Origin of the sequence: Sphingomonas kyeonggiensis (assembly GCF_014204495.1) — a bacterium.
In the GTDB taxonomy this organism is placed as follows: domain Bacteria; phylum Pseudomonadota; class Alphaproteobacteria; order Sphingomonadales; family Sphingomonadaceae; genus Sphingomonas; species Sphingomonas kyeonggiensis_A.
The window spans coordinates 1-114,117 of the sequence record NZ_JACHLN010000005.1; the positions used below are offsets into that span (position 1 = coordinate 1).

102 protein-coding genes, 1 tRNA gene and 3 pseudogenes (1 of these 106 only partly in view) are annotated in these 114,117 nt (G+C 65.5%); 78 read left to right on the top strand and 28 right to left on the bottom strand.

The annotated features are described in order from the left end of the window. Positions 1-305: 305 nt before the first annotated feature. Positions 306-1,802, bottom strand: a complete 1,497-nt coding sequence (locus HNP52_RS21715; protein WP_260396316.1) for an efflux transporter outer membrane subunit — start codon at positions 1,800-1,802, stop codon at positions 306-308. 68 nt (positions 1,803-1,870) lie between these two features. Here HNP52_RS21715 and HNP52_RS21720 point away from each other — a divergent pair, with 68 nt between their 5' ends. The 6 genes from HNP52_RS21720 to HNP52_RS21745 all read left to right on the top strand — a co-directional run bounded on the left by HNP52_RS21720 (position 1,871) and on the right by HNP52_RS21745 (position 9,177). Next, entirely contained in the window at positions 1,871-2,500 is a 630-nt protein-coding gene (locus tag HNP52_RS21720) for a TetR/AcrR family transcriptional regulator (protein WP_260396317.1), read from the top strand. A gap of 79 nt (positions 2,501-2,579) precedes the next feature. Then, the gene (locus HNP52_RS21725; protein ID WP_184170771.1) at positions 2,580-3,662 is read left to right on the top strand and encodes an efflux RND transporter periplasmic adaptor subunit; all 1,083 of its coding nucleotides are present in this window, start codon (positions 2,580-2,582) and stop codon (positions 3,660-3,662) included. Continuing rightward, on the top strand, positions 3,659-6,766 hold the full coding sequence (locus HNP52_RS21730; protein ID WP_184170774.1) for an efflux RND transporter permease subunit: 3,108 nt from the start codon (positions 3,659-3,661) through the stop codon (positions 6,764-6,766). The genes HNP52_RS21725 and HNP52_RS21730 overlap by 4 nt, the downstream gene beginning before the upstream one ends. Beyond that, complete coding sequence (locus tag HNP52_RS21735; RefSeq protein ID WP_183998728.1) at positions 6,763-7,125, top strand: helix-turn-helix domain-containing protein; 363 nt, start codon at positions 6,763-6,765, stop codon at positions 7,123-7,125. The genes HNP52_RS21730 and HNP52_RS21735 overlap by 4 nt, the downstream gene beginning before the upstream one ends. After that, the gene (locus HNP52_RS21740; protein ID WP_184170777.1) at positions 7,122-7,277 is read left to right on the top strand and encodes a hypothetical protein; all 156 of its coding nucleotides are present in this window, start codon (positions 7,122-7,124) and stop codon (positions 7,275-7,277) included. Before HNP52_RS21735 ends, HNP52_RS21740 begins: the two co-directional genes overlap by 4 nt. Positions 7,278-7,695: 418 nt before the next feature. Further along, the gene (locus HNP52_RS21745) at positions 7,696-9,177 is read left to right on the top strand and encodes an MFS transporter (RefSeq protein ID WP_409372663.1); all 1,482 of its coding nucleotides are present in this window, start codon (positions 7,696-7,698) and stop codon (positions 9,175-9,177) included. A gap of 835 nt (positions 9,178-10,012) precedes the next feature. Here the strand turns inward: HNP52_RS21745 and HNP52_RS21750 are convergent. Together HNP52_RS21750 and HNP52_RS21755 are read right to left on the bottom strand one after the other, a co-directional pair. Beyond that, the gene (locus HNP52_RS21750) at positions 10,013-11,173 is read right to left on the bottom strand and encodes a YdcF family protein (protein ID WP_184170780.1); all 1,161 of its coding nucleotides are present in this window, start codon (positions 11,171-11,173) and stop codon (positions 10,013-10,015) included. Beyond that, the gene (locus HNP52_RS21755) at positions 11,173-13,689 is read right to left on the bottom strand and encodes a TonB-dependent receptor (protein ID WP_184170783.1); all 2,517 of its coding nucleotides are present in this window, start codon (positions 13,687-13,689) and stop codon (positions 11,173-11,175) included. Before HNP52_RS21755 ends, HNP52_RS21750 begins: the two co-directional genes overlap by 1 nt. Before the next feature lie 121 nt (positions 13,690-13,810). Here HNP52_RS21755 and HNP52_RS21760 point away from each other — a divergent pair, with 121 nt between their 5' ends. Next, positions 13,811-14,944, top strand: a complete 1,134-nt coding sequence (locus HNP52_RS21760; RefSeq protein ID WP_184170785.1) for an ROK family transcriptional regulator — start codon at positions 13,811-13,813, stop codon at positions 14,942-14,944. Between the two features lie 1,534 nt (positions 14,945-16,478). Here HNP52_RS21760 and HNP52_RS21765 read toward each other — a convergent pair. Continuing rightward, a complete protein-coding gene (locus HNP52_RS21765) occupies positions 16,479-18,329 on the bottom strand; it encodes a methyl-accepting chemotaxis protein (RefSeq protein WP_260396319.1) in 1,851 nt (616 codons plus the stop codon). 452 nt (positions 18,330-18,781) lie between these two features. Here HNP52_RS21765 and HNP52_RS21770 point away from each other — a divergent pair, with 452 nt between their 5' ends. The 4 genes from HNP52_RS21770 (at position 18,782) to HNP52_RS21785 (ending at position 25,486) form a co-directional block, all read left to right on the top strand. Continuing rightward, positions 18,782-20,179 (top strand): methyl-accepting chemotaxis protein, encoded by a 1,398-nt coding sequence (locus HNP52_RS21770; RefSeq protein WP_184170788.1) that lies wholly within the window; start codon positions 18,782-18,784, stop codon positions 20,177-20,179. A gap of 213 nt (positions 20,180-20,392) precedes the next feature. Next, positions 20,393-22,963, top strand: a complete 2,571-nt coding sequence (locus HNP52_RS21775) for an EAL domain-containing protein (RefSeq protein ID WP_184170791.1) — start codon at positions 20,393-20,395, stop codon at positions 22,961-22,963. Positions 22,964-23,261: 298 nt separating this feature from the next. Further along, on the top strand, positions 23,262-24,860 hold the full coding sequence (locus HNP52_RS21780; protein WP_184170794.1) for a PAS domain S-box protein: 1,599 nt from the start codon (positions 23,262-23,264) through the stop codon (positions 24,858-24,860). Positions 24,861-24,862: 2 nt separating this feature from the next. Continuing rightward, positions 24,863-25,486 (top strand): response regulator transcription factor, encoded by a 624-nt coding sequence (locus HNP52_RS21785; RefSeq protein ID WP_184170797.1) that lies wholly within the window; start codon positions 24,863-24,865, stop codon positions 25,484-25,486. Positions 25,487-25,705: 219 nt separating this feature from the next. Here HNP52_RS21785 and HNP52_RS21790 read toward each other — a convergent pair whose 3' ends face one another. Next, the gene (locus tag HNP52_RS21790) at positions 25,706-26,605 is read right to left on the bottom strand and encodes an NmrA family NAD(P)-binding protein (RefSeq protein ID WP_184170800.1); all 900 of its coding nucleotides are present in this window, start codon (positions 26,603-26,605) and stop codon (positions 25,706-25,708) included. 132 nt (positions 26,606-26,737) lie between these two features. Here HNP52_RS21790 and HNP52_RS21795 point away from each other — a divergent pair, with 132 nt between their 5' ends. Further along, positions 26,738-27,664 carry a LysR family transcriptional regulator gene (locus tag HNP52_RS21795; protein WP_184170803.1) on the top strand — a complete coding sequence of 309 codons (927 nt, stop codon included), beginning with the start codon at positions 26,738-26,740 and terminating at the stop codon, positions 27,662-27,664. A gap of 336 nt (positions 27,665-28,000) precedes the next feature. Here HNP52_RS21795 and HNP52_RS21800 read toward each other — a convergent pair whose 3' ends face one another. Further along, positions 28,001-28,696: a type 1 glutamine amidotransferase domain-containing protein gene (locus tag HNP52_RS21800; protein ID WP_184170806.1), complete on the bottom strand. Its 696-nt coding sequence runs from the start codon at positions 28,694-28,696 to the stop codon at positions 28,001-28,003. Positions 28,697-28,983: 287 nt separating this feature from the next. On the opposite strand from HNP52_RS21800, the gene HNP52_RS21805 reads away from it, so the two are divergent. Both HNP52_RS21805 and HNP52_RS21810 read left to right on the top strand, forming a co-directional pair. Next, entirely contained in the window at positions 28,984-29,889 is a 906-nt protein-coding gene (locus tag HNP52_RS21805) for a LysR substrate-binding domain-containing protein (RefSeq protein ID WP_184170809.1), read from the top strand. A 442-nt stretch (positions 29,890-30,331) separates the two neighbouring features. After that, the gene (locus HNP52_RS21810) at positions 30,332-31,453 is read left to right on the top strand and encodes an amidohydrolase family protein (protein ID WP_260396320.1); all 1,122 of its coding nucleotides are present in this window, start codon (positions 30,332-30,334) and stop codon (positions 31,451-31,453) included. A gap of 183 nt (positions 31,454-31,636) precedes the next feature. Here the strand turns inward: HNP52_RS21810 and HNP52_RS21815 are convergent, their stop codons facing one another. Then, entirely contained in the window at positions 31,637-34,447 is a 2,811-nt protein-coding gene (locus HNP52_RS21815; protein WP_184170812.1) for a winged helix-turn-helix domain-containing protein, read from the bottom strand. 238 nt (positions 34,448-34,685) lie between these two features. Here HNP52_RS21815 and HNP52_RS21820 point away from each other — a divergent pair, with 238 nt between their 5' ends. The 9 genes and pseudogenes from HNP52_RS21820 to HNP52_RS21855 all read left to right on the top strand — a co-directional run bounded on the left by HNP52_RS21820 (position 34,686) and on the right by HNP52_RS21855 (position 42,421). Then, complete coding sequence (locus HNP52_RS21820; protein WP_184170816.1) at positions 34,686-35,483, top strand: type 1 glutamine amidotransferase domain-containing protein; 798 nt, start codon at positions 34,686-34,688, stop codon at positions 35,481-35,483. A gap of 90 nt (positions 35,484-35,573) precedes the next feature. Further along, positions 35,574-36,308, top strand: coding sequence for an alpha/beta hydrolase (locus HNP52_RS21825; protein WP_221416617.1), 735 nt, complete (start codon positions 35,574-35,576; stop codon positions 36,306-36,308). 77 nt (positions 36,309-36,385) lie between these two features. Further along, positions 36,386-36,682 (top strand): putative quinol monooxygenase, encoded by a 297-nt coding sequence (locus tag HNP52_RS21830; protein ID WP_184170822.1) that lies wholly within the window; start codon positions 36,386-36,388, stop codon positions 36,680-36,682. A gap of 7 nt (positions 36,683-36,689) precedes the next feature. After that, a pseudogene (locus tag HNP52_RS23205) lies at positions 36,690-36,980 on the top strand (tyrosine-type recombinase/integrase); the annotation flags it as partial. A gap of 457 nt (positions 36,981-37,437) precedes the next feature. After that, a complete protein-coding gene (locus HNP52_RS21835) occupies positions 37,438-39,342 on the top strand; it encodes an alpha/beta fold hydrolase (RefSeq protein WP_184170825.1) in 1,905 nt (634 codons plus the stop codon). Positions 39,343-39,478: 136 nt separating this feature from the next. Beyond that, complete coding sequence (locus HNP52_RS21840; protein WP_184170828.1) at positions 39,479-39,742, top strand: hypothetical protein; 264 nt, start codon at positions 39,479-39,481, stop codon at positions 39,740-39,742. Positions 39,743-39,947: 205 nt separating this feature from the next. Next, entirely contained in the window at positions 39,948-40,880 is a 933-nt protein-coding gene (locus HNP52_RS21845; RefSeq protein ID WP_184170831.1) for a tetratricopeptide repeat protein, read from the top strand. 50 nt (positions 40,881-40,930) lie between these two features. Next, positions 40,931-41,269 (top strand): hypothetical protein, encoded by a 339-nt coding sequence (locus tag HNP52_RS21850; RefSeq protein WP_184170834.1) that lies wholly within the window; start codon positions 40,931-40,933, stop codon positions 41,267-41,269. A gap of 42 nt (positions 41,270-41,311) precedes the next feature. Next, positions 41,312-42,421 carry a tetratricopeptide repeat protein gene (locus HNP52_RS21855; protein WP_184170837.1) on the top strand — a complete coding sequence of 370 codons (1,110 nt, stop codon included), beginning with the start codon at positions 41,312-41,314 and terminating at the stop codon, positions 42,419-42,421. Between the two features lie 326 nt (positions 42,422-42,747). On the opposite strand, the gene HNP52_RS21860 is transcribed toward HNP52_RS21855, so the two are convergent. The 3 genes from HNP52_RS21860 to HNP52_RS21870 all read right to left on the bottom strand — a co-directional run bounded on the left by HNP52_RS21860 (position 42,748) and on the right by HNP52_RS21870 (position 44,307). Continuing rightward, the gene (locus HNP52_RS21860; RefSeq protein ID WP_184170840.1) at positions 42,748-43,563 is read right to left on the bottom strand and encodes an NAD(P)-dependent oxidoreductase; all 816 of its coding nucleotides are present in this window, start codon (positions 43,561-43,563) and stop codon (positions 42,748-42,750) included. Beyond that, positions 43,560-44,024, bottom strand: a complete 465-nt coding sequence (locus HNP52_RS21865) for a MarR family winged helix-turn-helix transcriptional regulator (RefSeq protein ID WP_184170843.1) — start codon at positions 44,022-44,024, stop codon at positions 43,560-43,562. Before HNP52_RS21865 ends, HNP52_RS21860 begins: the two co-directional genes overlap by 4 nt. Before the next feature lie 97 nt (positions 44,025-44,121). After that, positions 44,122-44,307 carry a hypothetical protein gene (locus tag HNP52_RS21870; protein WP_184170846.1) on the bottom strand — a complete coding sequence of 62 codons (186 nt, stop codon included), beginning with the start codon at positions 44,305-44,307 and terminating at the stop codon, positions 44,122-44,124. A gap of 943 nt (positions 44,308-45,250) precedes the next feature. Between HNP52_RS21870 and HNP52_RS21875 the strand changes: the two genes are divergently transcribed. The 3 genes from HNP52_RS21875 to HNP52_RS21885 all read left to right on the top strand — a co-directional run bounded on the left by HNP52_RS21875 (position 45,251) and on the right by HNP52_RS21885 (position 48,072). Beyond that, positions 45,251-45,661 carry a DUF2958 domain-containing protein gene (locus HNP52_RS21875; RefSeq protein WP_184170849.1) on the top strand — a complete coding sequence of 137 codons (411 nt, stop codon included), beginning with the start codon at positions 45,251-45,253 and terminating at the stop codon, positions 45,659-45,661. A gap of 85 nt (positions 45,662-45,746) precedes the next feature. Continuing rightward, a complete protein-coding gene (locus HNP52_RS21880) occupies positions 45,747-47,627 on the top strand; it encodes a ParB/RepB/Spo0J family partition protein (RefSeq protein ID WP_184170852.1) in 1,881 nt (626 codons plus the stop codon). Positions 47,628-47,841: 214 nt separating this feature from the next. After that, a complete protein-coding gene (locus HNP52_RS21885; protein ID WP_184170855.1) occupies positions 47,842-48,072 on the top strand; it encodes a hypothetical protein in 231 nt (76 codons plus the stop codon). A gap of 3 nt (positions 48,073-48,075) precedes the next feature. On the opposite strand, the gene HNP52_RS21890 is transcribed toward HNP52_RS21885, so the two are convergent. Next, on the bottom strand, positions 48,076-49,047 hold the full coding sequence (locus HNP52_RS21890; RefSeq protein WP_184170859.1) for an alpha/beta hydrolase: 972 nt from the start codon (positions 49,045-49,047) through the stop codon (positions 48,076-48,078). 500 nt (positions 49,048-49,547) lie between these two features. Continuing rightward, a complete protein-coding gene (locus tag HNP52_RS21895; RefSeq protein WP_311768531.1) occupies positions 49,548-50,423 on the bottom strand; it encodes a LysR family transcriptional regulator in 876 nt (291 codons plus the stop codon). Between the two features lie 97 nt (positions 50,424-50,520). Between HNP52_RS21895 and HNP52_RS21900 the strand changes: the two genes are divergently transcribed. The 4 genes from HNP52_RS21900 (at position 50,521) to HNP52_RS21915 (ending at position 54,949) form a co-directional block, all read left to right on the top strand. Further along, complete coding sequence (locus HNP52_RS21900) at positions 50,521-51,345, top strand: oxidoreductase (protein ID WP_184170862.1); 825 nt, start codon at positions 50,521-50,523, stop codon at positions 51,343-51,345. 20 nt (positions 51,346-51,365) lie between these two features. After that, on the top strand, positions 51,366-52,244 hold the full coding sequence (locus HNP52_RS21905; RefSeq protein WP_260396323.1) for an alpha/beta fold hydrolase: 879 nt from the start codon (positions 51,366-51,368) through the stop codon (positions 52,242-52,244). 103 nt (positions 52,245-52,347) lie between these two features. Continuing rightward, positions 52,348-52,878 (top strand): VOC family protein, encoded by a 531-nt coding sequence (locus HNP52_RS21910; protein WP_184170865.1) that lies wholly within the window; start codon positions 52,348-52,350, stop codon positions 52,876-52,878. 148 nt (positions 52,879-53,026) lie between these two features. Next, positions 53,027-54,949 carry a methyl-accepting chemotaxis protein gene (locus tag HNP52_RS21915; protein ID WP_260396324.1) on the top strand — a complete coding sequence of 641 codons (1,923 nt, stop codon included), beginning with the start codon at positions 53,027-53,029 and terminating at the stop codon, positions 54,947-54,949. Positions 54,950-55,606: 657 nt separating this feature from the next. Here HNP52_RS21915 and HNP52_RS21920 read toward each other — a convergent pair. Continuing rightward, positions 55,607-56,497: an alpha/beta fold hydrolase gene (locus HNP52_RS21920; protein ID WP_184170868.1), complete on the bottom strand. Its 891-nt coding sequence runs from the start codon at positions 56,495-56,497 to the stop codon at positions 55,607-55,609. Between the two features lie 520 nt (positions 56,498-57,017). On the opposite strand from HNP52_RS21920, the gene HNP52_RS21925 reads away from it, so the two are divergent. The 14 genes from HNP52_RS21925 to HNP52_RS21990 all read left to right on the top strand — a co-directional run bounded on the left by HNP52_RS21925 (position 57,018) and on the right by HNP52_RS21990 (position 69,886). Next, positions 57,018-57,314 (top strand): DUF736 domain-containing protein, encoded by a 297-nt coding sequence (locus tag HNP52_RS21925; protein ID WP_184170871.1) that lies wholly within the window; start codon positions 57,018-57,020, stop codon positions 57,312-57,314. 212 nt (positions 57,315-57,526) lie between these two features. After that, positions 57,527-57,754 (top strand): AlpA family transcriptional regulator, encoded by a 228-nt coding sequence (locus HNP52_RS21930; protein ID WP_184170874.1) that lies wholly within the window; start codon positions 57,527-57,529, stop codon positions 57,752-57,754. After that, complete coding sequence (locus HNP52_RS21935; protein WP_184170877.1) at positions 57,747-58,316, top strand: S26 family signal peptidase; 570 nt, start codon at positions 57,747-57,749, stop codon at positions 58,314-58,316. Before HNP52_RS21930 ends, HNP52_RS21935 begins: the two co-directional genes overlap by 8 nt. Further along, positions 58,304-58,936: a lytic transglycosylase domain-containing protein gene (locus HNP52_RS21940; protein ID WP_184170880.1), complete on the top strand. Its 633-nt coding sequence runs from the start codon at positions 58,304-58,306 to the stop codon at positions 58,934-58,936. Before HNP52_RS21935 ends, HNP52_RS21940 begins: the two co-directional genes overlap by 13 nt. After that, positions 58,933-59,277, top strand: a complete 345-nt coding sequence (locus HNP52_RS21945) for a hypothetical protein (protein ID WP_184170883.1) — start codon at positions 58,933-58,935, stop codon at positions 59,275-59,277. The genes HNP52_RS21940 and HNP52_RS21945 overlap by 4 nt, the downstream gene beginning before the upstream one ends. Then, entirely contained in the window at positions 59,274-61,241 is a 1,968-nt protein-coding gene (rlxS, locus tag HNP52_RS21950) for a relaxase/mobilization nuclease RlxS (RefSeq protein ID WP_184170886.1), read from the top strand. Before HNP52_RS21945 ends, rlxS begins: the two co-directional genes overlap by 4 nt. A gap of 48 nt (positions 61,242-61,289) precedes the next feature. Beyond that, on the top strand, positions 61,290-61,481 hold the full coding sequence (locus HNP52_RS21955; protein ID WP_260396325.1) for a DUF6771 family protein: 192 nt from the start codon (positions 61,290-61,292) through the stop codon (positions 61,479-61,481). A gap of 46 nt (positions 61,482-61,527) precedes the next feature. Next, the gene (locus tag HNP52_RS21960) at positions 61,528-62,433 is read left to right on the top strand and encodes a HEPN domain-containing protein (protein ID WP_184170892.1); all 906 of its coding nucleotides are present in this window, start codon (positions 61,528-61,530) and stop codon (positions 62,431-62,433) included. Beyond that, positions 62,430-62,642, top strand: coding sequence for a hypothetical protein (locus tag HNP52_RS21965; RefSeq protein ID WP_184170895.1), 213 nt, complete (start codon positions 62,430-62,432; stop codon positions 62,640-62,642). The genes HNP52_RS21960 and HNP52_RS21965 overlap by 4 nt, the downstream gene beginning before the upstream one ends. Positions 62,643-62,832: 190 nt before the next feature. Then, positions 62,833-63,954: a hypothetical protein gene (locus tag HNP52_RS21970; RefSeq protein WP_184170897.1), complete on the top strand. Its 1,122-nt coding sequence runs from the start codon at positions 62,833-62,835 to the stop codon at positions 63,952-63,954. 3 nt (positions 63,955-63,957) lie between these two features. Continuing rightward, positions 63,958-65,862 (top strand): hypothetical protein, encoded by a 1,905-nt coding sequence (locus HNP52_RS21975; RefSeq protein ID WP_184170899.1) that lies wholly within the window; start codon positions 63,958-63,960, stop codon positions 65,860-65,862. A 1-nt stretch (position 65,863) separates the two neighbouring features. Further along, entirely contained in the window at positions 65,864-67,000 is a 1,137-nt protein-coding gene (locus HNP52_RS21980) for a hypothetical protein (RefSeq protein WP_184170902.1), read from the top strand. Beyond that, positions 66,997-68,970 carry an HAD hydrolase family protein gene (locus HNP52_RS21985; RefSeq protein WP_184170905.1) on the top strand — a complete coding sequence of 658 codons (1,974 nt, stop codon included), beginning with the start codon at positions 66,997-66,999 and terminating at the stop codon, positions 68,968-68,970. The genes HNP52_RS21980 and HNP52_RS21985 overlap by 4 nt, the downstream gene beginning before the upstream one ends. Then, the gene (locus HNP52_RS21990) at positions 68,942-69,886 is read left to right on the top strand and encodes a carbohydrate kinase family protein (RefSeq protein WP_184170908.1); all 945 of its coding nucleotides are present in this window, start codon (positions 68,942-68,944) and stop codon (positions 69,884-69,886) included. Before HNP52_RS21985 ends, HNP52_RS21990 begins: the two co-directional genes overlap by 29 nt. A 9-nt stretch (positions 69,887-69,895) precedes the next feature. On the opposite strand, the gene HNP52_RS21995 is transcribed toward HNP52_RS21990, so the two are convergent. Next, on the bottom strand, positions 69,896-70,387 hold the full coding sequence (locus tag HNP52_RS21995) for an NADAR family protein (protein WP_184170911.1): 492 nt from the start codon (positions 70,385-70,387) through the stop codon (positions 69,896-69,898). Positions 70,388-70,435: 48 nt separating this feature from the next. On the opposite strand from HNP52_RS21995, the gene HNP52_RS22000 reads away from it, so the two are divergent. The 15 genes and pseudogenes from HNP52_RS22000 to HNP52_RS22070 form a co-directional block, all read left to right on the top strand. Further along, positions 70,436-70,780, top strand: coding sequence for a hypothetical protein (locus HNP52_RS22000; protein WP_184170914.1), 345 nt, complete (start codon positions 70,436-70,438; stop codon positions 70,778-70,780). A gap of 163 nt (positions 70,781-70,943) precedes the next feature. Further along, positions 70,944-73,049 carry a conjugal transfer protein TraG gene (locus HNP52_RS22005; RefSeq protein WP_184170917.1) on the top strand — a complete coding sequence of 702 codons (2,106 nt, stop codon included), beginning with the start codon at positions 70,944-70,946 and terminating at the stop codon, positions 73,047-73,049. A gap of 7 nt (positions 73,050-73,056) precedes the next feature. After that, on the top strand, positions 73,057-73,449 hold the full coding sequence (locus HNP52_RS22010) for a CopG family transcriptional regulator (RefSeq protein WP_184170920.1): 393 nt from the start codon (positions 73,057-73,059) through the stop codon (positions 73,447-73,449). 2 nt (positions 73,450-73,451) lie between these two features. Then, positions 73,452-74,438, top strand: a complete 987-nt coding sequence (gene trbB, locus HNP52_RS22015) for a P-type conjugative transfer ATPase TrbB (protein WP_184171301.1) — start codon at positions 73,452-73,454, stop codon at positions 74,436-74,438. Next, positions 74,438-74,767, top strand: a complete 330-nt coding sequence (locus HNP52_RS22020; protein ID WP_221416618.1) for a TrbC/VirB2 family protein — start codon at positions 74,438-74,440, stop codon at positions 74,765-74,767. Before trbB ends, HNP52_RS22020 begins: the two co-directional genes overlap by 1 nt. Then, positions 74,764-75,036, top strand: coding sequence for a VirB3 family type IV secretion system protein (locus tag HNP52_RS22025; RefSeq protein ID WP_184170924.1), 273 nt, complete (start codon positions 74,764-74,766; stop codon positions 75,034-75,036). The genes HNP52_RS22020 and HNP52_RS22025 overlap by 4 nt, the downstream gene beginning before the upstream one ends. Continuing rightward, positions 75,030-77,462: a conjugal transfer protein TrbE gene (trbE, locus tag HNP52_RS22030; protein ID WP_184170927.1), complete on the top strand. Its 2,433-nt coding sequence runs from the start codon at positions 75,030-75,032 to the stop codon at positions 77,460-77,462. Before HNP52_RS22025 ends, trbE begins: the two co-directional genes overlap by 7 nt. A gap of 5 nt (positions 77,463-77,467) precedes the next feature. Continuing rightward, on the top strand, positions 77,468-78,181 hold the full coding sequence (gene trbJ / locus HNP52_RS22035) for a P-type conjugative transfer protein TrbJ (RefSeq protein ID WP_184170930.1): 714 nt from the start codon (positions 77,468-77,470) through the stop codon (positions 78,179-78,181). Between the two features lie 104 nt (positions 78,182-78,285). Continuing rightward, complete coding sequence (gene trbL, locus HNP52_RS22040) at positions 78,286-79,596, top strand: P-type conjugative transfer protein TrbL (RefSeq protein ID WP_184170933.1); 1,311 nt, start codon at positions 78,286-78,288, stop codon at positions 79,594-79,596. Continuing rightward, positions 79,596-80,357, top strand: coding sequence for a conjugal transfer protein TrbF (gene trbF / locus HNP52_RS22045; protein ID WP_184171307.1), 762 nt, complete (start codon positions 79,596-79,598; stop codon positions 80,355-80,357). The genes trbL and trbF overlap by 1 nt, the downstream gene beginning before the upstream one ends. Further along, entirely contained in the window at positions 80,354-81,307 is a 954-nt protein-coding gene (gene trbG / locus HNP52_RS22050; RefSeq protein ID WP_184170936.1) for a P-type conjugative transfer protein TrbG, read from the top strand. Before trbF ends, trbG begins: the two co-directional genes overlap by 4 nt. After that, positions 81,300-82,505: a TrbI/VirB10 family protein gene (locus HNP52_RS22055; protein WP_184170939.1), complete on the top strand. Its 1,206-nt coding sequence runs from the start codon at positions 81,300-81,302 to the stop codon at positions 82,503-82,505. The genes trbG and HNP52_RS22055 overlap by 8 nt, the downstream gene beginning before the upstream one ends. After that, complete coding sequence (locus HNP52_RS22060; protein WP_184170942.1) at positions 82,502-82,729, top strand: DUF2274 domain-containing protein; 228 nt, start codon at positions 82,502-82,504, stop codon at positions 82,727-82,729. The genes HNP52_RS22055 and HNP52_RS22060 overlap by 4 nt, the downstream gene beginning before the upstream one ends. 1 nt (position 82,730) lies before the next feature. Further along, positions 82,731-83,009, top strand: a complete 279-nt coding sequence (locus HNP52_RS22065) for a hypothetical protein (RefSeq protein ID WP_184170945.1) — start codon at positions 82,731-82,733, stop codon at positions 83,007-83,009. A gap of 95 nt (positions 83,010-83,104) precedes the next feature. Next, positions 83,105-84,073 (top strand): annotated as a pseudogene (locus tag HNP52_RS22070) (recombinase family protein); the annotation flags it as partial. On the opposite strand, the gene HNP52_RS23210 reads toward HNP52_RS22070, so the two are convergent. The 4 genes from HNP52_RS23210 to HNP52_RS22085 all read right to left on the bottom strand — a co-directional run bounded on the left by HNP52_RS23210 (position 83,972) and on the right by HNP52_RS22085 (position 86,989). After that, a complete protein-coding gene (locus HNP52_RS23210) occupies positions 83,972-84,388 on the bottom strand; it encodes a hypothetical protein (RefSeq protein ID WP_260396326.1) in 417 nt (138 codons plus the stop codon). The pseudogene HNP52_RS22070 and the gene HNP52_RS23210 overlap by 102 nt on opposite strands. 252 nt (positions 84,389-84,640) lie before the next feature. Next, a tRNA-Trp gene (locus HNP52_RS22075) sits at positions 84,641-84,717 on the bottom strand. Between the two features lie 236 nt (positions 84,718-84,953). Next, positions 84,954-86,750, bottom strand: a complete 1,797-nt coding sequence (locus HNP52_RS22080; protein ID WP_184170948.1) for an IlvD/Edd family dehydratase — start codon at positions 86,748-86,750, stop codon at positions 84,954-84,956. 65 nt (positions 86,751-86,815) lie between these two features. Further along, positions 86,816-86,989 (bottom strand): hypothetical protein, encoded by a 174-nt coding sequence (locus HNP52_RS22085; protein ID WP_184170951.1) that lies wholly within the window; start codon positions 86,987-86,989, stop codon positions 86,816-86,818. Positions 86,990-87,122: 133 nt separating this feature from the next. Between HNP52_RS22085 and HNP52_RS22090 the strand changes: the two genes are divergently transcribed. Further along, positions 87,123-88,412: a sugar MFS transporter gene (locus HNP52_RS22090; RefSeq protein WP_184170954.1), complete on the top strand. Its 1,290-nt coding sequence runs from the start codon at positions 87,123-87,125 to the stop codon at positions 88,410-88,412. 14 nt (positions 88,413-88,426) lie between these two features. Here the strand turns inward: HNP52_RS22090 and HNP52_RS22095 are convergent, their stop codons facing one another. Further along, a complete protein-coding gene (locus HNP52_RS22095; RefSeq protein WP_184170956.1) occupies positions 88,427-89,188 on the bottom strand; it encodes a FadR/GntR family transcriptional regulator in 762 nt (253 codons plus the stop codon). A 131-nt stretch (positions 89,189-89,319) separates the two neighbouring features. Here HNP52_RS22095 and araD1 point away from each other — a divergent pair, with 131 nt between their 5' ends. After that, a complete protein-coding gene (gene araD1, locus HNP52_RS22100; RefSeq protein WP_311768532.1) occupies positions 89,320-90,315 on the top strand; it encodes an AraD1 family protein in 996 nt (331 codons plus the stop codon). A gap of 13 nt (positions 90,316-90,328) precedes the next feature. On the opposite strand, the gene HNP52_RS22105 is transcribed toward araD1, so the two are convergent. Both HNP52_RS22105 and HNP52_RS22110 read right to left on the bottom strand, forming a co-directional pair. Then, positions 90,329-91,924, bottom strand: a complete 1,596-nt coding sequence (locus tag HNP52_RS22105) for an alpha-N-arabinofuranosidase (RefSeq protein ID WP_184170959.1) — start codon at positions 91,922-91,924, stop codon at positions 90,329-90,331. Between the two features lie 237 nt (positions 91,925-92,161). Beyond that, on the bottom strand, positions 92,162-94,525 hold the full coding sequence (locus HNP52_RS22110) for a bifunctional diguanylate cyclase/phosphodiesterase (RefSeq protein WP_184170962.1): 2,364 nt from the start codon (positions 94,523-94,525) through the stop codon (positions 92,162-92,164). A gap of 544 nt (positions 94,526-95,069) precedes the next feature. Here HNP52_RS22110 and HNP52_RS22115 point away from each other — a divergent pair. Further along, positions 95,070-95,294 carry a ParD-like family protein gene (locus HNP52_RS22115; RefSeq protein WP_184170966.1) on the top strand — a complete coding sequence of 75 codons (225 nt, stop codon included), beginning with the start codon at positions 95,070-95,072 and terminating at the stop codon, positions 95,292-95,294. Next, on the top strand, positions 95,278-96,066 hold the full coding sequence (gene map / locus HNP52_RS22120; protein WP_184170969.1) for a type I methionyl aminopeptidase: 789 nt from the start codon (positions 95,278-95,280) through the stop codon (positions 96,064-96,066). Before HNP52_RS22115 ends, map begins: the two co-directional genes overlap by 17 nt. Positions 96,067-96,353: 287 nt before the next feature. Here the strand turns inward: map and HNP52_RS22125 are convergent, their stop codons facing one another. Then, on the bottom strand, positions 96,354-98,126 hold the full coding sequence (locus HNP52_RS22125) for a fatty acyl-AMP ligase (RefSeq protein ID WP_184170972.1): 1,773 nt from the start codon (positions 98,124-98,126) through the stop codon (positions 96,354-96,356). 120 nt (positions 98,127-98,246) lie between these two features. On the opposite strand from HNP52_RS22125, the gene HNP52_RS22130 reads away from it, so the two are divergent. The 5 genes and pseudogenes from HNP52_RS22130 to HNP52_RS23215 form a co-directional block, all read left to right on the top strand. Continuing rightward, positions 98,247-98,780 carry a regulatory protein RecX gene (locus tag HNP52_RS22130; RefSeq protein ID WP_184170975.1) on the top strand — a complete coding sequence of 178 codons (534 nt, stop codon included), beginning with the start codon at positions 98,247-98,249 and terminating at the stop codon, positions 98,778-98,780. 66 nt (positions 98,781-98,846) lie between these two features. Further along, positions 98,847-99,431 (top strand): cold-shock protein, encoded by a 585-nt coding sequence (locus HNP52_RS22135; RefSeq protein WP_184170978.1) that lies wholly within the window; start codon positions 98,847-98,849, stop codon positions 99,429-99,431. 13 nt (positions 99,432-99,444) lie between these two features. Continuing rightward, positions 99,445-99,927, top strand: a complete 483-nt coding sequence (locus tag HNP52_RS22140; RefSeq protein ID WP_184170981.1) for a DUF192 domain-containing protein — start codon at positions 99,445-99,447, stop codon at positions 99,925-99,927. A gap of 38 nt (positions 99,928-99,965) precedes the next feature. Continuing rightward, complete coding sequence (locus tag HNP52_RS22145; RefSeq protein ID WP_184170984.1) at positions 99,966-100,358, top strand: NADH:ubiquinone oxidoreductase subunit NDUFA12; 393 nt, start codon at positions 99,966-99,968, stop codon at positions 100,356-100,358. 203 nt (positions 100,359-100,561) lie between these two features. Beyond that, positions 100,562-100,795: pseudogene (locus tag HNP52_RS23215) on the top strand (DUF2155 domain-containing protein); the annotation flags it as partial. Between the two features lie 35 nt (positions 100,796-100,830). Here HNP52_RS23215 and aat read toward each other — a convergent pair. The 3 genes from aat to HNP52_RS22165 all read right to left on the bottom strand — a co-directional run bounded on the left by aat (position 100,831) and on the right by HNP52_RS22165 (position 102,786). Next, on the bottom strand, positions 100,831-101,586 hold the full coding sequence (gene aat, locus HNP52_RS22155; protein ID WP_184170987.1) for a leucyl/phenylalanyl-tRNA--protein transferase: 756 nt from the start codon (positions 101,584-101,586) through the stop codon (positions 100,831-100,833). Further along, entirely contained in the window at positions 101,583-102,317 is a 735-nt protein-coding gene (locus tag HNP52_RS22160) for a ParA family protein (protein WP_184170990.1), read from the bottom strand. Before HNP52_RS22160 ends, aat begins: the two co-directional genes overlap by 4 nt. Positions 102,318-102,405: 88 nt before the next feature. Beyond that, the gene (locus tag HNP52_RS22165; RefSeq protein WP_184170993.1) at positions 102,406-102,786 is read right to left on the bottom strand and encodes a hypothetical protein; all 381 of its coding nucleotides are present in this window, start codon (positions 102,784-102,786) and stop codon (positions 102,406-102,408) included. A 361-nt stretch (positions 102,787-103,147) separates the two neighbouring features. Here HNP52_RS22165 and HNP52_RS22170 point away from each other — a divergent pair, with 361 nt between their 5' ends. Beyond that, on the top strand, positions 103,148-103,657 hold the full coding sequence (locus HNP52_RS22170) for a hypothetical protein (protein ID WP_184170996.1): 510 nt from the start codon (positions 103,148-103,150) through the stop codon (positions 103,655-103,657). Positions 103,658-103,673: 16 nt separating this feature from the next. On the opposite strand, the gene HNP52_RS22175 is transcribed toward HNP52_RS22170, so the two are convergent. Further along, positions 103,674-104,171, bottom strand: a complete 498-nt coding sequence (locus HNP52_RS22175; RefSeq protein WP_184170999.1) for a DNA-deoxyinosine glycosylase — start codon at positions 104,169-104,171, stop codon at positions 103,674-103,676. A 22-nt stretch (positions 104,172-104,193) separates the two neighbouring features. Here HNP52_RS22175 and HNP52_RS22180 point away from each other — a divergent pair, with 22 nt between their 5' ends. Next, entirely contained in the window at positions 104,194-104,529 is a 336-nt protein-coding gene (locus HNP52_RS22180) for a DUF962 domain-containing protein (RefSeq protein WP_184171002.1), read from the top strand. On the opposite strand, the gene HNP52_RS22185 is transcribed toward HNP52_RS22180, so the two are convergent. Together HNP52_RS22185 and HNP52_RS22190 are read right to left on the bottom strand one after the other, a co-directional pair. Continuing rightward, a complete protein-coding gene (locus HNP52_RS22185) occupies positions 104,526-104,993 on the bottom strand; it encodes an SAM-dependent methyltransferase (protein WP_184171005.1) in 468 nt (155 codons plus the stop codon). The two genes, HNP52_RS22180 and HNP52_RS22185, sit on opposite strands and share 4 nt — an antisense overlap. 133 nt (positions 104,994-105,126) lie before the next feature. Next, positions 105,127-105,330 carry an RAG2 PHD domain containing protein gene (locus HNP52_RS22190; RefSeq protein WP_184171008.1) on the bottom strand — a complete coding sequence of 68 codons (204 nt, stop codon included), beginning with the start codon at positions 105,328-105,330 and terminating at the stop codon, positions 105,127-105,129. Between the two features lie 168 nt (positions 105,331-105,498). Between HNP52_RS22190 and HNP52_RS22195 the strand changes: the two genes are divergently transcribed. The 8 genes from HNP52_RS22195 to murF all read left to right on the top strand — a co-directional run. Beyond that, entirely contained in the window at positions 105,499-106,491 is a 993-nt protein-coding gene (locus HNP52_RS22195) for a cysteine synthase A (RefSeq protein WP_184171011.1), read from the top strand. 93 nt (positions 106,492-106,584) lie between these two features. Next, entirely contained in the window at positions 106,585-106,857 is a 273-nt protein-coding gene (locus HNP52_RS22200; protein ID WP_311768533.1) for a hypothetical protein, read from the top strand. An 847-nt stretch (positions 106,858-107,704) separates the two neighbouring features. After that, positions 107,705-108,190, top strand: a complete 486-nt coding sequence (locus HNP52_RS22205) for a division/cell wall cluster transcriptional repressor MraZ (RefSeq protein WP_184171015.1) — start codon at positions 107,705-107,707, stop codon at positions 108,188-108,190. Positions 108,191-108,222: 32 nt separating this feature from the next. Continuing rightward, positions 108,223-109,140, top strand: coding sequence for a 16S rRNA (cytosine(1402)-N(4))-methyltransferase RsmH (rsmH, locus tag HNP52_RS22210; protein WP_221416629.1), 918 nt, complete (start codon positions 108,223-108,225; stop codon positions 109,138-109,140). 1 nt (position 109,141) lies between these two features. Then, positions 109,142-109,714: a hypothetical protein gene (locus HNP52_RS22215; RefSeq protein ID WP_184171021.1), complete on the top strand. Its 573-nt coding sequence runs from the start codon at positions 109,142-109,144 to the stop codon at positions 109,712-109,714. After that, complete coding sequence (locus tag HNP52_RS22220; protein WP_184171024.1) at positions 109,711-111,426, top strand: penicillin-binding protein 2; 1,716 nt, start codon at positions 109,711-109,713, stop codon at positions 111,424-111,426. Before HNP52_RS22215 ends, HNP52_RS22220 begins: the two co-directional genes overlap by 4 nt. Continuing rightward, a complete protein-coding gene (locus tag HNP52_RS22225) occupies positions 111,423-112,841 on the top strand; it encodes a UDP-N-acetylmuramoyl-L-alanyl-D-glutamate--2,6-diaminopimelate ligase (protein WP_184171027.1) in 1,419 nt (472 codons plus the stop codon). Before HNP52_RS22220 ends, HNP52_RS22225 begins: the two co-directional genes overlap by 4 nt. Further along, positions 112,838-114,117, top strand: the 5' portion of a protein-coding gene (murF, locus tag HNP52_RS22230; protein ID WP_184171030.1) for a UDP-N-acetylmuramoyl-tripeptide--D-alanyl-D-alanine ligase. 94 nt of this gene lie beyond the right edge of the window; only the first 1,280 of its 1,374 coding nucleotides appear in the window; its start codon is at positions 112,838-112,840; its stop codon lies beyond the right edge, outside the window. Before HNP52_RS22225 ends, murF begins: the two co-directional genes overlap by 4 nt.

Consider the following 114,117-nt stretch of genomic DNA (forward strand, 5'->3'; position numbering starts at 1 on the left):
CTGGGTCATACGAAGATCGAGAACACGGTCCGATATCTAGGCGTCGACATTGAAGATGCTCTGACGCTTGCTGAACGAACGGAGATCTGAGGCTGCCGCGGTCCATCCGTGCTCAAGATGGGCCGCTCTGACGCCGGACGGCTATGCGCCCCGGTTGCGGTCGTTCGACCACGCTCGCGCACACCCGAAAGCCGTCGTTCGTAATATCCGAAAAAATCGTCCTATGGGACAGATCTCGATCGAGGCCGTGAGCCTGTAGCCTGCGAATTGAAGCACCGTACACCGGACTATTGCGGGCAACGAGTTCAGCGACCGAGTGTGCCAGTTCCGTCGGACGCCTGCGGAGCGTCCCAACCACCCCCCAGCGCGCGGAACGACGCGATCGCCGCCCGCGCGGCAGCGGCTCTCGCCTGAATTTCGGCATCTCGGCTGGCGAGAAGTCGCTGGTCGGCGTCGAGCACGTCGAGCAGGCTGGAGACTCCCCCCTTGTAGGCCGCGAGCGAGGATGCGCGGGCCTTGGCGAGCGATGCGACACCCTGGTCGAGGATCTGGCCGCGGGCCTGCTGCTTGAGGAGCGCCGAAAAGGCATTCTCCACATCCTCCGACGCCCTTAGGACCGTCAGGCGATAGGCGGCCAGCGCCTCGGCGCTACGGCCGCGCGAGGCGTCGATCTCGGCGTCGATGCGGCCGAAGTCGAACAGACGCCAGCGCAATCCCAGAACGCCGCTCGCTTGGTTGGCATTGCCGCCAAACAGGCTGCCGACGCCCATGGTCGCCGTGCCGAGGAGCCCGCTGAGCGAGAATTTCGGATAATATTCGGAGATCGCCACACCAATGCGCGCGTTCGACGTGGCGAGTGTGCGTTCGGCCGCGATGATGTCCGGGCGCCGGCGGAGCAAGGCGGCCGGACCGCCGGCGTCGGAGACTGCAGGGACGCTGGGAATCGGCGCGATGGCCGCAAGCTCGGGCCGAACCGAACCAGGCTGGAGGCCGAGCAGCACATCGAGCGCGTTCATCGTGGCGTCGAGATTCTGCTCGAGTTCCGGAACGCCGGCCCTCACTTGGGCTAGGGCCCCCTCGGCCTGCCGTAGTTGCAATTCGGCCGCCACCCCCTTGCGGTACTGGAGCCCGACCAGATCGACCAGCTGCTGCTGGACCTGCTGCTGGTTGCGCGCCACATCGAGTCGCGCCTGAAGGCTGCGGATCGCGACATAGGTGTCGGCCGTCTGCGCTGCGACGGCGAGCCGCGCGGCGACGGCACCAGCAGCGGATGCCTGCCAGTTGGCCCGCGCGGCGTCGCGCGCCGCGTCCTTGCCACCGAAGAGATCGAGTTCCCAGCTCGCGCCAAGGTTCAATTCATAGCTCTGCGCCTCGCGTTCGAAACCTGGCAAGGCGCTGGCGATGCGGCCCTGCGGTGTCTCGATCGACTGATAACTCTCGCTCGCCTGGCCGCTGACCTGTCCGGACGGAAGGAGGTCGGCTTTGGCATGGCGCAGGGCGGCGCGCGCCTGCACGATGCGGGCGGTCGCCTGCTGCAGGTCGAGATTCTGCGCCAGCGCGCGTTCGACCAGGCTCACGAGGAGTGGATCGTCGAACGATCGCCACCAGTTCACCAAGTCGACCTTCGCTGCCTGCCCCGTGGCGGCCTCGACGGCGGGGCCGCCCAGGAAGGCAGGCGGGGCCGTCGTCTGCGGCGAGACATAGGCCGGACCGATGGCACAGCCACCGAGTAGCGCAGCCGCTCCGGCCACCGTCAGGATCGAAGATGAAATGCGCATGCTTCCATTCGCCAGCAGTCCCATAAACCATCTCATGGTATGTGACGAATAACGTATTTGGTCACAATTTGTCAATTCGGACTTTTGACGCTATGGGTGCGGCCATGAAAAATCAGAACACAAGCAAGGCTGCCACGCGCGGACCGGCTGAGCATTCCGTGCGGGACCAGATCGTCGATGCCGCCCGCGAATGCTTCGCCCATTACGGCTATGGCAAGACGACGGTGTCGGATCTCGCGCGTGAGATCGGCTTCTCTAAGGCCTATATCTACCGCTTTTTCGAATCGAAGCAGGCGATCGGCGAGGCGATCTGCGCCGAGTGTGTGGGCGGCCTATTCGACCAGGTCCGGGAGGCAGTGGGCGAAGGGGGCGACGCGACCGACAAGCTGCGGAGATTCGCGAGGACCGCCACCACCGCTACCGTGGAACTGCTCTTCACAGACCGCAAGCTCTACGAGATCGCGGTTTATGCGTCGTCCGAAAACTGGGAGGTCGTGCGGGCCTATATCGAGCGAATGCAGGGCCTGCTCGAAGAGATCCTCAAGGAAGGCCGCGAGAATGGCGAGTTCGAGCGCAAGACCCCGCTCGACGAAACCCGCCGATCGATCTTCTATGCCCTCAAGCCCTTCATCGACCCCGTTTTCCTCGAGCGCAGCCTCGATCTGCTTCCCGACGCGCAGACCGAGGTAACCGGCCTGGTGCTGCGCAGTCTCGCGCCTTGAAGTCAGAAGCTTATATGTGACTAGTTGACAATATAGTCACTCGATGACATTTGGTTCCCGCTGAACAGGAGGAACCTGCGTGTCGACATCGTCTTGCGCCCGAACGGTCGGGCTCCTTGGGCTGACAGCCGTTGCGCTGGCCGGCTGCGGGCAGTCGGGCGCTGACCCGCGCACCGCGCCGCCGCTGGTGCGAATCGCGTCTGCCGGTGCCGCCGAAGGAGGCGCCCGCGAATTCACCGGCATCGTGGGCGCCCGCGTGCAGAGTGATCTCGGCTTTCGTGTCGGCGGCAAGGTGGTGGCGCGGCTCGTCGAAGCCGGTCAGACCGTGCGCCGCGGCCAGCCTCTCATGCGCATCGATGCGGCCGACTATGCGCTCGCGGCGCAGGCGGCGGCCGGCACGGTCGCCGCCGCCCGCGCCCGCGCAGTTCAGGCCAGCGCCGATGAACAGCGCTACCGCGATCTGGTGTCCGCGGGAGCGGTCTCCGCCTCCGCCTACGACCAGGCCAAGGCAGCAGCGCTTTCGGCTCGTGCGCAGCTCTCCGCCGCCGAGGCCCAGGCACGGGTCAGCCGCAACGATACCGGCTATACGTTGCTGGTTGCCGACGCGGACGGCGTGGTCGCCGAGACGCTGGCCGAGCCGGGGCAAGTGGTCGCGGCCGGCCAGACCGTCGTCCGCCTTGCCCGCTCCGGTCCACGCGAAGCCATCGTTGCACTGCCCGAGACGCTTCGCCCCGCACTGGGCGCGGAAGCGGAGGCCCGGACCTATAGCGGACTCGATGGGCAGGCGCGATTGCGGCAACTGAGCGACGCCGCCGATCCAGCGACGCGGACTTTCGAGGCGCGTTTCGTCCTCTCCGGCGCTCCCGCCGCTGCACCTCTGGGATCGACGATAACGATCCGAGTTGGCGCTCCCGGCAAGCCGGCAGCGATCGCGGTCCCGCTCGCCGCTATCTACGATCGTGGACAGGGGCCGGGAGTCTGGATCGTCGGCAGCGGAAATAGTCCCAGGGTCACCTGGCGTCCGGTACGGCTAACCGAAATCGGCGACGAGAAGGCTGTCGTGGCCGCAGGCTTGCGCCTGGGCGAGCGCTTCGTCGCGCTGGGCGCACACATGCTTCACCAGGGCCAGCCGGTCCGCGTCGCGGCGGGAGCGGTCCGTTGAGCGAGACGTCCGAACCCAAGGGCAGGTTCAACCTGTCCGCCCTCGCGGTGCGCGAACGGGCAGTCACATTGTTCTTCATCATCGCCATCTCCGCTGCCGGACTCGTGGCTTTCCTGAGCCTCGGCCGCGCCGAGGACCCGAGCTTCACCATCAAGCAGATGACGGTGGTCACCGCATGGCCCGGCGCCACCGCGCAGGACATGCAGGACCAGGTCGCCGAGCCGCTCGAGAAGCGCCTGCAGGAGCTGCGCTGGTACGATCGCGCGGAGACGTTCACGCGGCCCGGCCTTGCCTTCACCACTTTGCTCCTGCGTGACCAGACGCCCCCATCCGAAGTGCAGGAGCAATTCTACCAGGCGCGCAAGAAGCTTCAGGACGAGACCCCGAGGCTCCCGCGCGGCGTCGCCGGCCCGTTCGTCAACGACGAATATGGCGACGTGACCTTCGCGCTCTATGCGCTGAAGGCAAAGGGCGAGCCGCAAAGGGACCTTGCCCGGCAGGCGGAGACGCTGCGCCAGCGGCTGCTGCATGTGCCGGGGGTCAAGAAGGTCAATATCGTCGGCGAGCGGCCGGAGCGCATCTATGTCGAGTTCGCGCAGGACCGGCTGGCGACGCTGGGCATCGCACCGCGCGCGATCTTCGCCGCGCTCGCGCAGCAGAACCTGGTCACCCCGGCGGGCGCGATCGAGGCGAACGGGCCGCAGGTGCAGGTCCGGCTCGACGGCGCGTTCGACGATCTCGAAAAGATCCGCGACCTGCCGATCGTCGCCAATGGCAGGACCCTGCGTCTGGCGGACATCGCCGAGGTTCGGCGCGGCTATGAGGATCCGGCGACCTTCCTGATCCGCAACCAGGGCGAGCCGACCCTGCTGCTCGGCGTGATCATGCGCGAGGGCTGGAACGGGCTTGAACTCGGTAAGTCGCTTAAGGCCGAAGTCCAGGCGATCTCGTCGGAGCTGCCGCTCGGAATGGTCCTCGCTCCCGTGACCGACCAGTCGGAGAACATCTCGGCGGCCGTCGATCAGTTCATGCGCACCTTCCTCGAGGCGTTGGCGATCGTGATGATCGTCAGCCTCGTCGCGCTCGGCTGGCGAGTCGGCGTCGTCGTGGCGGGGGCGGTGCCGCTGACGCTCGCGATCGTGCTCGTCATCATGTGGGCAACGGGCAGGGTGCTGGACCGCATCACGCTCGGCTCGCTGGTTCTTGCGCTCGGGCTGCTCGTCGACGACGCCATCATCGCGATCGAGATGATGGTCGTGAAGATGGAAGAGGGGTTCGACCGAATCAAGGCGTCGGCCTATGCTTGGAGCCATACCGCCGCGCCGATGCTTGCCGGAACGCTGGTGACGGTGATCGGCCTGATGCCCGTGGGCTTCGCAAAGTCCACGGCGGGAGAATATGCCGGCAACATATTCTGGGTCGTCGGCTTCGCCCTGCTGGCCTCCTGGCTCGTCGCGGTGATCTTCACCCCCTATATGGGCGTCAAGCTGCTGCCGGCGATCAAGCCGGTCGCGGGCGGCCACGACGCCATCTACGAAACGCCGCGCTACCAGAAGGTGCGCCAGCTGATCCGCTGGGCGGTGAAGCGCAACCGGGTGGTGACGATCGCAACGGTGGCGGCGTTCCTCGTCGCTGGTGCGGGCATGGTGCTGGTGAAGAAGCAGTTCTTCCCCACCTCCGACCGGCCCGAGGTGCTGGTCGAGGTCCAGATGCCCAAGGGTACCTCGATCGAACAGACCAGCGCCTCGAGCGAGGCGGTCGAGGCGTGGCTACGCAAGCAGCCCGAGGCGAAGATCATCACCGCCTATGTCGGCCAGGGCGCGCCGCGCTTCTTCATGTCGCTCTCGCCCGAATTGCCCGATCCCTCTTTCGCCAAGATCATCGTGCGAACACCGGACGAGGAGGCGCGCGAGGCGTTGAAGGGGCGGTTGCGGCGGGCGGTCGCCGACGGCCTCGCCCCTGCGGCACGCGTGCGGGTAACGCAGCTCGTCTTCGGTCCCCCTTCTCCCTATCCGGTGGCGTTCCGGGTCAGCGGCCCGGATGTCGAAAAATTGCGCGCTATCGGCGAGCAGGTCCGCGCGATCATGACCAGCGATCCCATGATGCGAACCGTCAACACCGACTGGGGCGAGCGCGTACCGACACTGCACTTCGTGCTTGATCAGGACCGGCTGCGCGCCATGGGCCTGACCTCGGGCGATGTCGGCGAGCAGCTGCAGTTCCTGCTCTCGGGGGTGACCGTCTCGCAGGCTCGCGAGGATATCCGCACGGTCGAGGTAGTGGCGCGGTCCGCCGGAAAGGCCCGCCTGGATCCGGCGCGCATCGGCGACTTCACGCTGACCGCGACGAACGGCCAGCGCGTGCCGATCAGCCAGATCGGCAAGCTCGAGCTGCGGATGGAGGACCCGATCCTGCTCCGCCGGGACCGCGTGCCGACGATCACCGTGCGCGGCGACATCGCCGACGGCCTACAGCCTCCCGACGTCTCGACCGCCATGCTCAAGAAGCTCCAGCCGGTGATCGACACGCTCCCCTCCGGCTACCATATCGCCATGGGCGGCTCGATCGAGGAGGCGGGCAAGGCCAATGCCGCGCTCGCGCCTATCTTCCCGATCATGATCCTCTTGATGATGATTGTCATCATTCTGCAGGTTCGCAGCTTCTCGGCGATGACGATCGTGCTGCTGACCGCACCGCTGGGGCTGATCGGCGTGGTGCCGACGCTGCTGCTCACCGGCCAGCCTTTCGGGTTCAACGCGATCCTGGGGCTGATTTCGCTGGCGGGCATCCTGATGCGCAACACGCTGATCCTGATCGGGCAGATCCATGAGAATGAGGAGAATGGTCGCTCCCCCTTCGACGCTGTGGTCGAGGCTACTGTGCAGCGTTCCCGGCCGGTGATCCTGACGGCGCTCGCCGCGGTGCTCGCCTTCGTGCCGCTCACGCATTCGGTGTTCTGGGGGGCGATGGCGTTCACCCTGATCGGCGGCACGCTGGTCGGAACGATCCTCACCCTAGTCTTCCTGCCGGCGCTCTATGCGCTCTGGTATCGGATCAAGCCCACTGCGGAGGGCCAGGCGCATCTGGCGGAGGTGACCGCATGAGCGAGGCCGCGGCTATCGATCCCGCCATTTCGGCGGACGACCCCCTCGAGCCACTCGAGGGGCGCTGGGTGTTGCGGATACTCATCTGCCTCAACGCGGGCGCGCACCGGTTTGCTGACCTTAGATCGGCGATCCCGCGTGTCAGCGCGAACATCCTCACCGACCGGCTGCGCACGCTGGAATGCGCGGGGCTCGTCGAGCGGCGCTACCTTCCAGCTCCGTACGCCAGCCATGTCTACGCGCTGACCGAGGTCGCCACGTCCCTCAAAACAACGCTGGATGGGCTGGCCAGCTGGCGAGCGTCACAATCCAAGATGTCCATCCCCTCGCGTCGCCCTGGAAAGGAGCAATCACGATGAAGCTGAAGGAAGCCGCGCGCCGGATCTGGCGCTCTTTCGAGGCGCTCGCGCAGGCAGACGACTATGATCCGCTGACCGACGTCCTGTTGCGGGTCGAGCGGCTGGAGCGCGCGGTTGCCGAGCTCCGTAAGCCTGCCGCAACCTCCCCCTGACCGGCCGGCGAGCATCGCGTGCCGGGCTCGGCGCGTCGCGATGCACTCCCACCTTCAACGCGCCAACGCTTGTGCGGCGACGATCACAGGAACCCGCGAATGACTGACTGTGGGTCGTGAGCTGTCGCTCGGGCGGAGCCGGCGGCGAATGGCAGCTGTCGAGATCGCCGGGACTCAAAACGGACTATCAGCAAGCGGCCCACGAGGTGCCGGACCGCGTTTTGAGAAACCGGCCAGTCGGGAATGCGCCCTAATAGCTGTCGCGCAGCAGCCTCGAACGTGCCCCTTAAACCTGCCGTTCGTGTCTCCGTGGACCAAGCTTGCCGGCGTTTCGATGCTGTCGCCAATCTGAAATGATCGGGCCGTACGGGCAGTCGCAGGTGCGGCGTCGGGTTTGTCGCCACCCCTCATCCGAAAGATGCCGCCGATCACGAACATTGCCACAGAGAGCCGGATGCTCGCCTATTCGTCCGGCAATTTCGGCAAGGCCCTGGTGTTCAGCGGCGCGGATCTGACGATCCTGTTCCTGCTGACCGACGTGCTGGGGCTGAACGGCGCCCAGGCCGGCGGACTGATGCTGTTCGCAGTGCTGGGCGATCTGGTGTTCGATCTGCTCGCGGCCCGGCTCGTCCTCCATTGGCGGGCGGCGGGGCGGGGCTATCGCTGGACCATCGCCCTGGCCGCGCTGCCTTGCGGGGCGGCGTTCGGGCTGATCTACGCGATGCCGGCGCTGGGACTGCATCGCGCCTGGATGCTTGCGGCGGCGATCCTCGTCTTCCGCGGCGCCTATGCGGTTGTCGATGTGCCGCACAATGCGCTGATGGCGCAGGTCAGCCGGGACAGCCGCGCGCGCGGACGTGTCTCGGGCTACCGGCTGTTCTTCAGCACCGCGAGCGCGCTGGCCATCGCCGCGGTGCTGACGCCCCTGGTACAGCAGGCGGGCCGGGCGCGGCATTTCGACGCACTGGCGTTCACCGGGATCGGGGCGGGCCTGGTCTTTGCCCTGACCATGCTGCTGTGCGTCTGGGCTTCGGGCCCACGCGGCGAGAGCGGCACGGCGTCCGCGCTGCGCGGCGATCGCATCGCGGTTCCGCTGCGCGACCCGATGGTGCTGGCAATGGGCGCGCTGGCCCTGCTCACCGGCTTCGCGATGCCGTGTTTCGGCCGGATGCTGATGTATCTGGGAACCTATGTCGTCGACCGGCCGGGCGCGGTCACCGTGCTGCTTGCCGCACTGACGGCCGGGCAATTCGGCGGCGTGCTCGCCTGGACCGCGCTCACCCACCGCTTCAGCAAGAGCCACCTGCTCGGTGCGGGGCATGCGGCGAGCGCGCTGGGCCTTGTCTTCTTCGCCCTGTGCATGGCGTGGCCGGCGGGACAGATTGCGGGCGCGGCGCTGATCGGCTTCGGCTTTGCGAGCGTGTTCATGCTGCCCTGGGGTCTGCTCGCCGACGCGGTCGACATCGTCGAATGGCGGCACGGCCGGCGGTTCGAGACCGGCCTGTTCGCCTATTATCTGGTCCTGGTGAAGGCTAGCGGCGCCGGGGCGACCGCGATGATCGGCTGGGTGCTGAACGCGCTCGGTTATCTTCCTGGCGCGGTCCAGCCGACCGGGGTGCGCCTGGGCATGCTCGGTCTCGGCCTCGGCGTGCCGCTTGCCGGCGCGCTGCTGGCGATGCTGCTGCTCCGGCGCTTCACGCTAGACCATGGCCGCCATGCGCGGCTGTTGCGCGCGCTGGCCTGGCGTCAGGCGGGGGAGGAGCCCGTCTCCGGATTGAACCGCGGGTTGGAGAAATCGAGCGGCGAGGGCGTCACCCTGGCAGGCGGCGCCGCGCTTTCCGCCCAGGCACGGCAGAGCATGTCGCGCAGCATCGCCGCGCCCGCGGCGGTACGCTCGTAGACCAGCGCGCGGACGTCCTTGTCGGCCGTGTTGCTGAAGCCGTCGCGCTTCTCGAGCTTGTAGACCGTCTCCATCCGATCGCCGGACTGGTCGAGAAAGGCGAGCACCGCATCGAACATGTCGCCATGGAGATGCGCCGGCGCGCCGATCTTGGGCACGATGTCCGCCGCGGTGAGCCCCATCCCGTCGACGAAACGGCTCTCGAACCGACCATGGATGCTGCGGTCGCGGGTATAGCCGTTGGGATTGGGGCCCAGCCAACCGTCCGAGTTCGCCGAATTGTGCAGCGGCTGCGAGCCGTCGCCGATATAATGGCCGAGCCGGATCGCCTGGAACGCACAGTGCTGCTCGGGAACCGATGCGTCGCCGCCGCGGGCCTGCGCCGCGCGGATCGCCCGCATGCAGACGATCAGCCGCTCATAGGCTTCCATCGCCGCATAGGGCAGCGTGCCGGTCCAGCGGACGTTGGTACGTGCAGCGGTGGCCGGATCGCTGTCCCTGATGGTCTCGTAGTGCTTGTAGAGCGCGAGGATGAACTCGTAGCGCGATCGCGGGATCGGTTTCAGGAAGGTGAATTGCTCGCGGAACCAGCCATGGTTCGGGTCTTCCTCGATCTTCGAGAAGCCTTCCGAATCCCCGCGCCAACTGTCCGGCAGCCCGGCCGAGGCCGAGATATAATCGACATAGCGGCGCAGGAAGACCGGCCCGCTGTCGGGTATCGCCTGGATCGCCGCACGGTCGATCACCGCGTGCCCGGTGCCGCCCCAGGCATGGGCGACGGCGGGACACAGCAGGAGGACGGCGGTCAGGGCGATGCGGCGCATGACGGTACCTTTCAGGGATCGAGGGGATCGCGCGGATCGACGCGCTCGGACGCCGGGGACGGGCGGAACACCAGTTCGGTGGGCGACACCCGGCGCACGACCTTGCCGGGGTGATAGCCGAGCTCGGCGGCGTTGCGCTCGGTGAACTTCGCGCTTTCGATATAGGCGCTCTGCAACGGGTTGCAGACGATCACCGTCTCAGCCTCCACCGGCGCGCCGATCCGCGCGAGCAGCCGGCTGGCGTTGCGCAGGTTGGTGGTGGTGTGGCGGGCATAGGGCTCGATGAGGATCGCTTCGGCGGGGACGCCGTAGCGCTCGATCAGCGCCTTGCGCATCTCGTCGGCCTCGGTGAACGGGGTCGCGCGCGGGTGCGCCCGACCACCGGTAACGATGATGAAGGCGATGTCGCCCTGGGCGAACCGGCGCGCGGCGAGGCGCAGGTGATATTTGCCGAACGGGCTGAGCGGTTCGCCCTCGATCTCGGGCCCGACGCCGGTGACGATCATCGCGCTGTAGCGATAGCGGTGCCAGTCGAGCGCCTTCGCCCGCGCCGTCGCTGCGGCGTTGGCGCCGCCGGTCAGCGGTTCATGGCCGATCGCATCGGTGCGATCGCTAACGTCGAGCAAGGCGAGCGCATAGTCGATGCTGGGATCGAGCTGCTGTGCCGATCCACCACGCGCCGTCTCGGTGATCCAGTCGGCGGCCTGAAGGCGCGTCAGGTGATCCTGTGGCGAGACCGTGCCAGGGCCATCGATCGCGGTGGCGGGTATCGCCCCCAGCGCATAGGTCCGCACGATCATGTTGATGCCAGCGATCTCGCGATCCACCTGCGCGGTGGCGCCATCGTCCGCAGCGGGAAGGCCCGGCGCCTGCGCAACGGCGCGACGTACCGCATCGGCTTCGCGATCGCTCCAGAGCAGCGCCTGCGCGCGGCAGACGAGATCGGTCCCGCACGCGGCGCGGCGCTCCCGCCGCACGCGCAGCACATTCTCCATGCCGGGTGCCCTGGCGATCCGCTCGAGCGCCGCGGGATCGTGCCCGGCCGCGTCGAACAACGGGAAGAGCCGGGCGGACAGCGCCGCCATCACCCCGTCGCCCACCGCCGCCTCGGCCGAAGCCGGGGCGGCGAGCACCGTCACGGCGAGCGCGGCGGCGGAGAGCAGGGCGCGCATCACCAGCTGCGGCTGACGATGAGGCGGAAGTTCCGGCCGAACAACGGGCGGCCGTAGATCGCCTGGCTGGAGCCCTGTCCGGCGAACTGGTCGGTACGCGTGTTGCCCTCGGTCAGGCCATGGGCGTTGAACAGATTGTCCCCGACCACCTGGAAGCGCCAGGCGCCCCAGTCGAGCGACGCGCCCGCTCCGGTCGTCTGGTAGCCGGGCATCGCCGTGCGGTTGAAGAGGTCGACATAGCGGCGGCCGACCCATTCGAAACGGCCGAAGAGCGAGAGCTTCTGCGCGCCCAGATCGAAGTCGAAACTCGGACGCAGATTGCCGAAGAACTTCGCCTCGCGGATGATCTGGTTGCCGTTCACAGCACTCGGATCCGCGCCCGAGGTATTCTCGAGATTGGCATATTCCGGATTCTGCCAGGTCACCGAGCCGTCGAGCGAGAACCAGCGGACCGGCACGACCCGGCCATCGACCTCGACGCCCTTAACCGAGGCCTCGCCGATGAAGGGCAGCGTCTGGTCGTTGCGGCCGGTCAGCGGGTTGAACGCCGCGAACGAGGCGTTGAACGGGTCGAACTTGGTGTAGAAGCCAGTTGCATAGAGATAGTTCGGGCCGAAGCTGGCCTTCAGGCCGACTTCATACTGGCGCGCCTTGGTCTTGACGATCGTGGCGTTGATGCCGCTCACCACGCCCATCTGCGGCGGCACCTCCAGGTTCGAGATGCGGCCATAGGCGCCGAAATGGCCGTTCAGGTCGTAGTTGAGGCCGACCGTCCAGTTGGTCGCATTGGGCTTCAGCCGCTGGTCGAGCACCTGGCCGGTAAAGGCGCGGGTGGTGTCGTCGGCGAGCGTGGTGGCGTCGCCGAGATTCACCTGGGTGGTCGGCAGCGCGATGCCCTTGTAGCTGTAGCGCTCGGTACGGATGCCGGCATCGAGGCGCAGGCCGCGGGTGATATCCCAGGTGTCGTTCGCGTAGAAGGCGATCATCTGCGCATCGCCTTTGCCCTGGTTGAGCGTGGTGGTGTAGCGCAGCACGCCGTTCTGGGTGACCGAGCCCAGCACCTGGCCGGTCGCCGAATAGGCGACCAGATCGAGCGTGCGCGGCTGGCTGCGCACTTCGATCAGCATGTCCTGATAGGCCTGGAGCAGCGTGTTGCCGTAGAACGAGCCGTACATGCCGACGCGCAGATCATGGGTGCCGATGCCGGTCTCGAACTTGCGGGTGACGCTGAGGTCGCCCTGCACCGAATAGAAGTCCGATTCCGAGGCGCGATACTGGCCGGACATGATCAGGCCCGACGCGGTCGAGGGATCGTAGGCCGTCGCGCCGTTGGTGCCCGCAAGGGCATAGCCGAGCCGCGTGACATTGGGACCGAAGGCAGTACGCGCGGCGGTCAGATAGCCGGCGGCGAAGGTCGTCGCATCGGCCGGATTGGTGGTTGAGTAGAATGCGTCGAAGCTCGACTTGCCCTTGGTCCCGCCGACCTTGGCGGAAACCTGCCAGCCGCTGAAGTCCGCCTCGTAATCGATCGCCGCGTTGAAGAAGCGCATGTGGCGGCCATCGGAGAGATCGCGCTGCATGCTCTGCAGCCCGCCGGCGCCGTCGCGATACTTGATGTTGACGTTGCGCAGCGACGGCGAGTTCATCGTGCCGGTGAAATAGTCGATATAGGGATTGAGCGAGACCGCCGGGTTGCGCGGATCGTTGGTCGGGATCGGCAGATAGAAGACGTTGTGGTCGTTCACATATTCGACCGAGAGCTTGACGAAGCCGTTGGTCAGCTGGCGCTTGAGGTTGGCGCGGATCTGGCCGCCCTTGTCGCTGGCGAAGCCGGCATAGCGATAGCCGTCATGCTGACGCAGGAAGCCGCCGATCGCGAAATAGGTGTTGTCGCTGATCGGGCCCGACTGCATCGCGTCGAGCCGGTAGAGACCGGTGTCGCCCAGCGTGAGCTGCGCCTTGCCGCGCGCCTGCGGGCCGCCCGACACGGTGATGTTGTTGGCGATCGCCGCCGCGCTGCTGGCATAGATCGGCGCCGGGCCGCCACGCACGATCTCGACCCGCTCGGTCATCAGATCGTAGCGGTTCATGCCTTCGCCGGAGTTGAAGAAGACGCCGTCGATCTCGTGGTAGAGCGGCAGCCCGTCCTGCTGGAAGATCAGATAGCCGCGATCGGTCGGGATGCCGCGCACGCGGGTGATGTTCTGCACCTCGCCGCCGGTGGCCTCGACCTGGATGCCGGGGACGGTACCGAGCAGGTCGGCGAAGCTCTTCGGTGCGATCTTCTGGACGTCGGCCTGGCTGAGCGAGTTGACCGCATAGGAGACGTCGAAGCGACGCTGCGCGCGCGCCGAGCCGGTGACGACGATGTCCGCGCCCGCATCCTCGGTGGCCTGTGCGGGGTCGGCGGCCGGCGTGTCGGCAGCCGGCGTATCGGTGGTCTGGGCGAAGGCCGGTGCGGACAGCACGCTGAGCGCGAGCACCGCGCAGCCGGCGGCGAAATTGTGCTTCTTCATCGGATCGGTCCCCCGAGATTTTGTGAACTCGTGGCGCCGATGGGGGGTGGGGATGACAGATTTATTTATTTCTGGGAAAATAAATCGTGAACCGTGAACCGGGCTGCTATGGCCGTGGACGATGAGGCATCCACCGGTCACGCTGCTCGAGGAGGAGAAGCGGCTGCTCTGGCAGCTGCGCACCCGCGGCTCGCAATCGCGATCCGCGCTGGCGGAGACTCTGCAGATCAGCAACGGCGCCATCTCCAAGCTGACCAGGACGCTGATCGGGCAGGCCCTGATCGAGGAATTGCCCGCCGAGGCGCTGGCAGGGCGCGGCCGCCCGACAGTGCCGCTGCGGATATCCCCGGCCGGGGGCTATGCCGTCGGGCTGGCGATCTATGCCGGCCTCCTGGAAATCGCGCTGGTCGATTATGCCGGGGGGGTGGTGTCGCTCACTTCCGAGAAGATCGAGCCGATCGACCCGCATAGTTTCGCCCGCCATGTCGATCGCCGCATCCACGAACTCGCGATCGAGCATCGCCTGCTGGGGAGCCGCCTGTACGGCGTCGGTTTCAGCGTGCCCGGCCCAGCGCTGTCGCGCGACGGCAACCGGTGGCACGTCGTCCGCAACCTACCCGGCTGGAAGGACGCGCCGCTGCGCACGATCTTCGAGGAAGCGCTGCGGCTGCCGATCTGGATCGAGAACGACGCGACGGCGGCGGCGCTTGCCGAATATTATCTGGGCGGCCTGATCCGGCGCTGCACCACGGCGGTGGTGATCCTGCTCGGGCACGGCGTCGGGGCGGGGATCGTCCATGAAGGCCGGCTGATGCGCGGCGAGACGGGCAGCGCCGGCGAGATCGGCATGTTCTACCCGGGCAACCAGCCGCGCCCGACGACGCTCGACCTGATCGCGACGCTGCAGGCGGCCGGATGCAAGGTCGGGTCGCTGGCGGATTTCGAGGAGGCGATCCCGGGATATGAGGCGACGATCGATCAGTGGCTGGAGCGGGCCGCCGATCAGTTGCTCCAGACGATCAATTCGGCGCTTGCCTGGTTCGATCCGGGTGCGATCAGGCTGATGAGCCCCTTGCCGTCCGCAATCATGCACGGACTCGCCGACCGGCTGAACCGCCGGGCGATCAAATGGGGCGACCATATCGCGGAGAGCGAGAAGGAGCGGTACGACATCGAGATTTCCCGGCTCGGCGGCGCCGGCTCCGCGCTGGGTGCGGCGCTGTTGCCGATTCATGCGTCGATCGCGCGAGCCTAGTCGAGATGCTCTGCACGACGTGAGGCGGGCAGCCACCAGGCCCTGGCGACATCATCCGCGCAGCGGCAGGAGCATTGCGCTCACCGCCAGCATCGTCGCCACAGGTTGTGAGGGCTGCTTTGCCCGGTTCCGCTATCGCAAGCTGCCAGTCCGCAGCCGGCCCACGAGTTGCCGGACCGCGTTTGGAGAAACCTGCCAGTCGGGAATGCGCCCCAGTTGCTGCCGTTCGGCCTGACTGTCGCAAATGCCGATAGCGGCCGTTCGTTCATATAGGTGTGGGAGTCCGCTATTGGGTGGTAAGCGGACATCCACAAGCGTCTCTCGACGGCCGCCCTTAGCGGACTCCAGCCACCGGTCGGTTTGCGGTTATGTTCGGAGCTTGGCGGAATCTTTCGCCCACCCGTTCGAACCACCAGCCATCGCCATAGTCCACGTAAAATCGATCAAATCGTTCATCGACGAAAGGTGTGGGATCTAACCGAACACCACATTGCCGTGCGAATTCTCGAAGGTCGTCAGCCAAGGCCCGCTTCCAAACGACTATCTGTTCCGACACGGGAGCCTCGAACAAGTTGTCAGGCCTGCGGAAACGCCCGAAGTTTCCGAGACCGGGGCAGCGATCCGAGGCAATGGAATAGCCCACCGAAGGGTCCGGGAACGCTTCGAAACTAACCTCAATGCGGTCAATGCAAATATCACCATAGCGACCCCACCGGTTCCCGAACGTATGATACTCGCCTTCGCGGGGATGGGTACAATTGCGGCTCAAAGCAGGACGGCGTTTCTCGGATGCAGAAGAGGACTGCGGCGCAACAGCCAGCACGGTGTTGGGCACGCGGTCCTGTCCCGATTGCAGGTGACCCCCGCTACCGGTGACCAACGCTCCAGCGAGTGCGAAAACAATCCTTTTCATCTCGGTATCTTCCCACGTGTTCCGGATGTCTGCAATTGGGGCGTTTGCCGCCTGGCCGCTTCTAGATCAGCCGCTCCACCGCCAAACGGCCGACATTGGGTGGAAAGGGGACAGGCGGCTTTCGTGCGGATACAATAGACCGCCACGAACCGATAAGCTAATGCTCTCAAATGTTCACGCGAAGCGAAGCCAGTCCTTATCAGAGAGGGCAGCGGTTCATACTCGCCGTAATCCTGACCACGCCCGCGATTATGTGGGGTGTCCCAATCGCCGTAACGGCAATGGGATTCTCAACGGAAGTCGCAATCATCGCCGTGCTACCGTTAGCCTTTGTCTGGTTTGCTGTTGGAAGCCTCGGCAGTTTCATGATCGCATGCCCAAACTGCGGCAGGTCAGTTTTTCTTCGCCGGTTCATGATCAGCGCTCCCTGGCCCGCGCGCAAATGCAGCAAATGCAGCAATGATCTGACAGCCACTTAGCTGATACATCGTCCGCAACGGCGGCTTTTGGGGCGGCTCCTGTCAGGCTGCCTTTTAGCCGCCGGGAGCACAGACTTCTTTCTCGAAAGGTGACGGCCAGAGCGTTGGAGGGGGGATGCCCTGGCCGCCACCTTCCGGCACGTCAGAAGCTTGCCCAGTCTCCGGCAGCCGAAGCACCCGCGAGCATGGGGGTGCGGCTACGGGGGGCAAGGATCGGACGTGTGCGGGGGCTGGTCTGCCGGTCTCGCGTCTCTCGCGACGCGGGTCCGGTGTCGGCCCCGAGGTTGAACTTCTCGGCCTGTTCGCTCAGCGCCGTGACTTCGACGCTGAGATTTCGAGCGGCTGCGGAGGTCTCTTCGACCATGGCAGCATTCTGCTGGGTGGACTGGTCCATCGTGCCAACCGCCACGGAGATCTGAGTGATCGCCGTCGATTGCGCCTGGTTGTCATTGGCCATCTGGCCGAGCAACGCGTGGACTTCGCCGACGTCACTGGAGATATCCGCCAGCGCCCCATCGACCTTCTGGACCATCTCGACGGCTGCGACGATGTCGGTTCGGGTGGCGGTAAGCTGCTCGCGTGCCCGTCCGGCTTCCTCCTCAGCCCGCATGGCGAGGGCAGAGACGAGGTCGGCGACGACTGCGAAGCCGCGCCCGGCTTCGCCGGCGCGGCCGGCCTCGACCGCGGCGTTCATCGCAAGCACGCGGGTCTGGAACGCGATCTTGTCCAGGCCCTCGATGACGTCGTCGATGCCCTTGGCGCTCTCGCTGACACGGTTCATCGCCTCTACAGCCTCGTCGGCGATGCCGCGGCCACCGTTTACGGTGGTGATGGCGCCATCAGCACGCGCGACCGTCCGGTCGGCGGCTTCGGCCGTTGCCTTGAGACGACCATCGATCTGCGCGATGGCAGCCGAGGTCTCCTCAAGGCTCGCGGCATTGGCTTCGGTGCGGCGTGCCAGGTCCTCGGATGCCTGCGCAATCTCGCCCGATCCGGTCCGAATGGTCGCCGTGCTCTCCATCACAGCGCCGATCAGGCGGCGCAGGGAGACAAGCGCTTCGTTGAAGTTGGACTTGAGTTCGGCATAGGCGTTCGGAAAGTCCCGAGTGATCTCGCACGCGAGGTCGCCACCGCTCAATGCACTCAGGCCGTCCCGCAACGAACTGGTGACGACTTCCTGCTCAGCTGCAGCCCTAGCATCTGCCTCGGCTCGCGAGACGGCGGCGATGCGAAATTGCTCAACCGCCTGCGCGACTTCGCCAAGTTCGTCGGCGCGGGCGCGGTGCGGCACCACCGCCTCGCCGCCATCGGCCAGCGTCTTGGTTGCCTTCGAAAGTTCCGCCATCGGAGTGGAAACGGTCTTACCAATCAGCCGCCAGATCGCGAAGAGCATCGCCATGCCGAAGGCGGCCAATGCCAGGACTGCAGCGAAGATCTTTGCCGAGAAGGCTTGCCCCTTCTCATTGTTGACCTTGGCGCGGGCCTGATGCGCGGTAACCAGGTCCACCGCGCTGCCGAGGGCGGTCTCCGAAGCACGACGTCCCTCACCCTTGATGAGGGACAGTTCTGCGCCCGCACCTTGACGGTGCAGCTCGAAGATGCGCGCGTTCACTTGCTCAAGGGCGGTGATGTTGCGCTTGAGAGCATCCAGCTTGGGTGAGAGCTCTCCTGCAAGCGGCGCGTAGTGCCCGAGCGCGTCGGCTATATCCCGCTTGTTCTTTTCGAAGCGATCCTGGTAGCTGCGCTCCTCTTGTGGGCTAGTTGCGCTCGTCTGCGACCAGATGATGATCCGGTGCTCACGCAGCGCTGAGGTGAGCCGGCCAAGTGCCTCGGTTCCGCCGATGCCACGTTCGACATGCCGGGTGGCGATAGCACCCAGCTCCCACATGGCGAAGATGCCTGCTGCAGTAACGCTCGCAAGGAGGAAGCCGATTACTGCGAAGGCGACCAGCATCTTCTTCGACAGACGCCAGCTATTGAAAACTTGAACCATGGTCACCCAATCCCGGCAATCTCGCATGCATGTGCAGCGTCTCCTGATTGCATTGTAGATGGCGCGTGCGCTGACTGGACCTCCGGTGCATCAATTCCTTAGCAAGTTGAACATGGAAGCGCGGCATCCCCTGCCTGCTCGCTCAGCGCAAAAAGCATTCGGAGTTCGGAGGACCGCGCTTCTCGGGGACGTCAGTCATTCAGCGGTTTACCTTATCGACATAGGCGAGATCTGGTGAATCACACGCCCCGACAATACGCCCGCAACTACTGCAGTATATTCTCTTATGGAGTAATAAGTTATTGATTGTAATGAGATATCTCTAAAAAATTACTCCCATTGCTTCATCTTGCTGGATGGCGCCTTGGTTAACCCCAACGCTGGTCTCCGACGCCCGCTATAACGTGAGGACGCTTTTTCGGCGTTATTACTGTGAAGCGAGAGAACCGTAGATGATGCAGTGGTTTGAGGCGAATGCGCCGATCCGGCAAAAGACGTTGGTAGCATTTGGAACGCTCTTGTCTCTAGTGTTGGTCCTAGGTCTCCTTAGCGCGATACGCGAAGACTGGCTCATGGTCGCAGCGAGCGCTGCTGCGGCGTCGGTGGGGACGACCTGTGCCTGGCGTTTTCGCCGGGCGATCTGCGATCCCTATGTGAATACAGTGGTTCGTATGGAAGCATTAGCCGCAGGAGATCTTGAAAGCCCTGTAGCCTACACGGCGTACAAGGATTGCGTCGGAAGGATGACGCGTGCGATGTTCACATTCCGGGACACCGCGCGAGAGCAAATCCGCGCCTCGCAAGAACAGAGCGAGGTCGTCGCAGCACTGCGCGCCAGCCTTGCCTCCCTGACCCAGGGTGACTTCACGGCCGAGATTCGTGTTGAGTTTCCTTCGGCCTATGCCGAACTCAAGACAAACTTCAACGAAGCGCTGGCTTCGCTGCGGACCCTCGTCGGTTCGGTGCTGGATAGCGCAGAGAGCATCAACACCGGCGCAGCCGAGATCGCACAGGCATCGGAGGACCTCGCGCGTCGGACCGAGGCCAATGCAGCGAGTCTCGAGCAGACCACGGCTGCGGTTGCACAGATGGATGAGCGGCTGCGCGCGACAGCAGAAGCAGCCAGCCGTACGGTCCGTCGAGCAGATGGCGCGATCCAGAGCGTAGCGGGCGGCCGCACGACCGCCGGAGAGGCCGTGAATGCCATGACGCGCGTGAGCGAAAGTGCCACGGGTATCGACGACGTCATCGAAGGCCTCGACAAGATCGCATTCCAGACCCGCGTGCTTGCCATGAACGCTGCAGTCGAAGCGGGCCGCGCTGGCGAGGCCGGGCGCGGCTTTGCGGTCGTCGCTGACCTTGTCTCTGCGCTTGCGATGCGCGCCGAGGAAGAAGCGGGCCGCGCCCGCGAACAGTTGACGGCCACCCGGACGGATGTCGTGGCCGCGGTAGAAATGGTGCAGAAGGTGGATGCTGCATTCACAGACATCTTCGACAATGTTGGAGAGGTTCATGTTCTTCTTGCGGACATCGCGGCTTCCAACCAGGCGCAGTCGGCCGCAATCGCCGAGATCAGCGTCGCTGTCGGCAGCATGGACCAGGCGACACAGCAGAATGCCGCAATGGTAGAGGAAACTTCCGCTGCCGCCCGCAACCTGTCCGTTGAAGTGGGTGGGCTGTCCGATCAGGCAGAGCGATTTAACGTTGGCGATTCGGCTGCAGCTTTGGGCCGTCGCTCAGGATCGACGCACTATGCGCCAAAGGGAAAGCCCGGGAAGAATGCCGGTCCACAGCTTGCGCGAGCGGCGCTGGGAACCAAGCCGCCCTCCGGCGACTGGGCATCTTTCTAGCTCCGGCCCGAATTTTCTCCTGGGGCGGGTATCGGCGCACCGTCTGACCATCGCGGAGCGGCGAGCTCGCCGAATCTGCCGCGATGGTTATGGGGTGCACGTCGGGCGCCGCCAAAGTTCATTTCGACTGCTTTCCGCCCTTCGCCTGGCACGCGGAATGTCCTGACGAAATGTAAAGGAAGTTGCTGCAATCTCCCACCCAGGATAGTGAAGATGGCAACCTGCAAGCAGAATGAATACGAGCGCCTGCGGGCATTAGCAAGCTTCGCATTGCTTGACACCCCGCAAGAGGAGCGTTTCGACGAGATAACCCGCCTGGCGAGTATGCTCCTGGGTGCCGAAAGTGCCGCCATCAGTCTGATTGACGATAAGCGGCAATGGTTCAAATCAAGGGTCGGTATTGCCTTTTCGGAGACTCCTCGCGAGCAGGCATTCTGCGACTATGCGGTCACGTCCCAATCCTTCATCGAGGTTGGAGACGCCTCGGCAGACCCGCGTTTTGTGGCCAATCCCTTGGTAGCCCGGGAACGAGGAATCCGGTTTTATGCTGGCGCGCCGCTCATCGTTTCGACAGGTCATTGCCTTGGGACGCTATGTGTGTTCGATCCCACGAGCCGAGGTCCGCTCTCGGCGGACCAGCGCAGAGCGCTGGTTGTTCTGGCGCGGCTTGTCGTCGAGCGGATTGAGGGCATCCGTGATCGAAAGCTCAGCGAGATCGCGACGAGGATGGTTGACGCGACCTCGGATGCAATTCTTTGCGTGGATGCCAGCGGACGCATTTCCTACTGGAACCGCGCCGCAGAGAAAATATTCGGGTACGCGGCCGATGAAGCGATAGGACAGGCGATTGGCCTGATCATTACCAAGAATGGACGATCCAGCGCGAATTATCGTTCGATGCTGCGCTCCTTCACGGGTCGGCGTGGACATTCGGAAACAGTTTTCGAACTCGAGGCCGAGCGCAAGGCCGGCGAGCGTTTCCCCATTGAGCTGTCGGTGGCGCGGCTGGAAGAAGACAGGCCGACGCGAAGGTTGGGTTACGCTGCAATTATCCGCGATGTAACCACGCGGAAACAGCGGGAGCGCGAGAACGCGCAAACGCGGTTGTTTCTGGACACGATCATCGCAAACCTTCCCGCTATGCTGTTCGTAAAAGACAGCGGAACCCGCCGCTATGAGCTGTTGAACCGCACCGGAGAGGAGTTCATCGGGCTGCCCGCTTCGGCCGTCGTTGGTCGGACCGACAGGGAATTGTTCCCTGACACCGGCGAGGGCTATCACGAACGCGACAGCCATGTCCTCTCCTCCGGGGGCGTCCAGTTTTATGAGAGCGACTTCACTCGGCAGGATGGACGGGTCATCCGACTGCGCACCAAGCGAATTATGGTCGATGGACCCGACATGCCTGGGCAATTCATTCTCGGCATGAGCGAAGATGTTACCGATATACGTGAAGCACAAGAGCAAATTCTTCGGCTGGCCCAACATGACTCACTGACTAACTTACACAACCGCGCGAGTTTCCTCGAAAGAGTTGACACTCTCACGCGTTCGGAAACCCCATTTGCTGTGCTGACGATTGATCTCGACCGCTTTAAGGCGATCAACGATCAGTTTGGCCATGTTGCTGGGGACGAAGTGCTGACACAGGTCGCCGAACGTTTATGCAGCGTGGTCGGCAGCGAAGCATTTGCCGCCCGCGTCGGTGGTGACGAGTTCACTGTCCTAATTGCCGGCTCTGACCCGGTCCGGGACGCCCATCGCCTAGCTGCAGCCCTGGTCCGGAGGCTGGGCGAGCCTTATCGTCTTGAGCGCTTCGTCGCGCACACGGGAGCGAGCATTGGCGTCGTGATCTGCCCCGACGATGGCGCGAACTTAAGCCAGCTTCGTCAGGCAGCTGATCTCGCGATGTACCGCGCGAAGGCAGGTGGAGGAAGCTCGGCTTGCTTTTATAGTCCCGAGATGGACAAGGCAGCTCGAGACCGTTGCGTCCTGGAGGTGGATCTCCGGAGGGCGGTGGAGCAAGGTGGAATAAGCGTTCTCTATCAGCCCGTTGTATCCACAGCTACCGGGCTAACCACGAGCTTCGAGGCCCTCGCGCGGTGGATTCATCCTCAGCGCGGGCCGATCCCTCCTGACCTGTTCATTTCGATCGCGGAAGAATGCGGCCTCGTGCCCGAACTCGGAAGACAGGTTCTGGAGACCGCTTGTCGCGAAGCCGCATCCTGGCCGTCCCATATCCGGGTAGCGGTCAACCTGTCTCCGTTACAGTTTGAAAGTGGCGACTTGGCCGCGACGATTGTGGAGGTACTTGCACGTACCGGTCTACCCGCCACGCGTTTGCAACTCGAAGTTACCGAAGGATTGGTGATCCGAAATGTTGATCGGGTTTTCGAGATTTTGCAGGCTCTACGGGATCTCGGAATCCAGATCCTGATGGACGATTTCGGTGTCGGCTACTCCTCGCTCGGTTACTTTGAGCGCTTCCCCTTTGACAAGGTGAAAATTGATCGATCCTTCGTCTCGAGGATGCTTGAAAGTCCAGTGTCCTACGCAATCATTGAGGCGGTGATTGGGTTGGGTAAGCGGCTGGGAATGGGAACCGTTGCGGAAGGAGTGGAGACGGCGGAGCAGATGAACGCGTTGGTGCAGCTGGGTTGCACGCATCTTCAAGGTTATCTGATTAGCCGGCCGCGCCCCGCAGCAGATTTCGAACATATACTCAGGGCAGTTCCACAAACTGGGCAAGCCGATGCTCGTGGGGCTGGCTCTCCGAGCTTGTAAAGCTGCGCCCCATCGCCGCCGTCCAATGCCGGTTGGTCCGCACCTTTACTGGCCGTTCTGTGCGAACGCATCAAAATTGGAAAAATCGTTATTATGTTGTGCTGATGCGGCACTGGTTCCCATAATTTGATTGTGACGAGGGCCAGGGACTACTCATGAATGCAGTACCGGACTTTATCTGAGTGGCGGTGGAGGCTCAGTCCGTTATCGCACCGCACTGGGTATTTAAAGTAATGGTTCGAAACACTCGGCGAGCGAAGCGCTTGTCGGAAGGGTGCTCTGCGCAGGGAGGATCAGTTTGTCTGCAATTCACGACTCTCCCACCGGCGAGCAGTCGACGGATATATACCGTTCTACCTTTGAGATCGCGGCTGTCGGTATCGCACATGTCGCACCCGACGGACGCTGGCTGCGTGTCAACCATGCGGTCTGCGAAATTACCGGGTACAGCAGCGATGAATTGCTCCATGGGAGCTTTCAGCAAATCACGCACCCCGACGACCTGTCGCTGGATCTGGCACAGGTCTCCATGCTCCTTGCCGGCAAGACCAACGGTTACAGGATTGATAAGCGCTATATCCGAAGGGACGGCAGTCTCGTCTGGGTAAGTCTCACCGTAACCCTGCTCCGCCACGCCGACGGTGCACCCAACTTCTTTGTCGCAGTCATCAAAGACATTAGCGCTCGGAAACAGGCCGAGGCGAGTCGGCTTGAAAGTGAAGCGCGATTCCGAGCGATTTTCGACAGCGCCGTCGAAGCGATTGCTATCATTGATGCGACCGGGACGATCGAGTCGGTCAACCCGGGGGTGGAGCGAATGTTCGGATATACGCCGGCGGAGCTTGTCGGGCGGAATGTGACCATTCTAATGCCTGCGGCTATTGCCCGTGAGCATGATCGATATCTGGAGCGCTATCGTGCTGGCGCACCGCCTGCGATAATCGGGATTGGTCGTGAAGTATTTGGGCGGCGCAAAGACGGATCGAGCATTCCTCTCGATCTTTCAGTGGCGGAATGGGAACTAGACGGAAGAAGATACTTCACCGGGATGATGCGCGATCTCACTCCACGTAAGATCGCGGAGTCGGCGCTGCAGCGAAGCGAGGAGCGCTTCTTCGCCTTGCAGAGTGAGTACGCCCATCTTGCCCGCGTTAACGACATGGGGGAGATGGCAGCAGCCATCGCGCACGAAATCAATCAGCCGCTCACGGCGATCGTGAATTATCTGGGCGCTGGCATGTATGCGGTGGCGGGCGGTCCGGACGAGAACGCTTTGAAGGAGATCGAGGAAATAATGGCTCAGGCGTCGCAGCAAGCACTGCGCGCTGGCGAGATCGTTCGTCGACTGCGAGAGTTTATTGGCAAAGGCACCGGCGAACGCCAGATCGTGAAGATTGATGCACTGATCGAGGCAGGCAGCCGCCTCGCTCTTATTGACGCAGCTGCCAATGGGATCGCCGTCGAACGTGTCTCCAACACTGACGGCGCGCTAGTTCACGTGGACCCAATCCAGCTTCAGCAAGTGCTCGTTAACATCCTGCGCAACGCCCAGGACGCGCTCGTCACCTTGCCTCGCGGTCAGGAAAGAAAGCTCACCATTATGACGCGCACACTCGACGGAAACGAAGTGGAGATTTGGATCGGCGACACAGGTCCAGGCATTGCCCCTGAGGTCCGTGCAGCCTTGTTCGATCCTTTCGTCACGTCCAAGCCCGCAGGTATGGGAATGGGGCTGTCCGTGTGCCGGCGCCTCATGGAAGCCCATGGTGGCACGATTCGGTTGCAAGAGACCGGCAGCAGCGGGACAATTTTCGCACTGAAACTGCCTGTCGAGCACGATGCCGTGGTGAAGCCCAACAAAAACGGCAGCCAGGTGAAATCTCGGCAGGCAAGATGACAATGTCGAATGGACTGATATTGGTCGTGGATGACGATGCCAGCGTGCGCAACTCTACGGTGCGTTTGCTCAACCGGCATGCCTTCGCCGCCAAGTGCTTCGAAAGCGGTGATGTGCTTCTCGCCGAGGATGACTTAGTTGGTGCCCTGTGCATCCTGCTCGACATCCGCATGCCTGGTAGGGACGGGATCGAAGTCCTCAAAGTGTTGCGTCAACGTGGCGGCGACGTTCCCGTAATCATGATAACCGGCCATGGAGATGTACCACTCGCCGTCGAGGCGATGCGAGAGGGCGCGGCGGATTTTCTCGAAAAACCCTATTCGGCGGATGCACTTTTCAGCGCGCTAGAACGGGTTATGCAGCGGGGGACCCTTGACTCGCGATCTTATCCTGCAGAGCAGGACGTTTGGAAGGCCATTCAGAACCTAACCTATCGCCAGCGGCAGGTCCTGAGCGGTATCCTTCGTGGTGCGCCCAACAAGGTGATCGCTTTCGAGCTTGGACTGAGCCCTCGGACGGTAGAAGCCTATCGCGCGCAATTGTTCACCCGCTTAGGCGTACGCACAACAACGGAAGCTGTTAAGACTGCGCTGGCGTTAGGCTTTTTGCCTGTAGTCTCCGTCTGAATCGTGGTCGCTGGGGTTTGTCAGCCTCGTTGCGGCTGAAAGATAACGGCTTGGGAGGCGAGCCAACAGCAGCTCGCTGCGGCCGACCCTATCCAGTACCGAATCACACAACCCGAGCGATCATCCCTCGCCACGTTACGCTGATCTGACCGCACAACCAGTGCCCTCGACCTCGAAAGCAATTGCAGGTGTCTGTCCGCAGTCGGCTCACGAGCTGCCTTATCGTGATCCGTTGTAGCGATGTTCGTCTTTGGCGCGTGCCGCTCGGACCAGACAGGCCATAACCTTGCGAACGTCGGTGTGTCCCTTGAGGACGCTTGGATCGTTCGGAGGAAAATCGATCCAGCCCTCATTGAAGCCATCGAGCATGCGAATGCGCGGTAGCGGGTGGCGCATGCCCTCGGAGCGGAAGATCGCTTCCCACTGCTCGCGCGCGACGATCTCGGCCCGGACCGGGTGGCCGATCGCCGCAGAGAAGGCGGCGGCAATATCGTTGGGTGAGACGCGCGACGGCCCTTCCAGCCGGACCACGCGCACGCCTTCCCAGCTTTCCCGGATGAGGACTGCTGCCGTGCGCCCCACGTCTTGCGCGGCGACCATGGCGATCGGCCGATCAAGCGGAGCGAGGAAACTGCGGACGACGCCATCGTCCATCGCCGAGGATACGTCCCAAGCGGCATTGTCCAGGAACCAGCCCGGCCGCAGGAAGGTGACGGGCATCGGCAGGGTGGCGAGAGCCTGCTCCATCAATGTCCTTTGGGTGAGGAGGTTGTCTTCGTCGGCGTCGGCACCGATCGTGGACAGGCAGACCACCCGGCTGGGCCGCGACCGCTCGATCGCCTTGTGCACCGCTGCAATCACGCGGCGTGCCTCGGGATAGCCCAGCTCGGGGTCGAAATCGGGAGGGGGAAGCACGAATACGGCTTCGGCGCCGGTGAATGCGTTGGCGAGCGCATCGGCGTCTTCCATTGCGGCGACGGTGGTCTCGCAGCCGCGCGCGGCCCAGTCGGCCGCCTTGGCGACATCTCGCGTGACGGCGCGCACGGGCAGCCCCGCGTCCAGCAACGCAGCGGCGAGCGCTCCCCCGACCTTCCCTGTAATTCCAGTGATCGCATACATGTGGCATCTCCTGTCGGGCGTGTGGGAGTAAAATGTCCGGTTCGCACCTGCGGCATTAGGCTGTCCGGAGGGTTGACTTGAGCGCATAAAGATCATCGCTATTGTGCGGTTGAATCACAGCAAGGTGAGATCATGCCCTTCGATGCGCGGATCCTGACCGGCGTCGGGGTGCTGGCCACGGTCGTCGAGGCGGGGAATTTCGCACGGGCGGGAGAGGCGCTCGGCCTGTCCCCGTCAGGCGTGAGCCGCGCAGTCGCCCGGCTCGAGGCAAGGATTGGTATCCGATTGTTCGACAGGACGCCGCGCGCCGCGACGCTGACGGAGGAGGGGCGCAGATTCTACCATCAGGTCACGCCCTTGCTTGCCGGCATCGAAGAGGCGGCAGGCGAGGCAGCGGCCGCCGCCGCGACCGTCACCGGCAAGCTCAGGGTCAGCGTGGATCCCTGGTTCGCGCGGATGGTGCTGGCGCCCAATCTCAAGTGCTTTCTCAATCGCCATCCAGCGCTTTCGCTCGACCTGCTCGTCAGCAATCACCGCGAGGAGATGATGGTCGGCGTCGACGTCTCGATCCGCTTCGGCCCGCCCGACGGGGCGTCGTTGATCGCGCGCAAGATCCTGGAGACCCGTGTGATCACCTGCGCGTCTCCATCCTATCTGGAGCGGCGCGGGCTCCCCACGACGCCGCACGACCTGATCGACCACGAGCTTATCCTGTTCCGTGATCCGCAGACAGGTCGCCCATTCGCGTGGGAATTCGGGCAAGGTGCCGATGCGTTCGAAGTTGATGTGCACGGACGGATGACCACCGACGACCCATCGGTTGCTGTCGAGGCCTGCCTCGCCGGCCAAGGCATCTTCCAGAGCCTTGCGCTCGGCCTGGCGCCCTGGCTCCAGCGCGGCGACCTCATCGAGATCCTCGCCGGCTGGTCCCACGAGACCTACCCTCTCTTTGCCTATCATCCGTCGCGCCACCTCCCGCCCGCGAAGGTTCGGGCCTTCCTGGACTTCGTAGCAGAGGTCGATCGCGGGGGGCCTTGGAAAACGGAACCTCGTGAATGACGGCTTCCGCGCCAACTGTTCGAGAAGCGGTCCGGCAGCTAATCGGCCTACAAGCTGCCGGGCCGCTCTGCGCAAAAGCTGCCGGTCGGCATCGCCTCCCAATTGCAGCCGTTGAGGAGAAAGGCAGGCGCTCCCGAAGCGGCGGTCCCGTCAAGTCGCCAAGCGTCGGCTGTTGTGGTTAGCGTGCGAGCAGCTTTCCGCGACTTCGGGCATGAATCCGCCGGTTTGTGGGGTTCGGATTTAGCTTCTCGGTTCCACACCTGGATTTGCCCAGGGCGGAAGCGGGACCGGCTCGCGTCGGTCCCGCGCGTTCATAGATCGGCGTGACGCCGGGCGTCAGCGTAGCGCTGCCAGCACCGCTTCGGCGAGAGGTGCGCTCGATGCCGGGTTCTGGCCGGTCAGCAGGTTGCCGTCGCGCACTACATAGGCGCCCCAGTTCGGCCCTTTCTCATAGCGGGCGCCGGATTTACGCAGCGTGTCGGCAAGCAGCCAGGGCGCGTTGTCGGCAGTGCCGAGCTCGACCTCCTCCTCGTCGCTGAACGACGTCATCGCGCGGCCTTTGAACAGCCAGTCGCCCTTCGGGTCGTGTGCCGCGAGCAGGGCGGCCTGGCCGTGGCACACCGGCGCGATCAGAATGCCGGTGCGATCGGCCTCAACGAGGATGCGTCCCATGTCCGGATCCTTGTAGAGGTCCTCGACCGGACCGTGCCCGCCGGGGATCACGATCGCATCGTAGCGGCGCCCGTCGATGTCGGCGAGCACCAGCGGATGGGCCAGCCGCCCGGCGATCGAGTCGAGGTAGCGGCTGAAATGATCGACATTCTCCTGGCCCACGACGGCGGGATTCATGCTGTGTGGGTCGATCTTCGGGGCGATGCCGCCGGGCGTGGCGATGTCGACCGTGCAACCTTCGCCGATGAACTTCTCGTCCATGACGACGAACTCCTCGGCCCAGACGCCGCTCTGGTATTTTGAGCCGTCGGCGCGGGTCCAGGTGTCGGCAGCGGACAGGACGATCAGAATCTTGGTCATTGCGCGTCTCCTTCGTGAATATGCAGCCGCAAGGATCGGGACTCCTGTCGGCCGTCAGATGCCGAGGCGATCGCACGTCCCGTCAGAAGGCTCAGGCGCTCCCGCGGGCACATGCGCTCGTCCGCGCGGGAACATATTCCCCGCAGCTGGAAAGCAATTGATCCAGTGGACGCCTGCCATGACTTCCAGGCAGGCGGCTTCTCTCTCGACATGCTCGAAATACGAGAAGACCTCGGCAGCGACAAAGACTTTGCATGTCCAGCTATCATGCCTCAAAAGCATGACTTATGGAGCTGCGCCATCTTCGCTACTTCGTCGCCGTGGCCGAGACGGGGAGCCTGACCGAGGCCGCCGAGAACCGGCTGCACACTTCGCAGCCTTCGCTCAGCCGGCAGCTACGCGACCTCGAATTCGAGGTGGGCGCGCAATTGCTGGTGCGCGGCCCCCGCGGCGTGACGTTGACCCCCGCCGGACGCGTGTTTCTCGACCATGCCCGGCTCACGCTCGTCCAGGCCGGCGAGGCCGTGGCCGCCGCGCGACGGGCGGCGCGGCCGGGCAAGGCCAGTTTCGCCGTCGGCTTCCTGACCGGTCAGGAGGTCGAGTGGCTGCGGCACGTCACCCACCTCCTGCGTGACGAACTGCAGGCGATCGATTTCCAGGTGACCAGCGACTTCTCACCGGCTATCGGCGCGGCCGTACAGCGCGGCGAGATCGATCTCGGCTTCTCGCGGATCGAGCCGCAGCCGAACGTCACCTACAAGATCATCACGCACGAGCCGATCGTCGTCATCCTGCCGCGCGAGCATCCGCTCGCTGCGCTGCGAGAGATCGAACCCCGAGACATCGATCCGCGGTCATTCATCGGCTATGCCGACACACCCCATGTCCTGCGCGGAATCGTCGATCGCTATTTTCGGGAGCGGGGCCTCGCGATGACGCCGACGCATTTCCTCGATGGCTACGCGACCGGCATCTCGCTGGTCGCCTCCACTAAAGGCGTCACCCTGCTGCCCGCCTATGTGAGGGCGCTGCTGCCCGCCTCGCTGGTCAGCCGTCCGCTCGCGGGCAATGGCCCGGTGATAGAGATCGCGGCAGGGTATCGCGCCGACAATCCCTCGCCAATCCTGGCAGTCTTCCTCCGCAACATCGATCGCCTCGTCGCGGCACGAGCTGCCGAGCTCAAGGAAGGCTGAACGGCCGGGCGGCGATTATTGGTGCGGGCACCATTGAATGGCGGCAATGGTTACTGGGCGTCCGGAAGCCGTCAGTCTGCCAACGGCCCAAGAGCGGCAGGGCAGGCACTGCTATAAGCTGACAGGCGGAAATGCGCCCCAGTTGCGGTCGTACCAGCCTGTGAGGCAGGAACCTGAAAGCGGTCCTTTGTTCAGGCTACTAATTTCCCCTTAGTGGCCCGGGTGCCAGCGGCGGTCGGTGTTGAAGCGATGCGCGATGTGGAGCAGGATCGGGGTCTTCTGGGCCTCGGTTACGGTCTAGGTGATCGTGCTTCTGTGCAGCCCGGTGGCCGTGGCAACGTCGATCGGCGGGTTGACCGAACAGGTCCGTAGCCGCCGACGCAGGTTGCGGGAGAAACGGCTTTGAACCCCGTACGATGCTGCCGAGCTTTGGAGATCGACCATGACCACGAGCCGTCGAGGGTTTCTGACTGGAACGACCGCGGGGCTCGCGATGACGAGCCTGACTAGCTCGGCGCGCGGCCAGGCGGCCAAGGTACCGACCAAGAAGATCGCGACCGAAGAAGCGTTCGCCACCCCAGAGCTCGTCAAGGCCTGGCTGGAGATCGCGCGCACGGATCCCCGGTCGAGCCTCGATATCCCGACCGGAATTCTCTCGATTTTCGATAATCCGCGCCCCGGCTCCAACCAGGACCGGTTTCGCCGGAGACTGCTCGATCTCGATACCGAGCGTCTGGCGGACATGGATGATGCGGGCGTCGATATGCAGATACTCTCGGTCACGATCCCCGGCGTCCAAATCTTTGAGCCCGATGCGGCGAGCGCGCTGGCAATCGCCACCAACGATCACCTCGCCGCGGCGATCGCGCGCCATCCGCGGCGTTTTGCCGGGCTGGCCTGCTTCGCGCCGCAAGACCCGGTGCGGGCCGTCAGGGAAATGGAGCGCGCGGTGAAGGCACTCGGCCTGAACGGCTTCATCATCAATTCCCACACCGGCAATCTCTATCTCGACGATCCGCGCTTCGCACCTGTCCTCGAGGCGGCGCAGGCGCTCGACCGACCAATCTATCTGCACCCGCGCGCGCCATCGAACGGCATGGCCGAGCCGTTCCGCGACTATAGCATGGGCGGGTCAATCTGGGGCTTCGGAGTCGAGGCCGGAACGCACGCCGTCAGGTTGATCCTCAGCGGCGTGTTTGATCGCTATCCGCGCCTGCGGATCGTCCTCGGCCATATGGGCGAAGCGCTGCCGTTCTGGATGTGGCGTCTCGACCATATGGCGGCGCGCCGAGCAAAAGACGGTCGACTTAAACCGCTGGAACTGGCGCCGAGCGAGTATTTTCGCCGCAATTTCGCAGCGACGACCAGCGGTTTCGAATCTCCCGACGTGCTCGACCTAGTGATCAAATCCGCTGGGATCGACAATGTGATGTGGGCGATCGATTTCCCATATGAGAACTCCCGCGATGCGGTCGGATTCATCGAAGGGGCGCGGCTGACGGAATCGGAACGTGCCAGCATCTTTCACCGCAATGCGGAGCGTCTTTTTCATCTGGTAGATTGACGGTGCGATCGGCGGATGATGTCCGCTTTCCGGGGCCAGCGCTCAAAAAGCGGATAGGCAGCTAACGGCCCAAAGGCGGGCGGACCGCTTTCGGCGTAAGCTGTCAGACAGCTATGCGCCCTAACATCGGTCATTCGACGTCGGCAGCGCGATGCCCGTAAGCCGACCTTCCGCTCATTCTGACTAATCGGCGAGGAGGCTTCGGGCTTTGCGCAAATCTCGCGTTTCGAATTCATCTGCAAAACGTTCACAAATCGACGCCAGCGCGGCTCGCGCGTCTCGGGCCTCGAGGCGATCTTGGGGCAACGAAGCCAGGTCGATCGCCGCGCGCATCGTCCAGGCAATCGAGCCGCTCTTTCTGGCCGCTTCGAATGCCGCGACGAGTAATTCCCGCGCTCTGCCGTTGCGTTCCTGCGATCGCTCGGCTGCAGCCAGCAGACGAAGGAACTCGGACTTTCCCCAAGGGTCGGAACTCGTGTCAAGGACGTGCCGAGCGACTTCGGCGGCGTCGCCGGCCTGACCGTTCGCGATCATCGCATCCGCGATCATCGCATAACGCGCATCGTGCCGGATCTGGACCACGCCCGCGCGCACGCCGTAGAACGCGCTTCGCAGCCGTGCGGGATCGGGCTGCTCCCCGCGATAGGCGGCGAGCACCGCGGCATAGGTGTCGGCCACGGGAATCCACGCCGCGATGCCGTGGCGATAGATCGCGCGGCGCAGCGTCCCGATATGCGGGAGCACCGTGTCATATTCGCCGCACTGGACGAGCGTCCAGACGACGCCCTGCGCAAGGCAATGGACCAGCGTCAGGCCGTGCTCGACCTGCTGCGCGTCCGCCGCCGCCATTGCCGCGATGCGCAGCGCGTCGCGCGACCGCCCGGTCAACCAGCTGAGCGCGGCCAGCTGGATCTGGACGTTCATCTTCTGATGAATCTGGAATGTCGGTACCGCCCGCTCGGCCTCTCCGCGCATTTCCTCGAAAAGACGCTGGACCCGGCAATAGCCGGCATCGAAGTCGCACATGCGTATCTCATATTGCGCGCGCAGCTGTTCTTCTTCCCAGCGCGCCGCGGGGTGGCCCGCGCGCAGGGCGGCGATCCGCATCGACGCGAGTGCGTCGGCGACCTCGTTCGCGCGACCTCGCATCAGTTCATAGGTCGCGAAGGCGCCGAGGGCGCGGCATTCCGATTGCGGGTCCCCGGTCGTTTGCGCCAGCGCGATGGCTCGTTTGAACAGCGCGCTGGCCTGATCGGGATCGGTCGCGAGATAGGTGCTGACCGCGGCCAGCCCGACCACCAGTTTCAGTTCGAGCGACGCGTCGGTGCCGCCGAGCCGCCGGATCTCCGATAGGGCGAGTTCGCAATTGGCGCGGATTTCGTTGCCGAGCGACAGTTCGTGCCACAATGGCTGGCCGGCCGCGACCAGGCGGATTCCCAGCATCGGATCGGCCGACCGGTTCAGGGTCCATTCGATCGCCTTGCGCAGGTCGTGCATCAGCATGACGTACGAGGCGCGCCAGCTGCGTGGCGATGTTGTGGCCTGGTCCGCCGCGGCGCGGACCAGCATCTTCAGAACCCAGCGGGCGTGCGCGGCATGAACGACGACCGCTTCGTCGTGCCGGTCGAGCAAGGCCCTGGCAAAGGCACGGGTGGTGTCGAGCAGACGGTAGCCGGGTTCGCTGCCGCGATGCTCCACAACAACCATCGATTTCGATCGAAGCCCGGCGAGCGCATCGATGATCTCGATCGGTGAAAGGGCTGCGCCGGCCGCCACCTCCACGGCCGCTTCAGACCCGAACAGACCGGCAAAGACCGAACAGGCCCGCAATGTCGATGCTTCCTGCGCCGTGAGCAGCGAGTAGCTCCACTTGAGGGTTTCCAGCAGTGTCCGGTGCCGGCGTGGGCCTCCGCCGGCCTGCCGCCTGAGGGCCAACAGATTGTCGTTGAGTTCCGCCAGCGCGGTCGCGGCGCCACACGCGGCGACGCGGGGAGCGACGAGCTCGATCGCCAATGGCGATCCGTCCAGCTCGCGGCAGATCTGGACGAGCGACCGCGCATCGCCATCCTGCGGCAACCAGCCGCTTCTCTCCGACGCCCGGGTTACCAGCAGTCGCGGGGCGGCGTAGCGGAGGGTGGACGCGATCTCGTCGAAATGGTCGTCGGGCGGCACTGCGAGGGGCGCCAGCCACAACACGCGTTCGGAGCGGATGTGCAGCACCTCGCGGCTGGTCGCCAGAATGCGCAGATGCGCGGTTCGTGCGAGCAACACCTGGCAGATGTGCGAGACGGCGCTCAGCACATGCTCGCACGTATCGAGCACGAGCAGCATCCTTTGCTGGGCGAGGATCGAGAACAAGGCCTGGAGGCTGTCGCCGCCCGAACTCACACCAAGCGCCGCCGCCAGCGATGCAGCCACGAATTCCTCGCCGGTCACGCGCGAAAGATCGACAAAGGTCACCGCCTCCGCCGATCCGGTTGCGATGTCGTGCGCCACTGCTGCCGCAAGCGTCGTCTTGCCGACGCCGCCGGCGCCGGCGATGGTCACGAGCCGGTTTGCAGCGAGCAGGCCCTTGAGCCGAGCGATCTCCGCCTCGCGTCCGACGATGCCGAAGATTTCCGGCAGCGCCGCGCCGGCAACCGCACTATTGGCGAGCGTGTCACGGTCGCCCGCAGGATCTTCCGGGCTGAGCCAGTAGCCGCGCCCGACGACCGTATTGATGAACTCGCTTGTCGGAGCATAGCGGCGAAGCGCGCGACGCAGATATGCGATCGTGACTTTGAGATTGGCGTCCTGAACGAACGTGTCGGGCCATCCGGCCCGCATCAGGGCCCGCTTGGGGACCAGTTCGCCCTGCCGCTCGGCCAGCGCCAGCAGGATATCCATTCCGCGGCCGCCGATGCGGATCTCTTCGGTCCCGCAAAACAGCTTGCGGCGGATCCTGTCGAGATGGAACGGGCCGAACCCCACGATATGGTCTCGTCCGCCCACCATCTCGAGGAGACTACCTCCTTGCTAGGGCGGCCCTAGCCCGCTGTCGCCGCACCCTGAAAGGTATCACAGGCCTCTCGCCCTTCGGAAACCGAAAAAGGACGTCGGCAGATCTTTACCCCGTTTAACCCGACCGACTCGCGGTACTGGGTTATGCCGTCGTTCGTCGCAGCAGGATGGACCGCCAAATGGGCCTCCGCCGACCGGCCTGCGTCGCTATCGATCGAATGGAGGAAGGATCATGTCCAGAGGAAAAGTGCTCGTGGTCGGCTCCAACGCCACCCGGATCGAGATTCAGGGCGGCGGCACCGGGCCAACCGGCCAATATCTGAACGAACTGGTCGTGCCGGTGATGGCGTTGATCGAGGCTGGCTACGACATCGTGTTCGCGACGCCCAACGGCAGCAAGCCGTTCATCGATCCGGTGTCCGATCAGGCGGTGCACTTCGGCAATGACGAGGCCGCGCACAAGCGAGCGCAGGACTTCTTCGCCAGCCATCCGGCGATGAACGCCGTCATCACGCTGCGCGCGGTGATCGACGGCGGGCTGGACCAGTATCTCGCCTTCTTCACGCCCGGCGGCCAGGCACCGGTGGTTGATCTGATGCAAGACAGCGAGCTCGGTGAGATCCTGCGCCATTTCCACGCGCACGAGAAGCCGACTGCCTATCTCTGCCACGGCCCCATGGCGTCGCTCGCCGCGATGCCGCACGCACGCGAGTTCCGCGCCGCGCTGATCGCCGGCGACAATGCGAAAGCCGCCGAACTTGCCCGTGGGTGGCAATATGCCGGCTACAGGATGACCGTTTATTCATCGAGCGAGGAGCGGCCGATCGAAGATAATATTCTTCACGGCAAGCTCTACTTTCACATGCCCGAGGCATTGAACATCGCCGGAGCCGAGGTGGATACCGGTCCCGACTTCGCCCCGCATGTGATCGAGGATCGCGAGCTGATCACCGGGCAGAACCCGCGTTCGGATGAGCCGATCGCTAAGGCGCTTATCGCGGCGCTGGTGCGTGCGCCCGTCGATGCATGAGCCGCGACACCGACCGGACACGTCGCCGACGCGCGGCCGTACATTCGAAGCTGGAGACACTCGATGAAACACCTTTTGATGGGGATACTCATGACCCTTGCCACCATTTCGACTACCGCGGCCGAAGCCGCTTCGCCGACCAAGCCCGTCACGATCGTGCTGGTGCACGGCGCCTTCGTTGATGCGTCGGGCTGGAAGGCCGTCTACGACATCCTCACGGGCGATGGCTATGAGGTGCTGATCGTCCAGAATCCGACGATCACCCTCGAAGGCGACGTCGCAGCGACGAAGCGCGTCATCGCCGGAGCGACGCGGCCGGTGCTGCTGGTCGGCCATTCCTATGGGGGTGCAGTCATCACCGAGGCGGGTGTCGATCCGAAGGTGAAGAGCCTCGCCTACATCGCTGCCTTTGCGCCCGACGTGGGTGAGTCGGTGTTCGAACTCGCCACGCGCGCGGTGCCGGGCGAGAGCGGCCCGCCGCTGCTGCCGCCGAACGACGGCTTCATCATCGTCGATCCGGTGAAGTTCCCGACCTCGTTCGCTCCGGACGTGGACCCGGCGATCACGCGCTTCATGGCGGCGGCGCAGGTGCCATGGGGCCTCGGCGCGGTACAGCCCAAGCTCACCGTTGCAGCGTGGAGGAACAAGCCGGCCAGCTTCATGCTGACGACCGACGATCGCATGGTCTCACCGGTCACGCAGCGCTTCATGGCGACACGCGCGAATGCGAATCTGGTCGAGATCAAGAGCAGCCACGCGGTCATGCTTTCCCATCCGCGGGACGTCGCCCTCTTTCTCGAGAAGACCGCAGCCGCAATAAAATGACTTCCCCGGGAGGCTCGGGCAGTGTCCGAGCCTCTCCCGCCTACACCGCGCGGTGGACGTCATAGGGAGCGAGGCACGTGACAGGCCACGTCAAAACCGTCGCAGTTCTCACCGCCCGGCCGGGCAAGGCCGAAGCCCTGCGCGCATTGCTGGGCGGTCTGATCGAGCCCAGCCGCGCCGAGCCGGGCAATTTGCGGTACGACCTTTGGTGTGATCCCGCTGCGCCCGGTCGCTTCGTGCTTGACGAACTCTACATAGATCATGCCGCGATCGACGCGCACCGCTCCACGCCGCACTTCCAGCACTATCTCGCGCATATCGCCGATCTGGCAGACCGCTCGGCTTGGACAATGGATGCTGTAGACGTCGCCTGAACTCAGGCGCTTGCTACTGCTGACAATATGTCTTGGTCGCGGTGGCACGGTCCACGACTATGTTTTTCCGAGCCGCGTTTACCATGCCGGCCACCTCATCACGCGCCCAATACGCTCGACTTGTGGATGAGTGGTCGAGGAGATCGGACTTCGCCCGCGCTAAGTATGGCACAAACTGCTCCGGCGCACGAAGGCTTTGATTATCTGCAAGGCCACCTGCAACCTTCGCGCAATCCAGATCCTGCTGGGCCATACGAAGATCGAGAACACTGTCAGATACCTCGGCGTCGATATTGAGGTCTGGCAGAGGGAACAGAGATCTGACACTGAGCGGCCCATCCGCACTCAAGATGGGCCGCTTCCTCGCCCGACGGCTATGCGCCCCAATTACGGTCCTTCGAACGGTCCGCAGACCATCTTGAAAGCCGCCGTTCGCCAGCAACGGAATCCAGCGACATTTCTAGGTCGATGAAGACCGCCATCCTCGGCCGACATGAGCAAGCGGGCATGGTCGCAAACACTTCAATTCATCTAAGACGCCTTGAGGCTGGAAACTTCGAAGCGAAACGCTGATTGAGCGCTGCCTTCCTCACCTACATCGGAATGCCTTGCGGACGAATTATCCGTCTGATCGTCGGTAAGGGTACACTTCGGCCGGCGATATTGTGTCGACCAGGCATTCGCGGATGGACTTTGTTTAAAAATTTTGCCGTGATCCGTGGCGTTTGCCGACTGTCGAGATTTTCGGAGTTCCTATGTCCACCGGGCACGATCAGAACGACCGCAACTCGGCCCAGGCTTGGCGAGATGCTGCCCCGTCTGCGAGCCGCTTCCATGATGCGCTGCGGGACTGGATTGAAACGCCCGAGGCAATGATGGAGGCGGTGCGCAGTGGATCCGCCATCATTGAGCGAACGCTCGAGGCGGATTTTGGGGCCGAGGAAATGCGGGTCTATCCGCTGCTGCGCCCGGACAGCCTGGCCGCCGCGCTTGTCGATGCATCTGGCGAAGTCGTTATCGCCAGCACCGTGTTCGCGGCCGAAGGCGCTGCAAGCCATATCGACCTCGAGATCGTCAGCCAGGTGCTTCGTACTGGCCGGGGCCATGTCGCACCCGTTGCGGTTGAAGCGCCGGACGGCCAATTCGATCCCGCGATCTTCGCCTATGGCACCACCGCCGAAGCCGCTTCCTGGGTGCTTCCTCGGGAAATCCGAGCGCGCCTTGATCTCGTCGGCGACCATGTCGTGGTACTGGCGACAATCACAAGCCTCCGGGCAACGCCGCTCAAGGCGGCTTGCGAGACCTTCGGGCTGACGGGTCTCCAGACACGCGTCGCGATAGCGACGATCTGCTGCGGCACGATCAAGCAGGCGGCGGCCCAACTGGGTATATCCTATGATACCGCGCGGGAGAGCCTGTCCGAGGCGATGCGGCGCGCTGGTGTGGAACGCCTTCCTGCGCTCGTCACCAGCCTCGCCTCCTTGGCTTTCGGCGTCCTCCCGCAGAGCCCCGGTGTGCCCTTGCTCGAGGATATCTGGGGGCTTTCGTCGCGTCAGGCCGCACTCGCAGGACTGATCGCCGAAGGCTTGCCCCGCGAGGTGGCTGCGCGCCGCCTTGGTATGTCCGCCGCCGCGGCCAAGAAGGAACTCGATCGTATCTATGCCGGACTCGGCGTCTCCAGCGCCGCGGCGCTCGCGCGCACGGTGGTGGAAGCGCAGGCACTCTCCTGCACCACCGCCGCAACCCGAGGGCATGTCGCGCTTTCCCACGACCATGCCGAGCCGCTGCGGATGCTGCCGCGCGAGGACGGCAGCAGGATCGCCTGGAGCGACTATGGCCCCGCCTCGGGAAGGCCGGTACTGGTCGTCCATAGCAGCATGACCTCGCGCCCGGTCAGCCGCGGCCTGGTCGAGGCGCTCCAGGCCGAGGGTTGCCGACCGATTGCGATAGATCGACCGGGATTCGGCATGTCCGACCCCATTGCCGGTACCGAGCCGGGCAGGCACGATCCGTTCGCTGCGGCGGTGCCCGACGTGCTGCGGGTCTGCCGGAAACTGGGCATCGCAAAGATGGACGTGGTTGCGCGCGGCGGCGCGCAGCATGTGCTGGCGCTCGCTGATGCCGCGCCCGGCCTGCTCGACCGGGTGGTGCTGGTCAATCCCGATCCGCACACCGAGGAGATGGGTCGCCGCGCCGGTCCGCTCGGCGCGGTCAAAGAAGCCTATTTTCGCAACCCGCGCCTCGTCGCGATGATGGCGCGGCTCATATCGACGCATCTCACCCGGGAGCGGCTGCTGCGCATGATGGAGCGCTCCTTCGCCGGAAGCCCGCCCGACCAGAAGGCGTTGCGCGATCCGCAAGTTGTCACCGACTATTATCGCGCGGTCCGGATGTTCGCGGCGGGCAGGGTAGCCGGCTATGTCAACGAACAGATCGCGATGGCGACCGCGGCGCGCCCCTCCCCACGGGAGGATACACACCGCTGGTCGGTGATAATCGGCGAGCACGATACGCTCCACGATCCTGCTGATGTGCGCGCCTATTGGCGGGCAGTGCTGCCCGATGCGCGGTTCGTACACGCGGAAGGGGCGGGGCGATTGCTGGCTTTGGCCGAACCAAGTCGCGTCGCCAGGGCCTTGCACGAGATTTCGTTGCACTAGCCTCTGGTGCGCACGCCCAATCGACGGGGGATCTCGATACCCCACAAAAAGGGATGTGCGCATTCGCAGCGACGCAGCAGATTTCCCTCATCAACCGGACGCGGGAACCTGGCGCCCGGCAAGAGGAGGGAAGAGCATGCGTACCAAGCCCGTTCTGATCGCCGTCGCGTTCGCCGCGATTGCAGTACCGAGCGCTGCCTATGCAGGCGAACGCGTCTGGGGAAGCGGTGAGACGCGCACCTCGGCGATGGACGACGCCGAGCGCCGCGGCAGGGTCGTCGCAGCCGAGAAGCACACGTGCATCACCACCCATGCCACACCGCAGAATTGCACCCAGGATGCCGGCGGCTGGTCCTGCTGGGTCACGGTTGCGAATGAGCACGGAAGCTGCGCCAACTAAGGCGTCCCGACCAGCCGAATTCTAAAACCCCGCCCCGTGCCCGAGCGCACGGGGCAGCAGGACATTGATCATGCGACAGCATCGCAGCCTTCTTCTCGCCGGTCTTGCCGGTGGCCTTTTCTTGCTCGCAGGCGCGCCGGTCTCGGCGGTCCCCAACCCCGGCCCCCTGGCTCCGCAATCAGGCACGGCGTGGGGGATCACGGATTTGCAGTGGCGCACGCTCGCCGGCCCCGAACTGCGGCGCCTGGCAGGATTTCCCGGCTCTGCGCCCGCCGTGCTTGCCGCCGCGCAAAACGGCGACCCGCGCGCCATGGCGCTGATCTCGGGCGCCTATGCGACGGGATCCGGCGTGCCTCGAAACGACAGTGAGGCGTTCCGCTGGGCCCAGCGCTCGGCGGCGACGGGCTTGCCGCTCGGCATCCATGTTCTCGGCCTCGACTATTTCTACGGCACCGGCGTCTCGCCTGATCCGGCGCAATATCTGCGGCTGATTCGTCAGGCTGCCGATGCGGGGTCGATCGTCGCCGCGGGCGAATATGCCAAGGCGCTGTTCCGCGGCGAGATCACCGCGAAGGACTTGGCGGGGGCACTGCGCTACGCCAAAATCGGTGCGGAAGGCGGGATCGCAGAGAGCAAGATGCTCTATGGCACGCTGCTCTATGACCGCTCGCTGCCCGGCCGTAATCCGGCTGAAGGCGGCAAATGGATACGGGCAGCGGCCGCGGACGGCTATGACTTCGCCCGCAAAGCTGCTGCGGCGCTCGAGGCTCAGGACGGTTTCTCGGCGTCGGCGAAACAACTGTTCGTGTCGAACTTCGGCAACAGCCTGGTCGGTGCCCACACCGTGATTGCGGCGGCGGACGATCCCTGCGTCACCCAGATCGTCGTCGATCTGAACGGCACCACCGGATCCTTCCTCGTCAACTGGCAGGAGACGGTCGTCGCCAGCGCGGGCAATTCGTTCCTCAACCTGTCGGGCGCAATCCTCAACGGCACCCAGCGGGCGGGGGGCGATGTCCGGAATAGCCTCGGACTTTCGCTCCACCGCGACCAATCGGACGTTCCCGAGGAACAGGACCGCATGTCCGACCTAGCCTCCGCGGCAAAGCAGGTGTCCGAAATCTGCCATGCGCTTTGAGGCCGCCGGCGCGCATGCGGCGGGTGACGAAGACAAAGGAGAATATGGCAATGCGAGCGAAGATGATCATCGGCACGGCCACAGCCTTCCCGCTGTTGGTCGGTGCACTGCCGGCCGGCGCGCAGGGCGGCAACCACGGCTATTGCTATGTCTATGGGCCCGACATGAAGACCGTCTATGTCTCGGACCCCTATCCGGTCCCGAGCGGCCCCGACATGTCCTTCCAGCAATTTGGCGACTATCTCGGCAAGAACCAGGGTGTCACCAAGCGGCCGGGATGCGATTCCGGGTATAATGGGCGGGCAGTTGCCACTCAGGCGCGCCAGAATCGGATCACTGAAGCGCGGCAACAGGGCATCAGAGTTGTTGAGGTGCGCTGGCCGCTTTGACGCAGAGTGACGGCCGGACTGCGCTCGCTTGGGGTTGGGTTTATGATCAGGACCGTCTGTATCGTTTTCGCGTTGCTGGCCAGCGGAACCGCCGCCGCACAAGGTCGTATGTCGGACTATGTGCGCGGCATTTACGAGGAGCGTTGCCTCAAGGAGGACGTCTCGGCGTGCCGTGAACTACTGGCCGAGGATTTCGGTGTGCTCGCTGCAACCCGGGCTCGCGCGCTAGCGGTTCGTGGTCAGGCCTTTATGCGGCACAACGCGATTGCCGATGCGGCTGCCGACTTCGCCAACGCCCTGAAGATCGCCGAAACCCCGCAGGACCCGGCAATGGCCAAGCTGGACGCGGCGCGCGGCGTTTCGAGCCTCACGCCCGAGTGGCGCAGCATGGTACAGGCAAGACTGGCCGAAGCGCTGCTTCGACGCACCGATAAGGCCAATGCCGGTGCCGCGGTGGAAAAGGCGATCAAGCTCGATAGCCGCAATGGCTATGCCTATTCGATCCGTGCACGATTGAACGGCAGCGACCAGCAATGGCCGCCCGCGCTTGCTGACTTCGATCGGGCTATAGAACTCGGGATGGCGGATACGGCCGAGCGGGCGCTCACCCTTTACCGTCGGGGTCTCGTCCGCGGCGCGCTCAAACAACCGGCCGAAGGTCAAATCGACGATTTCACGGCGGCATTGGCTGCTGACCCGGGTCTTTCGGCCGCCTTGGAAGGCCGTGCGCGCGTCTATCAGGATCTGGGCCGGCACGAAGAAGCGTTGCGCGACTATGACGCGCTCACATTGCGCGAGCCCAAATACGCCGTAGGCTTCAACGCCGGATGCTGGACCCGAGCCGCCTATCTCAAGCGCGAATTCGACAAGGCCCGCGAACAGTGCGACCATGCGTTGGCTCTGGCGGCTGAACCCAATACCTATGACAGCGCCGGTCTGGTCGCCCTTCAGCAGCAGCGATGGCAGGATGCCTGGGCGCTTTACGACAAGGCGGTCAAGGGCGATGCCAAGATGGCGTCCGCACTTTATGGGCGTGGAATCGCCGCCAAACGCCTCGGTCGCGTGGCCGAGGCTGAGGCGGACCTCGCCGCTGCCATGCGCATGGAAGCGCAGGTTGCGGCGAACTACGCGTCTTATGGACAGGCACCGTAGCGGAGGGTGGCTGGCTCTCAGGGGCCTCGGTTTAACTGCGCCTGACTGGTTCGAAAGCCGCCGACCCGATAAGCTAACATTAAATGTCGGCTATACCCGCCGAAGCACCAAATAGCCGACAGACCGTTCCCGGCCCACTTCTTGCCGTTCGCTGCCGCCCAGTGCGGCACCCGAGATCAGCCGTTAAATTGCCTGGACGGCTCCTGGATAGGGCCCGGCAGCGCGGCGCTCTTTAGCTTTCCGACGGCGTAGGGAAGGCGCCCTTGGCGGGTCTGGGGAAGTCCGAGCAGGTTCCAACCAGCTGAGTCTTGCTCGCTTGCATGCCGTCAGAGCAACTGCTGCTCAGCCGCGTGGAAGACGGTCCGGACCGTCGGCCGGAAACCGAGACTGCGCGCGAGCGCGGTATCGACCTGCATGGCCCAGGGCTCGGCCAGCGGCCGGGCTGATGCCGTCATCTCGCCCCGGCTGAGTGCAATCAGGTCGAGCATCGATGCGGGGACGTCGTCCGCAATGTTGACGACATGTCCGTCGAATCTACCGTCGAGAGCCAGCGCCATCGCCGTTGCGATATCGCGATGGTGGATCGTGCTCATCCGCATCGCGGGATGCCAATTCGCGGACAGTAGATGCGCGGGCAGCTCTTCGAGATGCCCATCGCCATCGCCGTAGACGAACGGGAACCGCACCACCGTCCAGGTCAGTCCGCTTTCGCATAACGCCCGTTCTGCGGCCACCTTGCTCGCCGGATAAGCCTGTGTCGGGGCGACGGCATCGCTCTCGCACCCTGGTCGCGCCTGGCTCTTGTCATAGACGTTGCTGGTGCTGGCGAGGATGAACCTGGCGTGCGGCGCATGGGCGCTAGCCGCCGCCATCAGGTTACGCGCGCCATCGAAGTTACTCTTCCAGATCAGCGCCTCGTCCCCTGTGCGAAACACCGCAGCCAGGTGGATGATCGCGGTCACGCCCTCTACCGCCCGGGCAAGCGACTCGGTATCGAACAGGTCGCCTTCTACCGCATGCGCGCCGGCGGGCTTCGGTCTTCCGCCACGAACCATCGCCCGGCAATCATAACCTGCTTCGAGAAGGCGCTGAAGAAGACGCGAGCCTACAAGCCCGGTGGAACCGGTGATCAGGATAGTCATGGGATGCGTTCCCTCTTTGTGAAGGCGTCCAGCCGTTCCGTTGCGAGACGCAGCACACGTACGGCGGCTTCGATATCGGCGTCGCTGACACCGCCAAAGGCAGTCTCATTAATGACTGTGGAAAGCTCCGGAAGGGTGTCCCACAGCTCCATGCCGGTAACCGTCATGCGCAACAACTTGCGACGCTGGTCCGCCTCGTCGATAACCTGCTCAACCCATCCCTTGCGAACAAGTGCCCTGACAATGACCGTCAGCGTTGAGCGCTCGATCTGGAGAAGCCGCCCCAGATCGCGCTGCATGGTGGGACCATGATGGACGAGCTGGTGGAGAATATACCACTGCGTCGATCCCAGCCCGGATGGCCGCAGCATGGCTTCCATCGCCGCGCGCGCCGCGAAATAACAGCGCTTCGCCCATGCTCCAGCTGCCCCATGATGATCTTCGATTATTCTGCTAGCCATCTAGCTAAAATGCTAGACAGCTAGCGGATTGTCAATCCGTCGGAGCTTGTCGCTGCGAGGGCTGCTGCTCGCCGCATTGTCGAACGGGATGCCGGCCTTATTCCTCGCGATCGCTTTGTTTGATCGCGATGCGCAGCACGCTGATGCCCATGTCCGGGTCTTCGTCGATCGGTCCTTCGGGGTGCCCGTCCGATGACGGCAACCTCATCCGCATACATCGCCTTCGGACTCTACTGACCGGCGGCAATTTCCAGGAAATCGACGGGAAGTCGATCGTGAGCATATTCGCCGCCTCACCCTGGCTGGAGCAGGTCTGAGATCGGGGATCGCGCGGATGCGCGACGCCGAGCTCAAGATCCTGGCGAGCGACGATCTCCTCAAGAGCGGCTGGGCCAGATTCACGCGCTGGCTCGACGAGCGGCTGGGCGTTCCAGACGCGCCTACATGATCGTTCGCGAGGGCCCGGACATCGATTGATTATCTCTAGATATTCGGATGGGCGGAATGACGAGCGGGCTAGCAGCCGGTCTCGCTTTCAGATGGGTATTCTGATCTTCCCGGTGGGCCGATCCTTGGTCGAATAATTCGAAGAGGGGAAGGCCTTCCCCTGACGCCGAACCCTTTGGTTTCGGCCTACCCCTTCAGCGGGGCCAAGCCCGGCAACGCCCGGCAAGAAGCGGAGCGGGGCTGAGTACGCACACTGCCGGTGCTGCGCACCGGACAGGGTGCGGTGCTTGATCGCGGCCCCGCGGCACTCCGGCGACGCGGACGGGCGGCGCGCCCGGTTTCGGCGCGGACGACCTGGCGCCCGTCCGTCGCTCGAAGCCCGGTTCGACGCCGCTGATCCGCCCGCTCTGCCGGTGGGCCCGCCTTTGTTGGGCGGCTGCGCCGCCCGGGAGATGCGGGCGCCGCCGGCGCGGCGGCGTTGTTCGTGTCGCTCCCGGAAGCGGGATGGTCGGCGCTCCCGTCTAGGCCCGCCGCGGGCGGCGGCAACCGGCGCTGCGCGCCGGTCCTCCACTTCGTTCCGGCCCTTCGGGTGCCTCCGTCCGCCTGGAGCGGGCCTCTCTCGTCGCTGTCGCCGCCCACCCCGCTTCCGGGGTGCGGTGTGCTTTGAGGACAGGGAGGCGGACGATGGCGACCAGAGGCAGGGGGGATCGTGACAGGGCCAGGTCGGACGGACAGGCCATCGAAGCCGCCAGGGCGCCGACACCGGTGGAGTTTGCGGCATGATCGTCCTGCCCGATGCGCTTCGCGCTGCGCTGCTCGCCAGTGGTGCCGAGCGGCCCGCCGATCCGGTGCCGCTGCTCAAATTGTTCAACCCGCTGGGACCTGCGACCTGGCTGGCGACCGAGCTGGACATGGACGGCGATACCTTGTTCGGCTTGGCCGATCTGGGGTTCGGCTGTCCCGAGCTGGGCAGTTTCAGCCTGCATGAAATCGGCGCGGTTCGCTTGCCCTTCGGGCTGGGCATCGAGCGCGACCGTCATTTCGAGGGTGGGTTCCCACTCTCGGTCTACGCCGAGGCCGCCCGCCAGAGCGGCAGCATCACCGAAAGCCCGCAGGCGCTGGAACGCGCCGCCGCTGCGCTTCGCCAGCGCCGCCGAGACGATCCCGAGCTTCCGCCACGAGGCGGTTGACGCGCGCGCCCGTTTCGGCGCGCAAGCCCGGCTCCGTCTCCCCGGAACTGGCGACGGGGCCGGTCCACCACGGAAGGATGGACCCATGGAACTGACTCATATCCCGCTCGGCAAGCTCCGCATTGCCGCCGTCAACATGCGCGACGGCAAGAAGCCGCCCGACATCGCCGATATCCTGCCTTCGGTGTGCGCGCGCGGCGTGCTCGTCCCGCTGATCGTGCGGCCCTTGGCGGAGGCGCCCGATGCGGAGGCGCCCGACCTCTTCGAGATCGTCGCGGGGCGCCGCCGCTATTTTGCCGCGAGGACCCTCGCCGAAGAGACGGGCGCGGCGTGCGAACTACCTTGCACCGTGATCGCGCGGGGCGACGATGCCGCCGCGCTGGAGGCCTCGCTCATCGAGAATTTCGCGCGCGAGAACCCGCACGAGGCCGAGCTTTGGGCGAGCTTCACCAAGCTGGTCCGCGAAGGCCGAACCCCCGACGAACTGGCCGCGACCTTCGGGTTTTCGGAACGGCAGGTCGCCCAGATCCTCGCGCTCGGCAACCTCATGCCGCGCATCCGCGACCTGTACCGCGCCGAGAAGATCGACGTGGCGAGCGTCCGGTTCCTGACCATGGCGACCAAGGCACAGCAGCGCGAATGGCTGGCGATCCTCGCCGACCCCGCGTGCCACGCACCGACCGGGCACCAGCTGCGCCAATGGCTGTTCGGCGGCCAGTCGATCTCGACCGAGCATGCGCTGTTCGACCTTGCCGGTTATCGCGGCACCATCGTCGCCGACCTGTTCGGGGGGCAGGGCTATTTTGCCGATAGCGGCCAGTTCTGGGAGGCGCAGCGCGTAGCGGTCGAGGAGAAGCGGCAGGCCTATCTCGCCGATGGCTGGAGCGAGGTGGTCGTGCTCGAGCCCGGCCAGCACTTCAACAGCTACGAACATCAGCGCACCCCCAAGCGCAAGGGCGGGCGGGTCTATATCGCGCTCAGCCCGCGCGGCGAGGTCGTGTTCCACGAAGGCTATCTGACTTACAAGGAAGCCCGCAAGCGTGCCAAGGGCGAGGAAACGGGAACGGGCGAGCGGCCCGCGCGTGCCGAACTCACCATCGCGCTCGGCAATTATGTCGACCTGCACCGCCATGCGGCGGTGCGCGCCGCGCTGATCGACCGGCCCGCCGTCGCGCTGCGCCTGCTGCTCGCCCATGCGATCTCGGGCTCGCACCTGTTCCGAATGAGCGCCGATCCAGCGCACGCTGCGAACGACGCGATCCGCGCCAGCGTCGCGGCGAGTGAGGCGGCGGGCGTGTTCGCCCTGCGGCAACAGGCGGCGCGCGTCGTGCTCGGGTTCGAGGACGAAGGGGCGATAGCCGGGGCGGGCGAGGGCGGCACTGCCGCGATTTTCGTGCGGCTGCTCGCGCTCGACGATGCTCAAATCCTTGCGATCCTCGCGGTGGTGATGGCCGAGAGCATGGCGTCGGGAAGCGCGGTGGTCGAAGCGGCCGGGCATCATCTCGGCCTGGGTTCGGCGGCGCATTTCATGCCCGACGACTGCCTGCTCGACCTGCTCAAGGACCGCGAGGTGCTGGTCGAAATGATCGGCGAGGTTGCCGGCGCGGAGGTCGCCAAGGCCAATGCGGGAGAGAAGATCGCGGTGCTGCGCGCCCTGCTGCGCGATTGCCTGTCGGGCGCCAATGGCCGGACCAAGGCTAAGGACTGGGCGCCGCGTTGGCTGGCGTTCCCGCCTGCCCATTATACTGCGCGCGGCGGCGCCAATGCGGTGCGCAACTGGGAGCGGGTCGCCGCGTCGTTCGCGCCCCAGCCGGTCGTGGGCGGGGTCGATGGCGATGGCGGAGCGCCCGCGTCCGAGGGGCTGGCGCCGACCGGCGCCGGAGGCCCGACGGAGACAGAGCGGGAGCCCGCCGCACCGGCGGGCGAGGACGCATCCGAGCGCGATCTCGACCGGCTGGTTGCCTGAATCGAAGGGCGAGTGGCGGCCTGGCCGCCGCCCGCCTGGGCTCCGAAATTTCGCCGCGCACCGCCGCCCGCTGGGCGCCGGCGCGCGGCCTCTGTCATGCCGTCCTCGCCGCCCGAGCGCGGTGCCGAGCGTTCTCGCGCGTCATGATATGGTATGAGCGCGACGCATGTCGGGAGGGCGACGCAAGGGAGAGGATGCGACATGCGGGGCCGGCATGATGCCGGTCGTGCCGGGCGGGTTGCTGGCGCGATCGGGCCTCTGCACGGTCGGCGAGCCTGCCGAGACCTTGGGCGGCGTCGCGACGATGCCGGCCGAGACCGGGCCGGAACCGCGAGGCCGTGCCGCCGATATCGGCAGCTTCGTGCACAAGGCAGTGGTTCAGGCGCGCTCCGCTACAACATATTCAGGCACGCGGCAGCGCTCTGCGGATGACATTCCCGTCTGACTCTCAGCCGAGCCCCTGGGCCTTTGCCCAGGTGACGAACATATCCTTCCAATGCCGTGCCGGCTCTCCAGCCGGGCCCGGCAGGCCGAGGCCATGTTGGCCAGAAGTGAACAGGTGCGTCTCCACCTGGACGCCCGCCGCCTTCAGAGCGGCACGCATCTCGATGCTATTCTCGACCGACACCACCGTATCGTCCTCGGCATGGGCCATGAACACCGGCGGCGTGCCGGCGGAGACGTTATGAGCGGGGCTGCGCGCGCGCTGCGTCTCGGGTGTGGGGTTCTGCCCCAACAACATGTCGCGCGACCCGCCATGGGCGAGCGGGGCATGCATGGACTGGACGGCGTAGATGGGGGCAGCGATCGCCGGCCGCGCGCTCAGCCGGTCGGCGGCGTCGATCGGATCATAGACCTTCACGTCATATCGGGTGGCGAGGTCGCCGCAGACGTGACCGCCCGCGGAAAAGCCCATCGCTCCGACCTTTTCGGGATCGAAGCCATACACCGCCGCACGCGAACGGATCAGTCGCATGGCGCGTTGCGCGTCGGCCAGCGGCACATCCGCGCGGTTCGACCAGCCCTCGCCCGGCAGGCGATAATAGAGGACGAAGACCGTCCAGCCGCGTTCGGCGAGCCAGGGCCCGATCTGATAGCCTTCGACGTCGATCATGATCACCGAGTAGCCGCCGCCGGGCGTCACCAGCAGAGCTGCGCCATTCGGCCTGGAAGGTCGGAACACTTTCATGCGGGGACGGGCGATGCCCTTGACCATCCGGCCATGGCGCTCCTCCGTCCCGGTCTCGATCACCTGCTCGACCGGCAGGGCGGCGGGCGCGCCAGGCGGCGTGCCGGGCCAGAGGTCGATCTCCTCGGCCGGATATGCGGGCCAGGTGCCGTCCTGCCGTGCTGCACGTGCTTCCGTACCAAGCAAGCTCGTAGCCAATCCTGCCAGCAGCGCTTCACGGCGGTTGAACATGGCAATCCCTCTCCTTCGTCCGCAACGATGATCAGCGGAATGATGGTGATGTCAAAGCTTGATCGAAATTGAGCTGGCCTTTGCGTCCGTGGAATCGTCGGCGTCCATGGGCCACGTTCACGAAAGGGTCGTTCCGGAATAATCCTGTAAAACCAAATTTTTGACCCTTGATTGCCGTGGGCGTTGCCTCGGGACGGACTGGTCGCACGCAAGTCGATCACCATTAGATAGAGGTTCAGTCTCCTTGTACTTTTTGCACTTGCGAACGCTATCGCTGCATTGCACAAGAAACTGCCTTTCAGGCATCCTCTCCCAATACTTTCAGGCCGGCGCCGCGCCGGCCTTTCTCTTTGGGCGCGCGGGCCATGATCGGAGGCCTGCCTCGGCGGTCGACTTGTCTCGCCGATCGAGAAGAATTGGAGCGGTGCCGCTGGTGGCATGTTCCGGTTGCTGCTGTCGGGTCGGACGAAAGACGTCCGCGCACCGGATTGACGGCGCCGTCATGCGGTCGCGTTCGCGAGATGGTCGGATACCGTCGAGATGAATGCGCGGAGACGTTCAAGACGCCGTAGGTCCCGGTGGTACCCCATCCAAATGTCTCGCGCCGGCGGCGGCTTCGGCGGCTCCAGTCTGCGAATACCCGGGATCTGGTCGCCGACCAAGCGGGGCAGGACCGCGATGCCGACGCCCTGCCTGCACATGCGTGCCTGGACGTTGCGGTTGTTCGATCGCAGGACCGCTCTCGCGTTGGGAAAGCTCTCGGTGAGCCACGCGATATCGGGGAAATGGCCCGTGGAGGTGTCATGGGTGATCAGCCGGAAACCGGCCCCGTCGCCATATTTGGGATCAGCGGCCTCCTCGGCGATATAGACACCGTATTCGAGCCGGAAGAGCCGCCGCTGAACGACATCGGCGGTGTCGAATGGAACGATGCGGAATGCGATGTCGGCCTCGCGCTGCGCAAGGTTGAACAGGCGTGTGCCGGTCAGGATCTCGACATCGACATTGGGGTAGGCTTTCGAAAAATCCGCCAGGACAGGAGGGAGGACATAGGCCCCAAACCAGTCCGCTGACGAAATGCGCAGACTGCCTTTGAGGTTCTGCTCCTGCCCCGCAAGCCGGCGCTCCATGGCCAGCGCGCCTTCTTCCATTTGCTCGGCCAGCGCGATGATCCCATGGCCCTCTTCGGTCAGAACCAGACCGTCCGCTGTACGCTGGAAGAGCGTGTGACCGATCGCTTGCTCGAGTGCACGAAGGCGCCTGCCGACGGTCGGATGGCTTGTCTGAATCGAACGGGCCGCGCCGCCAAGCGTGCCGGATCGCGCAACCGCGAGAAAGATCCTGACGTCACTCCATTCCATCGCGGCCGCCCACACAAAAATGAACGCCGAGAATACAGATATGTCAGTTCAAGAACAAATCTAAACACCTAGATTCCAGCCCTCGTCTGAACGCGGTTTGGAGGAATAGGTTGTGAAAACATGGCTCATTACGGGTTGCTCGAGCGGCTTCGGCCAGCGGCTGGCGCGCGCTGCGGCACAGCGCGGCGATCGCGTGGTTGCGACGGCCCGCGACGTCTCGACGATCGAGAAAATGGCCGAGCCTTTCGGCGGCCGCATGATCACCTTGCCGCTCGACGTGACCGATGCGGCGGCAGCGCAGGCAGCGGTCGCAAAGGCGGTCGAGACCTTTGGCGGGTTCGACGTGCTCGTGAACAATGCCGGCTACGGACTGTTCGGCGCCATCGAGGAAGGTACGCCAGAGGAATATCGGCCGATGTTCGAGGTGAACGTCTTCGGTCTGATCGAGACGACCAGAGCTGCTCTGCCTTTCCTGCGACGCTCCGGTGGAACGATCGTCAACATGTCGTCGGGCGCGGGAATCGCGGGCGGCGGCGGCGGCGGATATTACAACGCGGCCAAGTTTGCCGTGGAAGGGATTTCCGAGGCGCTCGCCGGCGAGCTGGCGCCGTTCGGCATTCGCGTGCTGATCGTCGAGCCTGGCCCGTTTCGCACCGATTTCCTTGGCCGTTCGATCACGATCGCCGCCAACGAGATGCCGGAATACGCCGCGAGTTCGCGCAAGCACTACCGCGAGACCAACGACGGCAATCAGGCGGGGGACCCCGACAAGGCCATCGCGGTGATCCTGCAGGCGGTCGATGCCGATGATGCTCCCCTGCATCTGCCGCTCGGCCCGGTCGCGCATGCGATCGCCGAGCGAAAGCTGGCTGCCTTCCGCAGCGATATCGACGCCTGGCGCGACATCTCGATCGCCACGGATTTCGACCAGCCCTGAGCGCTGGTCAAGGCATCTGTTTGAACGTCCCCATCGGATTGGAAGCGATGATGATCGCAGCTTTGAACGGGTTTACCCAGCAGTTGGTGCCGGTGAATGGCATCAAGATCAACGCCGTCACGGGAGGTTCCGGCCCGGCGGTCCTGCTACTTCACGGCTGGCCGGAAACCTGGTGGGAATGGCACAAGGTGATGCCGCTCCTTGCCGAGCATTTCAGCGTGGTGGCGATCGATCTGCGGGGCGCGGGCTTTTCCGACTGTCCGCTGGACGGCTATGACAAGGCGACCATGGCGCGCGACGCTCACGAAGTCATGACTGCCCTCGGGCATGAACATTACGCCGTGTGCGGACATGATATCGGCGGAATGGTCGCCTTGCCGCAGGCGGCCATCTATCGGGAAGCGGTCACTCACTTGGCCGTCCTCGACGTTCCGCTTCCCGGCTGGACCAAATGGGAGGCGACGACCGCGAGGCTCTGGCACTTCAGCTTCCACATGAACCGGGATCTGCCCGAGCGCCTGATCCATGGCCGTGAATATGACTATATTTCGACCTTCATGGCTGAGCGGTTCTACGATCACAGCACCTTCAATCCGGCAGACGTAGAGATCTACGCCAAGGCGATGGCGCTCCCTGGCCGCACCCGCGGCGGCATGGAATGGTACCGCACCCTGGACGCCGACCACGCGGTCGCGCTCGAATACAAGAAGCAACCGCTCGAGATACCGGTGCTGGGTCTCGGTGGGGATCAGCGCTTCGGTGCGCAGATGGTGCCGATGCTCAAGGAGTTCGCCACCAATGTGACGGGCGGCTCGATCGCACGATGCAGCCACTATGTCGCGGACGAACGGCCGGCTGAAGTCGCCGCCGCCCTGATCGAGTTCCTCAAGGCCGATTGAAATTCGGCGCCCGGGCAATCGAGGCCCGGTCGGATCGCTAAGCCGCGGGCGAATCGCACCGGCGGCGATCGCAATGGATCGAGCAACAGCAAAGGAGACTGTCATGACCGCACCTGTCATTCGCGGCGTCAATCATATCGGCATCACGGTGCCCGATATCGAAGCAGCAAAGTCGTTCCTGGTGGAGGCTTTTGGCGGCCAGGTGATCTACCAGTCTTTCGGCCCCCAGGATCCGCCGCGGCAGGGTCCGGAGTTCGAGCGGGCGGTCGGCGCTTTCCCTGGAACGGTCGTCCGTGGTCAGGCTATGGTGAAGATCGGGACCGGGCCGGACATCGAGCTGTTCGAAATGCATGGGCCGGAACAAGCCCAGCCGATCCGGGCGAGCGACTTCGGCATCACGCACTTCGCGCTCTACACCGACGATATCGACGCATCGGTCGAGCGCTTCGAGAAGGCGGGGGGCACACCGCTCACCGCGCCGCGCGCCATTCCCTATGCAACGGAGAAGGGCCCTGGAAACAAGGTCTGCTACTGCCGCATGCCATGGGGCACGACGATGGAATTCATCACTACGCCCGATCGCATGGCCTATCATGACCAGACGGATTTGCGCCGGTGGCAGGACGAGGACTGAGCGGGACCAAAGCCGCCCGAGCGCTTCCGCCCCAACCCCGGTCGTTCAAGGCGACAATCCCTCCTCTAGGAAGCGGACGGTATATCGCAAGCTTAAGATAGGTGAGCATTCAGCCTAGAACTAATTGGGGCTCTCGGCATGCATCGGCATGCGCCTGACCTATAAAACCATAATGAGCGCGCGATGCGCCTTATGTGAGAAGGCATGGGGTGGGCTGATCATGGTGGAGATTTTCAATAGCTGGCGGCTGTCGAAGAAGATGCTGGTCGCCTTCGCAGTAATCGGCTTCCTCCTTGCGAGCGTTACCGCAGCAGGCATCTTCGCGATGTGGGAGCTGGGTGCTATCGCCACCCGGCATGTCGAACGCGGCATCGGCGGGACCGAGGCGCTTGGCCGGCTCACCTCAGCGCTGCGTGAGCACCGGATCATCATCTGGTCGCAGACGAGCGCAACTAGCCCACAAGAGGAGCGCAGCTACCAGGATCGCTTCGAAAAGAACAAGCGGGATATAGCCGACGCGCTCGGACACTACGCGCCGCTTGCTGGAGAGCTCTCACCCAAGCTGGATGCTCTCAAGCGCAACATCACCGCCCTTGAGCAAGTGAACGCGCGCATCTTCGAGCTTCACCGCCAAGGTGCGGGCGCAGAACTGCCCCTCATCAAGGGTGAGGGACGTCGTGCTTCGGAGACCGCCCTCGGCAGCGCGGTGGACCTGGTTGCCGCCCATCAGGCCCGCGCCAAGGTCAACAATGAGAAGGGGCAAGCCTTCTCGGCAAAGGTCTTCGCTGCCGTCCTGGCATTGGCCGCCTTCGGCATGGCGATGCTGTTCGCGATCTGGCGTCTGATTGGTAAGACCGTCTCCACTCCAATGGCCGAACTGTCGAAGGCGACAAAGACGCTGGCCGAAGGCGGCGAGGCGGTGGTGCCGCACCGCGCGCGTGCGGACGAACTCGGCGAAGTCGCGCAGGCGGTCGAGCAGTTCCGCATAGCAGCCGTCTCGCGTGCAGAGACGGACGCTCGGGCTGCCGCTGAGCAGGAAGTCGTCACCAGCTCGCTGCGCGATGGCCTGAGTGCACTGAGCGAAGGGGACTTGGCGTGCGAAATCACCCGCGACTTCCCGAGCGGCTATGCCGAACTCAAGTACAACTTCAACGCGGCGCTCGGCTCCCTACGCGGCCTGATCGGCGCGTTAATGGAGAGCACGGCAACCATTCGGACCGGATCGGGCGAGATCGCGCAGGCATCTGAGGACCTGGCACGCCGCACCGAAGCTAACGCCGCGAGCCTCGAGGAGACCTCGGCTGCCATCGCGCAGATCGATGGTCGTCTCAAGGCAACGGCCGAAGCCGCCGAGCGGACGGTCGCGCGTGCTGATGGCGCCATCACCACCGTGACCGGTGGCCGCGGCATCGCCGACGAGGCTGTAGAGGCGATGAACCGCGTCAGCGAGAGCGCCAAGGGCATCGACGACGTCATTGAGGGCCTGGACAAGATCGCGTTCCAGACTCGCGTGCTTGCGATGAACGCCGCGGTCGAGGCCGGCCGCGCCGGCGAAGCCGGGCGCGGCTTCGCAGTCGTCGCCGACCTCGTCTCTGCCCTCGCCATGCGGGCTGAGGAGGAAGCCGGACGGGCACGCGAGCAGCTTACCGCCACACGAACCGACATCGTCGCAGCGGTCGAGATGGTCCAGAAGGTCGACGGCGCGCTGGCGGATATCTCCAGTGACGTCGGCGAAGTCCACGCGCTGCTCGGCCAGATGGCCAATGACAACCAGGCGCAATCGACGGCGATCACTCAGATCTCCGTGGCGGTTGGCACGATGGACCAGTCCACCCAGCAGAATGCTGCCATGGTCGAAGAGACCTCCGCAGCCGCTCGAAATCTCAGCGTCGAAGTCACGGCGCTGAGCGAACAGGCCGAGAAGTTCAACCTCGGGGCCGACACCGGGCCCGCGTCGCGAGAGACGCGAGCCCCGCGGACCAGCCCCCGCACACGTCCGATCCTTGCCCCCCGTAGCCGCACCCCCATGCTCGCGGGTGCTTCGGCTGCCGGAGACTGGGCAAGCTTCTGACGTGCCGGAAGGTGGCGGCCAGGGCATCCCCCTCCAAGGCTCTGGCCGTCACCTTTCGAGAAAGAAGACTATGTTCCCGGCGGCTAAAAGGCAGCCTGACAGGAGCCGCCCAGTTGCGGACGTCGGCATCCATTCGAACGGGTCCCGAAAGCGGAATACCCCAGCTAATTAGCAGTTGTGTCCGGATAGTCGGACGGGCGACGCCCCTTTGGCAGAGAGACGGAGCCGCCTTGGCACGTGTGGTAGTGGATCCGGTTCGGACCGTCGCCAGGGCAGTGGAAGCCGCCACTGCTGTAGATCGCGCCTGAGTTGGGTGGTCCGGTCAGCTGCTTTCCAGCGAGCAATCCGGATGCGGCAATTATTGCGCAAGCCGAGAGCACGACCGCCCCCGCCGCGGCTGAGAAAATGATCCTGAACCGCAAAGGTTGGGCCGTTCTCCACATACACTTATCATACCGCGCAACTCGCCCACGTTCCACTTTCGTCGCGAAATCTGACCGGCACGGGGTGGTGCTTACGCGCCCGGGGCCGCCAGTTCGCTTTCCCACCCACTAGCGGCCTTTCAACAGAGTTAGATGAAACGAAATGCGTTCTTCAAAGCGGACTAGCCAAACGCTTTCGCGCCGGGGCTCGGGGCGCGACGGCCGCGCGGACCCATTATCGAACTACGTGCTCCCGGACCGCCGCGACACCTTGAAGGATGCTGTCGACTACGAACTTCGGTGCTTCGTGCGGCAGGCCATGGCCGGCGCGTTCGGCAACGTTCTGATGCGCATTGGTCGACAGCGACAGATATCCGCGCTGCATGCGCTGCGTTGCGTCTTCCAGCTTGACGGCGAGCGGCTCCGACAATCCCGGCACCATCCGGAAGCGGGGGCTGTGCGTAGCGATAATGACCGGCTTGCTGCCGAGCGAGGTGAGGAGATGTGCTTGCCTGGCGCTTGCCCGCATATCCAGGCGTTCTTCGTTCTTACTGGGATCTGTCTGCATGGTGATGAGGAAGGAGCGTGCGTCGGTGACGGCCTTTTCCTCGCCCTGGGCGGGTGCGGGCAACAGCGCGAGCCATTTCGAAAATTGATCGGGATGCGTCGTCGACACCAGCACGAGCCCGGCGGTGTCGGATGGATATTTGGCTGCGAACACCTGCGCGTGGAGCCCGCCTACCGAGTGGCCAACCAGAAGATAGGGCCCCTTTATCCCGGCGGAGGACAGCGCGGCGTGCAGATCGGCTGCGAAATCGAGGCTGGAGCGCGACCCTGACGGTGCCGGATCGCTCCCGCCGAGCCCCGCCCGATCGTATAGGCAAACTCGCGTAACCGTGGCCACCTGGTCAGCAATGGCCTGCCAGCCCGGGTCTTCGACAGGCGCCGTTCCCATGCCCGCGTCGATCACCACGGCGGGACTGCCTGTGCCCTTGCAGGCTATGCGTATCGAGCGCCCACCTACATCGAAACGGCCATCGATCGGCCTGTCGTCGCTGGTAGCAGCTGTTGCGGACGAGAGGAGGGCAACCCAGGCGATGAGCTTGACGACGAGTGTCTGGTACATGCTGGTTCCCGGTCGAAAGCAAAAACATACGCGTCTGCGCGGACCCATGACAATGTCCGCTTTCGAAGACATCATCCGTAAAGCGCCCTGTCCGCTAACCACCCATTATCGGCCGTTTCGCCTTCGCGCGGAAAGCGGGCGTTTACGGTTCATGACCTAGCCAATGCCTGGCCGACCACACTGGGCGATGTTGATGCGCTGCCGTTTGCCCGATCGGCACGCCTGAAGCTTCTTTCGTTTCTCCGACATCTGTCCAGCCTGGACACCGTGCGGCCTTTCTCGATTGGGCTGTCTGGCGAAGCGGAGCGGGCCCGGTACCCGGGCCCTCGGCCTCATGCCCGCAACGGCTTCGCCGACTTTCTTCCCCGCCGCTTCGCGGCTCCTCGCGCAGCAAGAAACTCGGACTTTCGCGGTCCTCCGCGTTGCTCCGGCCCTTCGGGTGCGGACCGGCCGCCACCTCGCCTGATCGACGCCATCGAGGCCGCATCGGGCGGTCTCGAGGCAAGGACAGGAGACAATCATGGCTCAGATCGGCACCTTCACCCGCGACGAAAACGGCAATTTCGCGGGCACCATCAAGACCCTTTCGCTCAACTTGAAAGCCAGCATCCGCCCCTCGACCAAGGACCACGACCGCGCGCCCGATTACCGGGTTCATGTCGGCCAGATCGAGATCGGGGCCGCCTGGCGCAAGACCTCGAAGGAGGATCGCGACTATCTCTCGGTCAAGCTCGACGACCCCAGCCTGCCGGCGCCGATCTATGCGACGCTGGTCGAATCCGAGGGCGGCGAACACGCCATGATCTGGTCGCGCTGACCGGTCGACCGGCCCCGCCGCGGGTGACCGTGGCGGGGCTTCCATTCGCCGGACCGCATCGGACGGGGCGCGCTCGGGCACGCCGCTTGCTTGAGTGGATCGAATTCGCGGGGGGCCGTTCTTCGAGCCTCCGATCGCCGCCCCCGTTCGCCGATCCCCGCCGCAGCGACGGCGATTCCCGCTGCCGCCACCAGAACGAGGCAGTCGGCGCAATGGACGACGAGAACGCCCGGGCCGCCCAGGCACGGCGAGGAAGTCCCTTCCTCAATGCCGCCCAGGCTGCGCTCTATGTGGGGCTTTCCCCGCGCACGCTGGAGAAGATGCGTACCCGAGGCGGCGGCCCGCGCTTTCGCAAGCACGGCCGCTATGTCCGCTATCATATCGCCGATCTCGACCATTGGTCGGAGGCCAAATCGCACGCGACCACGCGCGATGCGTAGCCCCGGCGATCTTCCGCTCTTCCGTTGGGAAGACGCGCGCCGGCGCAAGCGCCAGGCGCGCAACCGGCGCCTGCGCCTGCTCGCCTTCGGCCTCGCCGGCGCCGCCGCGATTATGGTCCCGCCCATGTTCTCGCCGGTGCCGCGACTGGTGTGGAATGTCTCCGCGAGCGCACCGATGGGGCTCTATGCCGTCTCGCCCGGCGCACCGCTGGCGCGCGACGACATGGTCGCGGCGCGAACGCCTTTGGCGGTCCGCGCGCTCGCCGCCGAGCGCCGCTACGTCCCCGCCAATGTGCCGCTGGTAAAGCGCGTCGCGGCGGTGCCTGGCGACCGCGTCTGTGCCATTGGTGCTGTGATTTCGGTCAACGGGCAGGAGGCGGCGCGGCGCTTGGCGCGCGATCCATCGGGGCGGCCGATGCCCTGGTGGCGCGGCTGCAGGCCGCTCGGCGTCGACGAATATCTGCTCCTCATGCCCGCCGCCGCGTCGTTCGATGGCCGCTATTTCGGCCCCGTCCACGCCGGCGATATCCTCGGCAAGGCGGTGCCCCTATGGGGCCGCTGATCGCGATCGTGGCGGTTGCCCCGGCCGCGGTCGCCGCACAGGCGAAAGCCGATCCTGTCGCGCTATGGCATCCGCTGATCGTCGAGGCGTCGGCGCGGTTCGGCATTCCGGTCGACTGGATCTACCGGGTGATGCGCGCCGAAAGTGGCGGCCATGCGCTGCTCCGCGGCCGCCCGATCACCAGTCCCAAGGGCGCGATGGGGCTGATGCAGGTGATGCCTGCCACCTATGCCGACATCGCCCGGCGCTACGCGCTCGGGCCAGATCCCCATCTTCCCCGCGACAATATCCTGGCGGGCACGGCCTATCTGCGGCTGATGTACGACCGGTTCGGTTATCCCGGTCTTTTCGCCGCCTATAATGCAGGGCCGGAACGCTATGCGGCGCTCCTGCGGTCGGGGAAACGCCTGCCCGAGGAGACCAGACTTTATCTGGCGCGGATCGCCGGGGACACGCCGCCAGGCGTCCCGGCGCCGGCTTTCACGGCGCCTGTAGCCCCTCGCGTGACCCTGTTCTTCCCGCTCAATCGCGCGCCGGGGCAGGGCGATTCCACGTCGATTTCGGCGCCGGCCGGAGGCTTGTTCGTGCCCCTGCAAGGGCGATCGGTGCCGCCGAAATGATGCGGCTGGCGCCTCGTTTCGACCAGGTTTGCGCGACGTTCGCGCCGGATCGGAAGGCGGGCGGGGCGGGAGGTCATTGGCAGGTGGTCGGAGGTGGGCAGGGGAAGGAGCGGGAGAAGGGCGAAGGCAAGATAAAGCAATGGCACCATGCCGCCCTTGTCTGGGCGGCAAGTGCTTGTCTGCACATCGTTTTTGCGATCCTTGGTTTGGCGCCATGTCGTTTGGCGATGGCGCTATCTCGCCGGAGAACCGCGGAAATTGGCCATTCTTATGGCGCCATAGGCGTGGGCGTGCTGCGATCGGGTGCTTCCCGGGCGCTGCCCCATGCGGACTTCCAATGAGCGACGACGAGGAATTCGAACCCCGGCTCGGCAGGATGCGGGCGCGGGGTTCGACGCGCGGCCGGAAATATCTCCATCAGGTGCTTCAGGCGGCGGCGCTCGCGACGACCGGCAAGGTGGTCGGGCGGACCTTCCACGGCAGCCGGATCGGGCGCGGGGCAGGCGCCGGCCGCATCCTTGCCAGCCGCGATGCGCTCGGGCGGTTCCGTCAGCGCCGCGTGATCATCAAGTCGCGCGTGGCTCGGCTCGCCGGGCGCGGCATGCAGGGTGCCCGCGCGCATCTGCGCTATCTTCAGCGTGACGGTGTCACCCGCGAGGGTGATCCCGGCAGGCTCTACGGCGCCGAGCAGGACGAAGTGGACGGCAAGGCGTTCCTCGACCGTGCGGCCGACGACCGGCATCAGTTCCGCTTCATCGTCTCGGCCGAGGATGGCGCCGAATATACCGACCTCAAACCGCTGACCCGCAGGCTGATGGCGCAGATGGAAGCGGATCTGGGCACTAGGCTCGACTGGGTCGCGGTCGACCATTTCAACACCGGCCATCCGCACACCCATATCCTGCTGCGCGGACGCGACGACAGCGGCAAGGATCTGGTCCTTGCCCGCGAATATCTCTCGACCGGCATGCGCGAGCGCGCCGCGGAGATCGTCGAACTCGATCTGGGGCCACGGTCCGACCGTGAGATCCAGCGCCGGCTTCTCCGAGAAGTCGAGCAGGATCGCTGGACGAGTCTGGATCGCCAGCTCGTCGCCGGCATCGGCGAGGAAGGCTGGACCAGCCCGGCGCATCAGTCGCCGGTGCTGCAGGCCGCACTCACCGGCAGGCTCGCCAGGCTCGAGCGCATGGGCCTTGCCGAACAGTCGGTGCCGGGCCGCTGGCGGCTCGACCCCGACCTGGAGGCGACGCTGCGCGAAATGGGCGAGCGCGGCGACATCATCAAGGCGATGCACCGCGTGTTGGTGCGGCAGTCACCGGAGGCACAGGAACAGGACTTTGCCCGGTTCGTGCCGCGCCTCGAACCCCGGCCGGTGGTGGGCCGCGTCCTGGGGCGCGGCCTATCCGACGAGCTGCGCGACCGTCACTATCTGCTCGTCGATGCGACCGATGGCTGCATCCATCGTGTCGATATCGGTCGCGGCGACGCGCTCGAGCCGCTGCCTGAAGGCGCGGTCGTCCGGATCGAGCCGCGGGTGGCCCAAGTCCGGCCCGCGGACCGCGTCGTCGCCGAGGTCGCCGCTGCCCATGACGGGCGCTACAGCGTCGACCTTCACCTGCGCCACGATCCGTCGGCCACGCAGGCCATTGCCGAGACGCATGTCCGTCGGCTCGAGGCGATGCGCCGGCTGGCGGGGATCGTCGAGCGCGAGCCTGACGGCGGCTGGCGCATCGCCGCCGATCATCTCGCCCGCGCCGAAGCGTTCGAGCAGCGGCAGCTGCGCGACCGGCCCGTCGCGGTCGAGATCCTGTCGCGCCTGCCGATCGAGCAGCAGGTGGGTGCCGATGGCGCGACCTGGCTGGATCGACAGCTGACATCGGCGGATCCGGTACCGCTGGGCGAGGCTGGGTTCGGTGCGGCGGCGCGCGAGGCGCAGCGGCTGCGCCTGCGCTGGCTGATGGCGGAAGGCCTGGCGGAGGAGAAGGGCGGGGCGCCGGTCTTCCGCCCGGACCTGATCGAGCAGCTGCGCCGCCGCGAACTGCTGGGCGTCGCCGGGCAGCTGGGCGAGGAGCTCGGCCTGCGCTTCGTCGAGGCCAGGCCGGGCACGCAGGTCGAGGGCGTGCTGCGCCGCCATGTCGATACGGCGAGCGGTCGCTATGGCGTGGTCGCAAAAGCCAAGGAATTCACGCTGGTGCCGTGGCGGCCGGTGCTCGAGCATCGGATTGGCAAGCCGATATCCGGAATGATGCGCGAACGCGGCGTCTCCTGGACGGTAGATCGCGGCCGTGGGCCATCGATCTCGTGACTTGGCAATGTTCTTGGTTTGTGCCATTTTTGCGGCATGGAACGACTCATGCCCGCACCACCCGTAGAGGCGATCTCGACGGCCATCCTCGGCGCGCCCGGCTGGGCGCGCGTCGGCATCACCATGCCGGACGGTCGCCTGCGCGCGCAGGCCGCGGATGCCTTGGCGCGCGCGATCGTGCATGGCCTCTGGCATATCCCGGACACAGCAAGCGAGGATCAGCTGGCGCTGCCGATGTGATGCCATTTGGGCTTGCATCGGCGTGCGAACACGCGAACCTAGGCCTATGAAAACCGACCTCGATCACCTTCCCGAACGCAAGCGGCGCGAGCTGGAGCAGGTCGTGAAGATCCTGTTCGAGGAATTCGAGGACGCGCTCGCCGGGCGCAACGCGCCGCACCGCAAGGCCGGGCGCATCCTCAAGGTCATCCTGTTCGGATCCTATGCGCGCGGCGATTGGGTCGAGGATCCGGTCGGCGGCTATTTCTCGGATTTCGATCTGCTCGTCGTCGTGAACCATGACGAGCTGGCCGACGTCGCGGAATATTGGACCGCAGCCGAGGACCATCTCGTGCGCGAATATGTCACGACCAAGCGGCTCAAGACCCAAGTCGGCTTCATCGTCCACAGCCTGACCGACGTGAACCGCCAGCTGAAGCACGGCCGCTACTTCTTCACCGACATCGTGCGGGATGGGATCGCGCTGTACGAGGCGCCTGACCATCCGTTTGCGCAACCGGAACCGCTTTCCGAAGCCGCGGCAGTGGAGGAAGCGCGGGGATACTTCGACAAGTGGTTTCCCAGCGCAGAGGGATTCCTTGACACATCGCGTTACGCGACGGGAAAAGGACGCCTGAACGAGGCCGCTTTTCTGCTGCATCAGGCAACTGAGCGCTTCTATCACTGCCTTCTGCTGGTCCGGACGCTATACAGCCCGAAGTCGCACAAGCTGAATTTCCTGCGCGACCTATGCGAGGAACTGGAACCCCGCGTGATCGCCGCCTGGCCCCGCGACACCAAGTTCGCGCAGCGCTGCTTCGAGCTACTGCGTCGCGCTTATGTCGATGCGCGCTATTCGCCCCACTACAAGATCACGGCCGAGGAACTGGCTTGGCTGATCGAGCGCGTGACGATCCTCCAGGATCTCGTGCGAACCGCCTGCGACGAGCGCCTCCGGGGCGAACCGACATGACCGTCCTCGACGATGTCGCCAAATTCGTGACGCGCCTGTCTCCGGAGGCAGTCTGCGACGACTGCATCACCGAGAAACTTCAGCTCAGCATTCGCCAGCACGCCAACCACAAGACACGCGAGCTGGCCGGCACGGATGGATTCGAGCGGCGGAAGGCTGAGTGCAGCCTTTGCGGCACTCAGAAGCTGGTGATCCGGCGCAACGCCTAACTGGGCGGCTTAGATCGACGATTGTCCCTGTGGTGAGAATGACGAAAATTCGATGGTTTGGTTCGTTTCGGACCAAATTGAATTCGTTCAATTTTCGCCTCGATTACGAAGCGCGTTGCGAAGCAGTCATCGAGCGGTAATAGTCGCGCTGGGGGACGACCTGAGATCCGGGTCGAGATCAGGCGAAAACATGAACCTGCTGGGGCTGAAACTAATCGCCAACATCATGGACTGGTCGGATGACGGTGTGGCGACCTCTGAATATAATTGGCTGCAGCTGATGGCGTCTGTGAAATATGACGGCTACAGCGATTTCCGCGCCGGATCGCGGTTTATCGAGAATCTCGCCACATGGCTCAAGCAGTTCGAGCCGGCGGACCGGCAAACCGCATATGATTTCGTGAAACACCGGCTGGTCTATATCTCAGGTGCCGAGATGCAGCGTGCGATCGAGGCATTTTTCCCCGAAACCGTGACCCCATTTTTCCGCCGGCTCGCCGCGGAGAAGGCGGGAATCCAACCCCATGAGGTCTGGGGAAATCGGGAGGGGAGCGAGGCGTTCGAGCGAATCCTGCGCCGAACCCTCTTTGTGGGTTTGAGCGATGGCAGCCGGATCGACATCCTACGGCGCGCCAATTCGAGCCGCATCTCGCAGGAACAGGTCGTGCCGATGATGAACATCGGGCCCGAAAAGTGGACCGACTTGGGAAAAAAAATTCGGGAGCGCGATCCAAACGACGAGAAGTTCGAACAGGTATATCTGATCGACGATTTTACCGCGTCGGGCACGACCTTCATCCGCTTCAAGGATGACGAGTGGAAGGGGAAGCTCCAGAAATTCAATAAGATGGTTGGCAACGCGCGCGAATCTCTGAAGGATAAATTTCCGATCGCGGACAATTATGCCCTGCACATTCACCACTATGTGTCGACCACCCAGGCGCGCGAAGCGTTGCTCAAGCGAACCGAGGATGCGAACGCTGCTTGGGCCGACCGCACCTATGGCTCCATCTCGATCACCGAAGGGACCTTGCTCCCGGCGGGTCTCAAGCTAAGTCCGGGTACGGATGACGCGATGATCGCCCTGTGCGAGAAATACTATGATCACGGTCTTTTTTTGCGGCTGATCGAACATGCCGGTGAAGCGGAGCAAACCGACCTCAAAATGGGCTATGCCAATTGCGCCTTGCCGCTCGTGCTTGAGCATAACACACCGAACAATAGCATCCCGTTGCTCTGGGCCGAGACCCCCGGTGGGGAGCACGGGCCGGCGATGCGGCCCTTGTTCCGTCGCCGCGACAGGCACGGCTGATCCATGGCGAACCCTTTCCTGCGGCGCGCCACGGAGTTCATCCGCGATGACACGACGTTCCTCGAAATCGTCAGTCCCGCGCCGCTCACGACATTCCTGACCAACCATCCGCGCAAACCGGATCTATTCGACTTGCCGGTGCGCATTCTCGGCGCTCCAGGCAGCGGCAAGACCATGCTCGCCATGCTCGCGGAATTTCGGTTGGTCGAAGCGATTCTGCGCGACCTCACCAGCGAGACCAACAAGGACCTGGCGCAGGCGCTGGCCGGCGCGGGTTTCCTGGAGGACGGTAAGCCGAGAGTTGCGGCGGTGCGCGTGCCGATGGAGTCCGAATATCGCGACTTCTGGGAGCTCCCGTACGACGACGCGATCAAGACCAAGCTGGCGCTATGGCTCGTTCAGGCGCGGACCATGCTCGCGCTGTTGCGCGGATTGACCAATGGTGATCATCGCAAACTCGAGGACATTCGCTTCATTGCGCGCGACGCGTCTGAAGCACAGCTTGAGCAGATCGGCGGATTGACGGCGGCGGGAATCCGCGATCGCGCATTGGAGGTTCAGCGCGCGATCTATTCGATTGGCGCCAGCCTCCTCCCACCGAAGATAGATGATTTGCCACGGGAGGCGATCGATCCCTATCAGCCGTTCGAATGCATCCAGGAGATCGAGATCGACTGGATGGGCGAGCGGCATATCGTCAGGCCCGTCGCCATGCTGGATGACGTCCATTCGCTTCATCCCGACCAGTTCGAGCAAATGTTCACTGCACTGGCACGCCGTGAGATCAAGTTCGGGCGCTGGCTGATGATGCGGCTCGATGCCCTGAGCCCAAGTGCTGTGTTTCGTTCGGCGAAGAGTCTCGCGACGCACAATTTGAAGCCGGATCGGGATTTTATCGACGTCTTCATGCAGGGCGGGGAAAATCGCGCAAAGGAGCGCAAACGTTTCCGCGAAATGGCGGCGGACATGGCGGATCGCTATTTGCCGCGAGTTCAAGCGTTCCGAAATCGCAATGCTACCCAATTTCGACGCCTCGTACCCGACGAGCCGCCTCGATTATCGGAAGCGAAATTGAGGGAGCTTTCAGCCCAGGTCGATCGCGACCAGCGCCGTTTCGAAGTCACGCCGGCGCGACGCGAGAGCATCGAGGCGCTGGTTTCGGCTTATTTCACGGGCGCGCAATCAGGTGATCGCGAGACCGAGGTTGGGCTAGCGATGATACGAATTCTGATGGCGCGTTATGCGAACCGTGTCAGCAGTATGCAGGTTTCGCTGTTCGAGGATTTTGATCCGGACCCAAAGACGCCCCTCAAGGCCGATGCGGGCGTGGCGGAAGCGGCCCGGCTGCATTTGAACGAGCTTTCCGGCCGGGCACTGCACTATGGGTTCGACACGATCTGCGACTCAAGCAACGAGAACGCCGAGTTGTTTCTTCAACTCGCGGGCGCGCTCGTGGCACGCATGGAAACGCAGGCCATTCGTGGGCGCTCGCTAGCTTTGCTTGCTCCTGCCCAGCAGGATGTGCTGCGGAACAAAGCGATCGAGATCATGGACGGCTGGGCCTTCCCGTTCGCGCGTCATGTGCGCGCGATCGTCGACCATATCGGGCGCGAATGCCGGGAGGTCTCGCTCACTCCCAACGCCCGGCTGGGGTATGGCGCGAACGCGATCGGCATCCTCGAAAAGGATATCGGTGAATTGCTCGTGTCTTCGGACGAGCTTGCGCTGGTCCTGAAGTACGCGGTTGCGCATGGCGCCATCGAAGTGACGCGCGAATATGGTCAGGGCGGCAAAAGCTGGTGCCTGATCGAGATGAGCGGGATTGTTTGTCTGGCTCACGGCCTAACCCTGCGCCGCGGAGGGTTCCTTGAAAGGGACCTCGCCTATCTGCGCGAGATCGGAGGCTGAGATGGCGCGCCCGCACTGGCAGAACTGCGTCGCTCATTTTGACGACCAGGTGGGGACCTTCATCGGAGAGTATTTCAGCGAGCTGGATCGCCGTTGCCTGCTCGTGGCGGCAGCCGGTTTCGATCCGCGCTCGCGGCAGATCGCGACACTGCTTGCCGGAACTCTCGGTCGCCGGCTGCAGGGGCTCTTTATCCGTGAGGAGCGAGGAACGCCCGATGCAGGCCTTGTGACCGCTGCCGAGAGCAATGCGAAAGCGTTGCGCGCGACCGTGCCTTTGAGCGACGTTCAATCGGTTGAGATCTTCGGCAACGACAACGCGCCCGTCGCCGGCGCGCGTATCGCAGCGGTTATCGGCAGTTACGTCATCCCAGCCAATATCACCGACATTGTCCTCGACATGACGGCGCTCTCGATCGGGATCGGATTTCCGGCTGCCAAGCTGCTGCTGGAGCATTGCGAAAGCCGCGACATCGCCTTCCACATTATGATCGCGTCCAATCCCGAACTCGACGACGAGATTGCCAGCGAGCCCGGCGACCGGCCCATGGCGGTGCGCGGCTTCGCCGGCGTCGATCAAAGCGGGAGCCTGCTCGATGTCGCTCGGATCTGGATTCCACAGCTCGCCAAGGGGCGGTCAGCGGCGCTGAACGACATCGGGAGATCTGTCGGCGAGACCTATAAGATCTGTCCCGTGGTGCCGTTTCCCGCCCGTGACCCTCGCCGCGCCGACACACTGATAGCCGAATATGAAGCGCAGCTCGTCGATGAGTGGCAGGTCGATCCTCGCGACTTGGTTTACGTATCCGAGCACAATCCCCTCGATTGCTATCGCACGCTCAGCACTCTGAAGGCACGGTACGACGAAACAGTCGACGGGGTGTTTTCTCCTTCCATCGTATTGTCTCCGATCGGTAGTCGCGTCATGGCGGCCGGTGCGCTAATGGCGGCGCTCGAACATGACCTGCCGGTCCAATATATCGAGACAGTCCGTTATGACTTCGATCCCGCCAAGCCAAAGGGCGCCACGGAGCCGGACATGGTGGTTCACCTGTTGCTCTCTGGTCCTGCCTACCGCGAAATCGAGCCGGCGGTTCTAGAGGCAGATGAAACCCCAAGCGCTGATCAAGAGACATCATGACCAGATTTGCTGAGAAGCTCGACACCCTTTTGGGCACTGCCGAGCTTGTCGCGGCAACCAATCTCGATTCTCTTGCAGGGGCATTACGCGGCGGCCGCGCTCGGCCGACAATCGCGATTGGGTCGGGTGGTTCGGCGATCACCGCCCGGTATTTTGCGCGTTGCCGTGAGACGCTGTTTGCTCAGGGCACCGAGGTTGTGACCCCGGTCGAGTTCGTTTTGGGAAACCGTGATCTTGCCGCGCATGACGTGTGGTTATTCAGTGCTGGAGCCGACAATCCGGACAGCGTCGCAAGCGTAATCGCCGCGCGGGCCAGGGGTGCGGCGGTGCGTGTATTGACGCGCAACGTCGCCGGATCTGCGGCGGTTGCAGCGCGCGCGCAGGCTGGCTCGGAAATATTCGAAGTGCCCGTCATTGAAACCAAGGATGGCTTTCTTGCCACCCATTCACTCGTCGGGTCGGTGGTGGCGCTCCTTCTTGCCGCCGATCAGGTCTGCGACGACCCTATTGGAGAGGGATTGGCGGCCCGGGCTCTGCAGGATATCGCGTTGGCGCTGGCGCCTGAGGCGCGCGCCACGATGCGCGTCCGCTTTGCAGATTTGGGCCGCAACGACCTGCTACTGCTCATTGCCGATCCGGGGGTTCGCGCGATCGCAGAACTCATCGAGACCTCGGCGTGGGAGGCGGCTATCGGCCCGGTACAGCTAACCGACGTGCGAAACTTCGCCCATGGCCGACATAGCTGGTTGCATCATCGATCGAGAGAGACATTTGTTGTTGCGCTGACGGGGCACGAGACCCTCAAACTCTGGGAACGAGCCGCGGCAATCCTGCCGGATGTGCGCAACACTTCGCTTGATTTCGGCGACGGCGGACGCCTGCGCAATGCGATCGGCCTAGTCGAGGGGCTGACGATCGTAGAGTCGATGGGCGCGGCAGTTGGCATTGATCCTGGCAAACCGGGTATCGGGGACTTTGGTCGCGCGCTCTACGACGACGATGGATTGTTGACGGTTTCTCGTGAGTTGAGTCCTGCAATTCGCCACAAGCAAGCCGCACTTCTGGCGCGAGACGAGGCCGATGGGGCGGGGCGATCGATCAGGGCCGCTGCCGCTGAACGACGCGAGGCGCTTTCCTGCGCCGCGATCGGTGGGATCGTGCTCGACTATGACGGCACGATCATCAGCGACGAGGAGCGGTACGGCACGCCGCGTAAGGAGATCGTGGACGAGCTGGTGCGTCTCGATTCTATCGGCGTGAGGTTGGGCATCGCGACGGGACGAGGCGATTCCGGTGGGAAAGCATTGCGCGAGGTGCTTCCCGCGGAGCTCCATCCGCGCGTGACGATGGGTTACTACAACGGCGCTTATGTCCAACCGCTGACGGTCGATATAGAGAAAGCGCCTCCGCCGATCGACGCGGATCTCGCCGAAACCTTTGCTTGGCTCCAAGCTCAGCCGCAATTATTTGTTGGGGAGTTTGGGGGGCGGTTCAGCAACGTGCAGATATCGGTGAAGCTCGAGAATCTGGTGGATAATGGGGCATTTTTCACTGCCTTGAAGGCATGTGCTCCGGTCGAATCGGGCAGGGTCAAATTCGCCCGCTCTGGGCACAGCATCGATTTTTTCGCCGCGGGCACTTCAAAAAAGACCGTAATAGACCGGGTGCGAAACGGTCTGCCGGAGGATTCCGCGGTGCTGTGCGTCGGCGACAGCGGCGCCCGCTCCGGCAATGATCACGAGTTGCTGTCGCATTCTCTCGGGGTCAGCGTGGGGACCGTTTGTGGACGGCACGAGGGATGCTGGTCGTTGTTTGGAGCGGAGCTTACCGGTCCGGAAGCTTTGTTGCGCCTGCTCGGCTCCGTGCAACGTGACGTTCATGGGATCGTTCGTATCAACGTATCTGCGCTCGGACTCGATAGTTTTTGCGAAATGGGTACAAATGGAGAACATGATGCTCCAGCGGCGTGATTCGATCGATGTTGTTGGCACCGGCTTTACGGTCCTCGATCGGTTGTACGCGGATGGTGATTTCACTGCGGAGGCGCTGGGCGGCTCGTGCGGCAATGTCCTTGTGTCGCTCGCGATGCTTCGTCGGCAGGTCGCGCCCGTTCTTTCGCTTGGCTACGACGAGATCGGCGCGCAGCTGATCGATGAATTTCGCCTCGCCGGCGCGAACACGCGCTACATCTACCAGCATGAGGGTCGTCGTTCACCGGTCCTGCGTCAGGAACTCGACACTTTGTCGGGGCAGCACAGCTTCAGTTTCATTTGTCACGAGACGCTTGAGGAATACCCCCGGTACGAGCCCATTGGCCCCGCGGAAGTTCAATCCTCCCTGCATGCCTTTGAAGATTGCACGCTCTTCTACGCGGATCGGCTATCGCCTGCGATCCTGGACGCCATGGAGAGGGCGCATTTAGGCGGTGCGATCATATATTTCGAACCGTCGATCTTTGATGGGCCATTGTTCGATGAAGCACTGGCACTGACATCGATTCTGAAATATTCGTCAGATCGGCTGGGTGCGGAGCTCGATGAGCGCGTGGCAGCGAGTGCTGCCATAGCGATCGTCACGCACGGCGAAGACGGTCTTGAAGTCCGTCATGGTCACGAACGCGTATGGAGTGCGGCGATCCCGGCAGCGATAGTCATGGATGCCTGCGGGTCCGGTGATATGGTCAGTGTTGGTTTGATTGACTGGTTGCTGGCGCGACCGGCTTCCGTGCGGCACAGCTTGAGTATCCATGACTTGATGTCCGGAGTTGTCGCCGGTCAGCGCCTTGCTGCCGAGAATTGCGGCTTTGCGGGTGCGCGTGGCCTCTTCAAGCACCGCGATGCGGCCTATGTGCGGTCGTTACTGGGCGGCGCCCGCTACGATTTCTAGGGGTTGAGATCAGGCCGCGGCCTGAATCCGGTTCTCATCGATGCCGCCGGAACGCAGTTCCGTACGCAACTCCATGAGCATGACGCCGAGCATGTTCTTGCCCACGCCATTCACTTCACCCCAAAGTCGATTGACCTCGTTGTCGACGGTCGCGCTTTCAACGAGGCGAGCGGTTCCGGTTGAGAGAAGCAGTTCTTTGAGGTCTGGGTGTTGCTCGAACTTTGCGCGAAGCACGCCGCGCATCCGATCGTACTTTGACGTCGACCAGCCTGGCGCCACGTCCCAATAATAAAGTCCATGTGCCGCCATGGCGAGCAAGGCGGGCGAGGGGGCCTTCATTAGCCATTCCTTAACTGCAGGCTTGCGCGGCTTGCCAGCCTGATAGGCGTGCTCGCTCGTCGGGAAGGTTTCACCCTCAAATTCGATCTCGCGCCGATAGAGATTGCTGAAAGCGCCATAGGGCTTCTCGCTCGCGCGGTAGAAGCGGATTTCGTTCGCCATCATCTTACCCTCTTGCAAATTTGCAAGAATAGCTACATGCAAATTAGCATGAAGGCAACCTCAGAAGAGATTTCGGTGCTGCGCCAGCAGATCGCCGTCGCTCGGGCGAATAGTCCTTTATCCGACACAGAAATCGGGGATTTGACAGGCGTTCACCCCAGCCAGGTCGGGCGAATCTGCCGAGGAGAATTCAAGACGATTGGGGGCGGCGTTGTGCAGATTTGCAAGGCCCTCGGCATGCACATGGAAAACGCTCCGCTCGATGCGAGCGAAGAGAATGTTGCTTGGCGGAGGCTTGAGGCTAGCCTCCGCAGCCTTTGGGACAAGACGCCAGAGGGTGCAGATAAGATCGTCCGCGTCCTTGATACGATTGGATCGCTGCGCAGCAGTTAGGTCGAGCGCGCCGTTGATGAGGACTGCCTCCAAGCTTCGCTAGCGATATTCGGTGCGGGCGTAGGCGTACCAAGGCGTACATAAGGGCCGTAAGAGATTCCGAGCGCCCAGCGCAGATTTGGCTCCCGGGCCGCGCGTATCCGCGCAGCCCCGCGAGGGCCACATGACACCAACCAAGCTCCTTATCGGCCAGATCCTGATCGTGTTCGCGATCATGATGCTGGGCGTCTGGGCGGCGACGCAGTGGGCTGCGGCGATGCTGGGCTATCAGCCCGCGCTGGGCCCGGCCTGGTTCAGCGTCGATGGCTACCGGTTCTACAAGCCCTGGGCGCTGTTCGGCTGGTGGTTCCACTATGACGCCTATGCGCCGCACGTGTTCGACAAGGCGGGGATGCTTGCCGGCGCGAGCGGCTTTTTCGGCTGCGCTGCGACGATCGTGGGATCGCTGTGGCGGTCTCGGCATGCGAAGAACGTCACCACCTATGGTTCGGCACGCTGGGCGACGCCGCGGGAAGTTCATGCCGCTGGACTGCGTGGCGATGCCGGCGTGTTCCTGGGACGGCTGCGCGGGCGCTATCTGCGCCACGACGGCCCCGAGCACGTCATGGCGTTTGCGCCGACGCGCTCGGGCAAGGGCGTCGGCCTTGTCGTGCCGACCTTGCTCAGCTGGACCGGCTCGGCGGTGGTCCACGACATCAAGGGCGAGAATTGGCAGCTGACCGCGGGCTGGCGGTCGCACTTCTCGCACTGCCTGCTGTTCAACCCCACCGACCCATGCTCGGCGCGCTACAATCCGCTGCTCGAAGTCCGCCGCGGCGACCATGAGGTCCGCGACGTTCAGAATATCGCCGACATCCTGGTCGATCCGGAAGGCGCGCTCGAGCGGCGCTCGCACTGGGAAAAGACCAGCCATTCGCTGCTGGTCGGCGCGATCCTCCACATCCTCTATGCCGAGGAAGAGAAGACGCTCGCCCGCATCGCGACCTTCCTGTCCGATCCGCAGCGCTCCTTCGTCGATACGCTGAAGCGGATGATGGCGACCAACCATCTGGGAACCGCCGATGCCCCGCGGGTCCATCCGGTGGTCGCATCGGCCGCGCGCGAATTGCTCAACAAGTCGGACAATGAGCGTTCGGGCGTGCTGTCGACCGCCATGTCGTTCCTGGGGCTCTACCGCGATCCGACCGTCGCGCTCGCGACCTCGACCTGCGACTGGCGGATCGCCGACCTGGTCGAGGCGGCGCACCCGGTATCGCTCTATCTGGTCATCCCGCCGTCCGACATCTCGCGGACCAAGCCACTGGTCCGTCTCATCCTCAACCAGATCGGGCGGCGGCTTACCGAGCGGCTCGACGCCGATCGCGGCGGCCGCCGGCACCAGCTCCTGATGATGCTCGACGAGTTTCCGGCGCTGGGCCGATTGGACTTCTTCGAGACCGCGCTCGCCTTCATGGCCGGCTACGGCATCCGCGCCTATCTGATCGCCCAGTCGCTCAACCAGATCTCCAAGGCGTATGGCGAGAACAACGCCATCCTCGACAATTGCCATGTCCGCGTGGCGTTCGCGACCAATGACGAGCGGACTGCCAAGCGGATATCCGACGCGCTCGGCACCGCGACCGAGCAGCGTGCGATGCGCAACTATGCCGGGCACCGTCTCGCACCCTGGCTCGCCCATGTCATGGTCAGCCGCCAGGAGACCGCCCGGCCGCTGCTGACTCCCGGCGAGGTGATGCAGCTGCCCGCCGGCGACGAGCTCGTCCTGGTCTCGGGGCTCGCCCCGATCCGCGCCAACAAGCTGCGCTATTTCGAGGACCCTGCCTTCAGCGCGCGGATCTGCCCGCCGCCCCCGCTTGCCGACACCGGCCATGGCGACCGTCCGGCGCCGCGACCCGACGACTGGGGCACCGTTGCGCGCATGACCGACATCCGCTTGCTGGCTGACGCCCAGGGTGCGGCCGAGACCGGGAATTCCGATGCCGATGCCGAGGGCGCGACGGAAGCGAACAATTCGGGCGCAGCCGAAGCTGCCGCCGCCGCGGACGAAGGCGGTGTCCAGCAGGAGCGGCATCCCGGCCTTGCCGTGGAGGCTCCGGTCGCACGCGAGCCTGCCGGTACCGGCGACCCGCTCGGGCTGGGCGAGGAAGAGGAAGACGGCGCTGTCGACCAGCGCGCCATGGATCGCGTGCGCGGTCTGGACGCAGTCACCCGGGCGCATGCCCTCAACGAAGGCCAGGGTCGCGATGACGACCTCGTGCCGAGCTTCTGAGCCGGCGATGAAACCGCGCCACCATCTCTATCTCGACGAGGCGCTCACCGAGCAGCTCGAGGCGCTCGCGCGGAAGCCGGGCGGATCGAAGTCGGCGATCGTCAGTGCCGCGCTCAGCGCCTATTTCCTGCGCCAGGGCGCCCGCGAGGTCGACGACCTGCTCAAGGTCCGCCTCGACCGGATCAGCAACCAGCTGGAGCGGATCGAACGGGATGGACAGGTGCTGCTCGAATCCTTCGCGCTGCTGGTGCGCTATTTCCTCAACGTCACGCCGCCTTTGGGGGAGGACGACAAGGTGGGCCGCGCCCTGGGCCGCGACCGCTTCCACGCCTTTGTTGGCCAGGTCGGCCGGCTCGTCGCCGAGGGCAAGCGCACGCTCGATCCGGAGGGCGAGCAATGAGCATGATCGGCGCCGAATCCGCCGATCGCCGCCGGGCGATGCTGCATACCGCGATGGGGCCGGGGATCGCCGCCGCGCTCGACGATCCGCGCGTGCTCGAGGTCATGGTCAATCCCGATGGGGCGCTCAGGCTCGACCTGCTCGGGGAAGGACGGATCGACACCGAGGTTCGCGTCCAGCCCGAACAGGTCGAGCGGATCATTCGCCTAGTGGCGACTCATGCCCGCACCGAAGCGCATGGCGACGCGCCTATCGTCTCGGCCGAGCTGCCGCCGCACGGGAGCGGAGGCGGGGAGCGCTTCGAGGGTGTGCTGCCGCCCGTGACGCTCGGGCCCTGCTTCTCGATACGCAAGCCTGCGACCCGGCTCTACACGCTCGCCGACTATGTCCGCGACGGCATATTGTCGGACGAAGGCGCGGCGCTGCTCGCGATGGCGATCCGCGAGCGCCGCAACATCCTGGTCGCGGGCGGCACCAGCTCGGGCAAGACCACCCTTGCCAATGCTTTGCTCGCCGAAATGGCTTCGCTCGACGAGCGCGTCATCCTGATAGAGGACACGCGCGAGCTGCAATGCCCGGCGCCCGACACCGTGGCGCTGCGCACCCGCCCGGGCATCGTGACGATGGCCGATCTGGTCCGGTCGACGCTGCGCCTGCGCCCCGACCGGATCATCGTCGGCGAGGTGCGCGGGCCCGAGGCGCTCGACATGCTCAAGGCCTGGAACACTGGCCATCCCGGCGGGATCGCCACCGTCCATGCCAACAGCGCGTTCGCCGCGCTCTTCCGGCTCGAGCAGCTTGTCCAGGAAGCGGTCGTCACCGTGCCGCGCCGGCTGATCGCCGAGGCGATCGACCTGGTCGTGTTTATCGCCGGCCGCGGTGCCGCGCGCCGCATCGAGACCATCGCCGCGCTCGCCGGGATCGACCCCGACGGCAACTACGCGGTCCGCGATTTTGCCCCGTTCACCCAAGCGCAAGGAGTATCCTAATGAAAATCAGTAGCATGAAATCTGCGCGCGTGTCGGGTGTCGCGATGGTCGCGGCGGCGATGCTGGCGGCGGGCGCCGCGCAGGCGTCGGGCGCGGGCATGCCCTGGGAAGAGCCGCTCCAGCAGGTGCTCGAATCCGTCCAGGGCCCGGTCGCCAAGATCGTCGCGGTGATCATCATCATCACCACCGGCCTGACGCTGGCATTCGGCGAGACCGCCGGCGGGTTCCGGCGCCTCATCCAGATCGTTTTCGGCCTCTCGATCGCCTTCGCGGCGTCGAGCTTCTTCCTCAGCTTCTTCAGCTTCGGCGGCGGGGCCCTGCTGTCGTGAACGCCGCCGGCCAGCCTATCGAGGGGTTCGAGGTCCCGATCTTCCGTTCGCTGACCGAGCCGATCCTGCTGGGCGGCGCGCCGCGCGGCCTGGCGATCATCAACGGCACGCTGGCGGCAGCGGTAGGCCTCGGGCTCCAGCAATGGTTGGCCGGCGTCGCGCTTTGGCTCCTCGGCCATAGCGTCTCGGTGTTCGCCGCGCGCCGCGATCCCGAATTCCTGCCCATCCTGCTCCGGCACCTCCGCCAGAAGGGACGCTTCGCATGTTGAACCTTCGCGAATATCGGCACCGTGCCGATCGGCTCGCCGACCATCTGCCCTGGGCGGCCTTGGTCGCGCCGGGCGTGATCCTCAACAAGGACGGCAGCTTCCAGCGCAGCTTCGCCTTTCGCGGGCCCGATCTCGAAAGCGCGACCGAGGCCGAACTGATCGGCATCTCCGCCAGGACCAACAACGTGCTGCGCCGCCTGGGCTCGGGCTGGGTGCTCTATGTCGAGGCCGAGCGCCGCGAGGCTCTGGGCTATCCCAAGAGCGACTTTCCCGATCCCGTGTCGGCCCTGGTCGATGCCGAACGCCGCGCCGGCTTCGAAGGCGGCCGCGCCCATTTCGAGAGCCGATACCATCTGACCCTCCAATATCTGCCCGAGGCGGATCGCACCGACGCGGCAAGCCGGGCGATGCTCGATCGCGGGGAGGGGAAGGGGCGCGACTGGCACGAGGCACTGGCCCAGTTCGTCGGCGAGACCGATCGCATCCAGGATCTCCTGTCCGGGCTGCTCCCCGAGATGCGCGCCCTGGAGGACGGCGAGACACTGACCTATCTCCACCGTGCCATCTCCGAGCGGAGCCATCCGGTCGCGGTGCCCGAGACTCCGCTCTATCTCGACGGCCTGCTCGTCGATACCGAATTGACCGGCGGGCTCGAGCCGATGCTTGGGCAAACCCATGTCCGCACGCTGACCATCGCCGGCTTTCCGGCCTTGAGCCGGCCTGGGCTGCTCGATGCGCTCAACCATCAGGACTTCGCCTATCGCTGGGTCACGCGCTTCATTGCGCTCGACAAGACCGAGGCGACCAAGGCGCTGATCCGCATCCGTCGGCAATGGTTCAACAAGCGCAAGTCGATGACCGCGATGCTGCGCGAGGTGATGTACAACCAGCCGGCCCAGCTCACCGACAGCGACGCCGACAACAAGGCCGCCGACAGCGACGCGGCACTGCAGGCGCTCGGCCAGGACCATGTCGCTTTCGGCTATCTGACCGCGACCGTGACGGTGATGGATCGCGATCGTGCCGCGGTCGAGGCCAAGGTTCGCGCGGTCGAGCGCATCGTCAACGGTCTGGGCTTCACCATTCGTCGCGAAGGCGTCAACGCGGTCGAGGCCTGGCTCTCCTCGCTGCCCGGCCATGCCTATGCCAATGTCCGCCAGCCGCTGATCCATACGCTGAACCTCGCGCACCTGATGCCGTTGTCGAGCGTCTGGGCTGGGCCCGAGCGCAATGACCATCTGGACGGTCCGCCGCTTCTCTATGCCGAGACCAGTGGTGCCACGCCGTTCCGGCTCTCCACCCATATCGGCGATGTCGGCCATATGCTCGTCGTGGGGCCGACGGGTGCGGGCAAATCGGTGCTGCTGGCGCTGCTCGCCTTGCAGTTCCGCCGCTATCCAGGCGCGCAGGTCTATATCTTCGACAAGGGCCTATCGGCGCGTGCGGCGGTGCTGGCCTGTGGCGGCGGTCATCATGCGCTGGGGCTGGACGGTATTGGTGACAACCTCGCCTTCCAGCCGCTGCGGCGCATCGACCGCGCCGCCGACCGCGTCTGGGCGAGCGACTGGATCTCTGCGCTGATCGCGCATGAAGGCGTCGCGCCCACGCCCGAGATCAAGGACATGATCTGGTCGGCGTTGCAGAGCCTCGCCACCGCGCCGGTCGAGCAGCGCACCCTGACCGGTCTTGCGCTGCTGCTCCAGTCGGCGGCGCTGCGGGTGGCGCTCGCGCCCTATACGCTCGAAGGGCCCTATGGCCGGCTGCTCGATGCGGCCGAAGACGATCTCGCGCTTGCCGACCTGCAATGCTTCGAGACCGAGGCGCTGATGGGTCAGCCGAGCGTGGTCGCGCCGGTGCTGCACTATCTCTTCCATCGTCTGGAAGCGCGCTTCACCGGGAGGCCGACCTTGCTGGTGCTCGACGAGGCCTGGATCTTCCTCGACCATCCGCTTTTCGCTGCGCGCATCCGCGAATGGCTGAAGGTGCTGCGCAAGAAGAATGTCGCGGTGGTCTTCGCGACGCAGAGCCTGGCCGATATCGCCGGCTCGTCGATCGCCCCGGCGCTGCTCGAGAGCTGCCCACAGCGGATCCTGCTCGCCAATGACCGCGCGGTCGAACCGCAGCTGCGCGAGACCTATCAGCGCTTCGGGCTCAACGACCGCCAGATCGAGCTGATCAGCCGCGCCGCGCCCAAGCGGCACTATTACCTGCAATCCGCGCGCGGCAACCGGCTGTTCGAGCTTGGCCTCGGGCCGCTCGCCCTGGCGCTCTGCGGCGCCTCCGATCCCGACAGCCAGAAGCGGATCGATGCCGCGTTGGCGTCCGGTCTCGGCTTAGACTTCGCTGCCCGTTTTCTCCAATCCGCCGGCCTGGATTGGGCAGCCGAGATCCTCGCCGGCACCGCCAGCATCCTGCCCCAGGAGTGACCATCATGTCCCGCTTCGCCTTTGCCTTGCTCCTCCGTGCCGCGCTTCCCGTCGGCGTCGCTGCGATGGTCGTGCCCGCGCCCGTCCAGGCCCAGATCGCGATCGTCGATGTGGATTCCTTCGCCAATGCGGCGCGCACGCTGAAGATGATCGATCAGCAGATCCAGCAGCTCCAGAACGAGGCGCAGATGCTGCGCAACCAGGCGCTCAATCTGGCGCGAACTGAGTTTCCGGACCTTGCCGAGCTGACCGCGCGAATGAAGGAGATCGGCCAGCTGATCCAGCAGGCACAGGGCGTCGCCTTTCGGGTCGGTCAGGTCGACCAGCAGTTCGGCAAGCTCTTTCCCGACTTCGACGCGCGGGCTGGAGCCAACGCAATCGCGGCGCAGGCCAAGGCGCGGCTCGACACGGCGATGGCGGGTTTCCGCCACACGATGAAGGTCCAGGCCGACATCGCCGAAAATGTCGAGGCCGACGTCGCCACGCTCGGCAAGCTCTCGGAGAGGAGCCAGAACGCGGTCGGTGGGCTGCAGGCCGTACAGGCGACCAATCAGCTACTCGCGCTCGCCGCCAAGCAGCAGCTGCAGATCCAGCAGCTGCTCGCGGCCCAGTTCCGCGCCGAAGCGACCGACAGTGCGCGGCGCGCCCAGGCCGAACTCGATGCACACGCGACGACCACCAAGTTCCTCGGCTCGGGCACGGCCTACACGCCGCGCTGACCACCTTGCTCGGCGACGGTGCCTCCCCCGACGCCGAGCGCCGCAGGGCGCAAGCGTGCGCCCCCGACGATGCGCCCTGCGGCACCCTTTGAGGATGTGACGCGATGAACGACCTCAATGTGATCGACCGGTTCCTGGCGGACTTCATCCGCTATATCGACCACGGCTTCGGGCTGCTCGGTCCCGACATCGGCTTCCTCACCAGCACGTTGATCGCGATCGACATCACGCTGGCCGGCTTGTTCTGGGCGATGGGCGGCGAGACCGATGTTCTCGGCAAGCTGCTCAAGAAGATCCTTTATGTCGGCGCGTTTGCCTTCATCCTGAACAATTTCTCGCGTCTCGCCGACATCCTATTCCGCTCCTTTACCCAGGCCGGGCTGACCGCTGCCGGGGGGACGATGACCGCGGACCAACTGCTCCAGCCTGGGCGTTTGGCGGGCACCGGTTTCGCTGCGGCCTGGCCGCTGCTCGACCAGGCCAAGGACCTGCTCGGCTTCACAAGCTTCTTCAGCAACTTCATGACGATCATGGTGCTGCTGATTGCCTGGGCGATCACGATCATCGCGTTCTTCGTGCTGGCGGTGCAGGTCTTCATCACCATCCTCGAGTTTAAGCTGACCACGCTCGCAGGCTTCATCCTGGTGCCGTTCGCCTTGTGGAATCGCACCAGCTTCCTCGCCGAGCGCACGCTTGGATCGGTGGTCAGTTCGGGCATCAAGATCATGGTGCTCGCCGTCATCATCGGCATCAGTTCGGGCTTCTTCACCGAGTTCGCCGAGGCCGTGAAGGGCACCGAGCCCGATCTTGGCCAGGCGATGAGTCTCGTGCTGGCGAGCATGACCCTGCTCGGCCTCGGCATCTTCGGACCCTCCGTCGCTTCCGGCTTGGTCGCTGGCGCGCCCCAGCTCGGTGCCGGTGCCGCGATCGGCACCGCTGCGGCGGTGGCCGGCGGCGCGATGCTTGGCGGCGGCGCCGTGGCCGGGGGCGCCCGGATGGCGGGCGGCGCAGGGCTGGGCGCGATCCGCGCGGGCACCTCGATGGGGAGCGCTGCCTCGACCGCCTATAAGCTCGGCCAGGAGACTTCGGGTTCCAGCTCCTTGAGTGCTGGCATGTCCGGGGTCGGCACCGCCGCCGCCGGGGCGATGCGCCAGCGCGCGGGCGCGGCGCTGGGTCTCGGCCGAGCCGCCGAGCGCGGCGGCAACGCCGCCTGGACTGCCGGCAACACCGGAGGCGGGAGCGGCGGGTCGTCGCCGGCTTCCGACGGGCAGGGTGGCGCGATGCCCGGCTGGGCGCGCGACCTGCGCGCCCAGCAGACCGCCCGCCATCACCGTCAGGCCGCGCTGCAGACGCTCAAGGAGGGCGATCGCGGCGGCGCCTCCGCCACCCCCGACATCAAGGAAAGGGATGAATGATGCAGTTCCGAAGGAGCAGCCAGCGCTTTGGCACCACCCCCGAGCCGGAGACGCGCTATCAGCGCGCGGGACAGCTTTGGGACGAGCGGATCGGCTCGGCGCGGGTTCAGGCCCATAGCTGGCGGCTGACGGCGCTTGGCGAGCTGGTGGTGATCGGCGGCTTGTCCGCTGGCCTGATCTGGCAGTCGATGCAGAGCCGCGTCGTACCCTATGTCGTCGCGGTCGATCAGCTCGGTCAGGCCCAGGCGGTATCGCCGGCCGACACCGCCTACACGCCGACCGATCCCCAAATCGCATGGTTCCTCAGCCGGTTCATCCTCGACGTGCGCTCGGTGTCGCTCGACCCGGTGCTGATGCGGCAGAACTGGCTCCAGGCCTATGACTTCGTGACCGAGCGGGGCAACGTCCAGCTGAGCGAATATGCCCGCGCGGCCAATCCGTTCGCTCAGGTCGGCGACAAGTCGGTATCGGTTCAGGTGACCAGCGTCGTGCGCGCCTCGCCCAGTTCCTTCCAGCTGAAGTGGACGGAGAGCGCATTCGCGCGTGGCAATCTCGCGGGCACGACGCGCTGGACCGCGATCCTGACGGTGCGCCTCCGGCTGCCCAAGAGTGCTGACGTGCTCCGGCGCAATCCGCTCGGCCTCTATGTCGATGCGGTCGACTGGAGCCGCGAGCTCGAGACCCCGGCACCGCCTGCGCCCACCGCATCTGCTCCGGTGGCCACCCCGATCCCCGAACCCAAGACGGAGTCCGTACAATGATCCGCCATTTTCTGCCCATGCCCGGCCTGCTGCTTGCCGGCGCGCTCCACGCCCAGACCATCCCGGCGCCCACTCCCGCGCCGGTATCGGCGCCGTCCTCGGGCGTCACGCCGCCCGTCCAGGTCGCCGCACCGCCGCCCGCGGCCCTGCCCGTCGAGCCACGGCGGCCCTATCGGCTACCCAAGGCGGCGGGTCGTGTCGCCAAGGCCAATCGCGCGGCGACCCGCGAACCGGCCGCCGCCGGCTATCTCGGGGCCGAGCAGATCTACCCCTATGTCGAGGGCACGCTCTACCGCGTGTTCGGGGCCCCCGAGCGCGTCACCGACATCGCACTCCAGCCCGGCGAGGCGCTAGTCGCGATAGCTGCGGGGGACACCACCCGCTGGACGATCGGCGACACCAGCAGCGGAAGCGGGGAGGGCAAGCGCACGCATATCCTCCTGAAGCCGTTCAGCGCGGGGCTCGCCACGAACCTGGTCGTGACCACCGATAGGCGAAGCTATCACCTCGAACTCGCCAGCACTCCGGCGACCGCAATGGCGGCGGTGTCCTGGACTTATCCGGCCGATGCGCTGATCGCGCTGAAGCGGGACGCCGCCATCGCCGAAGCCGCGCGGCCGATTGCCGCAGGCGTCCCGCTCGAGGCGCTACGGTTCAGCTATCGGATCAGCGGCGACAATCCCGCTTGGCGGCCGTTGCGCGCCTTCGACGATGGCCACCAGACCTTTGTCGAATTCCCCGCCGGCATCGCCCAGGACGATGCGCCGCCCTTGTTCGTGATTGGTCCGGACGGCGCGGCCCAACTCGTCAATTACCGCATCGCCGGGCGCTTCTACATCGTCGACCGGCTTTTCGCCGCGGCCGAGCTCCGGCTCGGCGGCAAGAAGCAGCAGGTGGTGCGGATCACGCGTGACGACGGGCGCAAGCACCGCGGAGGGCGCCATGACTGAAGCCGCCCCGGAAGCTGAGGCTGCGGCAGCACCCGCTCCAAAGGCCGATCCTGAGACTTTGGTGCTGCGGGCGCGACCGCGGCCGGTGGTGCGGTTCCGGCGTGGCGTGATCGTCGGAGCCGCACTGCTTGGCTCGACCGCGGTCGCCGGCATCGCCTGGCTTGGCCTCAAGCCGATCCATCTTGCCCCCGGCACTCTGACCGAGGCGGGCGCCGACCCGCAGCCACGGAACGCCGAAGACGCGCTCGGCAAGGCACCCAAGAGCTATGGCGATATTCCCAAGCTCGGGCCGCCGCTACCGGGCGACCTTGGCAAGCCGATCCTCGACCATCAGCGCAGCCTCGCCGAGCCTATGGCGCCGATCGATCAGGACGCCGCGCAGGCGGCGCAGGCCATCGAAGCCGAACGGCAGCGCGTGGCGGCCGAGCGCAAGGCGGCGCGCGAAGCCGGGGTGATGGTCGCGACGAACCATGCTCAGGCCGGACCCGACCCGATGGCACCGGCCGCGGCGCCGGTACCTGCGTCGCCGGGGAGCGCTCCCGCCGGCCAAGGCGGAAAGCTCGCCTTTCTCGAACGGAGGGCGGGCGACGAGGTCGTCGATCCCGGCCGCCTCCAGCCGGCGGCGGCGTCCACGGTGCTGAGCGCGGGCAGTGTAATCGCAGCCAGCCTCATCACCGGCCTCAATTCGGACCTGCCGGGTTTCGTCATCGCGCAAGTGAGCCAGCCCGTTTTCGACAGCCCGACGGGCAGGACGTTGCTGATCCCGCAGGGCGCGAGACTTCTCGGCCGCTACGACTCCGTGGTCGCGTTTGGTCAGACCCGGGCGCTGGTCGTCTGGCAGCGGATTCTGATGCCGGACGGAAGTTCGATCAGCGTCGACAATCTGCCCGCGACCGACACGCAGGGCTATGCTGGGCTCGCCGACAAGCTCGACCTGCATAGCTGGCAGCTCTTGAAGGGCGTCGGCCTCTCGACGCTTCTTGGGGTCGGCACGCAGCTTTCGCTCGGCAACGACGAAAGTGATCTGGTTCGTGCGATCCGCGAGTCCGCTCAACAAGGCGGTGCGCGCGCCGGCGACAGGCTGGTGGAGCGCGCGCTCGACGTCCAGCCGACCATCCGCGTGCGGCCGGGTTGGCCGCTGCGCGTCATCCTGCACAAGGATCTGCTGCTGCCGGCCTGGACGGGAACGAGGCCGTGACCGGCTTGCGCCTCGCCAAGCTGCCCGATCGTACGCCGGTCAAGCTGGCGGTTTCGATCTCCCCCGACCTGCATTCGGCCCTCTCCGAATATGCGGCGCTCTATGCCGAGACCTATGGGCGCGAGGAACCGGTGGCCGAGCTTGTGCCGGCGATGCTCAGCGCCTTTCTCGACAGCGACCGGGAGTTCGCCAAGCGGAGGCGGGCGCCTCCGGCGGGAAGCTGACATGGCGCCGAGGGAGACGCATCGGCATTGGACGGACCGCGGTCCGGTCGAGAATCCCGCCCTGGGGCGGGGGGGCGCGGTCCGCCTGCGCTATTCGCGCGCGCTCATCGAAGAGACGATCAGGGTGTGGCAGCCTTATTACGAAGCGCCGCTCACCGAGGCGGACGCCCATCAGATCATCGAGAACATGACGATGTTCGCAGGGGCGTTGATGGGTCTGGGCGGGATCGTCCGGCCGCGCGGCGAAGACTTGTCCGAAACGGACAAGTCTCGCCCTTGACGCCTTGCCATCCGGCCCAAGTCCGCCAGACTGCGAAGGCGGCCGGCGGTGCCCTGACATGCGTTCCGTCGGCGCCATGTCAGCGGGAGTGAGCCATGAGAAGACAATCGGATCGCCATCAGCCGTCCCCGAAAAGCAAGCGCGCTGTTCTCTATGCGCGTGTCTCCTCGAAGGAGCAGGAGCGCGAGGGCTTCTCAATCGATTCCCAGGTCAAGCTTCTCAAGGCCTATGCCGAGGAGCAGGGCTACAAGATCGTTCGCGAATATATCGATATCGAGACCGCCAAGGCGAGCGGCCGGACCTATTTCGGCGAGATGATCGCCTATCTGCGCAGCCATCCCGCGACGGACACGGTCCTGGTCGAGAAGACGGACCGGCTCTACCGCAACCTCCGCGACTGGGTGACGATCGACGACCTCGACCTCAGCATCCATTTCGTGAAGGAGAATATCGTCCTCGCGCCGGACTCGCGCTCCTCCGAGAAGTTCCTCCACGGCATCAAGGTGCTGATGGCCAAGAACTATATCGACAATCTTTCGGAGGAGGTTCGCAAGGGGATGCTGGAGAAGGCCGAACAGGGAATCTGGCCGTCGGCCGCGCCCACCGGCTATCGCAACGTCATCGGGCCGAACGGCAAACGCATCATCGAGGTCGAACCCGACACCGGTGCCCGGGTTACCCGGCTTTTCGAATGGTATTCAACGGGCCTGTACTCGCTCAAGCAGGCGGCCGCGCGGGCGCGAGCCGATGGCATGACCTTCCGCGGCAGCAGAAAGCCCATCAGCTTGAGCAGCGTCCACAAGATCCTGCGCTCGCGGATCTACACCGGTGAGTTCGAATGGCTGGGCAAGCGCTATCAGGGCTCGCACGAGCCGCTGGTGTCGATCGAGACCTGGGAACGGGTGCAGGGCGTCCTCGACGGGCGCCATACGGCGCGCATCCGCGGGATCGAGAAAGACTTCCTATTCACCGGCATGATTAGCTGCGGCCATTGTGGCTGTGCGCTCGTCGGCGACATCAAGAAGAAGAAATACATCTACTACCGCTGCAGCCACGCGAAGCGGAAATGCCCCGAGCCCTATGTCCGAGAGGAGGTGTTGCTCGACCAGGTCGGCGACATGTTGGACCGTGTGTCGCTTTCGCCGGAGATGTTCCAGTGGTTGCGGAACGCGCTCCGGGAGAGCTTCACGGAAGTGCGTACCGATCACGACACGGCGGTGGCGCGGCTCACCAGGGAGCGGGAACGCCTTCGCGAGCGTCTCGGGCAGGTCTACATGGACAATCTCGATGGCCGCATCGAGGACGAGATTTATGCGGCGCTCACGGCGCAGTTCCGGGATCAGGAGCGCAAGGTCGCCAAGGAACTCGAGCGGCGGCACGAGGCCGATCTGAGCTACTTCGACGATGGAATCGCATTGCTGTCGGTTGCGCAGGATTCGAAGCGTCGGTTCCTCGAGGCCGATTTAGCGGCCAAAAAACACGTGCTTTCGGTGGTACTTTCGAACTGTTCGTTTCGGGATCGAAAGCTTTCGGCGGAGTACCGTAAGCCCTTTGATATCCTTGTGGAAAATACACCGCACGAAGGCGCCGCCGAAAAGGGCGGACGCGGCAAAAAAGCCAAAAATGCGAAGTGGCAGGGGCGCTCGGATTCGAACCGAGGGCCTTCGGTTTTGGAGACCGACGCTCTAACCAGCTGAGCTACGCCCCTGTGCGGACCGCGCATCTAGCGCGCGAAAGGGAAGGGAGCAAGGGCTAGCTTGGATTTGTTGCAAGCGGCGGGAAAGTTTGGGGAAAAGCGGAATTCCCGGAGCGTCCGGGGCGCGATCCCGGTGCCGAAGGCCCGGCTTTCGCGGGATCGGCCGCCGTGGAGCAGCCATGGGAAGCGTGACGACGGCCGCGCGCATCCGCCGGCCGTCATCGCATCCTTGCACCAGGGCGGGAGCGCTAGTGATTGTCGCGCGGCAGCCCCTGCGTCTGGGCGATGCGCTGGAACTGCTCCGACCCTTCCAGGATCGCGCCGGTATCCAGCTGGCCCACCAGCGTGCGCTGGATCTGCTGCCAGGGCGTCTGCGCCGCGGGATAGGGATAGCCGCCCTCGGCCTCGAGCGCGGCGCGGCGCGCCGCCAGTTCCTCCGGCGGCACCAGCATCTCGGCGGTGCAGCGGCCCAGGTCGATGCGCACCCGGTCCCCGGTCCGCAGCAGTGCGAGGCCGCCCATCGCCGCCGCTTCGGGCGCGGCATTGAGGATCGAGGGCGAGGCGGACGTGCCCGACTGGCGGCCATCGCCGATGCAGGGCAGGGCATGGATGCCGGCGCGGATCAGATAGGCGGGCGGGCGCATGTTCACCACCTCGGCCGCGCCCGGATAGCCGATCGGCCCGGCCCCGCGCATCACCAGCAGGCTGTGCTCGGTGATGCCCAGCGCGGGATCGTCGATCCGGGCATGATAGTCTTCCGGTCCGTCGAACACGACGACCGGCCCCTCGAACGCATTGGGGTCCTGCGGGTTCGAGAGATAGCGCCCGCGGAATTCCTCGCCGATCACGCTGGTCTTCATGATCGCGGCGTCGAACAGGTTGCCGCGCAGCACCAGGAAGCCCGACGCTTCGGAAAGCGGACGATCGAACGGCCGGATCACCGCCTCGTCCTCGATCTCGGCGGTGCGGCAATTCTCGCCGATCGTCTTGCCGTTGACGGTAAGCGCGCTCTCCGTGATCAGGCCGCGACTGATGAGCTGCGCCACGACGGCGGGAACGCCGCCCGCGCGATAATAATCCTCGCCCAGATATTCGCCGGCCGGTTGCAGGTTCACCAGCAGCGGCACGTCATGGCCATGTTCCTGCCAGTCGGCGATATCGAGCGAGACGCCGATATGGCGGGCGATCGCGTTGAGATGGATCGGCGCGTTGGTCGATCCGCCGATCGCCGAATTGACCACGATCGCGTTGAGGAACGCCTCGCGGGTCAGGATGTCGGAGGGCTTCAGGTCCTCGGCGACCATCTCCACGATGCGCTTGCCGGTGTGGTAGGCGGCTTCCTGCCGGTCGCGATAGGGGGCGGGGATGGCGGCGCTGCCCGGCAGCATCATGCCCAGCGCCTCGGCCAGGCTGTTCATCGTCGTCGCCGTGCCCATCGTGTTGCAATAGCCGGTCGAGGGCGCCGACGAGCTTACCAGCTTGATGAAGCCTTCATCGTCGATCTCGCCGGCGGCCAGCATCTCGCGCGCCTTCCACACGATCGTGCCCGATCCGGTGCGCTCGCCGCGATGCCAGCCGTTGAGCATCGGGCCCACCGACAGCGCGATCGCCGGGATGTTCACCGTCGCCGCCGCCATCAGGCAGGCGGGCGTGGTCTTGTCGCAGCCGGTGGTGAGCACCACGCCGTCGATCGGATAGCCGTAGAGCAGCTCGACCAGGCCCAGATAGGCCAGGTTGCGGTCCAGTCCCGCGGTCGGTCGCTTGCCGGTCTCCTGGATCGGGTGCACCGGGAATTCGAGCGCGATGCCGCCCGCCTCGCGGATGCCTTCGCGGATGCGCTCGGCCAGCACCAGGTGGTGGCGGTTGCACGGGCTCAGGTCCGATCCGGTCTGGGCGATGCCGATCACCGGCTTGCCCGAGCGCAGTTCCTTCAGGCTCAGTCCGAAGTTGAGATAGCGCTCGAGGTAGAGCGCGGTCATGTCGATATTCTCGGAATTGTCGAACCAGGCGCGGCTGCGCAGCTTGGGGAACGCGGAATCGGTCATCGGTAAGCCTTGTGTGCGTGCTCAATCCCGGCCCGAAGGCGCGGTGGTCGAGAAACGATAGAGGATCAGGTTGCGATAGATGGCGTCGCGTGCATGCCGTAGGCGTTAGACAGAGTTATTGCCTCGATCGCGCGCTCGTCCGCCAGGGCCCCGAAGGCCTTGCGCTCCGCCGTGGCGGCATGCGCCACGCCCGGCATGGCCAGGGGAAGCGCCAGCGCGAGCGCGATGATCGGCTTCATTGCTATCTCCGTCGGGCATATTCGCGATATGCGGCGCCATCGGTTGTTGACGCCCGATTGGCTAATCAATACTCCGACTAGAAAGCAAAGAGCAACCCGCGCCGGACAGGGCGGCATGAGAGGAATGAGAGCCATGGCATTGCCGCCGGGATCAACCGCGACCGTTGCGCATAACGACGTGGCGGGTGCGCCGCGCTACGGCCCGGCGCTTACTCTGCTCGCCTCGCTCTTCTTCATGTGGGGCTTCATCAGCGTCATCAACGGCACGCTGCTGCCGCACCTGCGCAGTGTGTTCGCGCTCAGCTATTTCGAGACCGGCCTGATCGAATCGGTGTGGTTCATCGGCTATCTCCTCGCCTCGATCCCCGCGGCCAGGCTCATCGAGCGGATCGGCTATCAGCGCGCGCTCACCACGGGTCTCGCGGTGATGACGATCGGCTCGCTGGGCATGATCCTCGCCGCCTGGCAGGTCTCCTACTGGATCACCATTGCCTCGCTGTTCATCGTCTCGTGCGGCATCGCGTTGCTGCAGGTTGCGGCGAACCCCTATGTCGCGGTGATCGGCCCGCCCGAGAGCGCTGAATCCCGCCTCACCCTGGTGCAGGCGTTCAACACCACCGGCGACGTTCTGGCGATCCTGTTCGGCAAGTACCTCATCCTCGCGCGCACGACCGGCGGCACCACCGCGCAGGGTACCGAGCTCACCCACGCCCAGCGCATGGCCGACGCGCAGGCGACCGAATTGCCCTATCTGATCGTGGCGATCGTGCTCGCGATCCTCGCGTTCCTGATCGCGCGGGCGAAGCTCCCGGCGCTCGGCGCCGCCACCCGGCGGGTCTCGGCCGAAGAGCGCCGCAGCCTGTCGCTCTTCCGCCACCGCAACCTCATCCTCGGCTGTGTCGGCATCGCGCTCTGCGTGCTCGCCGAGATCGGCGTCGGCAGCTATTTCATCAACTTCGTGTCGCAACCCAGCGTCGCCAACCTGACCCAGGAGCATGCCGCCACCTATCTCACCCTGTTCTGGGGCGGGATGATGGTCGGCCGGTTCCTCGGCGCGGGGCTGATGCGCACGATCGCGCCGGAGCGCGTGCTGGCGCTGTTCGCGCTGATCGCGATGGGCGGCTCGCTGGTTGCCGTGTTCGTGCCGGGGCCGGTGGCGATGTACGGCCTGATCACGGTCGGGCTGGGCATTTCGATCATGTTCCCGGCGATCTTCGCGCTGGCGATCCGCGGGCTGGGGCCGTTGACGGAGGAGGGGTCCGGGCTCCTCATCATGTCGATCGCGGGCGGCGCGCTGGCCTCGATCCAGGGCAAGATCGCCGACGGCTATGGCCTGCACTGGGGCTTTCTCGTCACCGCCGCGTGCAGCCTCTATGTGCTCTTTTATGCGCTATGGGGCTCGCGTCCCACGCCGAGGGCCTGAGCCGGGCGCGGGCCCTACATCGCCGAGCGCGTATCCTCGAGCGCCAGGTCGACCAGGGTACGCATCGCCTGGCTGGCCGCATCCGCATCGCCCGCGACGATCGCGTCGAACACGCGGGCATGGTCGGGCAGCGGGTCGCGGGGCAGGGCGCGGGCGCGCTGCTTGAACTGGGTCGTCCAGTTCACCGCCGCGCCGATGCTCGCGCTCAGCGCGATCAGCGTGCTGTTGCGGGTCGCCTGCAGCAGCGCGTCGTGGAAATCCCGGTCGGCGGCGCGGCCGGCCTCGGTCGCCAGCGTGTGGCGGCGCATCTTGGCCAGCGCGTCCTTCATCGCCTTGATGTCGGCCTTGTCGCGGCGCTCGGCCGCCAGGCGCGCGGCGTTGGGCTCCACGATCGCGCGGAGCTCGAACAGGTCGCGGACGAAGTCGAGATCGGGCTCGCCGGAAAAGGCCCAGGCCAGCACGGCGGGGTCGAGCATGTTCCAGCGGCTGCGCGGCAGCACGCGCGTCCCGGCCTTGGGGCGGCTTTCGACCAGACCCTTGGCCGTGAGCACCTGCACCGCTTCGCGATAGGCGCTGCGCGACACGTCGAGCGCCTCGGCATTGGCGACCTCGCCGGTCAGCCTTTCGCCGGGGGCGATCCGTCCGGAGACGATCGCGGTGCCGAGATAATGGGCGACTGCGCCCCGCAGGCGGCGGCCGGAACCCTTGGGAGACGGCGTCAATTGCACCGCGGAACCCGCCGCGGGCGCTTGGGCCTCCTCCTCCTTCGATGCCATCCGGCGCATGCTCCCTTGTGACTGGCCGGTCTTATCCGCGCACATTCCGGCGCATGCAAGTTGCCTTTGGCGCGCGCCGACAATATGTCGGACTAATTATTGCCGCCCGCAGCGGTTGAAAGGGAGAGGACATGGCATTGCGACTGTTGCAGCATCGGGCCCAGGACGGGACCCGGCGGGTGATCGCGGCGCGGCGGGACGCGGCGGGGTTCGTCGCCGGCGTCTCCGATGTCCGCGCTCTGGCGCTGCGGGCGATCGAGAGCGGCCGGTCGCTGGCGGAGGCGGTCGATGCGCTCGGCATCTCCGGCCAGGTCGATCTCGCGGCCGAGCTGGCAGCGGGGCGGCTGGTGGCGCCGATCGACCATCCCGATCCCGCGCATCTCGTCCTGACCGGTACCGGCCTCACCCATCTCGGCTCGGCGGAGGGGCGCGACAAGATGCACCGCGACGCCGCCGCGGCCACCCACAAGACCGACAGCATGCGGATGTTCCTCGAGGGCGTCGAGGGTGGCAAGCCCGCCGCCGGCGCGGTCGGCCAGCAGCCGGAATGGTTCTACAAGGGCAACGGCACGCATCTCGCCGGCCCCGGCGACGCGCTCGACATGCCCGGCTTCGCCCAGGACGGCGGCGAGGAGCCCGAGCTCGCCGGCATCTACCTGATCGGCCCGGACGGCACCCCCTGGCGCCTCGGCATCTGCCTCGCCAACGAGTTCAGCGACCATGTGACCGAGCGGCACAATTATCTCTGGCTCGCCCATTCGAAGCTGCGCCAGGCCGCGCTCGGCCCGGAGCTGCTCGTCGGCGCGGTGCCCGGGGATGTGCGCGGCACCAGCCGGATCCTGCGCGACGGCGCGACCCTGTGGGAGAGGCCCTTCCTCTCGGGCGAGGCGAACATGTCGCACACGCTCGCCAATCTGGAGCATCACCACTTCAAATACCCGCTGTTCCGCACGCCCGGCGACGTCCACGTCCATTTCTTCGGCACCGCCACCCTCTCGTTCAGCGACGGCATCCGCACCGCGCCGGGCGACGTGTTCGAGATCGAGGCGGCACCCTTCACCCTGCCGCTGCGCAACCCGCTGTCCCGCAGCGCCGACGCCGGCCATGTCGCGGTGCGGACGCTCTGAGCGCGGCGGCGCCTCAGCTCTCGATCCGCACCACCACCACCGACTTGCCCGGCAGGTCGAGCACCAGGCCGCCCTTGTCCGCCTTGCCGGCAAAGGGCCTGGGCACCACCGCTTCCGGCGCGTCGAAGCTGTTGACCGAGTCCACCCGCGGCGCGGTCAGCACTTCGCCGTGCGCGCCGCGCACCTGCAGGCCCGGGAAGCGCGCCGCGATCCGCGCCGGTCTTGCCGGATCGAGATTGGTCACCGCCAGCCACAGCCGGCCCGCCGTGTCGCGCACCGCGACCGCGTCGATCCGCGGCAGCTTGATGTCCCCCTGGCTGTAGACGCCCGCATCGAACGTCACCGGCACGAAGGTCGCATCCTGGAAGGGCAGGTACATCCTGTAGAGATGGTAGGTCGGGGTAAGGACCATCTTCTCCTTGTCGGTGAGGATCATCGACTGGAGCACGTTCACCATCTGGGCGATGTTGGTCAGGCGGACGCGGTCCGCGTGCCGCGCGAAGATGTTGAGGTTGAGCGCCGCCAGGATCGCGTCGCGCATCGAGTTCTGCTGGCGCAGGAAGCCGGGATTGGTGCCCGGATCGGGCGCGAGCCAGGCGCCCCATTCGTCGACCGCGATCGCCACCTTCTTCGCGGGATCGTACTTGTCCATGATCGCGGCGTTCTTCGCGATCGTCTCCTCCATGCCCAGTGTTTCCTTGAGCATCAGCGCATAGCGGCCCTCGTCGAAGCCGGTGCTCGGCTGGGTGGTCGGCCAGCCCCCGCCGGTGGTGTAGCGATGCAGCGAGAGCCCCTCGATGCTCCACGCCCAGTCATGCGCCTTCCACGCCTTCATCACGCTTTCGGTATAGGCGAGATTGTCGTCGCCCGGGCCCACCGCGATGCGCTGCATCGCCCCCGGGCCGTCCGCCGCCTGGGCGGGGTTGTAGTTGCGCACGAAGCGGGCGAACGGCTTCATCACATCGACATAATGGTCGGGGCTCATCGCGCCGCCGCACGACCAGCTTTCGTTGCCGATGCCGAGATACTTCACCTTGTAGGGCGCGGCATGCCCGTTCGCGGCGCGCTCCTTGCCCGCCGTCGTCGCCGGATCGGCGGTCATGTACTCGATCCATTCGGCGGCTTCCGCCACCGTGCCGGAGCCGAGATTGACCGAGATATAGGCGTCGCTGCCGATCTGGTCGGCAAAGTCCATGAACTCGTCGGTGCCGAAGCTGTTGGGCTCGGTGGCGCCGCCCCAGTTCGAGTTGATCGTGACGCGCCGGTCCTTCGCCGGGCCGATGCCGTGGCGCCAGTGATATTCGTCGGCGAAGCAGCCGCCCGGCCAGCGCACGTTCGGCACGCGGATCGTGCGCAGCGCGGCGACCACGTCCTTGCGGATGCCGCGCACATTGGGGATCGGCGAGTCCTTGCCCACCCATACGCCGCCATAGATGCCGGTGCCGAGATGTTCGGCGAACTGACCGAAGATGTTGCGGTCGATCTTGCTGCCCGGCCTGGCGCTGTCCACCGTCACTTCGATCGGGGCCGATGCATCCTTCTGGGCCAGGGCCGGCGACGCGGACGCAAGCAGCAGGGCGAGCGCGCCCGGACGGACAAGATCGAACATCGTGCCTCCCTCTCGTGATCTCTTCTTCCGGAAGGTGGTCCTTCTCGGCGATGACCGAGTTTTAGTCAGACAAAATATCAGGTCAAGCGGCCGGATCCGGCAGCGCGCTGGCACGGATTTGGGAAGATCTCGCCACGGGGGTGGAGCAGGCGCGTGGCCATATTAGCCTGACTAAAGGGCCGTGACGCGAACCGGGAAGTGCGATTCCGGGTGTCGTCGCGCCCGCTTGGCAGCGGCTCAGGCCGCCGCCGTCTCGCCGCTGCTGGCCCGGATCGCCAGCGCGCGCGCTTCCTGCACGGGCAGCGGGCGGCCGAAATAATAGCCCTGCACCTTGGTGCAGCCGAGCCGCTGGACCATGTGGTGCTCCTCCTCGGTCTCCACGCCCTCGGCCGTGGTCGCCATGCCCAGGCTGTCCGCCAGCGCGACCACCGCGCGGATGATCGCGATCGCTTCCTTGGTGCCCTTGGACGCGCCCTGCACGAAGCTGCGGTCGATCTTGATCGTGCTGAACCGGGTGTGCGCCAGATAGCCGAGCGAGGAATAGCCGGTGCCGAAATCGTCCAGGCTCAGCTTCACGCCCAGCTCCAGCACCTTCTCGAGCACATGGATCGCCTGGGTGCCCTCGCGCATGAACACGCTTTCGGTCACTTCCAGCTCCAGCCGCTCGGCCGGCAGGCCCGATTGCGCCAGCGCCTGCGCCACCATCGTGGCGAAGGCCGGCGAGTGGAGCTGCTCGGGGCTGACGTTCACCGCCACGCGGATATCCGAATCCCACTTGGCCGCTTCCTGGCAGGCGGTGCGCAGCACCCATTCGCCGATCGCCGGGATCAGCCGGGCATCCTCGGCCAGCGGCACGAACTTGGCGGGGGAGACCACGCCGAACTCGGGATGCGTCCAGCGCAGCAGCGCCTCGAAGCCGCGCAGCGTGCCGCTGTCGGCCAGCACCACCGGCTGGTAGTTGAGGTGCATCTCGCCATTCTCGACCGCGCTGCGCAGCGCGATCTCGAGCACGCGGCGCTCCTCGGCGGCCATGTGCAGCTGCGGCTCATAGCTGTGATAGGCGCCGCCGCCGCTGTCCTTGGAGCGATAGAGCGCCAGGTCGGCCGAGCGGATCAGCATCTCGGCGGTGCGCCCGTCACGCGGGCCGATCGCGAGGCCCACCGAGGCACCGATGAACAGCGTGTTCTGGTCGATCTCATAGGGGCGCGAGACCGTGTCGATGATCGCCTGGGCCAGCCGCTCGATGCCCGCCGTGTCGGTCGCGTCGCGCACCACCACGGCGAATTCGTCGCCGCCCAGCCGCCCGACCATCTCGTTCTCGCTCATCAGCTGCTTGAGCCGTTCGGAAACGCGCATCAGCAGCCGGTCGCCCACCGGGTGGCCCAGCGTGTCGTTCACGGCCTTGAAGCGATCGAGGTCGATCATCATGAAGGCGCAGCGCGATCCCCATTTTTCGGCCTCGGCCATCGCCCGCGCCAGCGTCTCGTTGAGCAGCAGGCGGTTGGGCAGCCCGGTCAGCGTGTCGAAGCGCGCCATCTTGCTGATCTGGTCGGCGGACTTGCGCGCCTCGGTCACGTCCGAGCCGACGCCGCGGAAGCCGATGAAGCTGCCGCTTTCGTCGAAGCGCGGGCTGGCGGACATTTCCCACCAGCGCTCCTCGCCGCTCACCAGCACCGGCAGCAGCAGGTCATGGAACGGCTCGCGGGTCTTCAGCTTCTCGGCCAGCTCGCGCAGGCCGGGTGCGAAATTGCCGTCTTCCCAGCTCGGCCCGGCCAGCACCTGGAGGAAGGGGGTGCCGTTGATCGTCTTGGGATCGACGCCCAGCGATTTGGAGAAGCGCGGGTTGGCGCGCGCCACGCGGCGCTGCGCATCGATTTCCCAAAGCCAGTCGGCCTCGCCCTCGCGCTCGGTCTCGCGCAGCAGCAGGCTCAGTGTCTCGTCGCGGTCGGCGATCGCGATCTCGCCGGCGCGGATCACCACCAGCGCCTTGCCGCGGGCAAAGGTGGCCATCACCAGCAGCACGGTGAACAGCGCGGAAGCGGCGGCCAGCATCGGCGAGGCGATCAGCGACAGCGTCGTCACCAGCGCGGCGCCGGTGATCGAGACGAAGGTGATCGTGGCCATCGGCAGCGCGGCCATCGCCACGGCGCTGGCGGTCATCAGCAGCGACAGCACGATCCACAGGCCCAGCGCGGCGCTGGCATCGACCAGGTGGCCGAAGGCGAGCGGCGGGATCGACCAGACCGCGCCCAGCGCGATCCCGTCGAACAGCGTGTCGCGCACATCGCTCAACGATGCGGTCACCGCCTCGCGGTGGCGGCGGGCGAGCCGGCGGAAGGCGACGGCGGCACCGGCGGCGGCGACCAGCGCGCTCCACCCGGCGAGCTGCCACAGCGGCACCAGCGGCGCCAGGATCATGGTGACGAGCGATGCGCCGATCACATTGGCGGCGAGCATGAACAGCGCCAGCTGGCTGCCGGCATGGAGCTGGGCGGCGCGGATCGGCCCCCAGTCGGTCGTGTCCGCCGGGTCGTACAGGCCCAGAAGCGCACGCGCATCGATGCGCGGCCGGGCGAATTGGGAGGTCGTCTGGCTAGTCACCCGGCCACGGTAACCCGGCGTTGGTTGACGAGTGGTTAGGGTGGGGCGGGGGAAGGGGAATTTCTCGCTGGGGCGGCGGGATCGGGCTGCATTCAATCCTCCCCCGGAGGGGGAGGGGGAGGGGGACCAGCGCAGCTGGTGGAGGGGTATTCTCCACGGGCGATATCGCCTGAGGCGCGCTACCCCTCCACCACCGCTTCGCGGCGGTCCCCCTCCCCCTTCGGGGGAGGATTGGAATCGCTGCCCCACGTCCTCCACCCGTTCCCCGGCGAAGGCCGGGGCCCAGTTGCCGCGAACCCTCGAAGGCGCGGGAACCTAACGAACGGCATTGCAGCTGGACCCCGGCCTTCGCCGGGGAACGACTAAATTGCCTTTTCTCCAAACCGTCATCCCCGCGCAGGCGGGGATCCAGGGTTACTCTTCCCGGCCGGTACTGCTTGGCCCTGGATCCCCGCCTGCGCGGGGATGACAGGGAAGGGGGCTTGGCACTCGCTACAACAAAACATATACGATCCATATACGAATCATATGCGGACCTCCCCAAATGGGCATCGTGAACATCGAGGAAGACCTGCACGACCAGCTCCGCCGCGCGAGCAAGGTCGGCTGCCGGTCGATCAACGCGCAGGCGGCCTTCTGGATCAAGATCGGCATGCTGTGCGAGACCAACCCGACGCTGAGCTTCAACGAGATCGTCGAGCGCGAGCTGCGTGCTGCCGGCGTCTCCGCCCAACCCCTCGCAGTGGTGCGGCATGACGAAGCAGCCTGAGGAGCTCGCGCTGATGGCCGAATCCGGCCGTCTGCTCGCCTCGGTGTTCGAGATGCTCGATCGCACCGCGCTGGCGGGCATGTCGACGCTCGAGATCGACGCGCTGGTCGAGCGGTTCATCACCCAGGACCTCCAGGCCCGGCCGGCGAGCAAGGGGCAATATGGCTATGGCTATGTGCTCAACAGCTCGGTCAACCAGGTGGTCTGCCACGGCGTCCCGTCGGAGGCCGACGTCCTGCGCGACGGCGATATCGTCAATCTCGACATCACGCTGGAGAAGAACGGGTTCATCGCCGATTCGAGCAAGACCTATCTGATCGGCGAGGTCGCGCCGGCCGCCCGGCGGCTGGTCCAGGCGACCTATGAGGCGATGTGGCACGGCATCCGCACCGTGCACCCCGGCGCGCGGCTCGGCGATATCGGCTGGGCGATCGAGCGTCATGCCAAGAAGAACGGCTATTCGGTGGTCCGCGAATATTGCGGGCACGGCATCGGCCGCGAGATGCATGAGGAGCCGCAGATCCTCCATTTCGGCAAGCCCGGCACCGGCATGGTGCTGCGCGAGGGCATGGTGTTCACGATCGAGCCGATGCTCAACCGCGGTCGCCGCGGCGTGCGGACGGAGGCCGATGGCTGGACGGTGGTGACCCAGGACGGCTCGCTCTCCGCCCAGTTCGAGCACACCGTCGCGGTGACCGCGACCGGCGTCGAGGTCCTCACCCTGCGCCCGGACGAGCGCGGCGTGTTCGAACGGATGCAGCGCGCGGCCTGAGCCTGTCCGTTCTCCGGCGAAAGCCGGGGCCCAGGGTAATCGAGCGAGACTGCAGGGAAACCCTCTGGACCCCGGCCTTCGCCGGGGAACCACGCTGCCTTGCAATGTAGGATTTCGCCTGCTTGGCTCACGCAGCCGGGCGAACCACCCGGCCGCTCCTTGAACCCGTCAACCGGCTATGCCGCGGAAACCGCCCGGAAGCGGTTTCCCGAACCCTGATTCCACCAGCCGCCGGTCGAGGGTTCGAATCCCTCGCCCTGCGCGGCCCGTGTCGTCATTTGCAAAAATCAGGCGGCGAGCGCGTAGGGCTTGATCTCGCCGTTGAGGTAGAGGTTGCGGGCCTTGGCGCGGCTGAGCTTGCCCGAGCTGGTGCGCGGCAGGGTGCGCGGCGGCACGAGCTCGATCACGCAGTTCATGCCCGTGACGGAGCGGACGCGCTCGCGGATCTCGTCGCGCAGGCGCAGGCGCTCGGCTTCGTCCGAGGTGCGGCACTGGACCAGCACCGCCGGCGTCTCTTCGCCGCCCGGGGTGGTGATCGCGAAGGCGGCCACGTCGCCCTGCTTGAACGCCGGCAGCTGCTCCACGGCCCATTCGATATCCTGGGGCCAGTGGTTCTTGCCGTTGATGATGATCATGTCCTTGGCGCGGCCGACGATGTAGATATAGCCGTCCGACATGTAGCCCATGTCGCCGGTATCCAGCCAGCCGTCCTTCAGGCAGGCATCGGTCGCTTCCTGGTCGCGGAAATAGCCGACCATGACCGACGGGCCCTTGCACCAGACCTTGCCGATCGCCTTCTCGGGCAACGGCGTACCGTCCTCCTCGCGGATCTCGATCGTCATGTCGCGCGCCGGAACGCCGCAATTGACGATCGCGCGGAAACGCTGCGGCCGATCGCCACGGGCGACTTCACCGCCCGAAAGCTGGGTCTCTTCGACCAGCTCGACCATGATGCCTTCGCCCGGCGGCATGATCGACACGGCGAGGGTAGCTTCCGCCAGCCCGTAGCTCGGCAGGAAGGCGGTCGCCTTGAAGCCCGCATCGGCGAATGCGTCGACGAACGACTGCATCACGTCGGGGCGGATCATGTCGGCGCCGTTGCCGGCGACGCGCCAGCGGCTCAGGTCGAAGCGCTCGCTGGCCTTGGTCTGGCTCGACATGCGGCGCGCGCAGATGTCGTAGCCGAAGGTCGGCGAATAGCTGAGCGTGTTGCCCGGGTTGCGGCTGATGAGGTCGAGCCAGGCGAGCGGGCGCCGGGCGAAGTCCTCGGTCTTGAGATAGTCGGTCGAGACCTGGTTGGCGACGACCGAGAGCAGGCAGCCGACCAGACCCATGTCATGGTACCAGGGCAGCCACGAGACGCAGCGGTCGCCGTCGGTCACGTTCATGCCGTGGCTGTGCGCCGCCAGGTTGTTGAGCAGCGCATGGTGGGTGATGACCACGCCATGCGGGAAGCGGGTCGAGCCGCTCGAATATTGGAGATAGGCGATGTCGGTGGTCTTCGCCTCGGGCAGTTCCACCGGCACCGCGTCGCGCTGGACGAACTCGGACCAGTCCACGCCCGGCACGTTGCGGCCGCGCGCCGCCTCGGCGCACATCGCGCCGATCTCGGGCGGGTAGAGCAGCATCGAGGGATCGCAGCTCTGCAGCTGGACGGTCAGCTGGTCGATGTACGACTGGGCGCCGCCGAAGCTGGTCGGCAGCGGCAGCGGCACCGGCCAGGCGCCGGCATAGACCACGCCGAAGAAGAGCGAAGCGAATTCGGCGCCCGTCTCCGCGATCAGCGCGATGCGATCCTCGGGCTTCACGCCCGCGGCGATCAGGCGATGGGCCTGCTTCAGCGCATCCTCGCGAAGCTCCGCGAAGGGATAGGGGCGCACGAGGTTACCGCGCGCATCGTGGAAGTTGAGCCCGCGTACGCCCTGAGCAGCGTAATCGAGCGCATCGCCCAGCGTATCGAAATCCGCAAGGCGACGCGGCAGGCTGTCATCGGTAGGCGTAGGCGCGAGCGTTCCCGCTTCCTTTTCTGCCTCTAGCGATCCCGTAACGTCCAATACCATTCTTTATTCCGTGCCCCTGCGTGGTAGCCAACGTCGTGCCCCCACGACATTTTTTTGAGGCTAGCCTCTGCTACGCACTATCGTTCAAAATCGGTTGCCACTGTGGCACAATCATGGCGCATGCCTGACCCGAGACGCCCCCTGCCACCGCTGAATAGCGCCGATCTGGAGCGTTTCGCGCTCCGCTATGTCGAACGTTACGCTACGACAAGAGCTAAACTGACGGCGTACCTGTCTCGAAAGCTGCGTGAGCGGGGCTGGGACGGGGAAAAATCGCCCGATCCGGAAGGACTGGCAGAGCGGATGGCCGAACTCGGTTACGTCAATGACAGGCTCTATGCCGAATCGAAGGCGGGATCGATGGCGCGGCGTGGCCTGGGCGCGCGCAGGGTGCGGGAAGCGCTGCGCTTTGCCGGGGTCGAGGCCGAGGATGCCGAGGCGCTGGCGCCCGCGATAGAGGCGGACGGCGTCTCGAGCGCGATCACGTTCGCGCGGCGCAAGCGGATTGGCCCCTATGGGCGGGAACTGGCCGATCGGCCGCTCCAGGAAAAGCAGATGGCGGCGATGATCCGGGCCGGCCATGCACCCGGACTGGCCCGCGCGATCGTCCGCATGGCCCCGGGGGATGACCCGGAAGACACACTCCGGAAATGAATCGCACAAAGGCAATTCCATTTATGGAAAATACTATGTTAATGACGTCCTTCGGGGGACAGGAAAATGCGTGCTGACCAACAGGTTGCGCAGAAGGACTATACTGACACGCCGGACGAAAACGGGGGAATTGGCGGGGACCGGATGGACGAAGGTCAGGTCTTTGCCGGTGTCGTGAAATGGTTCGACGTTACGCGGGGGTTCGGCTTTCTAGTGGCCGATGATGCCGCCGTGGGCGACATTCTTATCCATTTCACCGTGCTTCAGGAACATGGCCGGCGCTCGCTGCCCGAGGGGGCTCGGGTCGAGTGCACCGCCGTGAAGCGCCAGCGGGGGCTGCAGGCGCGCGAGATCATCTCGATCGATCTGAGCGAAGCGGTCGAGGCACCCAAGCGCCCGGCCGAGCGCACCGACCGGGTGAAGCTGATCGAGACCGCCGGGCCGTTCGAGCCGGTGGAGGTGAAGTGGTTCAATCGCCTCAAGGGCTATGGATTCCTGGTGCGCGGGTCCGACTCGGCCGATATATTCGTCCATATGGAGACGCTGCGCCGTGCTGATATCGAGGAGGTCGAACCCGGCCAGCCGCTCAGCGCGCGCATCGTCGATGGCGAAAAAGGGCCGCTTGCCGTGGCGGTCGAAAGGACCAGCTAGTCAGATGAAGTGCATGCGTGGGTTGGGAGCGGCGCTCGCCGCTTCGGTGTTGCTTGTCTCGGGTGCCTGCCAGGGAGCTGCGGAGACCGGCCCCGCAGCAGTTCAGGCGGCGAAGAAGATCGACGTCACGGTCGAGAGCGCCAATGGCCCGCATGTCTTCCATGTCGAAGTGGCGCGGACTTCGGCGGAGCAGGAGCGGGGCCTGATGTTCCGCACGAACCTGCCCCAGGACGGCGGCATGATCTTCACGCCCTATCCGGCCGAGGGGGAGCCGCGTGAAGCGAGCTTCTGGATGAAAAACACGCCGACCGCGCTCGACATCATCTTCATTCGCGCGGACGGCAGCATCGCCCGGATCGGCGAGAATGCGGTGCCGTTCTCCGAGGACAATGTGAAATCGGGCGAGCCGGTGGCCGCGGTGCTCGAGATCAATGCCGGCGTTTCGGCGAAACTGGGCATCAAGGCGGGCGACAAGGTGCATTGGGCGAAGCAGTAAGCATTGCCTCGCCCCGCGCTCCTCGCTAATCCGCGCCCATGGGCCTCAATCTCAATCCCTTCACCTGGTGGAACGGCGCCACCTTCGGCACCTGGATCGCTCTGCGCAGCAAGACGCAGGTCGGCGAAGACCATATGGGCAACCTCTATTATGAGGGCGGCAAGGACCCCAACGGCATCACGCGCCGCTGGGTGATCTATAACGGCTCGAACGATGCGAGCCGCGTGCCGCCGGAATGGTTCAGCTGGCTCCACCACCAGATCGATTCGGTGCCCGACCAGGCGCTGCCGGCACCCAAGGCGTGGGAAATCCCCGGCGAAGTGAACCTGACCGGTTCGCAGCTCGCCTATCGCCCGAGCGGCGCGCTGGAAAAGGGCGGCCACCGTGCCCGCGCCACCGGCGACTACGAGGCCTGGACCCCCGGCGCATGATCCGTCGCCCCGCTGGAGCCGTCGCGGCCGGGCTGCTGCTCGCCCTCGGCGCGTGCTCGGGCGGGGGCGGCAAGGATGCTTCGAAGAACACGGCATCGGACGAGATCGTCACCACCGGCGGCCGCGACTCGGGCGGCCAGCCCGCCGACGTGATCACCGTCGACCGTGACGGCAAGGCTATCGAGGACGCTTCGGCGACGCCGATGAAGGACCGCGTCGCGGTTCTCGGCATCCTCAACAAGCGCAATGGCGAAGCGCGCGAGTTCAAGCTCAAGCCCGGCCAGGCCGTCCGCATCGGCGATGTGATCGTCCGCCTCAAGGCCTGCGACAAGACCGCGCCCTGGGAAGCGGATCAGCTCACCGGTGCGTTCGTCCAGGTGGATGTGCTCGAAGTCGACAAGAAATGGCACCGCGTGCATTCGGGCTGGCTGTTCGCCGAGCGCCCGGCGCTGAACGTCGTCCAGCACCCGATCTACGATGTGTGGCCCAAGAGCTGCGCGATGACCTTCCGCGACAGCGGGCCGGACACGGTGCCGGCGCCGGCCGCGGGCGGCAGTGGATCGGGCAATGCGTCGAGCGCGAAGAAGTCGCCATCGACCGAAGGCGCGCCCGTTGAGAGCCCTGCGGCCGAATCGCCGAGCGCCGCGCCCAGCAACGCGACATAGTCGTCACGCGGGATCTCGATCGCGCCGAGCGTCGAGAGATGCTCGGTGATGAACTGGCAATCCAATAGAGTGAACCCGCCGGCGCTCAGCCGGGCGACGAGGTGCGCGAAGGCGACCTTGGACGCGTTGGGTACGCGCGTGACCATCGATTCGCCGAAGAAGGCCCGGCCGAGCGCAAGGCCGTAGAGGCCGCCGGCGAGCGTGTCGCCATCCCAGCATTCCACCGAATGGGCGAAGCCGCGACGATGCAGCTCGAGGAAGACGCGTTCGATCGGGCCGTTGATCCAGGTATCGGGCCGGTCGGCGGCGCTTTCGGCGCAGAGCTGGATGATTCGCTCGAACGCGGTGTCCACGGTCAGCCGGAAGCGGCCCGACTGGATGACCTTGCGGAGCGAGCGCGAGAAGTGGAAGCCGTCGAGCGGCAGCACCCCGCGCAGCTTGGGCTCGACCCAATAGACGGTGGCCGCGGTGCGGTGATCGGCCATCGGGAACACGCCCATGGCATAGGCGCGCAGCACCAGGTCGGGGTCGAGTTCCTGTTGCGGCGGCTGGGCGCGGCTCAACGCTTCTTGCCCGACAGCCGGCGCTCGATCGCCTGCCAAAGCCCCGCAAAGGCCTGGGCACCGGGGCTGCGCGGCGCGAAGCTGCCGACCGCGGCGCGGTGCACGCTCATCGATTCGACGATGCTCGCCATCGGGATCACCGGCCAGTCGGGATGCGCGGCCACTGCCTCGACATGCAGCTTGCGCCGGCGATCGACCATCGAATGCACCGGCATCAGCGACACCTTGCCGCCCTTGCGCGCGAGGTGGGTCGAGACTTCCTCGAAGGCGCGGGTGGAAAGCGGGGAGGGGATCACCGGCACCACGATCAGGTCCGCGGCGCGCATCACCTGCTCGCTGGTCTCGGTCAGCCCCGGCGGGCAATCGAGCAGCACTCGATCATAGGCTTTGTCCAGCTCGCCCAGCAGCTTGGCCAGCCGCTTCTTCTTGTCGAGCTCGTGGAAGGTAAGGTCGAGGCCGCGCAGCGACGTGTCGGCGCCGATCAGGTCCAGCCGCTCGATGCCGGTATGCTGGACCAGCTTGGTAGGGGCGACATCCTTGGTGAAGATCGCCTGGGCCTGATCGCGGGTCTTGCCCTCGGGCTCGACAAGATAGGTCGAGGCGGCCTGCGGATCGAGATCCCAGAGCAGCGTGCGCCGGGCCGACAATGTAGCCGATGCCCAGGCCAGGTTCACGGCAAGCGTCGTTTTCCCGACGCCGCCCTTCAGGCTGTAGATCGCCACCGTGGCCAAAGCGCTCTCCTCTTGCTGGCCAAGCCTCGCATGAAAAAGGGCCGGCGGGAATGCCCGCCGGCCCTTGATGAAACACTGGATGCCGCGATCAGCCGTGGCAGGCGCGCGAGCCCTTGCCGGGAACTTCGATCGTGGCGTTCTTCGAGGTGCCGGTGACCTTGTAGCCGCCGTCGGCGACGAAGGGCTGGCCGGCTTCCGGCGCCTTGAGCAGCGTGCCCGGGCCGTCCTTGGTTTCCTTGATCAGGACCATCTTGGCGCCCTGATAGAAGTCGGCGAACACGACGCTGTTGTCCTTGCAGCGCATCGAGACCGAGGCCTCGATCGACGGCGGCAGCTCGACCTTGGGGGCGTTCTTCAGGGCTTCAGCCTGGGGATCCGGAGCGGTACCAGAGACTTCCTCGGGCTTGTTCTCACAGGCCGCGAGCGAGAGGAGCACTGCGGCGGCGGCGAAAAAGGGGGCTTTCTTCATAACGGGCTGGAGCTTTCGTTCACCATGCAAGAATCGTCAAGCGATTCGTGATATAGAGTTACATATCGATTGTGCGCTGCGACATGACATCCGTAATATTGCGAAGTCATGGCAGACACCGATGTCATCCATGGAATTCACTCATTTCCGGAATACGTCCAAAAGCGATCTTTGTGCCTGTACGGTCGATTCTGCCGCCTTGCAGCGCATGGGTGGGCAAGTATCGCAGCCGAATTTCTGGTTAATGGAGTCGGTCGAGGTGGACCGGGATGCGGCGACCAAAGCCGGGAACTGGTGGTGCGCTCCAAGGCTTGACCCCCGCAAACGCCCTGCGCAGGGTCGCGGCGAGGGAGAATGATCAATGCGCGCACTCGCCATTGCCGCGCTGCTGATGCTGGCGGCCTGCGGATCGACGGAAAAGGCGGAGGAGCCCAAGGCTGCGCCGAGCCCAAGGGGCGCGCATCTTGGCGATGTGTCCCTCAACAAGCCGCTGCGCGCGACCGACAATGCCCTGACCTGGTCGCTGGAAGTCGCGCCGGGATCGATCACCCTTACGCGCTTCGCCGGGCGCGGGAGTGAGGGCGATGTCTCGCAATTCTATCCGGTCTCGCCGAAGATCGATGGCGACAAGGCCGTATGGCAGACCAAGGATACGCTCGGCCAGCCGGTAACGATCACCTTCGTCAATGCGCGCTGTACCGAGGGTGGGGCGCCGGCGATCGAGCGCCCTCTGACCGCGGAACTGAAGATCGCCGACAAGGTCTTCCACGGCTGCGCGGGCGTGCGGCCGGTGGACGGGCCGAATTCGGCGTCCGATGCCGGGAACGCGTCGGCGGACAATGTCGCGGACGATGTGGGGAATGCGCGTTGAGCCTTTGGGCGCCCCGTCAGGCGAGCAGCGGCCTGAGCGCCTCCCATTGCGGGAGCTTCTTCTCGAAGCCGATCGTGTGGAGCGGGCTCGACGAGGGCAGGGCGACGATCGTGTAGCGCGTCGCCGCGGCACCGAGCTGCTTCGATCCGGTGCGGAATGCGGTGCCGCCGTTGAACGCGATGGCGCGCAGATCGGGCAGGGTGGCGGCAAGGGCGGCGATGTCATGCCCTTCGACATCGCGCAGTGCGGCATCGGTGCTGCCGGTGCGCCGCGCGCTGGCAACCACGTCCCACAGGCCGATACGGGCGTCGAGCAGCGCGATGAGGCGGTCGGGGTAGTCCAGCGCAGCCAGGTCGCGCCCCGCCGCGTGGGAGATCAGGCGCCAGAACTGGTTCTGCGGGTGGGCATAATAACGCTGTTCGGCCAGCGAGCGCTCCCCGGGGAGCGACCCGAGGACGAGCAGGCGGGTGCGGGCGTCGACCACGGGCGGGAAGCTGTGCTTGCGCGGATCCATCAAGCCGCGTTAGCCTGACGTCATGGCACGCACCATCACCACCTATCGCGAATTCTGGCCCTTCTATCTGCGCGAGCATGGGAAGCCGTGGACGCGGGGCATGCACTATGTCGGCACGATCCTCACCCTGTGGTTCCTGCTGCTCGCGCTGGGTGGCGCGGGATGGTGGTGGTGGCTGGCGATCCCGCTTGCGGGCTATGGCTTTGCCTGGGCGGCGCATTTCGGCGTCGAGAAGAACCGGCCGGCGACCTTCACCTACCCGCTCTGGTCGCTGGTTTCCGACTATCGGATGTTCTTCCTGTGGTTCGGCGGCCGGCTCGACGCGCATCTCGCCCGGGCGGGCGTGGCGACGGCCTAGCCGTCCGCCAGCACCCTGCCGCCAAGGCGCGCCAGCGCGCCGCCCAGCGGGCTGCACGGATAGGGCATCGGTTCGGACAGGAAGATCAGGTCGGCGGCACCGTCATGCTCGGAGGCGAGCGCGGCGATCGGCTCGGCGATCTCGAAATGCAGTTCGGTGGAAGGGTGGGCGTCGGTCTCGGCCTGCCAGCGGGCATGCCGGATGCCGGCGGTCCAGAGCGACACGCCGCGGCCTTCGATCGAGACGAAGCCCAGTTCGCGCGCCTTGGCCGCGGCGCGGAGGAGTCGGCCGCCATCGGCGCAGTCGAGATCGAGCATGCGGACCGAGCGGTGGCCATGGTTGCGGAATTCGAGCAGCGCCTTCGCGATCCGCGCGTCACAGGGGCCGTGTCGCGATCCTCCGGGCTCGGTCGACAGGCCGGCGCGGCGCAGCAGCCCGCCGAGCGAGAATTGGGTGGCAGTCATTGTTTCTTCTCCTGGGAATTCATGGAGGTCCTCAGCGACAGGGATCCCTGAATCCGGCGGTGGGATGGGGCGCTTCGCTCCGCGGCAAGCGGACGAGCAGCGCGCAGGCGAGCGCGAGCAAGGCGGTCATGCATCAGTGCGACAGGATCGAGTGAAGCGGGGTGGTGGCCAGCACCATGCGGGCGCCGGGAAAGGCGCGGCATTCGGACAGGGCGAAGCGGATCGCCGCGTCGCGCGAGCGGAACAGCCCTTCGAGCTGGCCTTCCTCCTCCTGCACGACCCAGTGGCCTTCGGTATCCTGGCCGACGCGCAGGATGTGTTCGGAACGCGAAACCATATGCACTCCTTCAATCAACGGAGCGCGAGATAGGGTGGGGGTGCGTTAAGCTTCGAGACGAATTTCGCGTGGCCGCATAAGCGTTTCGTAAAGGCGCAAAAGCGGGACTTGGCGGCGATGTGCCAGCGCTTGCTTGCGGTATCGGCCAATCCCCTCCATCTAGCCGCCATGCATGCGACATCCGACACGCTGGCGCTCATCGGCAATACGCCGCTGGTGCGCCTGAAGGGGCCGAGCGAGGCCACTGGCTGCGACATCTACGGCAAGTGCGAATTCGCCAATCCCGGTGCTTCGGTGAAGGATCGCGCGGCGCTCTACATCGTCAACGACGCCGAGGAGCGCGGGCTGATCCAGCCGGGCGGGTGCATCGTCGAAGGTACGGCCGGCAACACCGGCATCGGGCTGGCGCTGGTCGCCAATGCCAAGGGCTATCGCACGATCATCGTGATGCCCGAGACGCAGAGCCGCGAGAAGATGGACACCCTCCGGGCGCTCGGTGCCGAGCTCGTCCTGGTGCCGGCGGCGCCCTATTCGAACCCCGGCCATTTCGTCCACACCTCGCGCCGCATCGCCGAGGAGACGGCCAACGCGATCTGGGCCAACCAGTTCGACAACACCGCCAACCGCAAGGCCCATATCCACGGCACCGCCGAGGAGATCTGGGCGCAGATGGATGGCCGGATCGACGGCTTCACCTGCTCGGCAGGTACCGGCGGCACGATCGCCGGCGTCGGCCTGGGCCTCAAGGCCAAGGACGAGAAGGTGTGCATCGCGCTGAGCGACCCGCACGGCGCCGCGCTGTACAACTACTATCAGTGCGGCGAACTCCGGGCCGAGGGCAGCTCGGTTGCCGAGGGCATCGGCCAGGGGCGGATAACCGGCAACCTGGAAGGTGCGCCGATCGATGCGCAGTTCCGCATCTCCGACGAGGAAGGCCTGGAATGGGTCGAGCGGCTGCTCAAGGAGGAGGGGCTGTGCCTTGGCCTGTCCTCGGGCATCAACGTGGCCGGCGCCGTCCGGCTGGCCCGGGAGCTGGGCCCGGGCAAGCGGATCGCGACGATCCTGTGCGATACCGGATTCCGTTACCTTTCAACGCTGTACAACGCCGAATGGTTAACCGCCAAGGGATTGCCGGTGCCGGAGTGGCTCGCCGAGGCGTGAACGACCCGTCTTGGCAACGGGGCAGTTCGGCGTTACATTTATGCAACAGATATGAGCGTGGGTTCGCCTGATACCGCCCATACGATCCAGCGCGTGCGCGTTGGTCTTACGGGGCTCGCCATTGTGGCGGTGATGATTGCGCTCGCCAGCGCGATCGGCAACTGGCGTACGCGGGAAACGGCGGTTTCCGCGATCGGCGGCGCCAATGTGAGCGTCGTGGCCAACATGACCGCCGTCGGCAACTCGCTCGGCGAGAAGATCAAGGACGAGCCGCTCGCAGAACTGGGTGCCGCGCCCAGCACCACCACCACCGAAAAGACCGACCCAGCCGAGGCTGCACCGCAGCAGAATGGCGAGTCGCGCTAGCTTTTTGCATTTCACGACACCGGGCGAGCAGGGGGAGGGATTCGAACTTCCCGGCGACGGCGTGCGCAATCCTGCTTTCGCGGAACCGGTCCTGGGGTTCCTCGCGTGTTTCTCTCGACGGTGTTCAAGGAGCGGCGGGGTTTTGCCCCGGGCGGCGTGAGGCAAGCAGGGGGAATCCTACATTGCAAGGGCTTTGACCCTTGCAAGTTCGAGAGGTTCTCGCGCCTGACCTAGTGCGCCGAGGCTGGGCCCCGGCCTTCGCCGGGGAGCTGAAGGAGGCAAGGGCAGCCTTTGTGACTCTGGATCCCCGCCTTCGCGGGGATGACGTAGTGGAGGCGAGGCGCATCCGCTATCCACAATTTCCTTGCCTCTCCCGCTCGAAACGCCTTGAATCCTGCTGAAACTGGTTAAGCGGCGCGGGTTTTCGTGGCGACTCGCAGGATTTCTGCGGTTTCCGGAAGATGTGCGCCCGGCCGGTCTTCGGAGCCCCTTGCCAGGCGGATGCGGGAAAAACGGGGAAATCGCGCCACTTGCGCGGTTTTCCCGGGATCCGGCGGGATTGGGCCCCACTTTCAGGAATTTCCCCTAGCGGATGTGGATTATGCGTAGCGACCTACCGGAACAGAAGCGAACAAAAGACGATTCTAAGCAAAACATGGCTTGAAATTGGCGCCGAGTGGGGCAAATTCCCGCTCAATCCCCAATTCTCCCGTTGAATCCCCGAGCATTTCTGCTAAAAAGAATGCTTAAGAGGGGGCACGCCCTTTTTCCGTCAGTTTGAAAGCGCCGGAGCGGCCGTGGGGGTTGATTCCGGAGGCGGGAAAGTCGTGCCCATTGGGGTAATGGCGTGGCGGACAGGGAGCTCTTCGAGGGATTTGCGCTCCAGGCGGTCGACCAGAAGGGTCGCGTCGCCATCCCCGCAGACCTGCGCGCCGCCGCCGAGCGCAATTCCGACATCCGCCAGATCGTCGTCGGCCTGCATCCTTACGACCCGTGCCTGTCGGCGCATGACCTCTCCTGGTCCAAGGAGAAGTATGAGCGCCTCGACCGCAAGGAGCAGCAGGCAGCCGATCGCGGCGAAGACGCCGACCCGCGCGCCAAGCGCCGCGCCTTCGGCCAGGTCGAAAAGGCCCCGTTCGACGACTCCGGCCGTTTCGTGATCCCGCCCTTCTTCAAGATGAAGGCCGGCATCCAGAAATGGGCGCTGTTCTACGGCAGCGGCGAAACCTTCGACATCTGGGCGCCCGAGCGCCTGATGAACGATCCCGACGCGGACCCCACGCTGCGCGAGATCTGCGAATATCTGTGCCAGGCCAAGGGAGTGACGCTGTGAGCTCCCCGACCGAACCGCATATTCCCGTGCTGATGACCGAAGTGGTCGATGGCCTCGCCCCCGTGCCCGGCGAGCGCCATGTCGACTGCACCTTCGGCGCAGGCGGCTACACCAACGCCATCCTCGAGCGGGGTGCCGAGGTGGCCGCCTTCGATCGCGACCCCCGTGCGATCGAAGGCGGCCAAACCCTCGTCGCGGCGTCGGGCGGGCGGCTGGTGCTGATCGAGGCCCCGTTCAGCCAGCTCGAGGGTGAGCTGGAGCGGCGCGGGCTGGTGCCCGTCGACGGCGTGACCATGGATATCGGCGTATCGTCGATGCAGCTCGACCAGGCCGAGCGCGGCTTCTCCTTCCAGCAGGAAGGACCACTCGACATGCGCATGGCCGGCGAGGGGATGACCGCGGCGGAATGGCTGAACTCGGCCGACGAGGGCGAGATCGCCGACGTGATCTACCAATATGGCGAGGAGCCGCGCTCGCGCCGGGTGGCGAGCGCGATCGTCCGCGCGCGCCCGCTGACCACGACGACCGAGCTGGCCAATGTCGTCCGCAAGGCGCTGGGCCACAAGCCGCACGACAAGAAGGACCCGTCGACCCGGACCTTCCAGGCGGTGCGCATCTTCATCAACCGCGAGCTCGACGAGCTGGCGGAAGGCCTGGCCGCGGCCGAGCGCGTGCTCAAGCCCGGCGGCCGGCTGGCGGTGGTGACCTTCCACAGCCTGGAAGACCGGGTGGTGAAGCGCTTCCTGCGCGAGCGCAGCGGCAGCGAGCCCGCCGGCTCGCGCCATCGCCCGGCAATGGCCCCGGTGGCCGCGCCCAGTTTCGAACCTCCCGCCAAGGCCGTGCGCCCGAGCGACGAGGAGGTTGCCCGTAATCCGCGTGCCCGTTCGGCGACGCTGCGCGTGGCGCGGCGGACCGCCGCGGCACCGTGGTCCAGTGAAGGAGTAGCGTAAGATGGCCGTTCAGAGCTTCAAGGGACTGGGGTGGCTCCTCTGCGCCGTTGTGGTGGCGCCGGCGTGCTACATGGTCAATTCGCACGGTGCGGCCGAGCAGGCCCGATTGAACGCGATGAAGATCGCGATCCTGCAGGCGCAGAAGGATATCCGCGGGCTGGAAACCGAGTTCCAGACGCGGGCGAACCTGGCGCAGATCGAGCGCTGGAACGGCGACGTGCTGGCGCTTGCCGCGCCGACGTCCGGCCAGTATCTGGCGAGCGAGACGGCGCTGGCCAGCCTCGACCAGCCCGCGCAGATGCAGAACGCTGCGCTGATCGTTCCGACCGGCGCGCCTTCGGCTCAGCCTGCCGCAGCAGTGGCGACGGCAGCGGCGGCTCCGGTGCAGGCGACGCCTGCGCCGGCCCAGGCCGTTTCGGGCAAGAGCGTGGCGCAGCAGGACCGGGAACTTCACGACCTCATGAAGAAGGCTGACAAGCGCGCAGTGGCGATGGTGGACAAGGGCGTGCTCAGCACCTCGACCATCGACGACCTGAAGAAGCTTGCGCAGCGCGAGAAGCTGGCACTCCGTTGATCGTCGTCGTCGCCCCGCCGGCCCGCAAGGGCCGTACGGGCGATGCCCGTCAGGCGCTTGTCGCCACCGCCCAGGTGCGGTTGATGATCCTGTCGATCCTGTTCGGCTTCGGCATGCTGGTGGTGATCGGCAAGCTGGCCTTCCTGGCGGTATGGGCGGAGCCGGCGACGGCGCGCGAGATCGCGACCAGCCTGGTGCCGCCGCGCGGCGACATCACCGATCGCCGCGGCGCGCCGCTGGCCCGCTCGATCGACAGCTGGACGATCGCGATCCACCCGAACCAGGTGATCGGCGACAAGGCCGAGCTTGCCAAGAAGCTGGCCGAGCTGATCCCCGAGCAGAGCGCCGAGAAGTATTTCGCGATCCTCAAGTCCGGCAGCAGCTTCGCCTTCCTGAAGCGCCGGGCGATGCCCGAGCTGGTTGCCCAGGTGAACGAGCTGGGCCAGCCGGCGATCGAGTTCCAGCGCGAGAACGACCGGCTCTATCCGCAATCGACCCTGGCGGCGCACGTGCTCGGCTATATCGATAGCACCGGCCATGGCCGCTACGGCATGGAGCGGGTGCTCGATGCGCAGCTGAGCGATCCGGCGCGGCGCGGCCAGCCGGTGGCGCTGTCGCTCGACCTGCGCGTGCAGGCGGCGCTGGAGAACGAGCTCGGCACCGCGATGACGCAGCTGCAGGCGCGCGGCGCCGCCGGCGTGATCCTGGACGTGCAGACCGGCGAAGTGATTGCAATGACTTCGCTGCCGGCCTTCAATCCCAATGCGATCGACGGGCCGCCGCCGCGCAACAATGTGACGCAGAGCGTCTATGAGCTGGGATCGACCTTCAAGCCGATCGCGGTGGCCGCGGCGATCGACAGCGGCACGATCACGTCGATGTCGCGCCGCTTCGATGCGACGGTGCCGTTGCAGGTGGGCCGCTTCAAGATCCATGACGATCCGGGCGACGAGCAGTTCCGCTGGCTCAACATCCCCGAGACGCTGATCTATTCGTCGAACATCGCCACCGCGCGCATCGCCGACGAGCTGGGCGCCGAGAAGATGCAGGAGATCTTCCGCCGCTTCGAATTCGACCAGCGGCCGAAGATCGAGCTGGATGCGAGCGCCAAGCCGCTCTGGCCGGTGAGCTGGGGCCGGATCACGGTGATGACCACCGCCTATGGCCATGGCATCGCGGTGACGCCGCTGCATCTCGCCACCGCCTATGCGGCGATGGTGAATGGCGGGATCCTGTATCCGGCGACGCTGCGCAAGGTGGATGCGGCGCATCCGCCCCAGGGCAAGCGAGTGCTCAAGGAGGAGACCAGCGACCGGATGCGCCAGCTGCTGCGGCTGATCGTGCTCAAGGGCACCGGGCGCAAGGGCGAGGCCCCGGGCTTCCGCATCGGCGGCAAGACCGGCACGGCGGAGGCGGCCGCCGGTGGTGGTTATGACAAGAGTCGCAACGTTTCGACGTTTGCGGCGGCTTTCCCGATCGACGCGCCGCGCTATGTCATGATCGCAATGCTCGATTCGCCCAAGTCCAACCCCTCGATCGGCGTGTACCGCACGACCGCTGCCTGGACCGTGGCGCCCGTCGTCGCGCGGGTGGTGGGGCGCACCGGCTCGCTGCTGGGCGTGGTGCCGGATGCGAACCGCGATATTGACGAGCGCGAGCTGTTGCCGCTGATCTGGGCGGGGCCGGACGCCGACAAGAAGGATCCCGAATGAAACTGGGCGCGCTGACGGGAGGCGGGGAAGACGCCGTCGTCACCGGATTTGCCATCGACCATCGCAAGGTCGCCCCCGGAACCATATTCGGCGCGTTCGAAGGGGCGCGCTTCAACGGCGAGGACTTCATCGCCGATGCCGTGAAGGCCGGTGCCGTCGCGGTGGTCGCGCGGCCGGGCGCGAAGGTGGCAGGCGCGTTGCATATCGCCGACGACAATCCGCGCGAGAAGTTCGCCCGGCTGGCGGCGGCGTTCTTCGCGCCGTTCCCGGGGACCGCGGTGGCGGTGACGGGAACCAACGGCAAGACCTCGACCGTCGAGATGACCCGGCAGCTGTGGCGGATGCGCGGCTTCCATGCCGCCTCGATCGGCACGCTGGGGGTGACCACGGCGGACGATACGGTTTCGACGGGCCTGACCACGCCGGATATCGTGACCTTCCTCTCCAACGTCGCCGGGCTGGCGCGCGAGGGCGTGAGCCATGTCGCGTTCGAGGCTTCGTCGCACGGGCTCTCGCAGTACCGGACCGAGGGGCTGCCGGTGAAGGCGGCGGCGTTCACCAACCTCAGCCGCGATCACCTCGACTATCACGGCGACATGGAAACCTATTTCCACGCCAAGATGCGGCTGTTCGCCGATGTGCTCGACCTGGACGGCGGCACCGCGGTGGTGTGGGCGGACGATCCCAATTCGCCGCGGATCGAGGATCTGGCGCGGCAGCGCGGCAACAAGCTGGTCACGGTGGGCGAGCATGGCTCGACGCTGCGTCTGGTGGGGCGCGAGCCGACCCTGCTCGGCCAGGGGCTGGCGATCGAGGCCGAGGGGAAGAGCTTCAAGGTGAACCTGCCGCTGATCGGCGCCTATCAGGCGGCGAACGCGCTGGTCGCGGCCGGGCTGGTGATCGCGACCGGCGGCGATGTCGCGCAGACGCTCTCGGATCTCAGCCGGCTGCAGCCGGTGCGCGGGCGGCTCGAGCGCGCGGTGATCACCAAGGTCGGCGCGCCGGTCTATGTCGATTACGCGCATACCCCCGATGCGCTGGAGGCGGCGATCGCGGCGCTCAAGCCGCATACCAAGGGGCGGCTGATCATCGTGTTCGGCGCGGGCGGCGACCGCGATACCGGCAAGCGTGCGCCGATGGGGCAGGCGGCAACGGCGGGCGCGGACGTGGTGATCGTCACCGACGACAATCCGCGCTCCGAGGATCCGGCGGCGATCCGCGCCCAGGTGCTCGAAGGGGCGCCGGGGGCGATCGAGATCGGCGGGCGCCGCGAGGCGATCAAGGCGGCGATCGACATGGCGGGCAGCGAGGACATCGTGCTGGTCGCCGGCAAGGGGCATGAACAGGGCCAGATCGTCGGCGACATGGTGCTGCCGTTCGACGATGTCAGCGTGGCGCGGGAGAGCGCGGCGTGAGGCTGTGGACCGCAGACGAGATCGCCGGGGCGACCGGCGGCACGGCTTCGGCGGACTTCGAAGTCTCGGGCGTCGCCTTTGACTCGCGCGAAGTGGGGCAGGGGGACCTGTTCCTCGCGCTGAAGGGCGAGACCACCGACGGGCACAGGTTCCTCGACCAGACTTTCGCCCAGGGCGCGGCGGGGGCGGTGGTGTCGCAGGCGACTGGGTTCCCGCACGTGCTGGTGGACGACACGATCGCGGCGCTCGATGCGCTGGGCACGGCGGCGCGGGCGCGGATGCAGGGCAAGGTAATCGGGGTCACCGGCTCGGTCGGCAAGACCGGGACCAAGGAAGCGCTGTTCGCCGCGCTCGAGCGCAATGCGCCGGGCGAGGCGCATCGCTCGGTCAAGAGCTACAACAACCATACCGGCGTGCCCTTGAGCCTGGCGCGGATGCCGCGGAACACGCGCTATGGCGTGTTCGAGATGGGGATGAACCATGCGGGCGAACTGGCGGCGCTGACCCGGCTGGTGCGGCCGCATGTCGCCATCGTCACCACGATCGCGCCGGCGCATATGGGCTTCTTCGCGAGCGAGGAAGCGATCGCCGACGCCAAGGGCGAGATCTTCCAGGGGCTGGAGCCGGGCGGCACCGCGATCGTGCCGTTCGACAGCCCGCACCGCGACCGGCTGATTGCCGCCGCCAGGCCGTACGCCGCGAAGATCGTCACCTTCGGGCTGGGCGAGGGCGCGGACTATCGCGCGGTCGAGACGATGCGGACGCGGACGGGGGGCACCTTCGTCACCGCGCGCTTCGGGCAGCGCGAACTGAGCTTCACCCTGTCGCAGCCGGGGGCGCACTGGGTCTCCAACGCGATGGCGATCCTCGCCGCGGTCGACGCGGTGGGCGCGGACCTCGAGCTGGCGGGCCTCGCGCTCGCCGAGCTGGGCGGGCTGGCCGGGCGCGGGGCGCGGCTCAATGTGCCGGTGCGCGGCGGCACCGCGCTGGTGATCGACGAAAGCTACAACGCCAACCCCGCCTCGATGCGCGCGACGCTGGCGGTGCTGGCGCAGGAGCCGGGCCGCAAGCTGGCGGTGCTCGGCGAGATGCGCGAGCTGGGCGAGCACAGCGCCGCATTCCATGCCGAATTGTCAGGCCCGATCGAGGCGGCGGGCGTCGAATCCGTCATTCTCGTCGGTGAAGCGATGGCCCCGCTCGCACAGGCGCTTGAGGGCGCGGTCGATTTCGTCCATGTGCCCGACGCGGCGACCGCGCTGGGCAGGCTCGATGACAT

Bases quoted from the DNA above. Each gene is read 5' to 3' on its own strand.
- HNP52_RS21715 (WP_260396316.1), bottom strand. From the start codon at position 1,802: ATGGGACTGCTGGCGAATGGAAGCATGCGCATTTCATCTTCGATCCTG.
- HNP52_RS21720 (WP_260396317.1), top strand. From the start codon at position 1,871: ATGGGTGCGGCCATGAAAAATCAGAACACAAGCAAGGCTGCCACGCGC.
- HNP52_RS21735 (WP_183998728.1), top strand. From the start codon at position 6,763: ATGAGCGAGGCCGCGGCTATCGATCCCGCCATTTCGGCGGACGACCCC.
- HNP52_RS21740 (WP_184170777.1), top strand. From the start codon at position 7,122: ATGAAGCTGAAGGAAGCCGCGCGCCGGATCTGGCGCTCTTTCGAGGCG.
- HNP52_RS21745 (WP_409372663.1), top strand. From the start codon at position 7,696: ATGCCGCCGATCACGAACATTGCCACAGAGAGCCGGATGCTCGCCTAT.
- HNP52_RS21750 (WP_184170780.1), bottom strand. From the start codon at position 11,173: ATGCGCGCCCTGCTCTCCGCCGCCGCGCTCGCCGTGACGGTGCTCGCC.
- HNP52_RS21755 (WP_184170783.1), bottom strand. From the start codon at position 13,689: ATGAAGAAGCACAATTTCGCCGCCGGCTGCGCGGTGCTCGCGCTCAGC.
- HNP52_RS21760 (WP_184170785.1), top strand. From the start codon at position 13,811: ATGAGGCATCCACCGGTCACGCTGCTCGAGGAGGAGAAGCGGCTGCTC.
- HNP52_RS21765 (WP_260396319.1), bottom strand. From the start codon at position 18,329: ATGGTTCAAGTTTTCAATAGCTGGCGTCTGTCGAAGAAGATGCTGGTC.
- HNP52_RS21770 (WP_184170788.1), top strand. From the start codon at position 18,782: ATGATGCAGTGGTTTGAGGCGAATGCGCCGATCCGGCAAAAGACGTTG.
- HNP52_RS21775 (WP_184170791.1), top strand. From the start codon at position 20,393: ATGGCAACCTGCAAGCAGAATGAATACGAGCGCCTGCGGGCATTAGCA.
- HNP52_RS21785 (WP_184170797.1), top strand. From the start codon at position 24,863: ATGTCGAATGGACTGATATTGGTCGTGGATGACGATGCCAGCGTGCGC.
- HNP52_RS21790 (WP_184170800.1), bottom strand. From the start codon at position 26,605: ATGTATGCGATCACTGGAATTACAGGGAAGGTCGGGGGAGCGCTCGCC.
- HNP52_RS21795 (WP_184170803.1), top strand. From the start codon at position 26,738: ATGCCCTTCGATGCGCGGATCCTGACCGGCGTCGGGGTGCTGGCCACG.
- HNP52_RS21800 (WP_184170806.1), bottom strand. From the start codon at position 28,696: ATGACCAAGATTCTGATCGTCCTGTCCGCTGCCGACACCTGGACCCGC.
- HNP52_RS21805 (WP_184170809.1), top strand. From the start codon at position 28,984: ATGGAGCTGCGCCATCTTCGCTACTTCGTCGCCGTGGCCGAGACGGGG.
- HNP52_RS21810 (WP_260396320.1), top strand. From the start codon at position 30,332: ATGACCACGAGCCGTCGAGGGTTTCTGACTGGAACGACCGCGGGGCTC.
- HNP52_RS21815 (WP_184170812.1), bottom strand. From the start codon at position 34,447: ATGGTGGGCGGACGAGACCATATCGTGGGGTTCGGCCCGTTCCATCTC.
- HNP52_RS21820 (WP_184170816.1), top strand. From the start codon at position 34,686: ATGTCCAGAGGAAAAGTGCTCGTGGTCGGCTCCAACGCCACCCGGATC.
- HNP52_RS21825 (WP_221416617.1), top strand. From the start codon at position 35,574: ATGACCCTTGCCACCATTTCGACTACCGCGGCCGAAGCCGCTTCGCCG.
- HNP52_RS21835 (WP_184170825.1), top strand. From the start codon at position 37,438: ATGTCCACCGGGCACGATCAGAACGACCGCAACTCGGCCCAGGCTTGG.
- HNP52_RS21840 (WP_184170828.1), top strand. From the start codon at position 39,479: ATGCGTACCAAGCCCGTTCTGATCGCCGTCGCGTTCGCCGCGATTGCA.
- HNP52_RS21850 (WP_184170834.1), top strand. From the start codon at position 40,931: ATGCGAGCGAAGATGATCATCGGCACGGCCACAGCCTTCCCGCTGTTG.
- HNP52_RS21855 (WP_184170837.1), top strand. From the start codon at position 41,312: ATGATCAGGACCGTCTGTATCGTTTTCGCGTTGCTGGCCAGCGGAACC.
- HNP52_RS21860 (WP_184170840.1), bottom strand. From the start codon at position 43,563: ATGACTATCCTGATCACCGGTTCCACCGGGCTTGTAGGCTCGCGTCTT.
- HNP52_RS21865 (WP_184170843.1), bottom strand. From the start codon at position 44,024: ATGGCTAGCAGAATAATCGAAGATCATCATGGGGCAGCTGGAGCATGG.
- HNP52_RS21870 (WP_184170846.1), bottom strand. From the start codon at position 44,307: ATGCTCACGATCGACTTCCCGTCGATTTCCTGGAAATTGCCGCCGGTC.
- HNP52_RS21875 (WP_184170849.1), top strand. From the start codon at position 45,251: ATGATCGTCCTGCCCGATGCGCTTCGCGCTGCGCTGCTCGCCAGTGGT.
- HNP52_RS21880 (WP_184170852.1), top strand. From the start codon at position 45,747: ATGGAACTGACTCATATCCCGCTCGGCAAGCTCCGCATTGCCGCCGTC.
- HNP52_RS21885 (WP_184170855.1), top strand. From the start codon at position 47,842: ATGATGCCGGTCGTGCCGGGCGGGTTGCTGGCGCGATCGGGCCTCTGC.
- HNP52_RS21890 (WP_184170859.1), bottom strand. From the start codon at position 49,047: ATGTTCAACCGCCGTGAAGCGCTGCTGGCAGGATTGGCTACGAGCTTG.
- HNP52_RS21910 (WP_184170865.1), top strand. From the start codon at position 52,348: ATGACCGCACCTGTCATTCGCGGCGTCAATCATATCGGCATCACGGTG.
- HNP52_RS21915 (WP_260396324.1), top strand. From the start codon at position 53,027: ATGCGCCTGACCTATAAAACCATAATGAGCGCGCGATGCGCCTTATGT.
- HNP52_RS21920 (WP_184170868.1), bottom strand. From the start codon at position 56,497: ATGTACCAGACACTCGTCGTCAAGCTCATCGCCTGGGTTGCCCTCCTC.
- HNP52_RS21925 (WP_184170871.1), top strand. From the start codon at position 57,018: ATGGCTCAGATCGGCACCTTCACCCGCGACGAAAACGGCAATTTCGCG.
- HNP52_RS21930 (WP_184170874.1), top strand. From the start codon at position 57,527: ATGGACGACGAGAACGCCCGGGCCGCCCAGGCACGGCGAGGAAGTCCC.
- HNP52_RS21935 (WP_184170877.1), top strand. From the start codon at position 57,747: ATGCGTAGCCCCGGCGATCTTCCGCTCTTCCGTTGGGAAGACGCGCGC.
- HNP52_RS21940 (WP_184170880.1), top strand. From the start codon at position 58,304: ATGGGGCCGCTGATCGCGATCGTGGCGGTTGCCCCGGCCGCGGTCGCC.
- HNP52_RS21945 (WP_184170883.1), top strand. From the start codon at position 58,933: ATGATGCGGCTGGCGCCTCGTTTCGACCAGGTTTGCGCGACGTTCGCG.
- rlxS (WP_184170886.1), top strand. From the start codon at position 59,274: ATGAGCGACGACGAGGAATTCGAACCCCGGCTCGGCAGGATGCGGGCG.
- HNP52_RS21955 (WP_260396325.1), top strand. From the start codon at position 61,290: ATGCCCGCACCACCCGTAGAGGCGATCTCGACGGCCATCCTCGGCGCG.
- HNP52_RS21960 (WP_184170892.1), top strand. From the start codon at position 61,528: ATGAAAACCGACCTCGATCACCTTCCCGAACGCAAGCGGCGCGAGCTG.
- HNP52_RS21965 (WP_184170895.1), top strand. From the start codon at position 62,430: ATGACCGTCCTCGACGATGTCGCCAAATTCGTGACGCGCCTGTCTCCG.
- HNP52_RS21970 (WP_184170897.1), top strand. From the start codon at position 62,833: ATGAACCTGCTGGGGCTGAAACTAATCGCCAACATCATGGACTGGTCG.
- HNP52_RS21975 (WP_184170899.1), top strand. From the start codon at position 63,958: ATGGCGAACCCTTTCCTGCGGCGCGCCACGGAGTTCATCCGCGATGAC.
- HNP52_RS21980 (WP_184170902.1), top strand. From the start codon at position 65,864: ATGGCGCGCCCGCACTGGCAGAACTGCGTCGCTCATTTTGACGACCAG.
- HNP52_RS21985 (WP_184170905.1), top strand. From the start codon at position 66,997: ATGACCAGATTTGCTGAGAAGCTCGACACCCTTTTGGGCACTGCCGAG.
- HNP52_RS21990 (WP_184170908.1), top strand. From the start codon at position 68,942: ATGGAGAACATGATGCTCCAGCGGCGTGATTCGATCGATGTTGTTGGC.
- HNP52_RS21995 (WP_184170911.1), bottom strand. From the start codon at position 70,387: ATGGCGAACGAAATCCGCTTCTACCGCGCGAGCGAGAAGCCCTATGGC.
- HNP52_RS22000 (WP_184170914.1), top strand. From the start codon at position 70,436: ATGAAGGCAACCTCAGAAGAGATTTCGGTGCTGCGCCAGCAGATCGCC.
- HNP52_RS22005 (WP_184170917.1), top strand. From the start codon at position 70,944: ATGACACCAACCAAGCTCCTTATCGGCCAGATCCTGATCGTGTTCGCG.
- HNP52_RS22010 (WP_184170920.1), top strand. From the start codon at position 73,057: ATGAAACCGCGCCACCATCTCTATCTCGACGAGGCGCTCACCGAGCAG.
- trbB (WP_184171301.1), top strand. From the start codon at position 73,452: ATGATCGGCGCCGAATCCGCCGATCGCCGCCGGGCGATGCTGCATACC.
- HNP52_RS22020 (WP_221416618.1), top strand. From the start codon at position 74,438: ATGAAAATCAGTAGCATGAAATCTGCGCGCGTGTCGGGTGTCGCGATG.
- trbE (WP_184170927.1), top strand. From the start codon at position 75,030: ATGTTGAACCTTCGCGAATATCGGCACCGTGCCGATCGGCTCGCCGAC.
- trbJ (WP_184170930.1), top strand. From the start codon at position 77,468: ATGTCCCGCTTCGCCTTTGCCTTGCTCCTCCGTGCCGCGCTTCCCGTC.
- trbL (WP_184170933.1), top strand. From the start codon at position 78,286: ATGAACGACCTCAATGTGATCGACCGGTTCCTGGCGGACTTCATCCGC.
- trbF (WP_184171307.1), top strand. From the start codon at position 79,596: ATGCAGTTCCGAAGGAGCAGCCAGCGCTTTGGCACCACCCCCGAGCCG.
- trbG (WP_184170936.1), top strand. From the start codon at position 80,354: ATGATCCGCCATTTTCTGCCCATGCCCGGCCTGCTGCTTGCCGGCGCG.
- HNP52_RS22055 (WP_184170939.1), top strand. From the start codon at position 81,300: ATGACTGAAGCCGCCCCGGAAGCTGAGGCTGCGGCAGCACCCGCTCCA.
- HNP52_RS22065 (WP_184170945.1), top strand. From the start codon at position 82,731: ATGGCGCCGAGGGAGACGCATCGGCATTGGACGGACCGCGGTCCGGTC.
- HNP52_RS22080 (WP_184170948.1), bottom strand. From the start codon at position 86,750: ATGACCGATTCCGCGTTCCCCAAGCTGCGCAGCCGCGCCTGGTTCGAC.
- HNP52_RS22085 (WP_184170951.1), bottom strand. From the start codon at position 86,989: ATGAAGCCGATCATCGCGCTCGCGCTGGCGCTTCCCCTGGCCATGCCG.
- HNP52_RS22090 (WP_184170954.1), top strand. From the start codon at position 87,123: ATGGCATTGCCGCCGGGATCAACCGCGACCGTTGCGCATAACGACGTG.
- HNP52_RS22095 (WP_184170956.1), bottom strand. From the start codon at position 89,188: ATGGCATCGAAGGAGGAGGAGGCCCAAGCGCCCGCGGCGGGTTCCGCG.
- araD1 (WP_311768532.1), top strand. From the start codon at position 89,320: ATGGCATTGCGACTGTTGCAGCATCGGGCCCAGGACGGGACCCGGCGG.
- HNP52_RS22105 (WP_184170959.1), bottom strand. From the start codon at position 91,924: ATGTTCGATCTTGTCCGTCCGGGCGCGCTCGCCCTGCTGCTTGCGTCC.
- HNP52_RS22115 (WP_184170966.1), top strand. From the start codon at position 95,070: ATGGGCATCGTGAACATCGAGGAAGACCTGCACGACCAGCTCCGCCGC.
- map (WP_184170969.1), top strand. From the start codon at position 95,278: ATGACGAAGCAGCCTGAGGAGCTCGCGCTGATGGCCGAATCCGGCCGT.
- HNP52_RS22125 (WP_184170972.1), bottom strand. From the start codon at position 98,126: ATGGTATTGGACGTTACGGGATCGCTAGAGGCAGAAAAGGAAGCGGGA.
- HNP52_RS22130 (WP_184170975.1), top strand. From the start codon at position 98,247: ATGCCTGACCCGAGACGCCCCCTGCCACCGCTGAATAGCGCCGATCTG.
- HNP52_RS22135 (WP_184170978.1), top strand. From the start codon at position 98,847: ATGCGTGCTGACCAACAGGTTGCGCAGAAGGACTATACTGACACGCCG.
- HNP52_RS22140 (WP_184170981.1), top strand. From the start codon at position 99,445: ATGCGTGGGTTGGGAGCGGCGCTCGCCGCTTCGGTGTTGCTTGTCTCG.
- HNP52_RS22145 (WP_184170984.1), top strand. From the start codon at position 99,966: ATGGGCCTCAATCTCAATCCCTTCACCTGGTGGAACGGCGCCACCTTC.
- HNP52_RS22165 (WP_184170993.1), bottom strand. From the start codon at position 102,786: ATGAAGAAAGCCCCCTTTTTCGCCGCCGCCGCAGTGCTCCTCTCGCTC.
- HNP52_RS22170 (WP_184170996.1), top strand. From the start codon at position 103,148: ATGCGCGCACTCGCCATTGCCGCGCTGCTGATGCTGGCGGCCTGCGGA.
- HNP52_RS22175 (WP_184170999.1), bottom strand. From the start codon at position 104,171: ATGGATCCGCGCAAGCACAGCTTCCCGCCCGTGGTCGACGCCCGCACC.
- HNP52_RS22180 (WP_184171002.1), top strand. From the start codon at position 104,194: ATGGCACGCACCATCACCACCTATCGCGAATTCTGGCCCTTCTATCTG.
- HNP52_RS22185 (WP_184171005.1), bottom strand. From the start codon at position 104,993: ATGACTGCCACCCAATTCTCGCTCGGCGGGCTGCTGCGCCGCGCCGGC.
- HNP52_RS22190 (WP_184171008.1), bottom strand. From the start codon at position 105,330: ATGGTTTCGCGTTCCGAACACATCCTGCGCGTCGGCCAGGATACCGAA.
- HNP52_RS22195 (WP_184171011.1), top strand. From the start codon at position 105,499: ATGCATGCGACATCCGACACGCTGGCGCTCATCGGCAATACGCCGCTG.
- rsmH (WP_221416629.1), top strand. From the start codon at position 108,223: ATGACCGAAGTGGTCGATGGCCTCGCCCCCGTGCCCGGCGAGCGCCAT.
- HNP52_RS22215 (WP_184171021.1), top strand. From the start codon at position 109,142: ATGGCCGTTCAGAGCTTCAAGGGACTGGGGTGGCTCCTCTGCGCCGTT.
- HNP52_RS22225 (WP_184171027.1), top strand. From the start codon at position 111,423: ATGAAACTGGGCGCGCTGACGGGAGGCGGGGAAGACGCCGTCGTCACC.